The following is a 112,374-nucleotide window of genomic DNA, read 5'->3' as shown; positions in this document are numbered from 1 at the left end:
GCTCTTCGTCCCAGGACGGTGAGGCGATGGAATAGGCGCGCAGCAGCGGTTTGCCGTTGTCGCCCAGCAAACCGATCATCACGAACTCGCCCGAGCGAAAGCGCAGGGACGCAGGGCGTGACACTTTGAACGAAAACAGGCTGTCGGTCCAATGTTTCACTTCGGTGACGGTCTGGGCGTCCGGCAGGACGGGGGCCTTAACGGCAGTTGCTTCGGTCACGGGCTTCATCTCTGTCATGGTTTCACTGTCGGTCGATGCGACCGGCGTCTCCGTTTAAACGTTGTTGCAAGGCAGGAAAAGGGGACAGATTGCCCCCGTTTCCCAACCAGCTGGCGATGGCGGTATCAGCCGCGCAGGCGGGCCTGATAGTTGTTGTCTTTCCAGTTGGCGCGGGCCAACCACTGATCTTCGGGCTGACGGGTTGCCAATGCGTCTTCGATCTCGACCTCGTCAAAGCCGCTGCGGCGGGCCATGGCGTATTGGTCGGCCAGAATGTGACCCTTGGCACGCAAGCGGCCAGTAAAACCTTTCAGGCGCAGGACGCGCGCAATGGTAAAGCCGCGCCCATCCGCTGACGACGGGAAATCCACGCGCACCATCTGTGCATTGCCGAGGCGTTCAATCAGTTCATCCGGGTCAGTGTCCGACGCCACGTCCAGCGCGACTACGTCATTGGCGGCGTCTTCCAGAGTGACAAAGCCGTCGGTCCAGTCATCGGGGGCAAACCCCGTATCCGATACGATTACGTTCATGTTTTCTCTCCGGCGCGCACCATTTTGCCATCGACAAAATGGATGCCGCATTCTTCCTTGTTCTGGTCGCGCCAGCGTCCGGCGCGGGGGTCTTCGCCCTCTTTGACCGGCGAGGTGCAGGGCGCACAGCCGATCGAAGGGTATCCTTTGGCCACCAGCGGATGCCGGGGCAGGCGGTTTTCGTCCATATAGGCGCGGACATCCTCGGGTGCCCAATGGGCAAGCGGATTGACCTTTATGCGACCTGTGCCGTCTTCGACCTCAAAGAAATCGAGCGCAGCGCGGGTGCCCGCCTGAAAGCGTTTGCGCCCGCTGATCCAGCCGCAATAGCCCGACAATGCCTGCTGCAAAGGAAACGTCTTACGCAGGTTGCAGCACGCATCGGTATCCCGCAGATGCAGCGCGCCATAGGGGTCGTCGCGTCGCACATCATCTTCATCCGCGCGGATGATGCGGACATTCGTCAGGCCCAGACGCTCGCTGACCTCATGCTGGTATTCCAGCGTTTCGGTGAACAGCATCTGAGTGTCGATAAACAACACCGGCGTGGCCTTGTTGACCACGGCGACCATGTGCAGCAACACAACCGATTCCGCCCCAAAGCTTGAGACGAGGGCAAGCTCGTCGATCTCTTCAATCGCGCCATGCATCACGTCATGCGCGCTGTGGTGGCGGAACCGGGCGTTCAGCGCCTCGACCTTTTCGGTCAGTGCGCTGCGGTCCTTTCCCAGTTCGGTCTGGATCAGATCAAGCGGCATTGGCCTGCGCCTCGGGGTACAACGCTGCCTTGAATGGGGCCATGCCGACACGGCGGTAGGTTTCCAAAAAGGTTTCCTCGGCGTTGTCACGCTGTTCCAGATATGTATCCACGATACGTTCCACGGCAGGCACGATTTCGTCATAGGCAAAGCCCGGTCCGGTCCGGTCGCCAATGGCGGCCGTCTCAGTGCCGTCACCGCCCAGAGTGATCTGGTAGTTTTCGACGCCTGCACGATCCAGACCCAGAATGCCGATATGGCCCACATGGTGGTGACCGCACGCGTTGATGCAGCCCGAAATCTTGATTTTCAGGTGACCGATATCGTGCTCCAGCTTCAGGTCTTCGAACCGGGTTGCGATTTCCTGTGCAACCGGGATCGAGCGGGCCGTGGCCAGCGCGCAGTAGTCCATGCCGGGGCAGGCGATGATGTCGCTGATCAGGCCGATATTGGCGGTGGCCAGTTCGTGTTCCTTCAGCTTGGCGTGGATCGCGGGCAGGTCCGATTTGTGGACATGCGGCAGGATCACGTTTTGCTCATGGCTGATGCGCAGCTCGTCATAGGCGAACTCTTGGGCCAGATCGGCCATCACGCGCATCTGTTCAGCGGTTGCATCACCGGGCGTTGCACCATGTTTCTTGATCGAGATCGTAACAATCGCGTGGTCCGCGTTCTTGTGTGGTGCGATGTTGGTATCGACCCACGACCGGAAAACCGGATCGTTGGTGTATGCGCTTTCGAACGACGCGACCGAGCCGTCGCGGAAGGCGGGCGGGGCAAAGTGGCCCTTGATCTCTTCCAACAGGTTCATGTCAGCGCCCTTGAACTGCGGGCGGACTTTCAGAAAACGCTCGTTAACCTTGGCGCGGATGGCGTCGATGCCATGCTCGTGCACGGTGATCTTAATGCGTGCTTTGTATTTGTTGTCGCGGCGGCCGATCTGGTTCCACACGGAAACGGTGGCCTCAAGGTACGCCAGCAGGTCGTCAAAGGCGACAAACTCGGACAGTTCCTTGCCGATCATCGGTGTACGGCCCAGGCCACCACCCACGATCACGCGGGCTCCCAGAACGCTGTCACGCTCGACCAGTTGAAGGCCGATGTCATGCGCCTTGATCACGGCGCGGTCGTTTTCCGCGCCGGTGATGGCGATCTTGAACTTGCGCGGCATGAACTGGAATTCCGGGTGGTCGGTCGACCACTGGCGCAGCAGTTCGGCATAGGGGCGCGGATCGGCGACCTCATCGGCGGCGGCACCGGCGAAATGGTCGGCAGTCACGTTGCGGATGGTGTTGCCGCTGGTCTGGATGGCGTGCATGCCAACCTCGGCCAGCGCGTCCAGCATATCCGGCACGTCGTTCAGTTTCGGCCAGTTGTACTGGATGTTCTGACGCGTGGTGAAATGGCCATAGCCCTTGTCCCACTTTTCGGCCAGCAGGGCCAGCTGGCGCATCTGCGCGCTAGACAGCGTGCCATAAGGGATGGCGACCCGCAGCATATAGGCGTGCAGCTGCAGATACAGGCCGTTCATCAGGCGCAGGGGCTTGAATTCATCTTCAGTCAGCGAGCCGTCAATGCGGCGCTCGACCTGGGCGCGGAACTGCGCGTTGCGTTCTGCCAAAAATGCTGTGTCGAACTCGGAGTAGCGATACATGATTAGCTGTCCTTAGTTGCAGCCCCGAACCTAGGGGCCTTGAAAAGGGGAGAGAGACGGGCCAGAGGTCAGGTCCGGGGCTGCGGGGAAGTTTCCTGTTTGCCGTGGGCATAGTTGGACGGGCCAGCGCGGCGGAAATCTTCCCGGAAATGGGTGGGTTCAGGACCGTTATTACCGGCCACGGCGTCGGCCAGATAGGCACCGACGATTTTGCTGGCCTGACGTGCGGCATCCAGCAGGCGAACCTGCGCGTGGGCTTCGTCGGTGATCAACTCGGCCTCGGACAATTCACGCGACCAGCGGTCGTCTTCGGTCAGATAGATAACGTCACCTTCCAACAGGTCGTTGGCGGTCACCACTTTGGGGGTAAAAGCGCGGGCCATCAGGCGTGCTCCTTCTTGAAATCGGTCAGGGCCGTGGCCGCTTGGCGCGGGGCGAGGCCATAGAAAGTCAGGGTGGGGCCGTCCATATCGGCGGCGGTCAGGTCAGCGGGCAGCTGGTCCAGCGTGGTGGCCAGAACACGCTGATCCGGGCGCGAGGCGTTTTCCACCAGCGTCACCGGCGTATCCCGGTCGGCACCATGCATGATCAGGCGACCCTGAATGAAACGGGCGGATTTCTTGCCCATATAGATTGCCGCGATTGATCCGGCGCGGGCCAGCGCGTTCCAGTCGTGATCGGCAAAGCCTTTCATGTCGTGCCCGGTCAGAATGCGAACCGAAGAATTGCGCCCGCGTCGCGTCAGGCTTTGGCCAATTCCCGCAACAGCAGCTGAGGCGGCGGTGATGCCAGGCACGATCCGCCACGGGATGCCTGTGGCTTCGACGGCCTCGATCTCTTCGTCCAGCCGTCCGAACACAGTGGGATCGCCCGATTTCAGGCGCACGACGCGTTGACCGTTCAGGGCGTGCTGAACCAGCAGGGCGTCGATATCTTCCTGTTTCCACGACGGGCCGAACCCGGCCTTGCCGACATCGACCAGAACAGCGGTCTTGCCAGCCAGCTCCAGAACCTCGGCGCTGATCAGGCGGTCATGCAGCACGACATCCGCGCGCTCGAACGCTTTCAGCGCCTTGAGCGTCAGCAATTCCGGATCGCCCGGACCCGCGCCGACAAAGTCGACGTGTCCTGTGCCATCATATGAATGCGTAAGCTGCATGTTTCGTTCCAGGTTGGTTTGACTTGACTTGCAATATAGGAAATATTCCCGGTATTGCGCCATATGGGTGTATAAATAAGAACACTCGTTCCGTGGTGGTCGCCAAGTGGAACGCTGGTTTCGAAACAAAGGGAAAATTGGAATGTCGGTGCGGATTGATGACACGGATCGGAAAATTCTGGTCGAGCTACAGCGCGACGCAAGCCAATCGCTGGACGAAATAGCAGCGCGCGTCGGCAGTTCCAAGACCCCGGTCTGGAATCGCATCCGCAAGCTGCGCGGTGCCGGTGTCATCGGCCAGCAAACCGTTCTGCTGGATGCCGAGGCGCTGGGGTTCGAGGCGACGTTCTTTGTTCTGATCCGCACGTCCGAACATGAGGCCGACTGGCAGCGCAAATTCCTAAAGGCGCTGCGCGACCGGCCCGAGGTGCAGGAGGCGCACCGCCTGGCGGGGGACATTGATTACATCCTAAAGGTCCGAGTCAAAAACGCGCGGGCTTATGACGTATTCTACCAGACACTGATTTCCGAGGTGCGCGTACACAACGTCACAGCCTTGTTGTCGATGGAAGAGATCAAGTCCACCACCATGCTGCCGCTGAATGCACTGATTGAAAGCTGAGGCCACTCAGACCTGAACCATCAGCCGGGTCAATCCGTGGAAATGATATGTGTTCGAATAATCCGGGTCGGCGCTCAGACGCAGGTTCGGGCACCGGTCGAACAGTGCCTGCAGTGCTATTCGCATCTCCAACCGCGCCAACGGGGCTCCGACGCAGAAATGCAGGCCACCGCCGAAACTGGTGTTGGTGACAATCGGACGTGAGGGATCAAAGCGGTTCGGATCGCGCCACACCGAAGGGTCGTGGTTCGCGGCCCCCAGCAACAGTGCGACTTCATCGCCGCGCTTGAAGTTGTGGCCGTAAACCTCAACATCCTCATAGGCGTAGCGCGTGAACATATGCAGCGGTGGGTCGTAGCGCAGGATTTCCTCGACCAGCCCGTCCGGCGGGCAGGTCATAGGGTTCAACCCCAGTTGCAGGATCGTTTTCACGCCGTTTCCAAGCGAATGAACCGTGGCTTCATGCCCGGCGTTCAGCAGCAGGATGCAAGTGGCGACCAGTTCATCGCGTGAGAGTTTTTCGCCATCTTCCTCGGCGGCGATCAGGCGGGTGATCAAATCGTCCTGCGGATCGGTGCGGCGCTGTTCGATGTAGTCATCCAGAAAGGCTGTGAAATCCCGCGCGGCGGCTGCGGCCGCGTCTTCGGTCTGGCGCGTGCGGCTGGCCTGATACATTGCCACCATGGCATGGGACCAGCGCAGCAGATCTGGCGACATTTCTTCGGGCACGCCCAGAAGGCGACAGATCGTGATCACCGGTATTTGGGTGCAAAATGTGTCCAACAGGTCAAATGGCCCGTCCGGAAAGCGGTCGATCAGCCTGTGGCTGAGGTCGAAAATCGCGGGCTCCAATGCTGCAATCGCGCGGGACGTAAAGGCCCGCATGACCAGCGCGCGCAACCGCGTGTGCCGGGGCGGTTCGGCCTCCAGCAAGGAATGCGCCTCGACAGTCAGCCAGGGCGCCAGACGCGCGGGCCCGGGGCGTTGCATCTCTGCGGGAACCTCACGGCCAAAGCGGCGGTCTTTCAACAGGGCCTGCACCGCTCGGTGCGACACGGCCGCGACTTTTTTGTAATCACTCCAATAGACAAGGTCGCCCTGCGCGCGGGCGTTGTCATAAAAAGGATAGGGGTTTTGCACGAATTCCGGATCGACCGGAGATTGAAACACCGTCTTCATGCGCCGCAGACTTGCCATGCGGCGCGCCGAATGCAAGACCCTATGTCATGCAAAGGGTTTGGGTGATCCTGGGATTTCTGTTTGCCGTCGGGCTGTTGGCCGCCGGGGTCTGGTCCTATGGCTATCGGCAGGCGCTGTCGCAGCTAAGCGAAAAGGCCGAGGCTGATCTGGAACTGGCCGCTGACCGGCTGAGCACGCAGATGCAGGTGTATCAGGAACTGGCGGTGCTGATGGCAAATCATCCCGTCCTGCAGTCGCTTGATACCCCGGTGCAGCGACGGATGGCACAAGCGATGCTGTTGGACGTGGCGGACAAGACTGCGGCGGTCAACATGGTGTATTTGGATCAGAACGGGCAGGTTCTGGTTGCAGCTCAACCAGTGGCACAGCGCAATATGGCCGAGCATCCCGCCTTTCAGCGTGCCCTGCAGGGTGCGTTGGGCAATGCGCATGGTGTCCTGCCGATCAGTGGGGACCGGATCTATTCCTATGCGGCACCAAGCTTTGATGCCACGGGGCAGGTCGATGGTGTGTTGATGGTCGTCGCAGATGTGCAGGATGTGGAACAGACCTGGCGTGGCAGCACCGAGGCGGTTTTTTTCATTGATGGCGACGGGGTGGTCTTTATCTCGAACCGGTCCGATCTGCTGTTCTGGCACCGTGCTGATGGGCAACGGGGCCTTGCACCGCCGGGCAAAGGTTCTGTGGATTTCGCAACGGTTCAGGTCGGCCGGCACGAGCTGTGGACGCTGAATTGGGGCCGCTATCTGCCGCGCCGTGCTCTGCACCTGATGCTTGACCTGCCGGTGATCGACATGACCGCCGAAGTGCTGGTGGACGTGGCCCCGGCACGGCGTCTGGCCGGGCTGCAGGCCGCGACCGTTGCCGCAATTTGTCTGGCCTTTGGGGCGCTGCTATTTCTGGCGACAGAACGCCGACGCGCGCTGGCAGAGGTCAACACAGTGCTGGAAACCCGTGTCGCACGGCGCACCCGCGCTTTGACCGCAGCCAACACCGCGCTGCGGCGTGAGGTGCGCGAACGGCAAGAGGCAGAGGCCGCCCTGAAACACGCGCAAGAGGAACTGATTCAAGCAGGTAAGTTGAGCGCGCTAGGGCAGATGTCGGCGGGGATCAGTCACGAATTGAACCAACCGCTGATGGCCATCAGACAATTCGCTGACAACGGAACCGCGTTTTTGTCGCGCGGAAAGGAAGGGAATGCAGCCGAGAACCTGAACCGCATTTCGGACATGGCGGCCCGGATGGCGCGGATTATCAAAAACCTGCGCGCCTTTGCCCGAAATGAAAGCGAACCTATGGGCAAGGTCGATCTGGTGCTGGTCATCAACACCGCCGTGGAACTGACCGAAGCGCGCCTGCGTGCCGAAGGTGTCACGATGGACTGGACACCGCCCGCCGATCCTGCTTTTGCCTGGGGTGGAGAGGTGCGGCTGGTTCAGGTGTTCGTGAACCTGATCAACAATGCCGCCGACGCAATGAGCCAGCAGGACGACCGGCTTATTCGCATTGAGCTCAACACCCGGGACCGTTTGGCCGTAACAGTGCGCGATATCGGACCGGGCATTGAAAACACGGAAAAGCTGTTCGAACCGTTCTATACGACCAAGGCTGTCGGCTCATCCGAAGGGATGGGGCTTGGCCTGTCCATCTCATATGGTCTGGTCCAAAGTTTTGGTGGTAATATCCGTGGTGCGAACTCGAACCCAGGCGCGACATTCACCGTTGAATTGGAGCACTTCACGGAAGACAAAGACCCATGACTCAGAAAGTTCTTTTGGTCGATGACGATGCCGCAGTGCGCGAGGCGCTGGCGCAGACCCTCGAACTGGCGGATTACGCCCCGGTCACGGCTGGGTCATTTGTGGCAGCTAAGGATCATATCCAGGCTGATTTTCCAGGGGTGATTGTTTCGGATATCCGGATGCCCGGGCGAGACGGATTTCACCTGCTGGCCTATGCCCATGAAATCGACCGGGATCTGCCGGTTATTCTGCTGACTGGCGAAGGCGACATTCCGATGGCGGTGCAGGCCATGGGGAAAGGCGCGTTTGATTTCCTTGAAAAACCATGCGCCGCCGCTGATCTGCTTGAGGTGCTGAGCAAAGCGTTCGCCACGCGCAGGCAGGTTCTGGAACAACGCGCCTTGAAGCACGAGCTTGAGCGTGGTGACCCTGCCGCCCGATTGCTGTTTGGCCTGTCGCCACAGGCCGAAGCGCTGAGGGAGCGGGTTCGATCCGTGGCCCCCACCAACGCCGAGGTTCTGGTCACCGGGCCTGCCGGAAGTGGTATATCCAAGGTCGCCGAGGTTGTTCATCTGATGTCGCCGCAAGGGCAGGGGCCGTTCGTCAAAAGACCCTCATCGGGTATGACGCCTGATGATCTGATGCGCCTGTGCGATGACGCCGCTGGCGGGTCCTTGTTTCTTGACGAAATCTCGGCGATGCCGGAGGCCACGCAATATGCGGTGCTTGAGATGTTGGAACAGGGCACCGGGGTCAGAATGCTGGCGGGAACGACAGCTGATCTGGCCAAACTGCCCCCGGACAGAGTGTTCCATGCCGACTTGTTCTATCGGCTGGACGTCATGCGGGTGCGCATCCCTTCGCTGGCGGAACGACCCGAAGATATACCGGTGATCTTTCGCCACTATGTTGCGCAGGCCGCAGAGCAGGCCGGTATCCCGGAGCCCGAGGTCACATCCGAGCACATGGCGACATTGATGGCCAGCGATTGGCCGGGAAACGCGCGGTCTTTGATGTCGGCGGCGATGCGGTTTGTGTTGGGAATGCCGGAAGAGGTCGCGCAGGCCACTGATCTGGGTTTGAGTGAGCAAATGGCGCGGGTCGAACGCTCGTTGCTGATTGCGGCATTGGGCAGACACAACGGCAAGGCGTCGGATGCTGCAAAAGCGCTGAAGCTGCCACGCAAGACATTCTATGACAAGCTGGCCCGCTACCAGATTCGACCAGAAGACTATCGCAGGTAGGTCAAAGCCTCCCGCTGCCTTTGACCGCATTTTCATGCGGTTAAAGACGTTGGGCCCAGCAGGCCGCTGACGCGGCCTGCGGTCACGGAAACAGCAACTGTCGCGAATCGCCGCCGATGATTCGAAGTAAGTGCGGAAAATCGCACAACTGGCCCTGTCGATGTGCGAAATTCCGCACAGATTGGGTTTTTGTCATTGCTGCGCTGGCAAGAAATTTCCGTAATAGTTTGTAAATAAACAATAAAAACTTAATCCAGTGGCGCTGCAACAAAAAGTTGAGCGAACACCATTGATTCGGTTCACTTCGCGGCATGGGGCGCTGAACCGGTGCCCGGTGGAAGATTAAAGAAGCCCGGGAGGAAAAGACTGATGAAATTCCTGACAACGGCCGCAACAGCAGTTGCACTGACCGTAACCGCAACCGCAGGCATGGCGGCCTGCGATGATGGCGAAATCGTCGTCAAGTTCGCACATGTGACCAACACCGACAAACACCCCAAGGGTATCGCCGCTTCGCTGCTGGAACAGCGCGTGAACGATGAGATGAATGGCGTAATGTGTATCGAGGTCTATCCGAACTCGACCCTGTACAACGACGACAAAGTGTTGGAGGCGATGTTGCAGGGCGACGTGCAACTGGCCGCGCCATCGCTGTCAAAGTTCGAAAAGTTCACCAAGCAATTCCGCCTGTTCGACCTGCCGTTCATGTTCAAGAACATTGAAGCAGTGGACGCGTTCCAGGCCTCGGCTGATGGTCAGGCGATGAAGGACAGCATGCAGCGCCGCGGCCTGCAGGGGCTGGCGTTCTGGCACAATGGCATGAAGCAGATGTCGGCCAACAAGCCGCTGGAAGATCCCTCGGATGCGGACGGCCTGAAGTTCCGCGTACAGTCTTCGGACGTTCTGGTGGCGCAGATGGAAGCCATCGGTGGCAGCCCGCAAAAGATGGCGTTTTCGGAAGTTTACGGCGCGCTGCAACAGGGTGTTGTTGACGGACAGGAAAACACCTGGTCGAACATCTATGGCAAGAAGTTCTTTGAGGTGCAGGACGGCATCACCGAGACCAACCACGGCATCATCGACTATCTGGTTGTGACCAATGTTGACTGGCTGGACAGCCTGGACCCCGAAGTGCGCGAGCAGTTCCTGACCATCCTGTCCGAAGTGTCCGAGCAGCGGAACAAGGAAGCCTTTGCAGTGAACGAAGCAGCCAAAGCCTCGATCACGGACGCGGGTGGCATCATTCGCCAGTTGAACCCCGAGCAGCGTCAGGCCTGGGTCGATGCGATGAAGCCCGTTTGGGATCAGTTTGCCGGTGACGTGGGTCAGGACAAGATCGACGCCGCACAGGCGATCAACGCCGGGTTCTGATCCGGGTCAAGGCCGCGCGTCTGGGGACTGGGGAGTTATCGACGCGTTGGCCGGGCGGGCCAAAAATGGCTCGCCCGCTATTACTCTCATCACAAAAAATGCGGGGACAAATAGATGTCTGGTGCGAAATCCGGCCAAGGCGGGTTGGTCGACCATATCGAAGAAACCGTGATTGCGTTGCTGTTGGGCCTTATGACGGCCGTGACATTTGCCAATGTGATCGCGCGGTTCTTTTTCAATTCCAACATATTATGGGCGCTTGAGCTGACAGTGTTCATGTTCGGTTGGTTGGTTCTGTTGGGTGCATCCTATGCGGTGAAGAAGCACGCCCATCTGGGGGTTGATGCCATCCTGAACATGTTGGCCCCGGCGCCGCGCCGTATTCTGGCGTTGATTTCGGTGGCGTGTTGTCTGGCGTTTTCATTGCTGTTGCTGAAAGGTGCATATGATTATTGGGCTGTTTTCGCCGATCTGCCACCAACATCTGGCCGTTGGTTCCCGACCGGATTCGACACAAGCGCACGCAGTCAAAGCTTTTACGAGGTCGATGACATCCCCATGGTCGCACCCCTGCGGTTTCTGGAGGGTTTGATCAACTATGGCGAGGGCTATGAGAAGCTGCCCAAAGTCATTCCCTATCTGGTCTTGCCGGTGTCGATGGTGTTGCTGGTGACCCGTTTCACGCAGGTCGCGATGCAGGTCTGGCGTGGCGAGACGGACCGCCTTGTCGCCAGCCACGAAGTAGAGGACGAGATCGAAGAGGTCCGTGCCCAGCAAGGAGAGCATGACTGATGGACGTAATTCTTCTTTTCTCGATGGTCATCGGCATGCTGCTGATCGGTGTTCCGATTGCGGTGTCTTTGGGCCTCAGCTCGACCCTGTTCCTGCTGATCTATTCTGACAGTTCGCTGGCCTCGGTTGCGGGCACGCTGTTCGAGGCGTTCGAGGGGCATTTCACCCTTCTGGCGATCCCGTTCTTCATTCTGGCGTCTTCCTTCATGACGACGGGCGGCGTGGCGCGCAGGATCATCCGGTTTTCGATTGCCTGTGTGGGGCACTTACCGGGTGGTTTGGCCATTGCTGGCGTCTTTGCCTGCATGATGTTCGCGGCTTTGTCCGGGTCTTCACCGGCAACTGTGGTGGCCATCGGCTCTATCGTTATCGCGGGTATGCGTCAGGTCGGCTACTCCAAAGAATTTGCCGCTGGTGTGATCTGTAACGCTGGTACGCTGGGCATCCTGATCCCACCGTCCATCGTGATGGTGGTTTACGCCGCAGCGGTCGAGGTCTCGGTCGGGCGGATGTTCCTTGCAGGCGTCATTCCCGGGTTGATGGCGGGTTTGATGCTGATGATCACCATCTATGTTATGGCCAAGGTCAAGAACCTGCCCAAAGGCAATTGGGAAGGGTGGGGCGAGGTCTTTAAATCGGCACGCGAAGCCGGATGGGGCTTGTTCCTGATCGTGATCATTCTGGGCGGAATCTATGGTGGTATCTTTACGCCGACAGAAGCCGCAGCAGTTGCCGCCGTGTATGCGTTCTTTATCGCCTGCTTCGTCTACAAGGATATGGGGCCGCTTAGCACCGCTGGCGACGCACAGAATATTTCGCTGTTGAAGAAGCCATATGCGTTGATCACGGCCTTCTTCCACCCGGATACCAAGCACACGCTGTTCGAGGCGGGCAAGCTGACTGTTACCTTGCTATTCGTGATCGCCAACGCATTGATCCTGAAGCATGTTCTGACTGACGAGCAGGTGCCGCAGCATATCGCCGGAGCCATGCTGTCGGCGGGTCTGGGACCGGTGACCTTCCTGATCGTCGTTAACGTCATCCTGCTGATTGGCGGTCAGTTCATGGAACCTTCGGGCCTGCTGGTCATCGTAGCACCTTTGGTGTTCCCGATCGCCATCGAGTTGGGCATCGATCCGATCCATCTGGGCATCATCATGGTGGTCAACATGGAGATCGGGATGATCACGCCTCCGGTCGGGTTGAACCTGTTCGTGACTTCGGGCGTGGCTGGGATGCCGATGATGAGTGTCGTCAAGGCGGCACTGCCGTTCCTGGCCGTGTTGTTCGTCTTCCTGATCATGGTGACCTACATTCCGTGGATTTCGACCTTCCTGCCCAATACCTTCATGGGGCCAGAGATTGTGACCAACTAGCGCGCGCTAACGCGTATTCTGACCGGGCAGAGCAATCTGCCCGGTTTTTTTGTGCCAATGCATTGAAACATAGCCCAACATGCTTAAATCTAAGCCCGAGGACGACCTCACCATGTCTGGCTGACCATTCGGGACGACCCGAATAGACAAAAGGTGTCCTTATGCCCTGGATTTTACTGTTATTCGCCGGTCTGCTCGAAATTGTTTGGGCCGTGGCCATGAAGCAATCGGCGGGTTTCACACGCATGTGGCCGACAACCATCATGGGCGTGTCTATGGTGGGCTCGTTCGGGTTGCTGGCGTTGGCAATGCGGGATCTGCCGCTGGGAACCGCCTATACAATCTGGACCGGTATCGGTGCAGTTGGCGCGTTTCTGGTGGGCATCATGCTTTTGGGCGAAGCGATTACCCCGATGCGAATTTTCGCCGCGACGTTGATCCTGGCGGGTCTGATCACAATGAAACTGGCCTGAACGGGCGATGGCCTCAAGATTTTGGATAACAGGATTAAGCTGCCCATGGACGCGGTCCGGACCGGGGGCAGCTATTCCACACGATCAAAACCCGCAGGTTTAACTGAACGACGGATCGCAATCGGCAACTCGGGCGTGGATGGGTGACCCCGATGTCGATATTGTTTTCGACCGGGGTTACTAAATTTCAGGGTTTTCTGAGGAATTCAATCCCGGCGTAGTACACGCAATTTACTTTTTTGCTGGAAATCCCCGGATAGATAGAACGCCTTGTCGGTGACGATGCGTCTTTACCCAATAGGACGGCCAGGCGAACTGAAGTTTCAAGCCGACGGTTTCAAACCCTTTCGAGGGCGTCAATGATACCTGAAAAGTCCTGTGCTTTCAGGCTGGCACCACCGACCAATGCGCCGTCCACATTTGAAACGCCAAAGATATCCGCGGCATTACTCGGTTTGACTGAACCGCCATATAGCAAGCGAACCGAACGGCCTACGCCCTCGCCAAAGCGCCGCTCTAACCGGGAACGGATAAAGTCGTGAACTTCGCCAATTTCGTCCAGTGTAGGGACCTTGCCAGTGCCGATGGCCCAGATGGGTTCATAAGCGACGATCAGATTTTCGCCCGTTGACTGATCGGGAATGGAACCCGACATCTGCCCGCCGATTATGTCCAGCGTATTGGCCGCCTCGCGCTGTTCCAGGCTTTCACCAACGCAGATAATCGTCGTCAGCCCGGCATCCATCGCCGCGCGCGCCTTGGCGCGGACGTCCTCGTTTTGCTCTGCATGATCGGTGCGGCGCTCTGAATGGCCGAGGATAACTGCGCTTGCGCCCGCATCAGCCAGCATGTCCGCACTGATATCACCGGTATGCGCGCCCGAAGTTGCGGCGTGGCAATCCTGCCCGCCGACCGTGATACCGGTATCCCCGGCAACTTCGGCCGCTCGGTGCAGCAAAGTGGCAGGCGGGCAGATCAACACATCAACCGAAGCTGAAGGAAATGCACCTGCCAGAGCCTTCAACTCGGTCAGCGCCGCGGCGGTTCCGTTCATCTTCCAATTTCCAGCCGCCAGCCTGCGCCGCATTTTGCGTTCTCCCCAAAGAGTTCTTTGTATTCTGAAGACCGGATATCACCACCAGTGCGGCCTGACAATTCCGGTTGAGAGCCATGCCGCAAAACGGCAGGTTCTGCATGGATGAAGTGGGAATGCTATGATCGACAATCTGAACCGTCGGGCAGGCTAAGGCGACGCTTTACCGCGTCGTTTACGGGGGGCATGAACGGCTTTCTGTTCCGCTGTTCCTTTTCCCGTCCTGCGACATAAAAGTAGTCCCGCCCGACCCAGGCGAACCCATTCGCGCGGACACGCACCTAACTCGTTTTAATGAGACGCATCTGTACCTCAAGGCGGTGGCTTAGGTCCGGGGGGAAAGTTCCTCGGCGAATTTGATCGACTCGCCACATCCGCAAGCATCTACGACATTGGGGTTGCGGAATTTGAAACCGGATTCGAGCAGCGACACTTCGTAGTCGATCTCGGTTCCGAACAGGAACATCTGCGCCATCGGCGCAATCATAACCCGCGCGCCGTCCTGTTCGACAACTTCGTCATTCGTGTCGGGTTCGTCGACATAGTCCATGGTGTATTCCATGCCGGCGCAACCGCCCTTTTTGACACCAATGCGCAGGCCAGCATGACCGCCTGACACCATCAGGCGCGCAATCTGCTCTGCAGCTTTGGCTGTTATCGTCACAGCCTGTTTGCCGGGAATGCCGAACATGGTGATCTCCGTTGTCGCGCGTTGCTTCTAACTTAGTGCTCAGGGGCGGCAGGCTCAAGACATAGCAACGATGCTTACCTAAGATTTACCTTGCGGCAGTGAATTTCGGGCCAATTGCCAACACGTTGGGACTTGCGTTTTGAAGCAAGGTGACTTTAGCCTGAAAACGATATCCCAGGGCGGCGATAAAGCTCGGGCAGATTGATGAAAGGTTAAAAAATGAATTATTTTCAAGCATCTGCAAGGTGTGTTTTACTGGCGGCGGTTGTTGTCGCCAATGCTGCTTCGGCCGAAACACAGGCGGACCGACACCCGGTTAACTGCGCCACTGCCGACGGAGATCTGCGCGCGATTGCGGCAGAAAAGAAGCACGCACAAGATCAGCAGGTCGAAAGCGTTGTTTCAATTTTGCCTGCAGGGGCATTGCTGGGGTTGATCACGGGTACTGAAAACAAAAGATTATCCATGTTATCAGGTGATTACGTCAAAGCTTTGGATGACAGAGCTGATGAAATCAAAACGAAATGCAATATTAAGTAGCCGCCCTGGCCGAGGGACGAAAAAAGGCCGCCCTCGGGCAAGGGCGGCCCCTGTTTCAGGCCGTAAATTTGGGGGGTAAGCGATTGGTCGGCCCGGACGGCCAGCGATACCTCTCAGAAAAATACACCGGCTTCGGAGAACTATCCTTGATTATTGTAACGAATTTCCAGCAGTCATATGACAGCGGGATAAACGTTTAATGACAGATGGTTGGGCCGAAAAGATGATGCAGATCTTACATGAATCCAAGCTCAAGGCGTGCTTCGTCGGACATCATTTCCATTCCCCAGGGCGGTTCCCAGGTCAGTTCGACGTCGACTTCTTTTATGCCTGCAACGGGTTCTATAGCTTCGACAATCCAGCCGGGCATCTCACCGGCAACGGGGCAACCCGGCGCGGTCAGCGTCATGATGACCTTCACCGCGTTATCATTGGCGATGTCGATCGTGTAGATCAGGCCGAGATCGTAAATATTCACGGGAATTTCAGGGTCAAAGACCGATCGGCAGGCTTCCACCACCGATTCATAAAGGGGGTGCTCAATGGTTGAAGGCGCAATCAGGGGGCTGCCTTCGAACTGTTCACTCGGATGAGTCATTCGTGCCTCGGGTCTGTTTCCTGAGAGTTTATATAGGGAATGGCAGTCGCAGCGTCCAGTGGTGCAATGGCGCCCGTTAAGGGCGCCAGCAAAGTTTAATCATTGATGTCGTGCCGAAAGGTCTTCACCTGACCGTGAGGCAGGGCGAACATACGCCGCAGAACCAACCACGCAATCAGCGATAGAACCGCAAATATCAGCAGAAGGATCGGAAGCGAGGGCGTGACACCGGGGATGATCAGCAAAACACCGGTAACGGCTGCCCCGATGGCAAAGCCAAGAAAGATGAATCCCGGCAACACGATCTCAAGTATGCCAAGGGCCAAAGCCCCGGCAAGCCATATCCACCATGTCAGCCAAAAGGGGTCGGCCATTACTTTCTTCCTTTCAGCATCTTAAAGGCATCGCCAAAGGCTTCAAGCGCGTTGGCAGGAACAACGATGGTTTGCGAACCGGTACCATTGCCCAGTGCGTTCAGGGCTTCGACCTGTTTCAGGGCAACCTGATATTGCGCGGCCTCGATGCCGTTGTCCTGAATGGCTTTGGCAACAACGCCAGTCGCGTAAGCCTCGGCCTCGGCCTGAATACGGCGCGCTTTGGCGGTTTGCTCGGCGGCGTAAAGCTCGGCATCCGCCTGAAGCTCGACCGAGCGTTTCTGACCTTCGGCCTCGGTCACTTGGGCACGGCGGGCGCGTTCGGCGTTCAACTGCTGGAGCATTGCGTCGCGGGTGGCTTGATCCAGGTTCACGTCCAGAATCTCGGCGCGGGTCACCTGAATGCCCCAGTCATCGACGGCAGTTTCGACGGCTTCCTGAATGCGGCTGATCAACTGCGCGCGGTTCGATTGAACCTCATCCAGATCCATTTTACCGATTTCGGCCCGCACGATCCCAGCAACGGTTGTCGCAATCGCACCATCTACGTCACGGATGCGGTACACAGTCTTTTCTGGTTCCAGAATACGGTAAAACACCGAGGTGTCGATTTGCACCAGAACGTTGTCCTTGGTGATCGCATCCTGCGTCGCATTGGGTAGCTGGCGTTCAAGGATGGATATCTTGTGGCGCGCAACATCCAGAAAAGGAACGATAAAGTTGATGCCTGGGCCAAGCACCGAATGCAGGCGACCGAACCGTTCGACCACGTATTTTTCGGATTGCGGGACGATTTTGATGCCTTTGAGAATAACGACAACGATCAGTACCGCCGCCAATATGAAAATGATGTTCGACGTCAGCAGTCCAATGATCTGGTCTTCTGTCATGTCTGTCCTCTTTTATTGTGTACTATAGTATACATTTGGGGATTGAGTCGCCCGATTTCAACTCTGGTATGGATTGTACGTGCGTGGATGCAAATCTATGAACTTATGGATGAGAGGCGGAATTTTCAGAATGTGACCGCTTTGCATCCAGTCGCGACTGCGCTATCGGGCAGGGATGAAACTGATAATCGACACTGATCCCGGCATCGACGACGCCATGGCGATTGCCTACGCTGCTGCCGCCCCCGAAATCGACCTGATCGGTTTGACGACCGTCTTTGGCAACACGCATGTTCATCAGTCCAGCCGGAACGCCCGGTTCCTGGTGCATAAACTGGGTTTGGACGTGCCCGTGGCGGAAGGTGCCCGTTGCGCACGTGGGGCCGGCAGCCACGATCCTTCGGCACATGTCCATGGGTCAGAGGGGTTCGGGGATTTCACGGATGTTCCTCAGATCGGATCCAATCATAGCCTGACCGCGGCCGAGTTTCTGGTTGCCATGGCACGCGAACACAAAGGTGAATTGGTGGTATGTGCCGTTGGCCCCCTGACCAATATCGCTGACGCGATGCAACTGGACCCCGCGTTCACGCGTAATATCAAGCGTTTGGTGATCATGGGGGGCGCGGTTTTCTGCCCGGGTAATATCACGGAACACGCCGAGGCGAATATCTATCACGACGCAATTGCCGCGGATGAGGTCTTTGCCGCGCCGCCAGAGACTGTTCTGGTTGGTTTGGACGTTACCCTGCAGACCCTCTACGAGGCCGCTGATTTTGAGGCGCTAGCTGGCCACTCAACGGATATTGGTGGGTTTCTGCGCGATATCTCCCGGTTCTATCTGAAGTTTTACAAGGAAATCGGCGGGCTCGAAGGGTGCGGGTTGCACGATTCGACCGCAGTGATTGCCTGCACGCACGCGCCCATGTTCGGCATGGTGGAAACCGGCCTTCAGGTGGTTGTCGACGGCGCCGAGATCGGCGCGACACGACCTGATCCCTCAAGGCCCGGGATACGTGTGTGCCGCGACGTGGATGGGGCAGGGGTCGTCAGCCTGTTCACCGAACGGGTGGCGTCGTTGCCCTGACGGGTTGCAAACGCGGCGCGGATCGGGCAAATCCTGCCCGGTTCAGCGACCCCGAGGCGACCCAATGACAGACCGTTTTTCCTTTGACCTGAAAGCCACGGACGGCAAGGCCAGAACCGGCGTGATCCACACACCGCGCGGCGAGGTGCGTACGCCGGCCTTCATGCCTGTGGGCACGGCGGCAACGGTCAAGGCGATGATGCCCGAAAGCGTTCGCGCAACGGGGGCGGATATCCTGCTGGGCAACACCTATCACCTGATGCTGCGCCCGACGGCTGAACGGATCGACCGGCTGGGTGGATTGCATAAATTCATGAATTGGGAACGCCCCATTTTGACGGATTCGGGCGGGTTTCAGGTCATGTCGCTGGCCGGTCTGCGCAAGCTGACCGAAAAGGGCGTTACCTTCAAATCTCATGTCGATGGCTCCAAGCATGAGCTGACACCGGAACGATCGATGGAGATTCAGCGCCTGCTGGGGTCGGACATTGTTATGTGTTTCGACGAATGCCCATCCTTGCCCGCAGACCGCGACCGCATCGCGGACTCGATGCGCCTGTCGATGCGGTGGGCCGACCGCTCACGCGAGGCATTCGGGGATCGCCCGGGCCACGCGTTGTTCGGCATCATGCAGGGCGGTCTGGAACAGGATTTGCGTGAGGAAAGCGCCGAGGCGCTGAAATCCATCGGGTTCGAAGGCTACGCGGTCGGCGGTCTGGCTGTGGGTGAGGGGCAAGAGGCCATGTTCGGATGCCTCGACTATGCGCCTGATTTCCTGCCCGCCGACAGGCCGCGATACCTGATGGGTGTCGGCAAACCCGACGATATCGTCGGCGCGGTCGCGCGGGGTATCGACATGATGGATTGCGTTTTGCCGTCACGCTCAGGGCGTACCGGGCAGGTGTTCACCCGACATGGTGTGGTGAACATCAAAAACGCCCGCCACGCTGACGATCCACGCCCGCTGGACGAGGCGTGCTCATGCCCGGCCTGTTCAAGCTATTCCCGTGCGTATCTGCACCACGTCTTCCGCTCGAACGAGATGATCTCGGGCATGCTGCTGACCTGGCACAACCTGCATTACTTTCAAGAGATTATGCAGGGCATGCGCGATGCGATTGCGGCGGGGGCGTTTGAAGCGTGGCAGGCTGAGTTCCACGTGCAGAGGGCGCAAGGGGACATCGAGCCGCTCTGACATGCGGGGCCCTTGGTGACAAATCACAGGTATTTTGATAGTCTGGCCACAGATTGCTCAAGGTATTTTCAGATTTTTTGCAGGGGGTTTCGATGCCTCGTTTCTTTGTCCTTCTTTGTCTATCAATTGTTTTTGCATCAGGTTCACAGGCGGACGTCTGGACGTTCGAGACACCATCTGAAAACATCCAGTGTTCTGTCGGTCAAGGGGCGGGCGTATCCGACATTTTCTGTACGATAATCGAACGCCGAGGCACGCCAGCCTTGCCGCGCCCGGCCGATTGCCAATCGGATTGGGGGCATGATTTTCTTATGCTGAATACCGGGCCGGTTCAAATGCAGTGCGGACCGCTTAACCGCAATCGTGATGGGTATGACCGGGCTGAATACGGCGTGACCGGAAAGTTTGGCGGATTTGTGTGCCATTCCTCGAAAAAGGGTTTGGAATGCAAAAACGAGGACGGCCATGGCTTTTTTCTATCCCGCGCGGTTCAACGCGTGTTCTAGCGGGCGGAATTATGAATGTATCCGCATGTTTCGGCGATTTCGGTGGATATGTCCGCCGGATGCCTTGCAGTCCGTAATAGCTCTTGTCATTCTGGGCTACGATACACGGCGGTAAGGTTGAAAAAGGGCGATGAGGCCCCACCTTTATTGTCCAAGACAGGAGACGGCCGGGCGTTGCCTCATGGAGGGACCAGAGCCGTCTTGCCAATGATAAGGATTGAGCATGCAAGAGCCTCTGAATTCCTCGTACCCGGTACTTCCGTTGCGTGATATCGTGGTTTTCCCACATATGATCGTGCCGTTGTTTGTGGGTCGTGAAAAATCTGTCCGCGCACTGGAAGAGGTGATGCAGGACGACAAGCAGATTTTGCTGTCCAGCCAGATTGACCCGGGTGACGATGACCCGACCATGGATGGGATCTATCGTTCTGGCGTTCTGGCAAATGTACTGCAACTGCTGAAACTGCCCGATGGCACCGTCAAGGTGTTGGTCGAAGGTCAGGCGCGGGTGCAGATCAATGAATTCCTTGAAAACGAAGACTTCTTTGAAGCTCGTGCCGAATACCTGACTGAGATTCCGGGCGATGTGACCACGACCGAAGCACTGCAGCGCACCGTTGCGGATGAGTTCGAGCGTTACGCAAAAGTGCGCAAAAACATCCCCGAAGAAGCGCTGACTGCCGTGGGCGAGACCGCCGAGCCCGCCAAGCTGGCCGACCTTGTGTCGGGTCATCTGGGCATCGAGGTCGAGCAAAAACAGGAACTGCTGGAAACCCTGTCCGTCAGCGAACGGCTTGAAAAGGTCTATGGCCTGATGCAGGGCGAAATGTCGGTTCTGCAGGTCGAGAAAAAGATCAAAACCCGCGTCAAAACCCAGATGGAGAAGACGCAGCGCGAATACTATCTGAATGAGCAGATGAAGGCCATTCAGAAGGAACTGGGCGATGGCGAGGACGGCAGCAACGAAGTGGCCGAGCTGGAAGCCAAGATCGCCGAGACCAAACTGTCGAAAGAGGCGCGTGAAAAGGCCGAAGGCGAGCTGAAGAAGCTGCGCAACATGAGCCCGATGTCGGCCGAAGCGACCGTTGTGCGCAACTATCTGGATTGGATCCTGGCGTTGCCGTGGGGCACCAAATCCCGCGTCAAAAAGGATCTGGGCCGGGCGCAGGATATCCTGGACGATGATCACTATGGTCTTGAAAAAGTCAAAGAGCGGATCGTCGAATATCTGGCCGTTCAGCAACGCTCAAAAAAGCTGAAGGGCCCGATCATGTGCCTTGTTGGCCCTCCGGGTGTGGGTAAAACCTCGCTTGGTAAGTCGGTTGCGCGGGCCACAGGGCGTGAGTTCATTCGCATTTCGTTGGGCGGCGTGCGCGACGAATCCGAGATTCGCGGCCACCGGCGGACCTATATCGGTTCGATGCCGGGCAAGATCATCCAGGCGCTGAAAAAGGCGAAGACCACGAACCCGCTGATCTTGTTGGATGAGATCGACAAGATGGGGCAGGATTTCCGTGGCGACCCGGCCTCGGCGATGCTCGAGGTGCTGGACCCTGAACAGAACAGCACGTTCATGGACCACTATCTTGAGGTCGAATATGACCTGTCCAACGTGATGTTTCTGACTACCTCCAACAGCTATAACATGCCTGGGCCTTTGCTGGACCGGATGGAGATCATCCCGCTGGCTGGTTACACTGAAGACGAAAAGAGTGAGATCGCCAAGCAGCATCTGATCGACAAACAGGTCAAGAATCATGGCCTCAAGGGCAAGGAATTCGAACTGACCGATGAGGCGCTTCAATCCATCATCCGCACCTATACCCGTGAGGCGGGTGTGCGGAACCTTGAGCGTGAGATTGCCAAGGTGGCGCGGAAATCGCTCACCAAGATCATCAAGAAAGAGGCGGATTCAGTTACTGTGACGCCAGACAATCTGGATGAGTTTCTGGGCGTGCCGAAATTCCGTTATGGTCTGGCCGAACAGGATGATCAGGTTGGGGTCGTGACTGGCCTGGCCTGGACGTCTGTGGGCGGTGATCTGCTTCAGATTGAGGCGCTGAAACTGCCCGGTAAGGGCCGGATGAAGACCACGGGTAAGCTGGGCGATGTGATGAAGGAATCCATCGATGCAGCGGCGTCTTATGTGCGGTCGATTTCGCCGAAAATCGGGGTGAAGCCGCCGAAGTTCGACACGTTGGATATTCACGTCCACGTGCCCGATGGGGCGACGCCCAAGGACGGGCCGTCGGCTGGTCTGGCGATGGTGACGTCGATCGTGTCCGTACTGACCGGCATTCCGGTGCGCAAGGATATCGCAATGACCGGCGAGGTGTCGCTGCGTGGTAACGCGATGCCAATCGGTGGGTTGAAGGAAAAACTGCTGGCTGCACTTCGCGGTGGCATCAAGACCGTTTTGATCCCGGAAGAAAACGAAAAGGATCTGGCGGAAATTCCGGACAACGTGAAAGAAGGGTTGGAGATCATCCCGGTCACGCATGTCTCAGAAGTTCTGAAGCACGCTTTGGTCAGCGAGCCTGAGCCGGTCGAATGGGATGAAGCGGCGGAAGAAGCTGCCGCCGCTGCGGCGAAAGCAGCTGAACGCACAGGACCATCCGCGACAGCGCATTAAACTTACCAAAGGCGGGGGAAACCCCGCCTTTTTTACAACCCGATGACGGGTTTTTTCGGGTCCAGAATCTCTTCTTCGGCGATGTATTTCTGGAATTTTTCCCGGGGCAGGGCGGAACGCACCGCCAAGCCGAAGATCGCTGCCGAAAACAGAACGCAAAGCGTGATATCCCAGCCGAATGGGATTTGCTTCAACGCACTATCTCCGAATTGTCCAAGATAGGACAAAAGCCCGATCCCGATAAAATAAGGTGCCAGCCACAGCGCCTCGGTCACGTCCATCTCGTCCAGTCGATTGCGGAACCGGACAAGCAAAAGGACCATCCCGATGACCAGCGCGATGCCCAGACGCCAGACCGTGTCCCAGCCGCTCCAGTAAACGATCAACGTCGCGATGGCGAAGGCTGAAACCGCAACAAGTTTCACGGCGGGGATTCGGATGGATCGGGGGTGATCCGGCATCAGATGGCGCAGGCACACAACGGCGATGGGACCAACCGCAAATGACAGCACGATCGCGGCCCCATTCAGTGCAATGACCGTGGTGAAAGGAACCGTCAACAGAAACAGGATTCCGATTAGGAAATTCAGCGCCAGAGCCCAAAGCGGAACGCCGAATGAGGACAAAACCCTCAATCGTTCTGGCAGAAACCCGTTTTTCGACAAGGCCATGGCGATCCGCGCGTTTGATCCGGTCGCAACAAGCCCATTGCCGAATGGGCCAATCACCGATCCAATGTTCAGGACACTCAGAAACCAGACCAACCCAACCGAGATTATGACGCCGTCCAACGGGCCCTGAGCGCCAAAGCTGAGGGCATGCCAGCCGCCTTTGACCATGTCGGGCTCCAACGCCCCGATAAAGGCGATCTGCAGGCCCAGGTAGATGGCGGCGCATAACACGATCGACAGGACCAGCGCGGCGGGGATGGCGAATTTGGGATTGCGGACCTCGCCGGCCATGTCGACCACGTGGCGAAACCCGATAAAGGAAAAGATCACCCCTCCGGTCGAAACTGCGGCCAGGATGCCTTGCAACCCATAGGGCGCAAAGCCATCCGGGTGGGTAAAGTTCTGGGTGTCAAACCGGCTGGCAATCAGCAGGACCGTCAGAATGATAGGAATTGCGATTTTCGCCCATGTCAGTGTCGCGTTCACCTGCGTGAAAAACTTGACGCCCAACGCATTGACCGCAACGAACAGCAGCATGAGGATCAGCGCAACGGCAATGCCTGCGCCGGTCAGGTCGCCGGTCTCGGCCGCGTGCAGCCACGAGGCATAGGGCGCAAGGTATTTAAGCATCGCCTCGACCTCGATCGGGGCGGTGGTGTTATAGCCGATCCAGGCCGTCCACCCCATCGCCATCGACACGATATTGCCATGTGAAAACTGCGGCACCCGCGCGATGCCACCCGGTATTGGCAGCATGGCCGAAATCTCGGCAAATGTGATCGCCAGAATGAACATGGCCACTGCGCCGATGATCCACGACAGAATTGCCGCTGGCCCCGCGTGTTGCACCGCCAGAAGCGGCCCAAACAGCCAGCCGGACCCGATGATGCCCCCGACCGAGATGAAGGTAAGCCCGACCAGGCCGATATCCCGTTTCAATCTGGCCACGAGTCAACTCCGTCCGCCATCGCCGATTGATCACACGGCAGTACGCGAAAGGATACGCAGTAAGATTGTTTTCTGACAAGCACTTGTCAGCGATAGAGACAGATTGTTTTACGCTGGCGAAAGGGGGAATGGTGGGTGATAAGAGATTTGAACTCCTGACATCTTCGATGTGAACGAAGCGCTCTACCACTGAGCTAATCACCCGTAGGCCGTGCTATTACAGCGACTTTCTCTGGTTCGCAAGAGTACAGGAATCTGAAATGTGTTTCGCGCAGAAAAATCTTGCCGGTGGCAGGTTCTGAACGCTCATCGCGCCTGAAAAAATCATGTTCTTTGAAAAAACTTCAAAACGCCGCTTGACGATGTCCGGGCGTGGCCATAATACACCCCAACGTTCAGCAATGAACGGGCAGCGGGCGGTTGTAGCTCAGTTGGTTAGAGTACCGGCCTGTCACGCCGGGGGTCGCGGGTTCGAGTCCCGTCAACCGCGCCATCGCTGCCAGCCTTTGATCCGGGTTAATGGATCGGACATAGACCCTAAATGCGCGGTTGTAGCTCAGATGGTTAGAGTACCGGCCTGTCACGCCGGGGGTCGCGGGTTCGAGCCCCGTCAACCGCGCCATTTTCCTTGTTTCACGAATACTAAAACTTCCCCTTCAGGGGACCACCGCCTATATCAGGCGTTGGGTCGGGTTGAATTGGCAAAAAAACGGCAGTTCTCACTTTGTTCTAACTTTTCTGTTGGAGACTCGGTGCCGCTCGCCTATTTCTAGGACACTTGTGTGTTGGGGGCCGAAAATGGCTGAGCTTAAGAATATCGAGGTGCGCGGCGCGCGCGAGCATAACCTCAAAGGCATTGATGTGGATATTCCGCGCGATCAGCTGGTGGTGATCACCGGATTGTCGGGGTCGGGCAAGTCCTCATTGGCTTTCGACACGATCTATGCCGAAGGTCAGCGCCGTTATGTCGAAAGCCTTTCGGCCTATGCGCGGCAGTTTCTGGACATGATGGAAAAGCCGGATGTGGATCACATCAGCGGCCTGTCTCCGGCGATTTCGATCGAACAGAAGACCACGTCCAAAAACCCGCGCTCGACAGTTGGCACTGTCACTGAAATCTACGACTATCTGCGTCTTTTGTTTGCCCGTGCGGGAACGCCATATAGCCCAGCCACAGGTCAACCCATTGAGGCACAGCAGGTGCAGGACATGGTTGACCGCATCATGATGATGGAGGAGGGCACCCGTGGCTATCTGCTGGCCCCCATCGTGCGAGATCGCAAGGGGGAATACAAAAAGGAATTCTTGGAACTGCGCAAGCAGGGCTTTCAGCGGGTCAAAGTGGACGGAGAGTTCTATGAACTCGACGAACCGCCCACGCTGGACAAGAAGTACCGCCACGACATCGACGTGGTCGTAGACCGTCTGGTCGTGCGCGAAGGAATGGAAACACGGTTGGCGGACAGTTTGCGCACGGCGCTGGATCTGGCCGACGGAATCGCGATTCTGGAAACAGCACCCCGCGAAGGTGATGCTGAGCGGATTACGTTCAGCGAAAACTTCGCCTGTCCGGTCAGCGGTTTCACGATCCCTGAGATCGAGCCCAGGTTGTTCTCGTTCAACGCGCCTTTCGGTGCGTGCCCGGACTGCGATGGCCTGGGTGTTGAGCTGTTCTTTGACGAACGCCTGGTGGTCCCGGATCAGACGCTAAAACTGTACGACGGCGCGCTGGCCCCGTGGCGCAAAGGTAAGTCGCCCTACTTTCTGCAGACCATTGAATCCATCGCCCGGCATTACGAGTTCGACAAGAACACGCCTTGGAAAGATATCCCTGAGAAGATTCAACAAGTGTTTCTGCGCGGCTCAGGGGATGAAGAAATTCTATTCCGCTACGACGAAGGTGGGCGCGTCTATCAGGTTACCCGCAGTTTCGAAGGCGTGATTCCCAATATGGAACGCCGCTATCGCGAAACCGACAGCGCCTGGATACGGGAAGAGTTCGAGCGGTATCAGAACAACCGCCCCTGCGGTGCCTGTAACGGATACCGGCTGCGTCCCGAAGCCTTGGCCGTCAAGATTGCCAAGATGCATGTCGGGCAGCTTGTGCAGATGTCGATCAAAGAGGCTTTGGCGTGGATCGACACCGCGCCAAGCCAACTGACTGCCCAAAAGAATGAGATCGCCCGCGCCATTCTTAAGGAAATTCGCGAACGTCTAGGGTTTCTGAATAACGTGGGGTTGGAATATCTTACGCTGTCACGTTCAAGTGGAACACTGTCTGGCGGTGAAAGCCAGCGTATCCGGCTGGCCAGCCAGATCGGATCTGGTCTGACGGGTGTATTGTACGTTTTGGACGAACCGTCGATCGGGTTGCATCAGCGCGATAACGACCGCTTGCTGGGAACGCTGAAAAACTTGCGTGATCAGGGCAATACGGTGATTGTCGTCGAGCACGACGAAGAAGCCATCCGCGAGGCGGATTACGTCTTTGACATTGGTCCGGGGGCCGGTGTGCATGGCGGGCAGGTGGTCAGCCAGGGGACACCTGACCAGATCGCGGCGGATGCGGCATCATTGACGGGGCAATACCTGTCGGGAACGCGTGAAATTGCCGTGCCGGCAAAGCGGCGCAAGGGTAACAAAAAGAAGGTTTCGGTGGTCAAGGCGACTGGCAACAACCTGAAATCGGTCACGGCCAATTTCCCCTTGGGCAAATTCGTTTGCGTGACGGGTGTGTCGGGCGGCGGTAAATCGACGCTGACGATTGAAACCCTGTTCAAAACCGCCTCCATGCGGTTGAACGGCGCGCGTCAGACGCCTGCACCTTGTGAAACGATCAAAGGGTTGGAACACCTGGACAAGGTGATTGATATTGATCAACGCCCCATCGGCCGGACTCCGCGTTCGAATCCAGCGACTTACACCGGGGCTTTCACCCCGATCCGCGACTGGTTCGCTGGCCTGCCGGAAGCCAAGGCGCGCGGGTATAAACCCGGACGGTTCAGTTTCAACGTCAAAGGCGGCCGGTGCGAGGCCTGTCAGGGTGACGGTGTCATCAAGATCGAAATGCACTTTTTGCCCGACGTCTATGTCACCTGTGAAACCTGCAAGGGCGCGCGCTACAACCGCGAGACGCTTGAGATCAGGTTCAAGGGTAAGTCCATTGCCGATGTCCTTGATATGACTGTAGAAGATGCACAGGAGTTCTTTAAGGCGGTGCCGTCGATCCGCGACAAGATGGATGCGCTGGCACGGGTTGGTCTGGGTTATATCAAGGTCGGTCAGCAGGCGACGACCCTTTCAGGCGGCGAGGCGCAGCGCGTGAAGCTGTCGAAAGAGCTGTCCAAACGCTCGACCGGGCGCACGTTGTATATTCTGGATGAACCCACGACCGGTCTGCACTTTGAAGACGTCCGTAAGTTGCTGGAAGTGCTGCACGAACTGGTGGATCAGGGAAACACCGTTGTCGTGATCGAACACAATCTGGACGTGGTGAAAACCGCCGATCACATCATTGATATCGGCCCCGAAGGCGGTGATGGCGGCGGCCAGATTGTGGCGGAAGGTACGCCGGAAAAGGTGGCCGATTGCGTTAGCAGCCATACTGGACACTATCTGAAACCGATGTTGAACCCGAAACGAGTTGCTGCCGAATAGCGTGAATTTGCGGATCAGTAGAGGATATCGACCACGGCACCGATTAGGTTCAGAACTTTTCGCGTGTCGGGGTCGATCCTGTAGACATAACCTCCGGCGCGCACATAGTTGCCGCCGCGGTTCAATCCGTATCGGTATGGATCGTTGATACGGATGTAATCCCGATCAATCCGGTCCCCCGTTCGGTACAGCTTTTTGACTTGCCCCGGTGGAACGCAGGGCACAGCCTTCTTGGCCAGCCCGGGCGGGCAGTGGCCAATCTTGTTGACGTTTGTCGGCGCAACCCGTTCAATTTTCACCGAGGTCTTTTTCTTGCCTTTTCCGTTACCGGCCAAGGTTACAGCAGGGCTCAGCGAAAGCCCTGCAACTAAGAAGGCAATGGTCAGGCGTTTCATGACAAGCTCCTGTAGAAGTCTGGAACGTCACCTGACACATCTTTTCCGGCTTGAGAAAGAGTGCGCAGCCTAATGGCCTGACTCTGGGCGTGTTCCCGCCGGAAAAACTCTAACTCCGGCCGCGTTTTTCGAACCGTGGCAGCATCGCCGAGAAATCCATGCCCAGTCCGCCTTCGGCTTCGACAAATTGTTCATACAGCGCGGTTGCGGCTTGCCCCATGGGCGTATCCGCGTCCGAACTTTCGGCTGCCTGCTGGCTAAGACGCAAGTCCTTCAGCATCAGTTCGGCGGCAAACCCGGGCGTATAGTCATTGTCGGCCGGGCTTTGCGGCCCAACACCCGGCGCAGGGCAATAGGCGTTCATCGTCCAGCTATAGCCCGAGGATGTGCTGACAACATCGAACATCTTTTGCCGGTCCAACCCAAGTTTGTCGGCCAAAGCAAAAGCTTCACACGTTGCGATCATCGTGACGCCCAGGATCATGTTGTTGCAGATTTTGGCAGCCTGACCCGCGCCTGCTTCGCCGCAATGGACGGCTTTTTGCCCCATGATGTCGAACAGCGAGGTTGCCTTGGCAAACGCGGCGTCGGTTCCGCCTGCCATGAAGGTCAACGTACCGGCCGACGCACCGCCGATACCCCCGGATACCGGCGCGTCCACCGCAAGAACGCCAGCACCCTTTGCCTGATCCGCAACGGCACGAGCGCTGTCGACATCTACGGTCGAACAGTCGATCCATACCGCGCCCGCCTGCATCGCCGGAATGATTTCATCCGCGACTGCGCGCAGAATTTGGCCGTTTGGCAGCATGGTTATGACGATCTCGGCATCTGTTGCCGCTTGCGCGCCAGTCTCTGCCATGGATACGCCGGGAACCGAGACATCTGCCATGTCGAAACCCGTCACCTCGTGCCCGGCCTTGGCAAGATTGGCCGCCATCGGATTGCCCATGTTGCCCAGGCCGATAAAACCGATTTTCATTCCTCAATCCTCCTCAAATGTCAGTGTATCGGGGCCCAAAGGTTGCAGCATCTTTGAAACGGCTACAGCGGGCACAATTTGATCCTGAAACTGCCAGTTCGGATTGCGATCCTTGTCGATGATCTGGGCGCGAATGCCTTCAAGAAAATCACCGTGCTCCATGGCGCGGAAGGTGAACCTGTATTCAAGATCCAGCGCCTTTCGCAGGGTCAGGTTCTCTCCTCGCAGGCGGTGCAGCAATTCGACGGTGCAGCCCATCGACAACGGCGCGTTCCGTCCCATGTTGGACAGCGCGTCGGGCAGTGTATCGCGATGGCGTAGATTGGTCAGAATGTCACCCAGAGTTTCACCATCGAAAGTCACGTCAATCTCGGGCTGTAGCTGTTGCAGCTTGCTGTCCGGCGGTGTCTGTGCGTGATCCGCTAACAACCCGGCGTCGCCCGATGCCTCAAGCATTTCGATCAGGTCGGGCCATTGGGCGATAGGGATGTAGAGATCCGCGAATCCGGCATAGATGGCGTCTGCCGCGTCCATGCGGTGGCCGGTGGTGCCCAGATATTCCCCCAGTCGGCCCGGGGCGAGGGCAAGCATGAGAGAGCTGCCAATATCGGGGATCAACCCGATCGAACATTCAGGCAGCGCGATTTTCGAGCTTTCGCCAACGATGCGATGGCTGCCGTGGCAACCGATGCCAACACCGCCGCCCATCGTGAAACCCTGCAGAAAACTGACCACGGGTTTGGGGTACTCAAAGATCAGCGCATTCAACCGGTATTCGTCGCGCCAAAATTTGCGTCCGTAATCAAAGTCTTTTTTGATCCCGGACGCATATAGGTCGGCGATGTCGCCACCTGCGCAAAAGGCTTTGTCACCTTCGGCGTCAATGACGATCAGATCAATCGCGTCGTCCTCGCGCCAATTGCGCAGGGCGGTGTCGATGGCCATGCACATGTCGTAGCTCATGGCATTGAGAGCTTTGGGCCGGGACAATGTGATGCGCCCGGCGCGGCCTGTGGTGCGGATGTCGATGTCTGGCATTTGATCCTCAGTGACGGGCAAGCATCTGGCGCGCAACGATCACGCGCATGATTTCGTTGGTGCCTTCCAATATCTGATGCACGCGCAGGTCACGAACAAGCTTTTCAATTCCGTAATCGGCCAGATAGCCATATCCGCCATGCAATTGCAGGCATTGATCGACGACTTTCGATCCGGTCTCGGTCACGAATTTCTTGGCCATAGCGCAGAATTTGGTGGCGTCAGGTGCGCCTTGATCCAGTTTCCACGCGGCCTGACGCAGAAAGGTTCTGGCGGCCTGAAGCTCGATCTCCATGTCTGCCAGCCGGAATTGCAGGGCCTGAAACTGATCAATGGACTGCCCGAATGCCTGACGTTCGGACATGTATTGCAAGGTCATGTCCAAACCGGCCTGCGCCGCACCCAGCGAGCAGGACGCAATGTTCAACCGCCCACCGTCCAGACCCATCATCGCATATTTGAAACCGTCACCTTCGATCCCCACAAGATTGTCGGCGGGAATCTTGCAATCGTCGAACTGGACCTGCGCGGTCGGCTGACTTTTCCAGCCCATCTTTTGTTCCAGCGCGCCAAAGCTGAGGCCGGGTGTTCCATCCTCGACATAGACGGTCGAAATGCCTTTGGGGCCGTCCGGACCGGTTCGAACCATGCAGACATAGGCGTCCGAATAGCCGCCGCCCGAGATGAACGCCTTGGTTCCGTTCAGCGTGTACCCTTCGTTCGTACGTTCAGCGCGGGTTTTCAACGCCGCCGCGTCCGAGCCTGATCCGGGTTCGGTCAGGCAATAGCTCAGCACGGTTTTCAGGCTCAGCACGTCGGGCATGATGCGGGATTTCAGCGCATCACTGGCGAAACTGTCCAGCATCTTGGCGCACATGTTGTGGATCGACAGAAAGGCCGCAACCGAAGGGCAGGCCATCGACAGCGCCTCGAACACCAGCGTGGCGTCCAGACGGGTCAGGCCCGATCCGCCACTGTCTTCGGGCACGTAGAGCCCGCCAAAGCCCAGCTCTCCGATACGTGGCCAAAGGTCTTTGGGTATGGTGCCGTCGGTTTCCCATTGGCGGGCATAGGGGGCGATGTGCTGCTGCCCGAATTCATACGCCATATCGAAGATCGCGGTCTGTTCTTCGGTCGCTGCAAAATCCATGGCTTGCCTCCCACGCTGCCTGATGAATTGAACGAGTGTTTATTTCGCAATCCTTACAGAAATTTTGCACGACCAGCAATTCCTTGCGCTGATCGGTTGTGGGCTAATATGCGGCGAAGTATCTGAACGGCTACAAGTCGGCGTGATATTCATCAATCAAATGCTGTACGACCGCTTTGCCAGCATCTTCGTCCCTTGCGGCGGCTTCTGCGTGGACCCGGCGTTGTCTGGTGGCCGACGTCCCATTTTGTGCTATTTGCTGCAACCGGGCAAGTTCGGGCATGGTTCCCAGGGCCTCGGCATCTTCGGCCAACATACCCATAAGCTCTCCCATAAGCTCGGGCATGGGTTTGATGGAGCGGTCGCCGAAGTCGATCATCCCTTCGCCCACACCGTAACGCTGTGCGCGCCAGCGGTTTTCGCCGATCAGAAACCGATCATATTGACGCCAACGCTGATTTCGATCCTTCAGGCGGCACAGCATTCTGGTCAGGGCCTGAACCATCGCCGCCAGCGACAGCGCGTGTTCCATTCGTGGCTGCACATCCATGATGCGTGTTTCAAGCGTTGGAAACCGGTGTGAGGGACGTAAATCCCACCAGATCTTCGATGTGTCTTCGATCACGCCCAGTTCGACCAGAATGCCCGTGGTACGTTCGTAATCCGTCCAACTGGCCAAATCCGGTGGCAGGCCAGTGCGGGGCAGATTGTCAAACACGGTCAGGCGATAGGACGACAACCCCGTGTCCTCGCCATTCCAGTAGGGTGAGGACGTGGACAGCGCCAGTAAATGTGGCAGGAAATAGGACAGCTGCGGCATCAGATCGGCCCGTAAAGCCGGATCATCAACGCCGACATGAACGTGCATTCCACATATCAACATGCGCCGCGCAACACCGCCAAGCGCATGATACAGCGCGTCATACCGATCTTTGCGCGTGTGGTGCTGTGTCTTCCAATCGGCAAACGGATGGCAGGACACGGCAATCGGCGCGAGGTTATATTCAGCCGCACGCTGGGCAACACAGGATCGCAGGCGTTTCAGGTCTTCGCGCGCGGTTGCGATGGTCGTGTGGGGGCGAGTGCCAACCTCAATCTGGCATTGCAGGAACTCGGGGCTGACCTGTCCCTGGAAATCGGTTTGGCAGGCGTTCATCAGGGCGGCTGGCGCTTTGGCAAGTTGCAGGCTGTCGCGATCGACAAGCAGATACTCTTCTTCGATGCCCAGCGTGTAATCCTGCTGCATGGCGGCCCTCGCTATTCAATGCATATCAGTGAATACGGAAATTGCCTTTTTGCCAAGTGTTTGAGCGTGGGGTTCTTGCGATGCCCCCGTCGGCAAGGGTAAGGAGCAGGGAACACAGTGACCCAACCCGGAGCCCCGCGTGAAACCCAGGAAATTTCCACGGCTGAATGCCGCTCTTGATCGGTTCGGAGTGAAGCTGATCGACAAGGTGACCGAACGGGACGAGCGCGCCCGGCTTGAGGCGTTCGAGCGGGCAGGGGGATTGACCCGACCTGCCTATGCCCTTTCACCCGGGATGGCGAATTTCGACATCGGGCAGTTGGCCGAGGAATACAAAACCCACGCGCAGGATCTAAAGGCCCTGAAAGACCCCGCGCGCAATAAGACCGGGTATCGTGCGGGCAACGGTTACTACGACAGCCCGGATGCGGACGCGCTGTATCTTATGATCCGCCGTTACAAACCCAAGCGCGTGATCGAAGTTGGCTGCGGCAACTCTACCCGCGTCACAAGGCAGGCAATCCTTGATGGTGACTTGCAAGCGCAGGTCACGGCGATTGATCCTTATCCCCGTGCCGACATCGCCCATGTGGTCGATCAGTTCGAACAAAAACGGCTTGAGGAGGTCGACCCCGCGCTGTTCGAACAGCTTGAGGCAGGTGATGTGCTGTTCATCGATTCCAGCCATGTTGTCCGCATGAGCAATGATGTCGCCCATCTTTTCTGCCGGATCATTCCCACGCTGAAAGCTGGTGTGGTAATTCATGTACACGATGTTTTTCTACCCTACGAATACCCCAAGCGGTTCTTTTACGACTGCCCGGGTTGGGGTGAGCAGTACATGCTGCACGCTTTGCTGCAATCTGGTGCGTATTCAATGCTTTGGCCGGGATACTTCCTGCAACAGGATCGCCCTGACGCGGTTGAGGCGCTGCCCTTTTTGAAAGACGGGCGGGCGCAAAGCATCTGGGTTCAGGTCAAGGAAAAGTGACCTCAAAGTGATCCGGCGCGGTTAAGCCTCCGTACCCCTTTCCATAACAAGCTGGAGAGGAGATGACAGCCATGTTTCGCCGTACACTTATGGGCGCTGCCGCCGCATTTGCACTTGCCCTGCCTGTAAAAGCACAGGCAGCGGATATTGTGGACACTGCGGTTTCGGCCGGTTCATTCACAACATTGGTCGCTGCCGTTCAGGCCGCTGGATTGGTGGATACACTCAAGGGCGACGGCCCGTTCACCGTATTTGCCCCAACGGACGACGCCTTTGCCGCATTGCCCGAAGGAACAGTGGAAACCCTGCTGTTGCCTGAAAACAAAGACCAACTGGTTGAAATTCTGACGTATCACGTGGTTCCGGCAAAGGTCATGTCAGGTGACATTGCGGGCAAACGTGCAAAGGTTCTGACGGTTCAAGGCGACCGTCTGAGCGTCAATGCCAAAAATGGTGTGAAGGTCAACGGCGCAGAAGTTGTACAAGCTGACATCGAAGCAAGCAATGGCGTCATCCATGTGATTGATGCCGTCATATTGCCGGAATAGATCAACGGCTTTACCAGAAAAAAGTCCCGATCGCTGGGATCGGGGCTTTTTGCGTCAAACCAAACGGACTTGCGTTCCGATTTGGACCAACGGGTACAGATCCTCGACATGTTCGTTATAAAGCCCGATGCAGCCGGATGAACTTTGGCGACCGATTTTTCTGGTGTCATAGGTTCCATGCACCAGATAGGCGGGCCATGTCAGATACATGGCGCGGGTGCCCAGCGGGTTTCCGGCCTCTCCGCCTTCCATGCGGATTGGCAGTGTCGGATCGCGTTCACGCATGGATGGGGTCGGGGTCCAGGTGGGGTTTTCGCTTTTTCTGACCACTTTGGTGTATCCACGTTTGGTCAGTTCCTCGCTTTGCGGAACCGAGCTGGGATACAGCTTGTAGGTGCCATCAGGACCCCAATAATGGACGGCGCGGCTGGTGATATCCGCCAGCAGGCAACCGACGCCCAATTCGTCAAAATGGTCCTGCCAGTTCTGCTTTGAGAAAGAGGATACGTTTCGCCGGACCGGTGCTTGCGTGCTGATGGCTTCTTCGTCCTGCGGAAAAGCATCAGTGCTTTGCGCGCGCACAAGGACCGGTGTTGCCAGAATAGACGCCACACCCAACAGGGCAGAGCGGCGGGTGATGCGGGAATTTGACAATGTCGCCTCCGGTTTCAAAAACGGCTCGATAGAAACTTTTCCGACTAAATATTGATGCACGCACCATTTTGCCAGAGTTTGAAGCCTGAATTTTTTGTGAGATCGCCCAGAACGCCCCGAATTGGCAGAGCTTTGCCGAAAAAAAAACCCGGCCACGTCGGGGCCGGGTCTGTGTTTTAAGGGAAATCCGCGGATGGGCGGATTAATCCATGGCTTTGAAGTTGAATTCGCCGCCCTCTTTAATCCCCGAAGGCCAGCGGGCCGTCACTGTTTTGGTCCGGGTATAGAACTTAAAGCTGTCCGGACCATGCTGGTTCAGGTCGCCGAACATGGATTTTTTCCAGCCGCCAAACGTGTGATAGGCCAACGGAACCGGGATCGGCACATTGACACCAACCATGCCGATATTCACACGAGACGCAAAGTCGCGTGCGGTGTCGCCATCGCGGGTAAAGATCGCGGTCCCGTTGCCATATTCGTGGTCCATGGCAAGCTTCAGCGCCTCTTCATACGAACCCGCGCGAACGGTGGACAGAACCGGGCCAAAGATCTCTTGCTTGTAGATGTCCATTTCGGGTGTCACGTGGTCAAACAGATGCGGGCCGACAAAAAAGCCATCTTCGTAGCCCTGCAAGCTGAAATCCCGGTTGTCGACAACCAGCGAGGCGCCTTGTTCGATGCCCGAATTGATCAGGCCCAGAATACGCTCTTTCGCGGCACCGGTCACGACGGGGCCCATGTCCACGTCATCACCAGCGGTGTAGGGACCGACTTTCAGCTTTTCGATCCGCGGCACCAGCTTTTCGATAAGGGCGTCTGCGGTATCCTCACCCACGGGAACAGCGACGGACACGGCCATGCAGCGTTCGCCTGCTGCGCCGAAACCAGCACCGACCAAGGCATCGGCCGCCTGATCCAGATCCGCGTCGGGCATGACGATCATGTGGTTCTTGGCACCGCCAAAACACTGCGCACGTTTCCCGTTCGCGGTCGCGCGCGAGTAGATGTAATGCGCAATCGGCGTCGATCCGACAAAAGACACGCCTTGAATGATGTCGCTGTCCAGCAGAGTATCCACCGCCTCTTTATCGCCGTTCACGACCTGGAACACGCCTTTCGGCAGACCGGCCTCGACGAACAGCTCGGCCAGCATCAGCGGGACGGACGGATCGCGTTCGGACGGTTTCAGCACGACGGCGTTGCCACAGGCAAGCGCCGGGCCGACATGCCACAGGGGCATCATGGCCGGAAAGTTGAACGGCATGATCGACGCAACAACGCCAAGCGGTTGGCGCATGGAATACATGTCGATACCCGGGCCTGCGCTGTCGGTGTATTCGCCCTTCAGCATCTGCGGTGCGCCGATGCAGTATTCGATCACCTCAAGCCCGCGCTGCAGATCGCCTTTGGCATCGGGGATGGTTTTCCCGTGCTCGCGGCTCAGCGCCTCGGCCAGTTTGTCCATGTCGCGATTCATCAGGCCGACCATCGCCATCATGACGCGGGCACGCTTTTGCGGGTTGGTTGCCCCCCAAACAGGCTGGGCTGCTGCTGCGCTTTCAATGGCTGCATTGGTTTCGGCAACACTGGCCATCGGGCATTTATACTGCACCTCGCCTGTGGCCGGGTTGAAGATGTCGTCAAAACGGCCGGACGTGCCAGCAACGTTCTCGCCGTTGATGAAGTGGGACAGTTCATTCATTGCGAATTCCTCCGGTGATTTTGGGCGCAGAATAGGCTTGCAGAAATTGGTTGAACAGGGGCAATAATTCAAAGAAGCTTTGCAAAAATGCAAAGAGGTGGGGTGTGACGCCAAATTGGGATGATATGCGGGTTTTTCTGGCCGTTGCCCGAGAATCCAGCCTGTCAGCAGCCGGTCGGGTGCTGAAGATTGATCCTGCGACGGTTGGGCGCAGGATTGCGCGGCTGGAAACATCGCTGGACCGGCCGCTTTTTACCAAATCTCAGCAGGGCTATATCCTGACCCCCGCTGGTGAACGGCTGATGGATCATGGCCTGCAAGCCGAAGAAGCGATGCGCGCCGCAGCCGGCGCACTGGCGGGATCGTCCAAGACGCTTAACGGTCAGATCAGGATAGGGGCACCGGACGGATGCGCCAACTACCTGCTGCCGCAGGTCTGCGCGAAGATATGCAAGGCCAACCCCGACCTGGACATCCAGATCCTGGCTTTGCCCCGGATCATCAACCTGTCGCGGCGCGAGGCGGACATGGCCGTTACGGTCAGCGCGCCGACTGCCGGAAAGCTGTTGGTGCAGAAGATCAGCGACTACAAGCTGCACCTGGTCGCGACGCAAGAGTATCTGGAAAGCCACCCAGCGATCCATTCGGTGGAAGGGCTGAAACCCCACAGGATGATTGGTTACATTCCGGATATGATCTTTGATCGTGAGTTGGACTATCTGGTGGAAATCGGCGTTGACCGTGTCGCGCTTGCATCGAACTCGGTCTCGGTTCAATTGCGGCAGGTTACTTTGGGATCCGGAGTGTGTGTGGCGCATGATTTCACCCTGCCTTTTCACCCGAACCTGAAGAAAATCCTGACGGATCAGGTGAGTCTGACGCGCAGTTTCCATCTGGTGCGTCATCAGGGGGATCAGCGAAATGAAAGGTTGAACCGGTTTGCCCAGGCCCTGACGCAGGGCATTCGCGAAGAGGTTGAGCGGCTTGAAGCCGAAGCTTCACCTTGACAGGTTTGGACATTCCGGCAACGCTTTGGAAAACAGGAAGTTATTTCGGAGGTTACGCATATGCTTGTCCAGGCAATTCTGAAATCCAAGGCCACTGGAGGGGTTGAAACGGTAAGCCCTTCGATCACGGTGTCCGAGGCCTCAAAAATACTAGCGGATAAGCGGATCGGGACGGTAGTTGTGTCCGAGGATGGCGGCGAGACGGCAACGGGCATTCTGTCGGAACGTGACATCGTGCGCGAACTGGCCGCCAGCGGCAGCGGGTGCCTGAACCAGCCGGTCAGCGCCTACATGACCAGCGATCTGGTCACGGCAAAACAGCAGGATTCCGTTCAGGATATCATGTCGCAAATGACCGAAGGGCGCTTTCGCCACATGCCCGTGGTCGAAGACGGCAAGTTGATTGGCATCGTAACGCTTGGCGATGTGGTCAAGGCCCAACTGGCTGAACTGGCCATGGAAAAAGACGCGTTGGAAGGCATGATAATGGGGCATTGATGCCCTGATCCGGTGATGCGACCTCTTGCACCTGCGGCAGAGTTATGTTTGCTTGCGCAGAAATATTATTGCGCAGGAGGCTCTGATGAGGGTTGGATTGTATCCCGGAACTTTTGATCCGATCACCTTGGGTCATATCGACATCATCCGGCGCGCGTCGGCCCTGGTGGATAAACTTGTAATCGGTGTCGCGATAAACCGGGATAAGGGGCCTTTGTTCTCGTTGGAAGAACGCGTCGCGATGATAGAGGTGGAATGCGCCCACCTGTCCGAGCAGACCGGAACGGAAATCGTTGCCCATCCTTTTGAAAACCTGCTGATCAACTGCGCGCGTGACGTGGGCGCCCAGATCATCGTGCGCGGGCTGCGGGCTGTGGCGGATTTTGAATATGAATTTCAGATGGTTGGAATGAATCGGGTCCTGGACGACTCGATCGAAACCGTGTTTTTGATGGCCGAAGCGCGGCATCAGGCGATTGCGTCGAAACTGGTCAAAGAGATCGCGCGACTGGACGGGGACGTGTCGAAATTCGTCACGCCCCGCGTCAACGCCGCGCTGCGCGAGCGGTTAGCTTAGGGCACCCATCGTCGCGGCCGTATCTAGCATCCGGTTCGAAAAGCCCCATTCGTTGTCGTACCAGGCCAGTACACGAACCAACGTGCCGTCCGTGACTTTGGTTTCGGGCAGCGACACGGTCGAGCTGTGGGAATCATGGTTAAAGTCGACCGAGATCAGGGGGCGGTTTTCAGCCGCCAATACGCCGGGGATCTTGGCTGCCGCCTCAACAAACAGCGCGTTAACCTCTACCTCGGTCGTCGGGCGAGAGACTTCTGTCACCAGATCAACAACCGAAACATTCGGTGTCGGAACCCGAATGGCTTGGCCTGTCAGCTTTCCGGCCAGCTGCGGCAGGACCAGACCCACGGCGGATGCCGCCCCGGTTGTTGTCGGGATCATCGACAATGCGGCTGCCCGGGACAGATAGGGGTCTTTGCCCGCTGTATCGTGGACAGGTTGGCTGGCGGTATAGGCGTGTACGGTCGTCATGTTGCCGTGAACGATACCAAGCCCGACGTCCAACGCAGCAGCGACCGGGGACAGGCAGTTGGTGGTGCAAGACGCGTTCGAGACGATGGTATCCGCGGCGGTCAACATGGTTTCATTCACCCCGTAAACAATTGTTTTCACGTCCCCATCGCCGCGTGCGGGGGCGGAAATCAGAACTTTTTTCGATCCGTTGGCAAAGTGGCGCGCGGCGGCTTCGCGCGTGCGAAATACGCCGGTGCATTCCAGTACGACGTCCACATCGGACCAAGGCAGGTTTTCCGGATCACGCTCAGACGACAAGCGGATCGGACCAGCGCCCACGTCCAGACCATCATTGGTAAGCGACACTGGCTTAGCGTAACGGCCATGCACGCTGTCGAATTCGAAAAGATGCGCATTGATTTCAGGTTTGGCCAGATCGTTAATGGCTACGATTTCAATATCCTTGCGACCCGTTTCCATAGTGGCCCGCAGTACGGCGCGCCCAATCCGCCCAAATCCGTTGATTGCAAGTCTAAGTTTCATTTTCTGCTCCGTCCGCGTGTCGGCCATTGATAAGTTAGCGCTAACAAAGCCGGATCAGCGGAAAAGTCAAGCAAAACCTCAGTCAGCGCCAGAAGGCGATCCAATCCAGAAAGGCGTAAAGTTTCTTGCCGAGGAACAGCAGATGCTCGGGGCCAACCACGATATAGTCGATGATGATCCCGCCAAGAATAAGCAGGCCAAGCCAGATAGCGATTTGATTGGTCATTTGGGCCCCGAACGGAAAAGCCCGCCCAGATAACCTGAGCGGGCAAAAAGGTTCAAGATTTCAAATCGATCTTAGTTAAGCCGGCCCATGGCGACGGCGACGTCGGCCATGCGAACCGAGAAGGCCCACTCGTTGTCATACCAGGCCAGCACGCGAACCATGCGGTTGTCTACGACGCGGGTCTGATCGGGCGCGAAGATGGAGCTTTCTTCGGTATGGTTAAAGTCGGTCGACACGAGAGGGGCGGGTTCATACCCCAGAACGCGCTGCATCGGGCCTTGTGCGGCTTCGCGAACGATGGCGTTCACTTCTTCAACTGTGACATCGCGGGCTGCACGGAAAGACAGGTCCACAGCCGAGACATTCGGGGTCGGGACGCGGATGGCGGACCCGTCAAGACGCCCTTTGAGGTTGGGCAGAACCTCACCCAGCGCTTTTGCCGCACCGGTCGAGGTCGGGATCATCGACATGGCCGCAGCACGGGCGCGGTACAAGTCGCTGTGGCGGCGGTCCAGCGTCGGCTGGTCACCGGTATAAGCGTGGATCGTGGTCATGATGCCATGCTCGATCCCGATGCCTTCGTCCAGAACCTTGGCAAGCGGGGCAAGGCAGTTCGTGGTGCAAGACCCGTTCGAGACCATTTTGTCTTCGGCGGTGAGGCTGTTGTGGTTGACGCCATAGACGATCGTTTTGTCGACGTTCTTACCGGGGGCGGACAGCAGAACCTTTTGCGCGCCACGCTCAAAGTGCGTGTTGGCCTTGAGGCCATCGTTGAACTTGCCGGTGCATTCCAGAACGATATCGCAGCCGTCCCAATCCAGTTCGTTCATGTCATAGGTCGAGAACATCTCCATGGGGCCGCGACCCAAATCCATGGTGTTGCCATTGATGGCGACATCGCGGGGAAAACGGCCATGGACACTGTCGTACTTCAGCAGGTGCGCCGTTGTTTCCAATGGGCCGGTTGCGTTGACCTTGATCACTTCGATGTCGTTACGGCCTGACGCGGCGATGTGCGACAGGGTGCAGCGGCCGATGCGGCCAAAACCATTGATACCGACCTTGATGGTCATCAGACGTCTCCAAAATGCGCTTGCTTTGGGGCCATATAGCCATGAAACCGCGTTCTCAAAAGACCAAATGTGACATATTTTTAGTGTGTTAGCGCAAACTTGCGACGGTTGCGCTAACGCTTGCGCTAAGCGTCGGATCAGGTAGGTTCCGATTGCGGCAGGTGAAAGGAAAGGAAGCGCGATGAGTGGTCTGTTGGCCCTATTGGATGATGTTGCAGGGATTGCAAAGGTTGCGGCCTCATCCGTGGATGATGTGGTTGCGGCGGCGGGCAAGGCCGGGGCCAAGACCGCAGGGGTCATCATTGATGATGCAGCCGTCACGCCGAAATTTGTTCAGGGCTTTGCGCCGGCGCGTGAATTGCCGATCATCTGGCGTATTGCGCGCGGGTCCGTGTTCAACAAGCTCGTGCTGCTGTTGCCGGTCGCTCTGTTATTGGCCAATTTCGCGCCGTGGCTGATTACGCCCTTGCTGATGATCGGCGGCTCATACCTGTGTTTCGAAGGGGCCGAGAAGATTTTTCATGTCCTGTTTCCCCATGGCAACCAGGCCATCGAAAAAGACATGGATGTGCGCGACCCCGGGCATCTGGAGGAGCAAAAGGTCAAAGGTGCGATCAAGACCGATTTCATCCTGTCTGCGGAAATCATGACCATTGCCCTGGCCGCGATTGAGGCCCCGAACTTTTGGATGCAGGCCGCGACCCTGGCCGTTGTCGGGATAGGGGTTACCGTGGCCGTCTATGGTTCGGTCGCGCTGATCGTAAAAATGGACGACGTTGGCTTATTTTTGGCGCAGAACGCGCCGACGCCAATCGGGCGGGGGCTGGGCCGTGGTCTGGTCAAGGCTATGCCAGCGGTGATGAAAACCCTGTCCGTTGTCGGCACCGCCGCGATGCTATGGGTAGGCGGCTCGATCTTGATTCACGGGATGGAGGTTCTGGGCTTTGGCTGGCTGGGTCATCATATCCATGACTGGGCCTATGCCCTCGGTCATTCGGTGTCCGAACAGTATCAAGCGGTTGTCAAATGGGCTGCCAAGGCAACTCTGGACGGTGTCTTTGGCTTGGCCTGGGGGATGGTGCTGATCCCGGTGGCGACAAAGCTGATCAAATCCCATTGATCAAAGGGGTCCCATGCCAAGGCGTTTCAGTGCGCCTGGCATGGGACAGGTGTTTTAGTATGAATTCGGGTTACCTTCCACAACAACGCCCGCGCCATCGACCTTGCCATCCTTGAACAATGTGATGGCGGCACCCTCGATCTTCAGATCCCAACAGTTTTCCGGATCGGTGCCGTACTGAAAACACATGCCATGGTCCGTGGCCTTCCAGGCCCCGATGTATCCATCGCCCTTGATGGTGCCATCCGGCGCGTAATACTCGGTGAAGGCGCCAGACAGCATACCACCCTGATAGGTATGATCGCTTATGGCGTTTTGAATCTCGTCCTTGGACGCAAATGAACCTGCCGCGGCAGAGCTGGCTGCGGCCATGGTTGCAAGAATGATAAAAGTTCGACGTATCATGCGGTTGTATTCCTGTCCGTGGTCTCTCAACCGCAGGTAAGACGATTGAGGGGTACGGATAGTCACATCCCAGTCACGGCAAGTCACCGATCTGTGACGGGTACAAAAAAGGCGGCCACCTGGGCCGCCTTTCCGATTCCAAGGGCGCAGAAAATCAGCCCAGCAGGTCTTTGACCTTGGCAACGGTCGCTTCGGCGGTGATGCCGAAATGCTTGTACAGCTCATCCGCCGGGGCGGATGCACCAAAACTGGACATGCCGATAAAGCCCGCCTTGGCCTCGCGGCCACGCTCGCCCAGCAGCCAGCGGTCCCAGCCACCGGCACGAACCGCAGCCTCGATACCAACGCGCACAGCACCGGCAGGCAGAACGCGTTTGCGATAGGCTTCGTCCTGCTCGGCGAACAGTTCCATACAGGGCATCGAAACGACACGGGTGCCAATGCCTTCGGCCTCAAGCAGCGCTTTGGCTTCCATGGCCAGCGAAACCTCGGACCCGGTGGCGATCAGGATGGCCTGACGTTTGCCTTCAGCCTCGGCCAGAACGTAAGCGCCCTGTGCGGTCAGGTTCTTGGCCTTGTGCTGGGTGCGCAAGGTTGGCACGCCCTGACGGGTCAGCGACAGGACCGAGGGGCTATCCTTGAAGGTCAGTGCCAGTTCCCAGGCTTCGGCCGTTTCAACAGAGTCGGCGGGGCGGAACACATAGGTATTCGGCGTCGCGCGCGAGATCGCAAGATGCTCAACCGGCTGGTGCGTCGGCCCGTCTTCGCCCAGGCCGATCGAGTCGTGGGTCATGACAAAGACGCTGGGCACCTTCATCAGCGCAGCCAGACGCATGGATGGGCGGGCATAGTCGGTGAAGGCCATGAACGTGCCGCCATAGGGGCGGATGCCACCGTGCAGCGCCATGCCGTTCATCGCGGCAGCCATGCCGTGTTCGCGGATACCGTAGTGGATGTAACGGCCCTTGCGGTTTTCCGGAAGGAACACGCCCATATCAGCCGATTTGGTGTTGTTCGATCCGGTCAGATCGGCAGAACCGCCGACGGTTTCGGTCATGATCGGGTTCACGATGTTCAGAACCTTCTCAGACGAGGCGCGGGTGGCCAGCTTGGGCTGATCTTCCGAAATCTGTTTCTTGAACGCACGGATCGCGCCCGCCAGTTTCTTAGGGGCCTCAAACGCGTAGGCGCGGTTGAATTCGGCCTGCCTACGTTCGGACAGCTGTGCGAAACGATCTTCCCATTCGGCGCGTTCGGCTGAACCACGGGTGCCGATGGATTCCCATGCGGATTTCACGTTGGCGGGGATTTCAAACGCATCATGCGGCCAGCCATAGCCGTCTTTGGCAGCTTTCAGCTGATCCTGATCGGTCAGGGCACCGTGGCCTTTGGACGTATCCTGTGCCGCGTGACCCAATGCGATATGGCTTTCGCAGGCGATCATGGTCGGCTTGTTCGATTTCTTCGCCTGAGTGATGGCCGTGTCGATGGCCTTGGGGTCATGGCCGTCGATTTCGATCACATGCCAGCCAGAGGCAGAGAACCGGCGAACCTGATCTGTGCGGTCGGCAATATCGACGGTGCCGTCGATGGTGATCTTGTTGTTGTCCCAGAAAACAATCAGCTTGCTCAGTTCGTGACGACCGGCGAGGGTGATTGCCTCTTGGCTGACGCCTTCCATCAGGCAGCCATCGCCCGCGATGACATAGGTATAGTGGTCAACGACCTTCTTGCCGTATTGCGCGCGCTGGATTTCTTCGGCCATGGCAAAACCCACAGCATTCGAAATACCCTGACCCAAGGGGCCGGTGGTGGTCTCGATCCCGTTGACCAGAAAGTTTTCGGGGTGACCTGCGGTCTTCGCGCCCAACTGGCGGAAATTCTTGATCTCATCCAGCGTGACATCCGCGTTGCCTGTCAGATACAGCAGCGAATAGATCAGCATCGAGCCATGCCCCGCCGACAGGATGAACCGGTCGCGGTCCGGCCAGTTCGGGGCCGAGGCATCGAATTTCAGGTGCTTTTCAAACAGCACGGTCGCAACATCGGCCATGCCCATCGGCATGCCGGAATGGCCGGAATTGGCGGCGACGACGGCGTCAAGGGTCAGGGTGCGGATGGCCGCAGCCTTGTCCCAGTGTTCAGGGTTGGCATTGCGCAGCGCAGTCAGGTCCACGGGCGTTGTTCCTTTGGATTACAGGCAGATGGGGCGCTCAATACCATCCAGCCCTCAAAGTGCAAGTAGAACCGGGACTTGCTTGGGGTGGGCGGTTCAAGAATGCGGCCCAAGTTATTGAAAGCAAACAGTGGGTATTTTCCGCCCCGTTCGGTTAGACTGGGGCAAGACGTGGATTATGTTGATTCGGACAAAACCGCGACACAAGGAACCTTGGTAAAGAGGTGGCAGGGGCATGAGCCAGATCGAAGAATTACAGCGTCGTATCGTGGTAGCGATGGAGCGGATCGGAAGCGGCTTGGCTGCGTTGCCCGAGACGACATCACCAAGTGTGGGCGAAAACGACGTTCTGCGGACAGAGTTGGATGACGAGCGCGTGGCAAATGCGCAGCTGCATGAACGGTTGAAATCCCTAAAGGATCAACATGACCGCGAAGTCGACGCCATGCGCGCCGACATGGAAACTCTACGGGCGGCGCCGGTAGAAGATCCGGAAAACGGTGCTTTGCGCGAGCAGCTGGAAGAAGCGCAGGTAAGGCTTGCCTCGGTTGAGGCGGCGCGCGCTGAACTGGCGGCCGCCAAGGCCGCGCTGGAAAATCAGGATGAGCTTGAGGCGCTAAAGGCCGAAAATGCGCAGCTGAATTCTGCTGTTGCCGCCGCACAAGAGATTAAAGCCGAAAATGCCCGCCTGCGGTCTGAACTGGCCGATAGCGAGCGGGTGGCCGACCTGAGCGCCGAGTTGGAAATGTTGCGCGCAGAACGCAGCAGTCACGGGGCCGCAATGTCCCGTTTGGATGATGATCTGCAGAGAATGCGCAAAGCGAACGACCAACTGCGCAATTCAGTGGATGAATTGCGCGCAGCCGCTGAAGGTGGGGTGCCGGATGCCGAATTGCTCAATCGCGCCACAGTGGCTGAGCTTGAGGCAACGCGCGCAGCCCGGGCCACGGACGCCGCCGAGGCGCACGCTGTTCTGGCAAGGCTTGAACCCTTGCTGTCGCAGGCGAAATTGGCTGAGGGAGAGGTAGAGTGATGCCTGAAGTTACCATTCAAATCGGTGGACGTGGTTTTGAAGTCTCGTGCCAGGTAGGCGAAGAGCCGTTCCTGCAATCCGCAGCCAAGATGCTGGATGATGAGGCTCAGGTATTATCCGATCAGATTGGCCGCATGCCGGAATCGCGGATGCTGCTGATGGCCGGGCTGATGCTGGCGGATAAAACCGCTGGAACGGATGACAAGATCAAGGCGCTTGAGGCGAAACTGGCCGAGGTTGAGGCCGAATTGCTGACCCTCAGAAACATGCCGCAACCTGAACCGGAACGGATCGAGGTGGCCGTGGTGCCGCCTTCGGTGACTGATACCCTGGCGGAACTGGCCGCGCGGGCCGAGGCGTTAGCATCTGTGATCGAAGAAAGGTCTGCCGAATGAAAGCTTTGAAAAGGATCGCCTATGCTGCGGTGTTGGCGATGCCCGGAAGTCTGGCATGGGCGGAAATCGACATTCTGCCGGTTACCTTCACCTGTCAGAACGGCGTTCCCCTGCAAGTCGCCTATTTCAACGCCCCGGATGGATCAAGCGCGGCGGCGATGATGGTGGATAGTCAACTGGTCACTCTGCGCCAGGTCCAAAGTGGCTCGGGCATCCGCTATGAATCGGACGGAGGGGCAGGGACCTATATTTTGCGCTCCAAAGGCTGGGACGCGACGGTCAGCTTTCTGGCGACAAGTGCGGATGCCGCCAGTGAGCAGGTCATTCTGGAAAACTGCGTTAGCCGCTGATCAGGCGTTCGCTTCGCGGATCTTGTCGGCTGCATCTTTGTTGTAGCCGACACCGTTTTCGTCAAACAGCGTGTCCAACTCGCCCGACAGGGTCATTTCGGTGATGATGTCGCATCCGCCAACGAATTCGCCTTTGACATACAACTGTGGAACGGTCGGCCAGTCCGAATAATCCTTGATACCCTGACGGACACCTTCGTCGGCCAGCACGTTTACGTCGGAATATTCAACACCCATAAAATTCAGAACACCGGCCACGCGGGACGAGAACCCGCATTGCGGCATTTCCTTGGTGCCTTTCATGTACAGCACAACATCATTGGCTTTGACGGTTTCGTCGATCTGGGTCTTAACGTCGCTCATCTTGCTTATCCTCTTCAGCCGCATCTGCGGCGGTCGTTTCGTCAATCTGTTGGCCGGGTGTCCAGCCTTCTTCCATCAGGCGTCGGTGTTCGGCCTGCGCCATGGTCACCGGATCAAGCCCGTATCTTTCTATGCCGCCAACCTTGCTGAGCTTGTCCGGGTCAGGGCGCATGTCCGACAGTTTGCGCTTTCTGTTGCGTTTCACATAGGCTTCGATCAGCGCGGCGGCAACTATCAAAGCTGCGATTGCTGATATCCAAACCAGCCATGTACTCATTTCTTCGGAGCCATGGCTTTAGCATATTCCTGAGGGTCTCTGGTGATCCGGGAAACTGTTACGTGTCCGCCACCGCCACCCAATACGGTTCCGTGGTCAATCAGTTGTTCACCCTGACCAGGTTCCACGCCCCGAATTTTCTCAGACCGCTCATTTTTTATCACAGATCTGACAATAAAGACGCTGCCGAAGACTGCGATCAGTCCGCAAATGCCGTAAATCCAAATTGTCGTGCTCATTCAGGCACTTTCGTGGTCAAGGCCAGCGCGTGCAAATCCCCGTCTGGGCCGTCCATTTTACCTTTCAACGCGGCATAGACCGCACGTTGCTGCTGCACCCGGTTTTTTCCGCGAAAGCTTTCATCCACGACCATGGCGGACATATGCACGCCATCATGCCCGCCGACCTGAATCTCCGCATCGGGAAAGGCTTCGCGCAGCAGGTTTTCGATCTCGTGGGTGCTCATCGGCATGTAGGTTTCTCCTGAAGGTCTTTATCAAGATGTAGAGCGCCGGGACGGGGCGTGCAAGGGTGTGTTGGCGGCTTGAAAACAACAAAACCTGCGCCGGTGAGGGCGCAGGTTCCGTCGTTTCAATTCTGCAGGCGTTAGTTCAGGCGACGGCCTCGGCAAAGCTGCTGCGGAAGGTTGCGGCCAGTTCCGCCAGCGGGGCTTCGGAACCGCCGATGCGGACGCAGTCACCGGTGAACCGGCCAACCGACACCAGTGGAACACCGGTCTGACCAGCGGCGATCATCAGCGCCTCGGCTTGATCAAAGTTGCAGGCAACCAGATAACGCGCCTGATCTTCGCCAAACAGGAACTCGGTCGAGGCGTCATCCAGGCAAACGCCGACACCAGCCGCTTCGGCCAGCTCGAACGCCGCCAGCGCAAGGCCGCCATCGCCCAGATCGGTGCAGGCTTTGATCATCTCACGATTGGCGCGGATAAAATCACCGTTGCGCTTTTCGGCGTCCAGATCGACATGCGGGGCGTCACCGTCTTCGCGGTTGAACACCTCGGCCAGTAGGGCGGACTGACCCAGGTGACCGTGTGTATCACCGATAACCAGTGCAACATGGCCTTCGCGGACCTCGTTGCCGATGATCTCGTCCGTATGCTCTAACAGGCCCACGGCGCCAATGGTCGGCGTCGGCAGGATCGCCTGACCGTCAGTTTCATTGTAAAGCGACACATTGCCGGACACGATCGGCACGTCCAGCGCCGCGACGGCCTCGCCAATTCCCTGAATGGCACCGACGAATTGGCCCATGATCTCGGGCTTTTCGGGATTGCCGAAGTTCAGGTTGTCGGTCGTGGCCAGCGGTTTGGCACCGACAGCGATCAAGTTGCGATAGGCCTCGGCCACAGCCTGCTTACCGCCCTCAACAGGGTTTGCGCGCACATAGCGCGGGGTAACATCGCTGGTGAAGGCCAGCGCCTTGTCGGTTCCGTGGATGCGCACCATGCCCGCGCCCAGACCCGGCGTGCGGGCGGTGTCGGCCATGACCATCGTGTCGTATTGTTCGTAAACCCATTGCTTACCCGCATAATTGGGCGAGGCGAGCAGGGCGCGCAGACCGTCGATCGGATCGATTTGGGGAACTTCGGTCAGCTCCTCGGCTGCGGTTGTTGGCTCCCACGGGCGGTCGTATTCCGGTGCGGTCGATGACAGTTTGGACAGGACCAGATCGGCTTTGACCTCGCCGTTATGAACGATCAGGAAGCGGTCTTCGGCGATGGTTTCACCGACGATGGCGAAATCCAAATCCCATTTTTCGAACACGGCGCGGGCCTCAGCCTCAAGCTCGGGCTTGAGGACCATCAGCATACGTTCCTGAGATTCCGACAACATCATCTCATATGCGGTCATGTCATCTTCGCGCTGGGGGACGTTTTCCAGATCCAGACGCACGCCCAGACCACCCTTGTCGCCCATTTCAACGGCGGAACAGGTCAGGCCAGCAGCGCCCATGTCCTGGATCGAGATCACGGCACCGGTCTGCATCAGCTCAAGCGTCGCCTCCATCAGGCGCTTTTCGGTGAAGGGGTCACCGACCTGAACGGTGGGGCGCTTTTCTTCGATCGTGTCATCGAATTCGGCACTGGCCATGGTGGCACCGCCCACGCCATCACGGCCGGTTTTGGCGCCCAAATACACCACGGGCATACCGACGCCGGAAGCCGCCGAGTAGAAAATCTTGTCGCTGTCGGCCAGACCAGCCGCGAATGCGTTCACAAGGCAATTGCCGTTATAGGCGGGGTGAAAGCGGACTTCGCCACCCACGCAGGGCACGCCAAAGCAATTGCCATAGCCACCAATGCCTTCCACCACGCCGTTGACCAGCTGACGGGTTTTGTGATGCCCCGGCTCACCAAAGGACAGCGCGTTCATCGAGGCGATGGGGCGCGCGCCCATGGTGAAGACGTCGCGCAGGATGCCGCCCACGCCGGTTGCCGCACCCTGATAGGGTTCGATGTACGAGGGGTGATTGTGGCTTTCCATCTTGAACACCACCGCCTGTCCGTCGCCGATATCGACGACGCCCGCGTTCTCACCTGGGCCGCAGATGACCTGAGGGCCGGATGTGGGCAGGGTGCGCAACCATTTCTTCGAGGATTTGTAAGAGCAATGTTCGTTCCACATCGCTGAAAAGATGCCGAGTTCAGTAAATGTCGGGTCGCGTCCGATGATCCCCAGGATCATATCGTATTCGTCAGGCTTCAGCCCGTGCGCGGCAATCAAATCCGGTGTGATGGCTGGCTCTTGCATCCTGTATCAGTCCCCGAGATGGCAATGGTTGGCGCCTTTTAGGGTAAGGGGCCGCCGGGGGAAAGAGGAAACCGGAATTGTTGGCTTTGCGCCAGTGTTTCAACGGCAATTGTGGGATGCGTGCAAATCTGGTTTGCCTTTGGCACAGGAATTAAGTGAGCCCGTGCAAATTCCGGCACGCGACCCGAACAGGCCGCGCGCCGATTGTGGTTCTACTTTTTCAGATCTTCCTGCTGTTGCTGCACCTGCTGGGCAACTGCGTCGCCTGCGGCAGCGCCGATTGCAGCTTTGTGCTCCTCGCTCAGATGTTCGGTATCTTCCAGACCCGGGATCGCGACGCGTACCTCGCGGCGGGCAAAGTCGATGCCGTTTTCCTTGAACGAGGATTTCACGCGGTTGAAGATTTCCTTGCGCAGGGTGAACTGCTTGCCGGGTTTGGCCATGAATTTACCGCGAATGATCATGCCGACATCGTCAAAGTCAAAGACGCCCTGCGACTTGAACGGTTGCAGGAATCCGTCTTTGTGGATCTCATCCGCCATCATTTCAGCACCGATCTTCTTGAAGATTTTCTTTACCTTGTTCGGGTCAGTATCGAACGGCACGGTAAATTTTAGCTTCATGATGACCCAGTCGCGGCTGAAGTTCGTCAGCTTCTGAATCTCGCCATAGGGGATGGTGTGGACCGGCCCGCGATGGTGCCGCAACTGCATTGAGCGGATCGAGATCTTTTCGACCGTCCCCATCGTGCCGCCAACATCGACATATTCGCCAACGCGGAAAGCGTCATCAATCAGGAAGAAGACGCCGCCAACAATATCGGCCACCAGCTTTTGCGCGCCAAAACCAATTGCCAGACCAAGAACACCGGCACCGGCCAGCAACGGCGTGATATTGACGCCCAGTGCGCCCAGCGCAAGCAGAACAAAGATCACCGCAATCGTGACCTGAGCCGTAACGCGCAGCAGCGGCAGCACGGTTGCCAGGCGCGATCCGCCGGCACCGCCGCCTTCGCCAGCCTCTTCATCGGGGCTTTGTTCGGCCGAGGTTTGCTCCTTGGCCAAGCGACGGTTGATCCAAAGCGAGACACCTTCGTTCAGGATGTAGCCAATCGCGACAATGATGAAGAACTGAATGACCTTGCTGCCGGAATCCGTTCCGGCACCTGCGATTTCCTGCAGATCCAGATCCCAGGCGTTGGCGATCAGCAGGATTACCAGAATCCCTGCCAGAACGCGCCCGATGCGGATATAGCTGCGCTTGCTCGACTGATAGGCTTTTTCGGCCACAGCGCCACCCCCGATCATCGGTGGTTGCAGATGGCGCACCAGACCGCGGATCAAGGTATCAAGCGCCGGTGCGATCAGCAGCCAGAACATCGTGATGAAATGGGCACCATGCGCCAGCAGGGCGAAAATTCGCGGGTCTCGCTGCGAGGTCAAATATTCGACCAGCAACCACATACCAACCGTTACGCCAATCGCGAAATAGGGGTAAAGGCGTGCGGCTTCCTCATCAAAATGGGTGCGATCAGGGTCGGACCCAAGCATCATGTCCGACAGACCTTTGCGGGCGGTCCAAGCGATGATGCCGACATAGATGTGGATCGAGGTGTTCAGCCAAAAGCCCAACCGGGATTCGCCGGGCAGAACATCGTTCAGCGCGTTGAAGTCCAGTATGAACAGCGTGAAGCCGATCAGCAGGAACAATCCGATCAAGTTACGATGCAGGTATTTCGCCCAATGATCGTCCACATTGACCAGCCTCAGGCTGCTTTGGTTCGGGGCAATGACGAACCGCGAAACCGCAGCGCCCAAGCGCGGGAACCAGATCAAATAGAACACGAATGGCCCGGCCTGAGAAATCTGTTCGGGCGTTAGCAAATGACGACCGATGAACACCACGACATAGTAGAACACCAACAGCCCCAGAAACTCGCAGCAGAACCGTTTGAACAGAAACGTCACCGCGCCGCGCAAATCGGTCGAGGCATCGCCGTCGACGACTTTGATCCACCGCCTGGTCCACAGTCCCACAAGCTTTTCTGCGGCGAACCCAACGGCAAGGGCCAGGAAGGTATAGCCAATCATCGTGACGATTCCGCCAGCGCCGAAGGTGTTGCCGAAATTGGAAAACGCCTCGATCTGGGCCGTAATCAGCAGGGGGATTTTTCGGATCACATCCAGCCAGGACGCAACCATGCTGCTTGCCGTGTCAGAGGCGGACTGAATCAGACCTTTCTTGCCTGCTGTCACCTCGGCCTGTTTTTCGGCCACGGCATCCAGCCGGTCCAGCAAAATCGAGCGGACCTGATCGTCGGACATCCGGGCGACCAGATCGTCCACTTGTTCAGGCGTTAGATCATCGGGAATGCTGACCGTGGCTGATGTGCCGCTGGTGCTGCCGACCTGAGCAAGTACTGGTCCAGATAGCAGCACAACTGAAATCAACGCCATCAATAGGCGAATGGGGTGAAACATCGAATCTGTCCTCGAACGTAAGTCTTGATGATTTTTTCGTGATCATAGGCATAAGTGCCCGATTTTCCCAGATGTTTCCCGGCTTGGCGCGGAAATCCATTACCGTTGGCCAAAAAAAAGGCCGAGCATTAAGCTCGGCCATAGTCCAACAGGGAGGTATGAAGATGATGAGCGTTACAGCATCACCGCCTTCGAGAGGTCATTTAGGGATCAGTTTGAGCGCGATCAAGATGTTTCAGGCTGTTCGATGAACATGCCCGCTATGACAAAGGCGCATAGCTACAGTTTTCCCATCTGCTTCAATTGTTTACGCTGGGCGATGATTTCTTCCTGCACAAAGTCCCGGAACGCAGCAACACGTTTGGAATGGCGCAATTCCTCGGGGTAGGCGAGGTATACGGGGACATCTGCAATTTCGGTGTCGGACAGGATCGGTACAAGATGCGGGAAATCCTGTGTTACATAGTCCGGCAAGACGCCGATCCCGAGGTTGTGCAACACACCCTGAAGCACGCCAAAGTAATTGTTGACCGTCAGCAACGATCCGGGATTGTAGGTCATCAGATGCCGGACCATCGTCGCACTGGCACCGACCTGCGGCGCGGATGGGTTTTGGCAGATCAGCCGGTGTTTCGAAATATCTTCCAGCTTTTCGGGGCGTCCGTTTTCACCTTCCAGATATTCCTGCGTTGCATATAGCTGCATCTGCACTGTCATCAGCCGCTTGCGCACAAGGTCGGCCTGACTGGGCTCTTTCATGCGGATGGCCACGTCAGCCTCGCGCATGGGAAGGTCCAGAACGCGTTCTTCCAGCATCAGGTCGATGTTGAGATCGGGATATTGCTTGTACAGCTTCGGTAGACGGGGTGCCAGCCATAGGGTTCCAAAGCCGAAGGTCGTGGTGACACGCAGAACCCCGAACACTTCTTCTTCGCTGTCGCGAATGCGCGCAGAGGCGGCGTCCAGACGTTTGGACATGGCCGAGGTCGCGTCGAACAGAAGCTCTCCTTGTTCGGTCAGGATCAGGCCGCGGGCATGGCGGTGAAAGAGGATCGAATCAAGCGAATCCTCGAGCGCGCGAATTTGCCTGCTGACCGCAGATTGTGACAGGTTCAGCTTGTCGCCTGCATGGGTCAGGCTACCTGCATCTGCCACTGCGTGAAATATCCTAAGCTTGTCCCAATCCATCGCCGCAACTTTCGTTATCCCCGGGAATGCCTATATGAAATAGATAGGAACTTCCACATTCAAAGGTCGAAATCCTTATGTTTCAGTGGATAAACTCTATACAGGTCAGAAATTATGACCTAAAATACGATCGAATAAAGCACACTGATCTGACGAGGGGAGGCGTCTGATGAGTCAGCCACAAATATCGCTAAACGACCGGTTCGACCTTGAAAAGAACCCGGTTCTACTGAACGGAACGCAGGCATTGGTTCGTCTGATGCTGATGCAAAAAGCCCGGGACGCGCAGGCGGGTCTGAATACCGCAGGATTGGTGACCGGCTATCGCGGCTCACCCTTGGGCGCGGTCGATCAACAGATGATGCGGGCGCAAAAGCAACTGGCAGGCAGCGATGTCACCTTTCAATATGGCCTGAACGAAGATCTGGCGGCAACAGCCCTGTGGGGCAGCCAGCAGGCCGGATTGCGCGGAGATGGCCAGTTCGACGGTGTGTTCGGGCTTTGGTATGGCAAAGGACCTGGGGTGGACCGCTCTGGCGATGTGATGCGCCACGCAAATATGGCGGGCACGGCGCAGCATGGCGGTGTGCTTATGGCGATGGGCGACGATCATACTGGCGAAAGCTCTACTGTGCTGCATCAGTCCGAATGGTCGCTGGTCGATACATATATGCCAGTGGTCAGCCCGGCAGGTGTGCAGGAAATTCTGGATTATGGCATCTACGGCTTTGCACTCAGTCGGTTTGCCGGTGTCTGGGTCGGCCTGAAGACGATGAAGGACACGATCGAGGTTACGTCGGTTGTCGATGGCAGCCCTGATCGCATGAAGGTTGTCGTGCCTGACTTTGGCATGCCCGAAGGCGGGCTGAACATTCGGCTGGGCGATACCCCGCATCTGCAAGAGGCGCGGATCATCGACTATAAACGCTTCGCCGCCGAGACGTTTTCGCGGGCCAACAAGATGGACAGGCGCGTCTGGGGCAAGCCCGGGGCCAAGATCGGGTTTGTTGCGGCTGGCAAGAACTGGCTGGATCTGGCCCATGCGATGTCGCTGTTGAACATAGACGAAGCCGAGGCCGAGCGTCTGGGGATTACCACTTACAAGGTCGGCCAGACCTTCCCGCTGGACATGGCCGGATTCCACGACTGGGCCGAAGGGCTGGACCTGATCGTGATCGTCGAGGAAAAGCGCAAGCTGATCGAGGTTCAGGTCAAAGAGGCCATCTTTGATGACCGGCGTGGTCGCCGTGTGTACGGCTGGTACAAGGGCGGCGCAGGAACGTTGCACCGCGAGGAATTGTTCCCGACGCGCGGCGCGCTGGACCCGATCATGATTGCCGAAAAACTGGGTGATATCCTGATCGAAGAGGGCCGGGATACCGATGGCCTACGCGCTGGCCTTTCAAAATTGTCCGAAGCGCGCCGGGCTGACAATGCGCAGGAAATCGCAACGCGTTTGCCGTATTTCTGTTCCGGCTGTCCGCACAACAGTTCGACCAAAGTGCCCGATGGCAGCCGCGCTTATGCGGGCATTGGGTGCCATTACATGGTTCAGTGGATGGACCGGAACACCTCGGGCTTTACGCAAATGGGGGGCGAAGGGGCGAATTGGATCGGGGAAGAACCGTTTTCAACCACCACGCATGTGTTTCAAAACCTGGGTGACGGGACTTATAACCATTCCGGCGTTCAGGCGATCCGGGCGGCCTTGTCTGCGGGCACGAACATTACCTTCAAAATCCTGTTCAACGACGCCGTTGCCATGACCGGCGGGCAGGGGAACGAAGGGGATCTGACCGCCGAACGGATTATTGCCGAGGTCAAGGCCATGGGCGTCAAGGACGTGGCCCTTGTGTATGACGAAAAAGAAGATGTGAACTTCAAGGCGCTGCCAGCGGGTGTCGAAACCCATGAACGCGCCGATCTGATGCAAGTGCAGGAGCAATTCCGCAAGATCGAAGGAACCTCGGTCATTGTCTACGTCCAGACCTGCGCCGCCGAAAAGCGCCGTCGCCGCAAGCGCGGAGAGTTCCCGGACCCCGACAAGCGTGTCTTTATCAATACCGACATTTGCGAAGGGTGTGGCGATTGCGGTGTGCAGTCGAATTGCGTTTCGATCGTGCCCAAGGAAACCGAATTGGGCCGTAAACGTGCGATCGACCAGTCCAGTTGCAACAAAGACTTCTCGTGCCTCAGTGGATTTTGCCCGTCCTTCGTGACGCTTGAGGGCGCGAAAATTCGCAAAGAGGCGACAACCGAGATTGATCTGCCTGACCTGCCGTTGCCCCAGCTGCCCGCCATCAAGGGAACCCATAACGTGGTGATCACCGGCATAGGCGGAACCGGCGTTGTGACCCTGGGGGCCGTGCTGGCACAGGCCGCCCAGATCGACGGCAAGGGCGCCGGGATGATGGAGATGGCCGGGCTGGCCCAAAAGGGCGGGGCCGTGCATATTCATTGTCGTCTGGCCAACCGGCCCGAAGACATCAGCGCCATTCGTGTCGCCACGGGCGAGGCACATGCGTTGATCGGTGGGGATCTGGTTGTCTCTGCCGGGGCCAAGACGCTGGGCCTGACGCGTGCGGGGCAAACCGGTGCCGTCGTGAACAGCCACGAAACCGTCACCGGCGATTTCACACGCGACACAGAATTCCAGATACCGGGCGACCGGCTGGAGCTGGCCTTGCAGGCGCGTTTGAAACAGGATGTGTCCCTGTTTGATGCCACTGATTTGGCGCGGGCGGTCATGGGGGATTCGATATATTCAAACATGATGATCTTTGGCGCGGCATGGCAGCGTGGTTTGCTGCCGATCAGCCATTCGGCAGTTCTGAAGGCGATTGAACTGAACGGAACCGCTGTTGAGCGGAACAAGCGCGCCTTTGATATTGGCCGTTGGGCGGTTCTGCACCCCGATGAAGTCGCCGCAATACTGACGCCCAAGGTTGCCGAGCTGCCCAAAACGCTGGATCAGTTGATCGAATATCGGGCAGGGCACCTGACCGAATACCAAAGCAGCCGTTTGGCCAAACGATACCGCAAGCTGGTCACAACCTTCGAAGACGAAGGCATCCGCGAGGCGGTGGCAAAAGGCTATCATAAGCTGTTGTCCTACAAGGATGAATACGAAGTTGCCCGCCTGCTGTTGAGCAGCCGCGAGAAGGCAGCGGCTGAGTTTGATGGGGACTTCAAGATGACCTTCCATCTGGCTCCACCAATGATGGGGGGCACAGGTACGGATGGGCGGCCGAAAAAGCGGACCTATGGCGAATGGATGCTGAAACCGCTGAAACTGCTGGCAAGACTGAAATCGCTGCGCGGCACCCCGTTGGATGTATTTGGGTACAGCGCCGAGCGGCGGTTGGAGCGCGCGTTGATCAAGCAATATGAAAAAGACCTCAGGGAAATCACCCCGTTGATATCCGTGCAAACACGGGACGCGGTGATCGCTTTGGCACGGTTACCACTGGATATTCGCGGGTTCGGGCCAGTGTTGCTGGCAAATGAGGCCAAGGCCGCGAAACGGCGTGAGGAACTGCTTGCAACCATACGTGACGGAGGGCCAGAGTTGCGCGCCGCGGCAGAATAAACTGTCACGGGCGTGTCACGATATCTAGTCAAGATTGCTACCCACACCTATCTTGCAGGCAGCAAATCCGGAGTCGCCCATGCCCTCGCGCCGCCATGTCGCACGTGACATTTCCTATGCGTATTCCGCCGAAACCAAAGGCGGGCGCATGGTGATTAAGTTGATGGAGAACACGACTGGACGCCTGCGTCTGATCAAACGTGCGGACGGCTATGAAAAAGAGGTCTCGAATGGCCGCGATTTCTGGTCGGTCATGGTCGAACGGTATGGGTTGTCGCTGGATGTTGCTGGCGGGTCGCTGGCTAATATTCCGCGCACCGGGCCGCTGATCCTGATCGCCAATCATCCTTATGGCATTCTGGATGGTCTGATGATGGGGCACATGTTGTCCCAGACACGCGGAGATTTCCGGATTTTGGCGCATCGCATTTTCCGCAAAGCCGAAGACCTGGATCGCATCGTTCTGCCGATCTCGTTTGATGAAACGAAAGAGGCGATGAAGCTGAACTTGGAGACACGGAAAACCGCGTTGAATTACCTGAGTGACGGCGGTGCAATCGGGATTTTCCCGGGCGGAACCGTCAGCACGGCGGTCAAGCCATTTGCCCATCCGATGGACCCGGGATGGCGTGGGTTTACGGCCCGGATGGTGGCCAAATCCAATGCCACTGTGGTGCCGGTGTTCTTTGATGGCCATACCTCGCGTCTGTTTCAAATTGCCAGCCATCTGCACAACACGTTGCGGATGGGTCTGTTGATCAAGGAATTCAAAAAGCGCGTTGATACGCCCGTCAAAGTGGTGATCGGAGAGCCCATAGGCCGCGACGTTCTGGACCCCTTGGGCAAGGATACGCGCAAGATGATGGATTTCCTGCGCAAAGCAACGTATGAGCTGTCTCCGAAGCCGTTGAAGTCCTATGACTACGGCTATGAATTCGAGGAACGGCATCGCGCCTAAAGGGGCAAATGGCAGTAGGCATCTTTGATTCTGGTTTGGGCGGTCTTACCGTTCTGGAGGCCGCGCAGAAACACCTGCCGGACGTGGATTTCCTGTACTTTGCCGACAGCGCACATGCGCCGTATGGCGTGCGCGACGCAGAGAACATCTATGATCTGACACGCAAAGCGGTGAACGACCTTTGGAACCGGGGTTGCGATCTGGTGATTCTGGCCTGCAATACGGCCAGCGCCGCAGCGCTACGCCGGATGCAGGAAGAGGGCGTACCGCAAGACAAACGTGTTCTCGGGGTCTTTGTCCCTTTGATCGAGGCACTGACTGAACGCCAGTGGGGCGACAACAGCCCCCCGCGCGAGGTTGCGGTCAAGCACGTTGCCCTGTTTGCGACGCCTGCGACCGTATCCAGCCGCGCGTTTCAGCGTGAGTTGGCCTTTCGCGCCATCGGTGTGGATGTCGAAGCACAAGCCTGCGGTGGCGTTGTCGACGCCATCGAGGACGGTGATTTGATCCTGGCCGAAGCGCTGGTGCGGTCCCATGTGGACGCTCTGAAACGCAAGATGCCCGAGCCGCAGGCGGCTATTTTGGGCTGCACCCATTACCCCTTGATGGTCGAAACCTTTCGCCGGGCACTTGGGCCGGATGTGCAGGTGTTCAGCCAGGGCGATCTGGTCGCCGAAAGCCTGAGAGATTACCTTCAGAGGCACCCAAACATGCTGGGCGAAGGTCAGGGTGGCTTTTTGACAAGTGGCAAACCCGAGTTTGTCAGTGACAGGGCGACTCAGTTTCTCCGACGACAAATCACGTTCCAGGCTGTCTGACTTAGGTCAAGGACAGCCGCTTTCCGATTCCGTAATCCAAAGACCGTCGCATCGGCGGTCGTGACATGTGACACAGTGAAACAAGAGGTCTGACATGACCCATAAAATCGCAATTCTGGGCGCATCCGGGTACACCGGCGCTGAATTGGTGCGGCTGATCGCCGAGCACCCGAACCTGGAGATCACGGCACTGGCCGCCGAACGTAAGGCCGGTCAGCCAATGGCGCAGGTTTTCCCACATCTGCGGCATATGGACCTGCCCGATCTGTGCAAAATCTCGGAAATCGACTTTGCCGGGATCGACCTGTGTTTCTGCGCCTTGCCGCACAAAACCAGCCAAGAGGTCATTCGGGACCTGCCAAAAAACCTGAAAATCATTGATTTATCAGCAGATTTTCGGCTGCGCGATGCGGCCGAATACGAAAAGTGGTACGGCAACCCACACGTCGCCTTGGAACAGCAGCAAGAGGCTGTTTATGGTCTGACCGAGTTTTACCGCGACGACATCCGCGCTGCCCGGCTGGTGGCCGGAACCGGCTGTAACGCGGCGACGGGGCAGTATGTGCTGCGACCTCTGATCTCGGCCAATGTCATTGATCTGGACGATATCATTCTGGACCTGAAATGCGCGGTTTCCGGGGCGGGGCGGTCGCTGAAGGAAAATCTTCTGCACGCGGAACTCAGCGAGGGGTACAGCGCCTACGCCGTGGGCGGCACGCATCGGCATCTGGGCGAGTTCGATCAGGAGTTTTCGGAACTGGCCGGACGTCCTGTTCACGTGCAGTTCACGCCGCATCTGATCCCGGCAAACCGGGGTATTCTGGCCACGACTTATGTCAAAGGTGATCCGGTCAGCGTGTATGAGACACTGCAGAAAGCTTATGAAAATGAGCCGTTTATCCAGATGCTTCCATTTGGCGAGACGCCCTCGACCCATCATGTGCGGGGCTCGAACTATTGCCATATCGGTGTTGTCGCAGACCGGATCGAACGTCGCGCCATTGTGATCGGCGCATTGGATAACCTGACAAAAGGTAGCAGCGGGCAGGCCTTGCAGAACGCTAACCTGATGTTAGGTGAACCTGAAACCGCGGGCCTGACAATGGCCCCGCTGTTCCCGTGAGGATGAAATGAAAACGCTCAAGAAACGCCGCCGAATTCAAGTCATTACGCTGGCCGTTGTCGCCTTGGCATTGTCGACGGTGTTGATTGGGTATGCGATGCGCGATGGGATCAACTTTTTCCGCTCACCCAGTCAGGTGATCGCCGAACCCCCAAAGCCGTCCGAGGTGTTTCGCATCGGTGGGCTGGTCGAAGAAGGCTCGATCATTCGTGGGCAGGGGGAAACGGTGCATTTCGTTGTGACAGATGGCGGGGAAAGTGTTCCGGTTGCTTATAAGGGTGTTTTGCCAGATCTATTTACCGAAAATCAGGGGATGATCGGCACTGGAAGTTACGTGAACGGTGTATTTCAAGCCACGGAAATACTTGCAAAACATGATGAGACATACATGCCGAAAGAGGTTGTGGATGCGCTGAAGGAACAGGGCGTTTATCAGGAATCTGGCGAAAGCTGATCCGCACGCTGGAAATGGCTGAGAATTCAACGGGGCGTTGCGTACCAAGGGGTCGCAGCGCCCTTTCTTGTTGTCTGGAATTAACCCGATGGCCCGAGCGTTTGTGCAAACAATTGCGGAGGGTGCGATGCGGACGGTTCGGCAGATTGCGACTGAGATTGTGGCACGAGAGGGGGGCTTTATAGATGACCCGGATGATCCCGGGGGTGCTACGAAATACGGTGTAACCGTTCATACTCTGCGCAGGCTGGGTCTTGATTTATCGGGCGACGGGGCAGTGAACAAGGCTGATGTGCGTATGCTCAGCAAATCCCGGGCGGTGGATATTTTTGTGCGACATTACTTTGAATTGCCGCAGCTTGGGGTGTTGCCGCAGGCGGTTCAGGCTTCGGTATTTGATATGTACGTCAATGCTGGTGCGCAGGCGGTTAAAATCCTGCAGCGCTTGCTGCGCGCCATGGGGTATGACGTCGCCGTGGATGGCATTGTCGGGCCGCAAACGGCGCGGGCTTGTCGCAATGCTGCTGATCCCGATCCGATCGCGCTGAGGGACGCGTACGGCGTGGCGCGGCGCAACTACTATTTCAGGTTGGCAGACCGCAGGCGGGCATCCCGGAAATATGCGCGCACGCGGGCAGGGGGCAAAGGCGGCTGGATACGCCGGGCCGAGGAATTCCTGTCTGCGTCTTATCACTTGAGCAACGCCGAGTTTCAAAAAAGGGTTTCGGGGTGGGATTAATTTCAGGAATATTCGCCCTTCTGTTTGGCGGTGGGCGCAATGTGGTGCGTGAGACGGCCGAAGTTTTTCGGGAAAATGCCGAGGCAGGCGCCGACCGAAGCGCTGTGTTGAAACAGCAGGCCGTGGCCCAGTTCGGGGCCGAGTTTCAAATACCGCAAAGGGGCGCTTTTGATCGGTTCATGGATGGGTTGAACCGTTTACCGCGCCCGGCGCTGGCGCTGGGAACACTTGGCCTGTTCATTGCCGCCATGGTTGATCCGCTGTGGTTCGCAGCGCGTATGCAGGGCATCGCGCTAGTGCCAGAGCCGTTGTGGTGGCTGCTGGGGGTGGTCGTCTCATTCTATTTCGGCGCGCGCCATCAGGCCAAGGTTCAGGATCTGCAACGGGAAATTTCGGCCATAATGCTGCGCACCCCGATGGTTATCGAGAACCTTCAAGCACTGGAAAGACTGCAGGACAGCGGAATTGGGGCCGCCGATCCCGGTACGGACGCGGCATTGGCCGATGCGGTTAGCCACCCCGATGACAACCGCGCGCTAGAAGACTGGCGGCGCGGGCGAAGGGCCTGAACCGCGACACTATGTTCGCCCAAAATGGGCTAAAGTGATTGGTGATTGCCCCGCGACAGGATTATACGCGGGTCATGATTACCGAACTTGGCCACTTCGCCCTTATCCTCGCCTTCCTTGTCGCTATCGCGCAGTCGGTGGTGCCCCTTGTCGGAGCTGCAAAACGCTGGACAGGATGGATGGCATTTGCAGAAACTGCAGCGATTGCGCAGTTCCTGCTTGTCGCCTTTTCGTTTGGGGCTTTGGTCTGGGCGTTTATCACGTCCGACTTCTCGCTGCGGGTGGTTGTCGAAAACAGCCATTCGGCCAAACCGATGCTGTATAAAATCAGCGGGACATGGGGAAATCACGAAGGGTCGATGCTGTTGTGGGTGCTGATTGTTGCCCTGTTTGGTGCGACGGCCGCCTTCTTTGGCGGTGGCTTGCCCCCGACACTCAAGGCGCGCGTTCTGGCGGTTCAGGCAGCCATTGGCGTGGCGTTCTTTGCCTTTATCCTGTTCACGTCCAATCCGTTCGACCGGCTGATCGTTGCCCCGTTTGACGGGCGCGACCTTAACCCGTTGCTTCAGGATCCGGGTTTGGCGTTCCACCCGCCGTTTTTATATCTGGGATACGTTGGTCTGAGCATGGCGTTCAGCTTTGCCGTCGCCGCGTTGATCGAGGGGCGCGTGGATGCGGCATGGGGCCGGTGGGTCCGGCCATGGACGCTGGCGGCCTGGATATTCCTGACCATCGGAATCGCGCTGGGGTCCTGGTGGGCGTATTATGAGCTGGGCTGGGGCGGTTTCTGGTTCTGGGACCCGGTCGAAAACGCCTCGTTCATGCCGTGGTTACTGGCGGCTGCGCTGCTGCATTCTGCCATCGTTGTGGAAAAGCGCGAAGCGTTGAAAAGCTGGACCATCCTGCTAGCGATCATCGCCTTCGGGTTCTCGTTGATCGGTACGTTTATTGTACGATCCGGGCTGCTGACGTCGGTTCATGCATTCGCCAACGATCCTGAGCGTGGCGTTTTTATCCTGATCATCCTGGTGGTCTTCATCGGCGGCGCGCTGACATTGTTCGCCGCCCGCGCACAAGCGATGGAGGCGAAGGGCGTGTTCGGCATGGTCAGCCGCGAAAGCGCGCTGTTGCTTAACAACATCCTATTGGCCGTCAGCTGTTTTGTCGTCTTCTTCGGAACTTTGTGGCCGATGGTGGCTGAAATGGCGTTCGATCGCAAACTCTCGGTCGGGGCGCCATTTTTCAATTCCGCATTCACACCATTTATGATCGCTTTGGGGATCGTATTGCCGGTTGGGGCCATGCTGCCCTGGAAACGCGGAAAGCTGGGCAAAGCGGCCTATTCGCTGCGCTATGCGTTTGTGCTTGCCGTTGCGCTGGCCTTGCTGGTGTGGGTCATGCAATCAGGGCGCAGCGCGCTGGGTCCGGTTGGTCTGTTCCTGGGGGCTTGGGTTACCTTCGGTGCCGCTGTGGATCTATGGGGCCGCACGGGCCGCAAGGGCAGCTTTGGACGGTTGTTCCGTCTGCCCAGAGCGGATTGGGGCAAGGCCGTGGCGCATACAGGCATGGGCGTGACTATGTTTGCCATCGCGGGCCTGACCGCGTGGGAGGTTGAGGATATCCGCGTCGCACAACCCGGTCAGCCGTTCACGGTGGGTCAGTTCACGCTGACGTTGGATGGCGTCCGGAATGTTCAGGGCCCCAACTATTTCTCGACCATGGCGGATGTTCGGATCGAAGCGGACGGGCAGCCCGTTGCGACGCTGCACCCGGAAAAGCGCAACTATCCAGTCGCGCGGATGCCCACCACCGAGGCCGCAATCGACTATCGTCTTTTGCGTGACCTTTACGTGGTTATCGGCGATCAGCAAGACGATGGCGGCTGGGTGATGCGAACCTATATCAAGCCGCTTGCGAACTGGATCTGGGGCGGGTGTATCCTGATGGCGTTGGGCGGCCTTCTCAGCCTGTCTGACCGCAGGTTCCGCGTCGCGGCCGGCGCACGTAAGACGCCGACTGCCGGAGTGCCCGCAGAATGAAACGTCTGATTCTCATCCTCGCAGTGCTGGCCTCGCCGCTTTTTGCTGTCCAGCCCGATGAGGTACTGGATGACCCGGTGCTTGAACAACGCGCCCGCGATCTGAGCGTCGGACTGCGGTGTCTGGTGTGCCGCAACGAAAGCATCGACGAAAGCAACGCGGAACTTGCCCGCGATTTGCGCTTGCTGCTGCGTGAACGTCTGGTGGCAGGCGATACGGATAGAGAAGCAATCGACTTTATCGTGGACCGCTATGGTGAATATGTACTGCTGAAACCCACCACGACCGGTTCGAACCTGATGCTGTGGCTGGCTGGCCCAATCATGTTGTTGATTGCCGCCGGGATGGGGTGGAATTTTCTGCGCAATAGATCCAACGCGCATGGCACCGCTGATACGGACGCCCTAAGCGATGCCGAGAAAGAGCGTTTGCGCCAAATTCTGGATGAGTGACCTTTGGTTCACCTTTTCCTTCCCCGGCATTTAAGGCAGGTTTGATCGTGCTTTAAGCTTGCAGGGGGATGTATGGACTACGAAACAGTGCTGCTGGACATCACGGACGACTTGGCCGTGCTGACCTTGAACCGGGCAGAGAAACTGAACGCGATGACCTCGCAGATGCGAGCCGAGGTTACCTATGCGATGAAACACGCCGCCCAAAACGCCCGGGCCATTGTTCTGACGGGCGCAGGGGATGCGTTTTGTTCCGGTCAGGATCTTGGGGATGCGTCCAGCACCGGCAAGATCGACCTAGAAAAAACGCTGCGTGATGAATACGAGCCGATGCTGGAAGCGATCTATGATTGTCCGGTTCCCACGATTGCAGCAGTGAACGGACCGGCGGCCGGGGCAGGGGCCAACCTTGCGTTGTGTGCTGATGTGGTGATCGCGACCGAAAGTGCCTATTTCCTGCAGGCCTTCGCGCGGATTGGCCTGTTGCCGGATGCGGGCGGAACATGGTTCATGCCGCGCCAGATGGGCTTTGCCAAAGCCATGGGGGCCGCGCTGTTTGCCGATAAGATCAGTGCGCGTCAGGCCGATGACTGGGGGTTGATCTGGGAAGCCGTTCCGGATGCCGAGTTTGAAGCCCATTGGCGCAGCCGGGCGCAATATCTTGCCAAAGGCCCAACGGCAGGCTTCGGTGCGATCAAAAAGGCGATCCGTGGAACCTATGAAACAACGCTTTCACAGCAGTTAGAGATCGAGGCCCACCTGCAAGGGGATTGCGGACGCTCGCGCGATTTCGCCGAAGGCGTCGTGGCCTTCATGCAAAAACGCCCCCCGAAATTCGAGGGGCGCTGAAACGCTCAGGCGCGGCGGCGGCGGCGCGTCCGCCGCTCGGGCGCGGCATCATCGCCGGTCCCGTCCGAGGCCGAGGAAAACGGCCCCAGTGCATCCGTGATCTGGTCCAGCGTTGGGCGCGATCCACTCGGAGCACTATCCAAAGCTTTGCGCATCTCACGCAAGTGTGCTGGCATCGTGCCACAGCAGCCACCGATGATTGTAGCCCCCGAATCCCGCGCCATGGTCGCATATTGCCCCATCAGTTCGGGCGTGCCGTCATAATGGATATGACCGTCCACATATTTCGGAATGCCTGCGTTCCCTTTTGAAATCAGCGGCCGCTCGGTGCCTTGCGCCGCAAAGCCAAGGACGGTGCGCAGGATATCCGATGCGCCGGTCCCGCAATTGGCCCCAAAGGCGGCGGGCGGGTTCGGCAGGGTCTCGACCAATTGGGCAAGATCGGCAGAGGTCACGCCCATCATGGTGCGACCTGCGGTATCAAAGCTCATGGTGCCGCACCACGGCATATCCACCAGGGCAAAAGCCTCGGCCGCCGCGCGAAACTCTTCCGGTGCGCTGATGGTTTCAAGCCACAGAACGTCCGCGCCGCCCGCCTTGAGCGCGTCAGCCTGTTCATGAAACATCTCGACCGCATCAGCATGTGACAGGCTGCCCACGGGCTGCATGATCTCGCCCGTCGGGCCAACTGATCCGGCCACGATGACGGGTCGCCCGGCCTTGTCAGCAACTTCCCGACCCAATTCGGCCCCGATGCGGTTCAATTCGCCAACGCGGTTTTGCGCCTCGTGCAGTTTTAGCCGCGCAGAGGTGCCGCCAAACGTGTTTGTCAGAAACAGGTCGCTGCCCGCATCGACGGAACCCTGGTACAGCGCACGAATTTTGTCGGCTTCTTCCACGTTCCAAATTTCGGGGGCGTCGCCCGCCTGCAATCCCATATTGAACAGATTGGTGCCCGTAGCCCCATCCGCCAGAATGACGCCATTTGTATCCAGAAAGTTGGTCAGTGCATTTGTCATTGGATTATCCGAGAAACGGCACAGGTGGCCAATAAAAACAGAGACGCCCCATGTCTCATGACCGGGGCGTCAAATCAAATTCATAAAACTCATGAAGATCATGAGGACGGCAAAGCGCCTTAATCGGTTTCAGTCAGAACCTGGGCTTTGGCTTCGGGCAAAAGTTCGGCCAGCTTGGCGCGGACTTCATCGTCCGATGACAGCGCACCCAGGTCGCCGGCGACCTTGCGCACAACGTCTTCGTGCCCGGCTTCTTCAAAATCGGCGATCACGACGGTTTTCGCGTAATCGTCCGCCGCGTCCCCGGTTTTGCCCATCTTTTCAGCAGCCCAAAGGCCAAGCAGTTTGTTGCAGCGGGCCTGGGCCTTGAACTGCATTTCCTCGTCATGCGCAAACTTGGCTTCAAAGGCGTTTTCGCGTTCGTCAAACGTGGTCATTGATTGAGGGCCTCATATCTTGATATCTTGTAGAACAGATAAAAAAACCACATCGGAATGTATAGCGAAATCAGCCATTGCGCGACCAAATGTGCCGTGCAGCCGAGTGCGGTGATCGGCGGCAACCCGTGCTTTCAAAAGGTCAAAGCGGAATGGTCGGGATGCCTGATAACTTGCGGGTTGCGGCGCGCTGCACTATGAGGGCCGCAACTGCGTGGTAATCGCGCATTGCCGATATGGAAGGGGCCCCGATGGCGCGTCGCAAGAAAATCTACGAAGGCAAGGCCAAGATTCTGTATGAAGGCCCCGAACCGGGCACCATCGTTCAGTATTTCAAGGACGATGCGACTGCGTTCAACGCCGAGAAGAAAGACGTTATCGACGGAAAAGGTGTTCTGAACAACCGTCTGAGCGAGTTCTTCATGACCGGCCTGAACCAGATCGGTGTCCCGACACATTTCATCCGTCGCCTGAACATGCGCGAACAACTGGTGCGCAATTGCGAGATTGTTCCGCTTGAAATCATCGTGCGCAACTATGCCGCAGGAACCATGTCAAAGCGTCTGGGCATTGCCGAAGGCACACAGCTTCCGCGTCCGATCGTGGAATATTGCTATAAGGATGACGCGCTGGGTGATCCGTTGGTCACCGAGGAACATATTGCTGCCTTTGGCTGGGCCAGCCAGCAGGACATGGACGACATTCTTAGCCTGGCGCTGCGGGTGAATGATTTCATGAGCGGCATGATGCTGGCCGTGGGTATCCGCCTGGTCGACTTCAAGATCGAAATCGGCCGCGTGTTCGAAGGCGACTTTCAGCGCCTGATCGTCGCGGATGAGATCAGCCCGGACAGCTGCCGCCTTTGGGATATCGAGACCGGCCAGAAGCTGGACAAGGACGTGTTCCGCCGGGATCTGGGCAGTTTGACCGACGCTTATTCCGAAGTCGCGCGCCGTTTGGGTGTGCTGCCCAAAAGCAACGTGGCTAAGCCGACCCTGATCAACTGATCAATCGTTCGACCGGAAAACTGATCAAAAGCGCTGTTTGAAAAAGACAGCGCTTTTTTCTTTTAAATACGGTGTTTGACAGGGTTGGCTATCGTCCCGCATTGTCAGTGCAAATTTAATCAAGGTGATCCCCCGACATGGCCGAATTGTTTGATCAGGCGGTATTTCTGAAATTCCTCGCAGCGTTGCTTGCGATCTTTAACCCGCTATACGGCATCCCGATTTTCCTGAGTATGACCGAGGGCTATTCGCCCCCCGAACGCAAGCGCGTCGCTTTGACCGTGACGGCGACCATTGTCATCGTAGCCCTGATCGCAGTTTTGATCGGAGAAGAGATCCTGGCGGTCTTTGGGATCGACATCCCGTCGTTTCGGATCGCCGGTGGGTTGATCATATTGGGGGTAGGGATGGCGATGTTGAATTCTTCGGACCGGCCGCAGGGTGATCAGCAAGCCGTGGTCGAAGGCGAAAAGAAGAAAAACAATATCGCAGTTGTGCCGCTGGCCATTCCATTGACCATTGGTCCCGGAACCATCGCAACTACCATCGTTTTCGCGCATACGCTGTCTGACGGGGCCGAGATCGTGACATTGGGCTCGGCCGTGCTGATTGCCTGCGCGATTGTGGGCATTGGGTTGCTGTTTGCTGACCCGATTTCGCGGTTTTTCGGGCCAACGATGATCAACGTGATCACCCGCGTTATGGCGATCATCCTGGTGGCGGTTGCCGTTGAGATGGTTCTGACCGGGGCTTTCCACGCCATTGACGCGCATTACCCGGGATTGACCGGCGGAAGCTGATCGCAGCGGCCTGTGGCAAACTGTGTGCTGACAAGGGTTGTGGAATGCCCTTGGGCACGCTATCCCCCGCGCAACGGAATGGGCCGGAAACCGAGGCCCTCAGCTGGAGTTGCGAGAATGAAAGCACGGGTGCATGTGATGCTCAAGAACGGGGTTCTGGACCCGCAGGGCGAGGCAGTGCGTCATGCGCTGGGTGCCATGGGTTTCGATCAGGTCGAAGGTGTGCGCCAGGGCAAAGTGATCGACCTTGAGCTGGCCGAAGGCGCGACCGAGGCGGACATCACCGAGATGTGCGAAAAGCTGTTGGCCAACACGGTCATCGAACGCTTTGAGATCGAACTGGTCTGAACCACTAGCCGGAGGGCCCGCCATGCGCGCAGCTGTCATTGTATTCCCAGGTTCAAACTGTGACCGGGACCTTGCCGTCGCTTTCGAACAGGCGGGTTTTAAGGTTGATATGGTCTGGCACAAGGACGCGTCGCTGCCCGATGGCGTGGATATCGTCGGCGTTCCGGGCGGATTTTCCTATGGGGATTATCTGCGATGCGGGGCCATCGCCGCGCAATCGCCGATCTGCAAGGCTGTGGTGGATCACGCTGATCGCGGTGGCTATGCCGTTGGTATCTGCAATGGTTTCCAAATTCTGACCGAAACCGGCGTTCTGCCCGGCGCGCTGCTGCGCAATGCCGGGTTGAAATACATCTGCCGCACCGTTGGGTTGAAGGTCGAAAGCAGCGACAGCGCCTTTACCGAAGGGTACAACGCCGGGGATGTGATCGGCATTCCGGTCGCGCATCACGACGGTAACTATTTCGCCGACGACAATGTGCTTGCGGCGTTGCGCGATCAGGATCGCATCGCGTTCTCCTATACCGAGAATCCGAACGGCTCAGCCGGGGATATTGCTGGTATCCTGTCTGAAAACCGTCGGGTGTTGGGAATGATGCCACACCCCGAGCGGGCGGCTGATGAGGGCCATGGCGGAACCGACGGAACGGCGTTGTTCCGCGCATTGTCAGGTGTTCTTGCCCCCGCATGACTTGAGATCGGACCAGAGCCCGCGTAGTTTCTCGGGATGAATTCCAATCTTCGCTCAGGCTGGTCCGTCTTGAAAAAACCATTCCGCGGCGCGCCACTGGGGTGGCGGCTGCGCATTGCGATTTTGATCCTGCTGATGGCAACGGTGGCGACGGTTTGGGTAACGAACCGGCTGCTGACCGACCGTTTCACGGAATCCACGCGCAATCGGGCCGAACTGCGGCTGGCCTTGTACTCTGGCAACTTGCTGAGCGAACTGCGCCGGAACGCTATTGTCCCACAGCTTCTGGCCCGTGATCCCACGCTGATTTCGGCGCTTCAATCCAGCGATTTCACACTGTCGACGCAACGCCTGATTTCTTTTGTCGAAGAGATCGGGGCGGCGTCTTTGATGTTATTGGATGGGGACGGGCGTTCAGTGGCGGCCACAAACCGGAACCGACTGGGCGAGGCGCACCGCAGTTCCCCGTATTTCATTGATGCTGTGCGTTCAAACGCCACGATTTTCACTGTCATCGAAAAGGATACGGGCGGGTACAGCTTTGTTTATTCACGTCGGATTGACGCAAATGCGGAATTTCTGGGCGTTATTGTTGTTGAGGTTGATCTGCAAAAGTTTGAGCGCGCCTGGGCTGGGATTTCTGACGCTGTGATGGTTGCGGACAGCACGGGAACGATCATCCTGTCGACCGAGCCGCAGTGGCGCGGGCTTGAAGAAGGTGCTGCCATGCTGCGCCAACCGCCCGAGGGTGCAATCCAACGCGCGATCCGGGCCACGACTGATTGGACCGCGCTGCCGCCCGATGCCTATCTGCAGGGCGAGGCGGTGATGCGTATGGAAACCCGCATACCGTTCCGGGGTTGGAAGATGACCTCGTTCACGACCTACGCGTCGATTCGTGAAAAAGTGAACAGTGTCATTGCGCTGGAAATCATGGGCTTTGCGATTCTATTGGCGCTGGCGTTTTACGCCCTAAGCCGCCGGGCCACGCTGCGGATGACTTTGTTCCAGCGCGAGTCGGCAGAGCTTCGCGCATTGAACGCAAGGTTGCAGCGGGAAATCGCTGAACGTGAACGCGTTGAAAAGACACTGGAAGTCGCCGAGCAGACACTGGCCCAAAGCTCGAAACTGGCCGCCTTGGGCGAGATGTCTGCCGCCGTCAGCCACGAGTTGAATCAGCCGCTGGCTGCAATGAAAACCTATCTGGCCGGCGCGCGCCTGTTGTTGCGCCGGAACCGCCCCGAAGAGGCCCTGGCCAGCTTTGGACGCATCGACGGGCTGATCGAACGGATGGGGGCGATCACGCGTCAGCTTAAATCTTATGCGCGCAAGGGGGCAGATGCGTTTTCGCCTGTAAATTTGGGTGAAGCACTGGCTTCGTCCCTATCTATGATGGAGCCGCAACTGCGCCAGCGCCATGTGAAAATAACTCAGATTTTGCCGGAAGAACCTGTCATAGTGATGGGGGATCGGATGCGGATCGAACAGGTTATGGTGAACCTCTTGCGCAATGCGCTGGACGCCACCAAATCTGTATCAGAGCCGGATGTGGAAATCATTCTGGCAGCAGGCGACACAGCGGTGTTGGCCGTGCGCGACAACGGTCACGGGATCGAGAATATCGAGAACCTGTTTGAACCCTTCTACACCACCAAGCAACCCGGCGATGGGGTTGGGTTGGGGCTTGCCATCTCATCAGGTATCGTGAACGACCATGGTGGACGGCTGACCGCGCGCAACAGCCAGTACGGCGGCGCGGTGTTTGAGATGCAACTGCCCATATTGGGAAGCGACGGCCTTGAGGCCGCGGAATAACGAGGAAATGATATGGCACAGGCCATGAAAATCGCCATTGTGGATGACGAACAGGACATGCGCCAGTCGATCAGCCAATGGCTGGCGCTGTCGGGATATGACACCGAGACCTTTTCCAGCGCCGAGGACGCGCTGAAAGTGTTGGGGCCGGATTATCCGGGTATTGTCATCTCGGACATCAAGATGCCGGGTATGGACGGCATTCAGCTGCTGAAAAAACTGATGGGGGCTGACAGCACCCTGCCGGTCATCATGATCACCGGTCACGGCGACGTTCCGATGGCGGTCGAGGCGATGCGCGTCGGTGCGTTTGATTTCCTTGAAAAGCCGTTCAATCCCGACCGGATGTCGGAACTGGCCAAACGCGCCAGCAATGCGCGCCGGCTGACCCTGGATAACCGGGCGCTGCGGCGCGAGCTTTCGGGTGGCACTCAGATCATGAACAAGCTGATCGGTGCCAGCCCGGTGATGGAGCGCCTGCGCGAGGATATTCTGGATCTGGGGCAGGCTGACGGTCATGTGCTGATCGACGGTGAGACCGGCACTGGCAAAACATTGGTGGCCCATGCCTTGCACGCGGTGGGTAGCCGGGCGGGCAAGAAGTTTGTCTTGGTGTCTTGCGCGGCGCTTGAAGAAGAAGTGCTGTCGAAACGTCTGTTCGGCCCGATGATGCCTGAAGACGCGCAACTGCCTGCCATCGAAGAGGCACGCGGCGGTACTTTGGTTCTGGAGGATATCGAAGCGCTGAGCGACACGCTGCAGGCCCGGTTGCTGAGCGTCATGAACGATCAGGGCACGCCCGCAGAAACCCGGATTGTTGCGATTTCGAACCTGCAAGAGGCGGGTAAGACCAGTGAGGACGTTTTGCGCCCGGACCTGTTCTATCGCCTGGCCGCTTTGCGGATCACCATGCCACCTCTGCGCCAGCGCGGTGAGGATATCCTGACCCTGTTCACCCGGTTGAGCGAGCAGTTTGCCGAAGAATATGGTTGTGACGCGCCGCAGGTCAGCGCGCAGGAGGCCGCGCAGCTGTTGCAGGCCCCATGGCCGGGTAATGTGCGGCAATTGATCAATATCGCCGAACGCGCGGTGCTGCAGTCGCGGCGCGGGTCGGGGACGATTGCGTCGCTGTTGATGTCCGACCATGAGGAAATGCAACCGGTGATGACGACCGAGGGCAAACCGCTCAAGGAATATGTAGAAGCGTTCGAGCGGATGCTGATTGACAACACCATGCGGCGACACAAGGGCTCGATCGCATCGGTGATGGATGAATTGTGCCTGCCACGCCGGACATTGAATGAGAAAATGGCCAAATATGGGCTTCAGCGGTCGGACTATTTGTAAAGGAGGGAGGGGGCCAGCCCCCTCTTGAGCCGTAGGCTCAATTCACCCCCGGGATATTTCTGGCCAGATGAAGCGATCCCGTGCCCTGTTGTGAGGGCGCGATGCAGTTTGCCCATTGTCTTTTCCACAGGACTGCTTTTATTGTGTCTGAACGGGCAGGACACTTTTTAGTGCTCATAAGCCCCGAATCTTTGAGTTTCGCTGCTTTGCCGCAGGTGGTGACCTATCCCACACGGCAACGCAGACCGATTGTGCCCCAATACGGGGCAGAAGAACGCCTGAGCCCGACCTAAAGGGCGAAAGGAATAAATGGGCAGGTCGCGGCGAGCCGCATCTGTCGGAGAAGAACCGCGATGACGCGCGCGCTACAACTGAATGTACGGGCAGGGGGCCACAGCGCCAGACCCTGCCGCGCGCCGTCCGATATCGCCCTGACAAGACACCACCCCAAAAGCGCCTGTCCCCCCGGACAGGTAAGGACAATGCGTTTGGCGCGGTGCACCAAGGAAACATGGCTAAGAAAATGCTTATCGATGCCACCCACGCGGAAGAAACCCGCGTTGTGGTGGTTGACGGAAACAAGGTCGAGGAATTTGATTTTGAATCCGAAAACAAACGCCAGCTTGCTGGCAACATCTATCTTGCAAAAGTAACCCGGGTTGAGCCGTCGCTGCAGGCGGCATTTGTGGACTATGGTGGAAACCGGCATGGTTTTCTGGCGTTTTCCGAGATTCACCCGGATTACTACCAAATCCCCGTCGCGGACCGCGAAGCGCTTATGGAAGAAGAGCGCGCTTATGCCGAGGCGATGAAAGCCCGGGATGAGGACGAGGAACCCAAACCCAAGAGACGCCGGTCCCGGTCCCGGACCAAGGCAGCGGATGTAAAATCCGACGATGTAGTCGAAACAATCGAGGTGTCTTCTGAGCCGACAGGCATGGAGACGATTGATCTGGACGAAGGTGAAGAGGGGGCCGATCTTTCGGTTCCTGAGGGAACTTCGCCTGCGGATCATGTCGCGGACACCCCTGTCGAAGAACCTGCCGATGCGGTTGAGGCCGCTGAAACAGCGACTGACGATGCCGTGGTAGAAGAACCCGTTAAAGCGCAAGCTGAGGCAGAAGATGCCTCGGGCGACACAGCGGCTGATACTGAACAAGCGGACGAGGCCGAGGCGCAGGACACCCCAGCCGAACCTGAAGCGCAGGTAGCCGAAGCCGCTGAGGCAGAGCAGGCGGACGCATCCGACAAGGGTGACGAGGCCGAGGCACGGGCTGATGCCACTGCCAAGGATGACACCATTGAATCTGTCGCCGACGAAGACGACAGCGACGACATTCGCCCCCCGCGTAAACCGCGCCCACGGCGTTACAAGATTCAAGAAGTCATCAAGGTTCGCCAGGTTCTGCTGGTGCAGGTCGTCAAGGAAGAGCGTGGCAATAAAGGCGCTGCTCTGACCACATACCTGTCGCTGGCAGGCCGCTATTGCGTTCTGATGCCCAATACCGCGCGCGGTGGTGGTATCAGCCGCAAGATCACAAACGCACCCGATCGCAAGAAGCTCAAGGAAATTGCGGCGGAAATCGACGTGCCCACTGGTGCGGGTCTGATTATCCGAACCGCAGGTGCCAAGCGCACCAAGTCCGAGATCAAGCGCGACTATGAATATCTTCAGCGTATGTGGGAGCAAATCCGCGAGCTGACGCTGAAATCCATTGCGCCCGCGAAAATCTATGAAGAAGGCGACCTGATCAAACGGTCGATCCGCGACCTCTATAACCGCGAGATTGACGAGGTTCTGGTTGAGGGCGAGGGCGGATATCGCATTGCCAAGGACTTCATGAAAATGATCATGCCGTCCCACGCCAAGAACGTCAGACGGTATGAGGACGCGCTGCCTTTGTTTGCGCGCTATCAGGTAGAAAGCTATCTGGCGGGGATGTTTAACCCGACGGTTCAGCTGAGATCCGGGGGTTACATCGTGATCGGTGTGACCGAGGCGCTGGTGGCGATCGACGTGAACTCGGGCCGGGCGACCAAAGAGGGGTCGATCGAAGAAACCGCTCTCAAGACCAACCTTGAGGCTGCGGAAGAAGTGGCGCGCCAATTGCGGCTGCGCGACCTTGCCGGGCTGATTGTCATCGACTTTATCGACATGGACGAGCGCAAGAACAACGCATCCGTCGAAAAGCGCATGAAGGAAAAGCTGAAAACCGACCGTGCGCGCATTCAGGTTGGCCGGATTTCCGGCTTTGGCCTGATGGAAATGAGCCGTCAGCGTCTGCGCCCCGGTATGCTTGAGGCAACCACGCAGCCTTGCCCGTCGTGCCATGGCACCGGGTTGATCCGTTCGGACGACAATATGGCGCTGACCATCCTGCGTCAGATCGAAGAAGAAGGCACGCGCCGCCGCTCGCGCGAGGTTCTGGTGCGGTGCCCGATCAGCATCGCCAATTTCCTGATGAACCAGAAGCGCGAGCATATCGCCCAGATTGAAGCGCGGTATGGTTTGTCGGTTCGGATCGAAGGAGATGTTCATCTGGTCAGCCCTGATTTCTCGATGGAGAAGTTCAAGACAGCGACCCGGGTTGTGCCTGAAGCCAGCGCGCCTGTTGTGTCTGTGGATGCAACATTGATGGAACTGGTCGATGCCACCGAAGAGGAGCCGGTCGAAGAAGAAGCGGTTCAGACCGATGAAGAACAAAAGCCCAAGCGCAAGCGTCGGCGTCGGCGTCGGAAAAAGGGCAACGGATCTGGTGACACACCTGAGGCCAATGATGAAGCCAACGATGAGGACAGTGAAGCCGTAGTAGCCGAGCAAATTGCCGAACCTGCCGCTGAAGCTGCTGAGGCTGCTGAGGCCGGTGAGGAAGAGAAAGCGGCGAAACCCAAACGCCGCCGCGCACCCCGTCGCAAGAAAAAAGAAGTGGAGCCGGTTGAGGCCGCAGATCAAAGCGCGCCTGAAGCGGTCGCCGAAACATCAGATGATGTGGTGACCGAAGACGCGCAGACCTCTGACCCAGTCGCCGTTGAGCCGACAGCCGAGGACACGCCCGCGCCTGACGCCGCACCGGAGCCCAAGGTTGAAGAAGCGGTTGCAGAAGAAGTGACCGAACCCAAGGCCCAAGAACCGGTAGTCGAGGACGCGCCCGCGCCTGTGGCTGCAGAACCGGCCCAGGAAGAAACGCCAGAGGCCGTGATTGAAGCGCCCACCGAAGAAGCACCCGAACCGGTGTTGGAGGTCGTCTCTGATGAACCGGAAAAGCCCAGCGAGCCTGCCAAACCCAAGAAGCGCGGTTGGTGGTCTTTGGGACAATAATTAAAAAAGGCGGGCCAAGAGCCCGCCTTTTTCTTGAACAGGCTATGATCCGAAGTCAGCCTGACTTTTGAATGACGTAGACTTGGTGCCCGTCGGCATCCTCTTGCGACACAAGATTGTGACCGCTTTCAGCGCAGAAATGCGGGACGTCAATGATGGCGGCCGGGTCATCTGCAAGCACTTTCAGGAACGCCCCGGCAGGCATGGATTTAAGGCGTTTGCGGGCCTTCAGGACGGGCAGAGGGCACAGCAGCCCAAGCGCGTCGAGTGTTTCGGTCGGTTTTGACATACAAGTCAGATATTTCCACTTTCCGATGGTGTCCAGCGGGCAACCACGAGGATGTGACCGTATGGCCCGGTGACGTGGCAGGTTTCATACCATATGTGCTGATGCATGTTCGGAATAGAAATCATAGACGCAGGCCTGCTGCCTGCCATGCTCGTGGCGATGCTGGGGGGGCTTATCAGCTTTCTGTCGCCCTGTGTGTTGCCCATTGTCCCGCCCTATCTGGCTTACATGAGCGGCGTGACAATCAACGAAATGCAGGACGAAGCGAAAGCACGGCGAAAGGCCACGCTGGCAGCGCTGTTCTTTGTTATGGGCCTGTCCACAGTGTTCCTGTTGCTGGGTTTCACTGCATCAGCCTTTGGGGCGTTTGTGCTGCAAAATCAGGTGCTTTTTGCCAAGCTGTCCGGCGCGGTTGTGATCGTTTTTGGTCTGCACTTTCTGAACGTTTTCCGTATTCCTTTCCTTGATCGCGAGGCCCGCATCGAAGCAGGCGATTCCGGTGGTTCCGTTTTTGGCGCGTATATTCTGGGCCTTGCCTTTGCCTTTGGCTGGACCCCGTGTATCGGTCCGCAGTTGGGCGCAATCCTTTCGCTGGCCGCGTCCGAGGCCTCGGTCGCGCGCGGTACCTTGCTGTTGGGCGTGTATGCGGCCGGGCTTGGCATTCCGTTTCTGCTGGCGGCCATGTTCCTGAACCGGTCGATGGCGGTCATGAACCGGATCAAGCCCCACATGGCGACTATCGAAAAAGTCATGGGCGGTCTGCTTCTGTTTGTTGGCATCATGCTGATTACTGGCTTGTTCACGGAATTCAGCTGGTGGTTGCTTGAGACCTTTCCGGCGCTTGCCAATTTCGGCTGATTTTACGATCTGGCTTACCTTCGCGGTATTGCTGCGCTAACCTGCACCGCAGAAGGTAAGGCCATGAGCAGTCAGACAAATCAGCCTCGGGTGCGGAAACGCCGGGTGTTCTACATTCCCGGCTATGACCCGATTCACCCGCGGCGATATCGCGAGCTATACCGCAAGGAAAGCCGGGCGCAGGCGGAAATCTCGGGGTATGAGGTTTCGGTTTCGGCCAAATCGGGGCAAGGCCCCTATGGCTGGCACGTGCGTTCACATCAGGACGGGGCCGAGGTTGAGTCGGATATCGACGTTCTGGTTTGGTCGGATATCGTGCGCGACAGCATGTCGACCTCGATCCCTGCGACCTATGTTCAATTGATCCGGACGGCGTGGATTTACATTGCCACGGGAACACTCTGGCGGTTGATGCGTCTGCGCAAAGGGCCGGTGATTGCGGCGTTGTATCCGGTTGGGATGCTGGTTGTGCAGCTTGCGTTGGCTGTTGTGCTTGCGGGCATTGTGATCGCGGCCCTGAAGCCTGTTTTGACTTGGGGCGCCGTGATACCGGCCATAGTGGCCGCAGGGGCGCTGATGCGCTGGTTTCGCAAGATCGACAACCGTCTGTTCGCCTACTACCTGATGCATGATTACGCCTATTCCGCCCAACTCAGAGGGGCCGTTCCCGCCGGGCTAAGGTCGCGCCTGTCCACCTTTGTGGCCCTGATCCAAGACGCCCTTGAAACCGACGTGGATGAGGTGCTGGTTGTTGGCCACAGTTCCGGCGCGCATCTGGGTGTCATGGTACTGGCTGATCTGATCCGCGCCGGTGGGGTTGCGGACCAGCGGCCCAAACTGTCCTTTCTGACCCTTGGGCAGGTGGTGCCGATGGTGTCCTTTCTGCCCAATGCGCATGACTTGCGCGCCGATCTTCAGTTTCTGGCTCAGCAGGGTGATCTAAGCTGGGTTGATGTGTCCGCGCCGGGGGATGGCTGTGCGTTTGCGCTGTGCGATCCCGTCGGGGTCAGCGGCGTTGCAACAGAGGGTGCAAAATGGCCTCTGGTCCTGTCTGCCGCCTTTACCCAAACCTTGTCGCCAGAGCGCTGGCAGGCCTTGCGCTGGCGGTTTTTTCGGCTGCATTTTCAATATCTTTGCGCGTTTGATCGACCTGGCGAATACGACTATTTTCGCATCACGGCGGGGCCAAGGTTTTTGCAACAGCGGTTCGAAGGGCGCGCGCCCTCGAAATCCCGTATTGAACGGCCGGTTTCAAAATACCGCTCGATCGTGCCCACATGATACCGCCGAAACCGACGCCACGCCCGGATAAAGTCTCGCTTTGGCGATACCTGAAGCTGTTTCGCAAGGACCTGTTGTCGGCCCAACCGCAACGCCTGTATCGCGCCTGGATGGCCGAATTTCGCACTCCGTTTTTCCGGTCGTTCATGATCAACCAGCCGGAATTGGTGGATACGGTCCTAAAGCAGCGACCCGAAGGCTTCCCAAAGTCCGGGCGAATAAGCGAAGGGCTGCGCCCGCTGTTGGGGAACTCGGTCTTTCTGACCAATGGTGAAACCTGGAAACGGCAGCGCCGGATTATCGACCCCGCGTTCGAAGGGGGGCGTCTGAAAGACACATTCCCCGCCATGATTGAGGCCGCGCAGGCCTGTGTCGCGCGGTTACGCGACCATGTTGGCAAGGATATTGAATGTGAGGAACTCACCAGCCACGCGGCGGCAGATGTGATCTTTCGAACTTTGTTTTCTGTGCCGATTGAAAACGAAGTGGCGACCCAGGTGTTCGAGAAATTCAGAACTTACCAACGTGAACAACCCTTGTTGAACCTGGCGGCCTTTGTCCCTGTGCCGCGATGGGTGCCACGGTTGCATTCACGCAGGACGCGGAAAAACGCGAAAGAAATCAGGGCTTTGATTGCGTCTCTTACCGCGGAACGCGCCCGGTTGATTGCGGCGGGTCAGGCACCGGATGATTTGGCCACCAAGATCATGACAACGCCAGACCCGGAAACGGGGCGGTGTTTCGACACCCGGGAAATGGTCGATCAGGTGGCCATTTTCTTTTTGGCCGGGCATGAAACCAGTGCGTCCGCGCTGGCTTGGACGTTGTATCTGGTGGCGCTGTTCCCCGATTGGCAGGATAAGATTGCGGCCGAGGCGCAGATTCTGGATGACCCAAGTTTCGGATCTGTGTCCCGACTAAAGCTCAGCCGGGATGTATTCCGCGAGGCCCTGCGCCTGTACCCGCCGGTTCCGATGATGGTCCGCGAAGCCCAATGTCCCGACAAGTTCAGGGGCAGGGACGTCCCGAAGGGCGCGCAGATTGTCATCAGCCCCTGGCACCTGCACCGCCATGAACGCCTGTGGGACCGACCGGATGAATTCGACCCGATGCGCTGGGGCACCGAGAACGGGAAAACCTGTCAACGACAGGCCTATGTTCCGTTTTCCACGGGTCCGCGTGTCTGCACCGGGGCCGGGTTTGCCATGGTCGAAGGACCGTTGTTGCTGTCGATGCTGCTGCGGAACTTTCGGTTTAAGCTGGTCGAGGGCCGCACGCCCGTTCCGGTGGCCCATCTGACGGTCAGGTCCAAAGATGGAATCTGGTTGCGCGTGGTTGAGCGCTAACAAACTACCATCACCCGTCGCCTTGCTGTATGCGGTTGAAAAACGCGGAATCATTATCGAACGGGAAAGTCTTATGTCCAAAGCAGAACAGCGCGCGCAGATGTCCAATGGCTCGGGTTTCATTGCAGCACTGGACCAAAGTGGCGGATCGACGCCCAAGGCGCTGGCTCTTTACGGGGTCGAGGCATCGGATTTCAGCACGGACGAGGAAATGTTCGGCGAAATCCAAAAGATGCGCGCCCGCATCATCCTGGCCGATGATTTTATCAAGGACAAGGTGATCGGTGCGATCCTGTTCGAACGCACCCTTGGCGAAGAGATCGACGGCCGTAAGGTGGCAGACTATCTTTGGTCCCAAAAAGGCATCGTGCCATTCCTGAAGATCGACAAGGGCCTGGAAGATCAGGTCAATGGCGTTCAGATGATGAAACCAATCCCCGGGCTGGCCGATACGCTGGCCAAGGCGGATGGCGTGTTTGGCACCAAGGAACGCTCGGTGATCCATGAGGCCAACGCCGAAGGGATCGCGGCAGTGGTCGCTCAGCAGTTCGACGTCGCCCGCGAGGTTGTCGCGGCGGGTATGGTTCCGATTGTCGAACCCGAGGTAAACATCAACTCTGCCACCAAGGCCGAAGCCGAGGATATCCTGAAGAACGAAATCCTGAAGAACCTGGATCAACTGGATGCGGGGCAGGACGTCATGTTGAAACTTACCATTCCGAACAAGGCCAACCTTTACGACGAATTGGCCGATCACCCGCGCGTCGTGCGTGTTGTGGCCCTGTCAGGCGGTTATTCGACCGAGCAAGCCTGTGATCTGCTTAAGCAGAACGGTAAAATGATCGCGTCCTTCTCGCGCGCGCTGACCGAGGGGCTGTCCAAGCAGCTGTCTGATGCCGAGTTCAACGCGGCCTTGGGTGGGAACATCGACAAGATTTTCCGCGCGTCGGTCTAAGGCGCGTTATTGCGGTTTGGTGAATTCGCGGCGCAATTGCGCCGCTTTTTCACGTTTGGAACAGCCGATGGCATGATCGTTCACCAGCCCCATGGCCTGCATGAAGGCAAAAACCGTGGTTGGCCCAACGAATTTCCACCCCCGTTTCTTTAGATCTTTCGACATTGCAACAGACTCGGCCGACGTTGACGCGGTTTGCGGCGCGGGTGGGTCGCTGGCCTCATATCGCCACACGTAAGCGGCCAGCGATCCTTCGGCGGTGACAAGTTCTTGCGCGCGGCGGGCGTTGTTGATCACGGCTTCGATCTTGCCGCGATGACGAATGATGCCTTTGTCCTGCAGCAGGCGTTCAACATCCGTGTCATCAAACGCAGCTACGGCGTTGAAATCAAAGTGATTGAACGCACTGCGAAAGTTCTCGCGTTTGGCCAGAATTGTGCGCCAGCTCAGGCCGGACTGAAAACTCTCCAAACACAGTTTTTCGAACAAGCGTTGATCATCACCCACCGGATAGCCCCATTCGCGATCGTGATACTCAAAGAACTCGGGCGCGGACTGACACCAGGCACAACGCGGATGGCCATCTGGGCCGGTAACGGTTTGACTCATGCTTGTACCCTTTTTGTTCTCGATCAGAATAGGCCGATTATGATGATGGGCGCAAGGGGAGTGATCAGGGGCGATACCAATTCAGCACAAAGACCCGAATGGCCGACGCAAGCCCGACTTCGGGGTCGCGCGAAACATCAATTTCAGCGGCCAATGCATTGATTGCAGAGTTTTTTTCTTTCGCTATATCGCGAAAAGCCTGCCAGAATTCATCCTCAAGAGAAACCGAGGTGCGGTGCCCCTTTAGCGTCAGAGACCGTTTCACGGGGCGGCCGCTCATTCGTCCAGCTCCCGATCATCCAAATCTCGGCAGAGCTTGTCACGTTCGAATTTGGTTGTGGTTTTTTCAGCCTTGCTGCGCCCGAATTTCACAGCGTTCTGGTCGGCACGGGCCTTTTTCTCGGCCCGTGCTTTATCTTTTCTGTACCGGTTCAGATTGACCGGCTTACCCATCAGCCTTTGGGGCCGATCATATGTTCCGGACGGACAACGGCGTCAAAGGTTTCTTCATCGACAAAGCCCAGCGCGATGGCCTCTTCCTTGAGGGTCGTGCCGTTTTTATGCGCGGTCTTGGCGACCTTGGTGGCGTTGTCATAACCGATGGTCGGCGCCAGCGCCGTCACCAGCATCAGCGATTCCTTCATCAGCTTGTCGATGCGCGGTTCATTGGCCTTGATGCCCAGCAACATCCGCTCGGTAAAGCTGTCGGTGGCGTCACCCAGCAGCTGAATGGATTGCAGCAGGTTGTAGGACATCATCGGGTTGTAGACGTTCAACTGGAAATGCCCCTGCGAGCCGGCGAATTTGATCGCCGCATCATTGCCAATCACATGGGCGGCAACCTGGGTCAGCGCCTCGGCCTGGGTGGGGTTCACCTTGCCGGGCATGATCGACGATCCCGGCTCGTTCTCTGGCAGGATCAGTTCGCCCAGCCCCGAGCGGGGACCCGAGCCCAGCAGGCGGATGTCGTTGGCGATCTTGTAGCAAGAGCCCGCGATGGTCGCCAGTGCGCCGGACAGGAACACCATGGCGTCATGGGCGGCCAGCGCTTCGAACTTGTTGGGCGCGGTGACAAAGGGCAGGCCGGTGATTTCGGCCATATTCGCCGCCACGGCCTCATCCCAGCCGTTGTGCGTGTTCAGGCCGGTGCCGACGGCGGTACCGCCCTGTGCCAGTTCGTAAATGCCGGGCATTGCGACCTCAACCCGGGCGATGCCCTGACGGATCTGATGCGCATAACCGCCGAATTCCTGTTCCAGCGTCAGCGGCGTTGCGTCCTGTGTGTGGGTCCGGCCGATCTTGATGATGCCTGCGAACTCTTTGGCTTTTGCTTCCAGCGCCGACGCGAATTTGTCGAGACCGGGCAACAGGACATCACGCACGCTCATGGCGGTGGCGATGTGCATGGCGGTGGGGAAGGTGTCGTTCGACGACTGACCCATGTTGCAGTGATCGTTCGGGTGAACGGGGTCTTTCGAGCCGATGACGCCGCCCATAATCTCAATCGCGCGGTTGGCGATTACCTCGTTCGAGTTCATGTTCGACTGCGTGCCCGAACCGGTCTGCCAGACGACCAACGGGAAGTTGTCGTCAAACTTGCCCTCGATCACCTCACCAGCGGCCTGAATAACGGCGTCCGCGATTTTTGCATCCAGCTTGCCAATCGCCTTGTTTTCCATGGCACAGGCTTTTTTGATCACGCCCAGCGCACGCACGATGGCGGTGGGCTGTTTTTCCCAGCCGATGGGAAAGTTCATGATCGACCGCTGCGTTTGGGCACCCCAATACTTGTCGGAAGGTACTTCCAACGGGCCAAAGCTGTCGGATTCGGTGCGGGTCTGAGACATCTGTCACTCCGTCGTGTATGCAATCGTATGCCGTTTACCCGTGACGCTGTCATCGTGCAATCGGCCAGTTGCGCGCACCATAAACGCCCGGCTGGAAAAGGTATAGGCGCGGGGGTGCGTCATTTTTATTGTGAACGTCCCAAACAGCGCCATTGTGCGCAGGAACCGCTTAGCTACAATGCATTGAAAACAACATTGGAGGCTCTGGTGGGCAATCTGGATCGAACGCGTCCCCTGGCACTGGTCGTATTTACGCTGAGCGCTCTGTTTTGGGCAGTGTTTTCCACCGTTCAGGCCCATGCCGGGAACATAGCGCCCTTTGTCGGGGATTATATAGGGTCCGCGAATATCGTTGACGATGACGGATCAGAAACCCCGCGCGACATGAGTGTTTCCATCCATGAAGCCAAGGATGGGTTCAACGTCAGTTGGACTACAACGACCTACAAAGCAGATGGTCGGGTCAAAGCACAGAAATTTTCGATAGATTTCAAACAGTCCGAACGATCAGACGTTTATTCCGCCGCCATGAAGCGCAACGTGTTCGGGCACGAGGTGCCGCTGGACCCGATGCAGGGTGAACCATTTGTCTGGGGCCGGATAGAAGGTCAGACCTTGACGGTGTTCTCCCTGTTTATTGCCGAGAACGGAGGATACGAACTCCAACAATTCGACCGCACCCTGGCGGATGGCGGTCTGAATTTGGCGTTTTCGCGGTTTCACAACGGAATTAAATCGCGATCTGTCGAGACATTTCTAAAGAAGAAATAACCCTGAATACGGTTTGATCCGGGGAACCGGCAGTTACTTTCTGAAGCTGTCCAGCGATACGACATCAGCGTCGTGCTGTTCCGGTTCTTCTTCAACCTCAATCGTTTCCTCAAGGGTATGTTCGATCTCGTCGTCGTCATCTTCGGGGCTTTCAAAGCGCAGCCCGAATTCAACCGAAGGGTCCACGAAAGTCTTGATCGCCCCATAGGGGATGTACAGCGGTTCTGGCGCATCGCCAAAGTTCAGCGTGATCGCAAAGCCGTCATCTCCGACCTCAAGATTTTCGAACCAGTGCTGCATGACGACGGTCATTTCGTCCGGGTAACGTTCACGCAGCCAATCAGCCAGCTCAACACCGTCCTGACGAGTGTCGAACGTGATGAAAAAGTGGTGATTCCCCGGCAGCCCGTTATCGGAAATGCTGGTCAGCACAGTCTTGATTAGCCCCCGCATAGCGGTGTGCATCAGGTTCCCATAGTCGATGTCTTGCGACATGTGTCATCCTCAAAAGTGGTTACCCTCAGCATAAGGGATTTCAAGGGAAACGAAAGACCGGGCATGCATGGATTGTTCAAAGAAAATGAAAACCAATTCCTGCCAGGGCGACAAGGCTCAATGTCGTGGCCATTCCAAATTTGAACTTGAAAATCAACACGCCCGCAATCAGCGTCAGGATCAGGGCCACGGGATTCAGGCTGTTCAGTTCGGGCAGGGGAATCGTCACCGGCCCCCATGATTTTTCGGGAACGGATGCGAAAAGAACATTTAGGCCGAACCACAGCGAAAGGTTGAGAATCACACCCACCACCGCCGCCGTGATCCCATGCAGCGCAGCGGACAATCTGGGGCGCGTCGCCAGTTGGTCCAGATAGGGGGCGGCCAGGAAGATCCACAGAAAACACGGTACGAAAGTAGCCCATAGCGCAACTGCGCCAGCAGCAATTGCCAAAGACGCGCCGCCTGTGACTTGCCCGGTCAGCATGGCGACGAATTGCGTCACCAGAATCAGAGGGCCGGGGGTGGTTTCAGCCAGGCCCAGCGCGTCAATCATCTGGTCGGTGGTGATCCACTGATACTTCTCTACGACCGTCTGCGTCATATAGGCCAGAACCGCATAGGCACCGCCAAAGGTGACAACGGCAAGGCGGGCAAAGAACCAGCCCAGATCGCTCAGCAGTTTTTGGCCGGTCAGGCCCAACAGAAAAAGCGGGGCCAGCCACAATGTCAGCCAAATGGCGCAGGTTCGGATTGTGCCTGTCACTTTGGGGGCAGGGGCGGCCTGCACAGGGTTAACGTCGCCCCGAAAACTGATGTAACCCCACGCCGCCGCTGCAAGAATGATCAGGGGAAAGGGAAGGTTCAGCGCAAAGATCGAAAGAAAGCCCAGACCGGCAATCGCGCGATGTTCAACATCGGTAAGCGCCTTGCGCGACAGGTTCCTGAGCGCCTGAAGAACGATGACGATGACCGTTGCTTTTACCCCCAGAAACCCTGCTTGGACCAGCGGCAGATCGCCAAAGCTGGCGTACAGACCGACCAGAATTGCGATAACGATGGCTCCGGGCAGTACAAACAGGGTCCCGGCGATCATGCCACCTGTGACACCGCGCAACCGCCACCCGGCATAGGTGGCCAATTGCATTGCCTCAGGCCCCGGCAGCAACATGCAAAGCGATAACGCCCGCAAATAGCTTTGTTCATCCAGCCAGGGTCGCCGTTCGACCAATTCCTGATGCATCAGCGAAATCTGCGCCGCTGGCCCCCCAAATGACAGCAGCCCAATTCGGCCGAAGATCTTGACCAAGTCCGTCAGTGAGGGCGTCATGCTTTGCGATCCATCGGCCAGTCGTGTTGTTCTTCAAACCCGTCGCGGGCCCAGCGATACAGCGCGTCATACAAATGCATACCCGCCGCAAGATTTTGGTGATCATCCCGATATTGCCGCGACAAACCCACCGAGACAGCCAGCAGACCGGCGGCTTCGGGGGCCAGGTCATGGCGGTTGGTGTCCGCTGCCCGCACGACGGTTGCCAGCCTGTCCAATGCGGCTGTGCGCAGCCCGAATTCATCCAGCATGGTGTCAAAGGTGCATTGATCCTGCCGGTGCGTCCAAAAGGTGTTTTCTACATCAAATGGAATTGCATCAAAAACTTGGGCCACATTTGCAACTTCGTTCGGGGCCACGAACAGGAAACGAGCGTTGGGGTCCACAAACCGGCGGATCAGCCAGGGGCAGGCTATTCGGTCGATCTTGGGCCTGTGACGCGTGACCCATACGGATTGACCACCGGCAAGCAATGGCAATGCAGATACTGGCACCCTAGGCGCGTCGGTCGTGTCTCGCCAGGCGTACATGCCACCTTCCAGATATTCGGCGATGCAGCCTTCGCTGCGCAGCCACGACACCACCCCCTGACTGAGCTTTTTTCCTTTTTGGCAAATGATAACAGCGGCCTGATCGCCAATCAGTTTGGCAAGGTCAGTGATGTCCTGCGCCGGATGGCGTACAGATCCGGGGATCAGAAAGGGGTCAGCCTCAAAATCCGGGTCCAGACAGACGTCAATCAACAAAGGTGCCTGTGGAGTTCCGATCAGACGTAATAGCTGCTTGGAAGTTATCGAGTTCGGGGCGGGCATAGCATGTCTCCTGATATATGCGGATACATGCGAAGCTTGGGCTGACGCCTCACGGGGCGTTCGCAATCTGACCCCATGACCTTTGATTACGTGCAAGCGCCATGGGGGTCAAGATTGTCCGGACTGCCGGTCAGGCCCAATCCAGCCTTTGACCGGTCATGCAGACGGGCAGAGTGTCTTGTGGAAACTGGCCAAGCTGTTCGAAAAGCGAAATGAAATCGAACTGATTGTAAGCTTCGACCACGCGCCCATCCTTGATCCGCCCAATGACGCTGCCGGTGGCTTGCAGCGGGGCACCGTTGTCTGCGCGGGTGGTGCTGAGGTGCAGAATGGCGGAAATCCAATCGCCATCTACGATGATTTTAGGCAAATCGACCTTTATGTCGCCAAGAATATGCCGGAAGGCCATGACCAGATCACGGAATTCTTCGACACCGACCTGCATTTCAGGGATCAGCCCCTCAGCCGTTGTTTCAGGCGCAAAATAGCGATCAATGACGTCGGTGTTCCCATTTTCCCAAACCTCGGAATACCATTCTCTGAGCACATCTGCATGTGACATCCCAGCTCTCCTTTTCTCGTCAGGCCGAGCATGGCGTACAAGAATGAACAATCTCTGAACGTGCGCAAGATCGCGGATAAAACACAGACATTAAGGTGGAAATGCAGGTTTCTGTTGCCAGGTACCTGCGAACCCCGCCTTACGCTGCTAGGCGCAAGGGCTTAAGTTTCGGTCTTGCTACTGCTTACGCAGCAACTGCAACCGGAGCACGATTGTCATTTGCAATTGTACTTTTTGGGCCGGTACGGTGGCACCCCGCCGAAACAAAGCTAACCCCTTTAGACGTTCGTCGATCCTATTTCGGCCCCATGATCCCCAAATGAAGGATTTTGGTGGAGCCGCCGGGTACCGCCCCCGGGTCCAATCCGCTTATTACGAGCGCGTTTATGTCCATAGTCCCGAAGGACACCCCTTATATAGGTGAGCGGACGCCGGGATGCAAACCCGGAATGCAAAGTACGGGTTGTATTGAAAACAGTCGCTTAAGAGGTCTTGTTGAAGTTGGCCAGTATCAGCCACAACGCAAGGATCAACTCGATTCCTCCGAAAATCGCCGCTTTGATCAAGGGCGGGTTGTCCAGAATGATCGACACGATCCGCCCAAGGGTGGCACCGGCGTACACAACCCCTAGCACGGCATAGGCCATAGGATTGTTCAGCCACAACACCGCAATACCGGTGACCACGAACACCCCGCCAACCGAAGCCCGCATTTCACTCAGCCCCATGTTGCTGCCATTTGGTGCCAAATCCAGCGAGGCGGCGGTGAAAGCCGGTGCCAGAAACCCGAACAGACCAAAACCGATGGTCAGAATTGCGGCTATCGCGTTGAATGTGGTCGTCATCTTACCCTCATCAAGCTGGTTTGCGTCGTTGTTGGGCCACATCCTGCGCCAGTTTGCGCGTGTAGTTTTCAAGCTCGACCAGCGTCAAATCTACTTTGGCCGCATCCCGACCTTCCAGCGCATCTGTGATTTGACTGTGCAGGGCGATGATTTCCTCGCGCGACCGGGCCGTGAAGGTGATCATGTTCATCAGCGGTTGCATGGCCTCGACCGCGCCAGCCAGTTGATAGGACAGCACCGGATTGCCCGCGCCGTCAACAAGCGCCCGGTGAAAGGCCACATCCGAGGCGCAGAACGCCTCATCCGTGAGGCCGGGCTGCGCCTGTCGGAAAATCTCGGCGCGCATGGTGGCCAGTTGATCTGCGGTCCGGCGTTGCGCCGAAAGGGGCGCGCAGGCCCGCTCCAGCGCATAGCGCGCCTCACAAGCGGTATCGAAACGCACCGCATTCATTGACAGCAAAAGGGTCGAGGTGGTGATTTGCTGCGCATAGGCGTCCTCAAAGCTCAGCCGGTTGACAAATGCGCCGCCGGTCGCGCCGCGTTGCGTCCGGATCAGCGACTGCGCCGCAAGTCGTTTCAACGCTTCGCGCACAGTCGGGCGCGAGACCTGAAACTGGTCAGACAACTCGGCCTCGGACGGAAGTCTTTCATCGACGATCAATGCGCCCGAGACGATAGCGTCACGAATGGCCTGAGCGATCTGCGCTGACAGATCCGCAGGTTTCTGAGGGTCTATTTTCATTTTTCAGGAACCGCTGGTGAATTTTTATTTGTCTGACATTTAAAAGTCTGACATTTGAAAAGCAAGGGCTGAGTCGGGAGGGATCAGTGAGTCGCGCAGTTCTTCGCAGTGGTATGTGGCTGGGATTCTACATCCTGATCCTGTGGTCGTGGTGGATGATGTTCACCATGAGCCGCGACATGGATCTGGACTGGATCGGCCGCCCTGGCCCGATGGGCGAGGCCATGCGCACCATGGACCCGCGCATGGACATGTATATGCCGATGGCCGAATTCGGGCCTTTGTTCTGGATGTGGGCGATCATGATGGCGGCGATGATGCTGCCAACGCTGGTACCGACCCTGCGCAGCTATGACGATCTGATCCGCAGCGCCAATGGCACCCGCGCCGGATGGATCGGCGTTCTGGCCGGTTATTTCACGGTGTGGGTGGGTTTTGCTGCGTTGATTACAGGGGTTCAACTGCTTCTGCTCTTTGGCGGAGTGGTCGATATGCTGGGCATCGCCAGATCCGGCGTGCTTGCGGGTGGGTTGATGATCGCGGTGGGCGCGTTCCAGTTCACCCGCGCCAAAGAGGTTTGCCACGGTGTCTGCCACGCCCCCATGTCCTATTTTCTGACCCATTGGAAAACCGGCTTCTCGGGAGGGTTTCGCATGGGTCTTGGGTTGGGCGCGTTTTGCGTCGGGTGCTGCTGGGGCTTCATGGCGCTTGGCTTTGTTGGCGGCGTCATGAGCCTTTTGTGGATGGGGCTGGCGACCTTGTTCATGGTGTTGGAAAAACTTCCTCAGGTCGGCCACGTGATTACACGGCCACTGGGGTTTCTACTGATCGCAGGCGGTCTTGTCCTGCTCATCTATCCCTTTGCTTACGGAGGATAAGCTTTTGGCTAAAAACAGAAAACCGGATTCCGACAGGTTGCCGATCAGTCAGCGCATCGACAGCCGTATGCCCAACCCCAAGCGGCGCGAGATGAGCCCCACGGATTGGTCCATCAAGGGCGAACTGATCCTGAACTGTTCTTGCGATGTGTTCTGCCCCTGCGTTGTATCGCTGGGCGCGCACCCGCCGACAGAGGGTCATTGCCATGCCTGGATGGGCATCATCATTGACGAGGGGCATTACGAAGGCGAAGACCTCTCGGGGCTGAACGTTGGTTTGTTGGTCGATATTCCGGGGCGCATGGGCGAAGGACAATGGAAAGTTGCCGCCTATGTGGACGAGCGCGCCAGCGGCAAGGCGTACAACGGCTTGTTGCAGATTTTCAGTGGTCAGGCGGGCGGCACGACGGGCCTGTTCACGATGCTGGTCAGCGAGATCATCGGGGCCGAGCGCGCCCCGGTTGTGATTGAGCGGGACGGAACCAAACGCCGGATTTCGATTGGTCGCAAAATTCAGGGTGAGATCGAAATGCTGGGCGGGAAAGATCCCGAGCACCCGGTGATGGTGTCGAATTCGAAATACTGGATGGGGCCGGATATCATCGTCGCGCGAGGGACCAAATCCAAAGTGCGTGATTATGGCCGCGTTTGGGATTTCGGCGGTAAATCTGCTGAAATCTGCCCAATCGACTGGCATGGACCAAAGTGATGATCACCGCGGCATATACGCAAGAGATGGCGCGGTATAATCACTGGCAGAACAGTCAGTTAAAAGGCTTTCTTTCATCCCTTTCGCAGGATGAACTGACCCGCGAATGCGGGGCATTTTTCGGATCAATTCTGGGAACTGCCAATCACCTGCTGTGGGGCGATTGGATCTGGATGTCGCGCTTTGACAAGGGTCAGGGGCCGGGTGGTGGCATACCGGAAAGCAAGTCTGTGTGCGCTGATATTTCAGAATGGCTGGCGTTGCGGGACACGGTCGACACCAGAATCTCAGGGTGGGCTGCGTCCTTGCCGGATGGTCAGCTTACGGGTTCCTTCACGTGGTATTCGGCGGCCAAAAACGCCGATGTGACAAAGCCTTATGCGCAATGTGTCATGCATTTCTTCAACCATCAAACCCACCATCGCGGACAGCTGCATCAGATGTTGACCGAAACGGGTTCTGCCGCCCCGGTGAGTGATTTGGTCTTTTTACCCGAGGAGGTCTAAGTGGTTCAGATTTCCCCGTCTCGACGCCTGCGCCGAACACCTTTTTCCGAAGGTGTCGAAGCTGCTGGTGTCAAGGCATACACGGTTTATAACCATATGTTATTGCCGACAGTTTTCGAAAGCGCCGAGGCAGATTACAGGCATCTGAAAACCCATGTTCAGGTTTGGGATGTGTCCTGCGAACGGCAGGTTGAACTGCGCGGGCCCGATGCGGCCCGACTTATGCAAATGCTGACGCCTCGGGACTTGCGGGGCATGCTGCCCGGTCAATGTTATTATGTCCCGATCGTGGATGAGACGGGCGGAATGCTGAACGATCCTGTCGCCATCAAACTGTCTGATGATCGTTGGTGGATCTCAATCGCCGACAGCGATCTGTTGCTGTGGGTCAAAGGCATCGCAAACGGATACCGTCTGGACGTTCTGGTTGATGAACCGGACGTGTCGCCGCTTGCCGTTCAGGGGCCGAAGGCTGACGATCTGATGGCGCGGGTGTTTGGTGACAGTGTTCGGGATATTCGGTTCTTTCGATTCGGTGTGTTCGAATTTGAAGGTCACGATCTGGCAATCGCCCGGTCGGGGTATTCCAAGCAGGGCGGGTATGAGATTTATGTCTCGAACGCACAGATTGGTATGCCGCTGTGGAACGCGCTGTTTGCTGCGGGCCAAGACCTGCAGGTCCGGGCGGGGTGTCCGAACCTGATTGAACGGATCGAAGGCGGGTTGCTGTCTTATGGCAACGATATGACCGACGATAACACCCCGCATGAGTGTGGTCTGGGCAAGTTTTGCAACACGCATACGGCGATTGGTTGTATCGGGCGGGACGCTTTGTTGCGTGTGGCCAAGGAAGGTCCGGTGCAGCAGATCCGCCCGATTGCGATCAAAGGGGACGCCGTGCCGCCCTGTGATCGGCCCTGGGCGGTATTCGCGGGGGGCAGACGTGTGGGGCAGGTGACATCCTCTGTGTGGTCTCCGGATTTCCAGACAAACGTGTCCGTGGGCATGCTGCGGTTGAGCCATTGGGACGCCGGGACAGAGGTAGAAGTCGAAACCCCGGACGGGATGCGGAATGCGACCGTTCAGGACTCGTTCTGGATTTGAGGGCAGGCGGGGGCGCTGCCCCCGTCGCTGCGCGACTCCCCCGGGATATTTGGAGCCAGATGAAGCGTCGGGTCTGACGACAAAAGTGAAAGGAAAACAATATGTTTAACGCTTTGGTTATGGAGAAGGATGAAGAGAGTGGTTTGGCGGCCGCTTCGGTGAAACAGCTGTCTACGGATGACTTGCCACACGGAGAGGTCACCGTGGCTGTTGAGTACTCGACGGTCAACTACAAGGATGGTCTGTGCTTGTCGCCGAAGGGCGGCGGGTTGGTGCGCAGCTATCCGCACATTCCCGGTATCGACTATGCCGGAACGGTCGAGGCGTCATCGGATGATCGGTACAAACCGGGCGACAAGGTTGTGTTGACCGGGTGGCGCGTTGGCGAGGCCCATTGGGGCGGCTATTCGCAAAAAGCCAATGCGCTGGCCGATTGGCTGGTGCCTTTGCCCGACGGGCTGGATGCCCGGCAGGCGATGGCGGTGGGTACGGCTGGAATTACGGCCATGCTTGCGGTCATGGCGCTTGAAGATCAGGGGCTGAAGCCGGGTCAAGGGCCGGTTCTGGTAACCGGGGCCGCCGGTGGTGTGGGATCCGTCGCGACAGCGATCCTTGCCAATCTCGGCTATGAGGTCGCTGCTGTGACGGGGCGTCCTGAAGCCGGCGACTACCTGAAATCGCTGGGTGCCACGACAATTGTGCCTCGGGGTGATCTGAATGAGACAACCAAGCGTCCGCTGGAAAGCGAAACCTGGGCCGGATGTGTCGATGCGGTCGGTGGCGAGATGCTGGCGCGGGTTCTTGGGCAGATGAAATATGGGGCCTCGGTCGCCGCTGTCGGGTTGGCTGGTGGGGCAGGGTTGCCTGCGACGGTCATTCCCTTCTTGTTGCGCGGCGTTAACTTGCTGGGCATCGACAGTGTGATGCAGCCTTATGACAACCGCTTACGGGCATGGCAGCGCATTGCCACGGATTTGCCGATGGAAAAACTGGATGCCATGGTTCATCCCGCGACCTTTGGCGAGCTGCCGCAATTGGGGGCGGATATCCTAAACGGGCAGGTGAAGGGCCGTGTGGTCATTGATGTAAACGCCTGATCCATCAGTATAAGACGCAACCGGCCAGTCTGAACACTGGCCGGTTTGTTTGTTCTGAAAAGGCCAAGAAAATGCCGGAAACACCTCTGGTCATTGACGCAATTCCCGATCATCATTGCTATACATCCCAAATGTGATGGCTTATGAGCCATCCAAACATCACCTGAAGACGGGGAGTGAGCAGCATGTCTGACGATTTTGAACTGGATACCGATGATCTGAAACGCCGCATGGACGGCGCCATGGCCAACCTCAAAACCGAATTCGCTTCGCTTCGGACCGGGCGGGCGTCGGCCTCGATGCTGGAACCGGTCATGGTGGACGCTTATGGTTCGATGACGCCGATTAACCAGGTGGGAACGGTCAATGTACCTGAACCACGCATGGTTACGATCAATGTCTGGGACAAGGGCCTGGTGGGTAAGGTTGAAAAGGCAATCCGGGAAAGCGGGCTGGGGATCAATCCGCAATTGAACGGTACGATCATCATGTTGCCGATCCCTGAACTGAACGAAGAACGCCGCCGCGAGTTGGGCAAGGTCGCCGGTCAGTATGCTGAACACGCCCGGGTTTCGGTCCGGAATGTGCGGCGTGACGGGATGGATCAGATCAAAAAGGCCAAAGCCGACGGTATGTCCGAAGATGACCAGAAATTCTGGGAAAGCGAAGTTCAAGAGCTGACCGACGAAATGATCAAAACCGTTGATGCCGCGCTTGAGACCAAGCAAACCGAGATCATGCAGGTCTGAGAACGGATCATGCTTAACACCCCACATACTGCGCCCGTGGCAGGGCCGTGTCATATCGCGATTATTATGGACGGCAACGGCCGCTGGGCACAGGCGCGTGGACGACCAAGGCTGTTTGGGCATCATGCTGGCGCGCGGCGCGTGCGCGAAGTGGTCGAGGCCTGCCCCTCGTTGGGTGTTAAATATCTGACAGTATTCGCCTTTTCGACCGAAAACTGGAAGCGAACGCAGGTTGAGGTCGCGGGGCTGATGAGCTTGTTCCGGCGGTACATCATCAAGGAAACGCGGACGCTGAAGGACAACGGCATTCGGGTGCGTTTTATCGGCGACCGGGTTCGCCTTGACGCCAAGCTGACCGGGTTGATGGACACGCTGGAGAAGGAAACCAGGGAAAACGATCTGGTTCACCTGACCATCGCGTTGAACTATGGCGGGCGGGATGAGGTCGCCAGGGCAACCAAGCGACTGGCGCGTGATGTGGCAGACGGGCACCTGCATCCTGATGATGTGGACGAAGAAACCTTGCCCAAATATCTGGACACTCATGTTCTTCCCGACCCCGATCTGGTGATACGAACAAGCGGTGAGGCTCGTATCTCAAATTTCCTGCTGTGGCAGTCGGCGTATTCGGAATACGAATTCATTGATACACTGTGGCCGGATTTCACGGCAGCCGAGCTGGAACGGCTTTGCCGCAGCTTCGGGGCCCGTGATCGTCGTTTCGGGGCGGTTTCGGCATGAGCGATGGCCGATGGTCAGACCTGACCGCTCGCGTTCTGTCCGCGGCTGTTCTTGTCGCTATCGGCGCGATCGAAGTCTGGCTGGGCGGTCTGTGGTTCGAAGCGTTCATAGCTGCGGCCTGTGGGTTGATGACATGGGAGCTGGTGCGCATGGTCGATCCGGACAGGGTCGGTGTCGCGATACAGCTTGGCATTTTGACCGGAATTGCGGTCATCCTCAGCTATCATTTGCCACCCCTTTACAAACTGCCGTTTCTGCTGGCGCCGGCATTGGTCGGGGCAGGGCAAGTACGCCAATCCAAAGGCACCTATGCGCTGTTTGCGATATGGATCGCCGCTGCGGGTCTGGGGTTTATCTCAATCCGTGAAAACATGGGCTTTGGCTGGATGGTCTGGCTGATCTCGGTTGTGGTTGCGACGGATGTGGCCGGGTATTTTGTGGGCAAGACCTTTGGCGGCCCCAAGTTCTGGCCCAAAGTCAGCCCCAAGAAAACATGGTCCGGAACCGCCGGGGGTTGGGTGGCTGCCGCTTTGGTCGGGGCCATTTTCGCCGCTTATGCCGGGTTTGGGTTCCTGTTCGTCGTGGTTTCGGTGCTGGCTTCGATGGCCAGTCAGATCGGTGACATCGTCGAAAGCGCGACAAAACGGAAATTCGGGGTCAAGGACAGCTCGAACCTGATCCCGGGTCATGGCGGCTTTCTGGATCGCTTTGACGGCATGATGGGGGCGGCCCTGTTTGTTCTGATTGCCGGGTTGCTGTATTCCCCCGGGGCCATGTGATGCGCAGAGTTTCGATTTTTGGCGCCACCGGTTCGATCGGGCAAAACACCATTGATCTTATTGATAGAAACCCGTCGGCCTATGACGTGGTGGCGCTGACTGGCGGCGCGAATATCGAGAAGCTGGCAGCAGACGCGCGGCGACTGAATGCCGATCTGGCGGTCACGGCGCATGAGGACCGGCTTGAGGATCTTCGCGATGCGCTGTCTGGCAGCGGGGTCGAGGTTGCAGCAGGTCAGGCAGCGCTGACCGAAGCTGCGGCGCGTCCGGCGGATTGGGTCATGTCGGCGATTGTCGGCGCGGCGGGTCTTCCACCCGGTATCGAGGCGTTGAAACAAGGCGTGACCCTGGCATTGGCGAACAAAGAAACCCTGGTTTGCGCAGGCGCATTGGTGCTGGACACGGCGCGGGCGCATAATGCCCGACTTTTGCCGGTGGATAGCGAACATTCCGCCGTGTTTCAGGCGCTGGCGGGTGAAGATATGTCTGCGGTCGAACGTATCATCATCACCGCAAGCGGTGGCGCATTCCGGGATTGGCCGCTGAGCGATCTGGCCAGTGCTACGGTTGAACAAGCCTCAAGCCATCCGAACTGGAACATGGGGCAGCGGATCACGATTGACAGCGCTTCGATGTTCAACAAGGCGTTGGAGTTGATTGAAACCAAAGAGTTCTTTGACGTGGACCCGGGGCAGATCGAAGTGCTCGTGCACCCGGAATCAATCGTTCATGCGCTGGTTGGCTTCAACGACGGTGGGGTAATGGCCCATATGGGTGCGCCGGATATGCGCCATGCAATCGGTTATGCCCTGCATTGGCCCGACCGGCGCGATTTGCCGGTCGAGCGGCTTAATCTGGCTAAACTGGGGCAACTGCGCTTTCAAGAACCGGATGAGGCCCGCTATCCTGCCTTGCGCCTTGCACGCCATGTGATGGAGCGGGGCGGCCAATCAGGCGCCGTATTCAATGCCGCGAAAGAACGCGCGTTGGATCACTTTATCGCGCGCCGTGTCGGTTTTCTTCAGATGGCTGATATTGTCGAGACGGTATTGAACCGATTTGATGCCGCAGACGGCCTTCTTGATGCACCGTTGACACTTGATAACATACTTCAAACCGACCATCTGGCACGTAAGTGGGCAGATGACGCCGTAATCCAAAGAGCAGGATAAAACTTGGACGCACTCTCTCTGATCCCTGAATTTGGCAGCCTGCTTTACACCATAGTTGCCTTTGTGGTCGCCTTGTCCGCCATCGTGGCGGTGCATGAATACGGCCACTACATCGTAGGGCGCTGGTCTGGCATCCATGCCGAGGTCTTTTCGATTGGCTTTGGCCCGGTTTTGTGGAGCCGCATCGACAAGCGCGGAACCAGATGGCAGATCGCGGCACTTCCGTTTGGCGGCTATGTCAAGTTTCTGGGCGACGCCAATGCGGCGTCGGGCAAAGACGAAGCAGCGATGAGCGAGATTTCCGACCAAAGCCCCGAAGAGTTGCGGCGGACCATGCACGGTGCGCCCCTGTGGGCGCGCAGCGCCACAGTTGCGGCGGGGCCGGTTTTCAACTTTGTGATGTCAATTCTGATCTTCGGCCTGATTTTTCTGTCTCAGGGTGTAACCAAAGACCCGCTGACTGTGGGCAACTTGCATCCGGTGCCGGGCGCGGTTCAGCAGCTTGAGGACGGGGATGAAATTGTTGCCATTGCGGGCCAGGCACTGCCTGATTTCGATCAGGACGGGGCGTGGAGAGATTTCACTGAATCTTTGCCGGTTCAACCCGAACTGACCTATACGGTGATCCGTGATGGGCAAACGTTGGACGTCTCTGCGCCATGGTTGTTCCCACCGCTGATCCAGCAACTTGCACCGCGCAGCGCGGCATTTGATATTGGCCTGCAGCAGGGCGATGTGATCACGGCAATCAACGGCGACCCGGTTTTTGCCTTTGAGCAACTCAAGGAACACGTCGAGGGATCTGACGGCGAGGTTTTGATGCTGAACGTCTGGCGCGATGGGCAAGAGCTTGAATTCGCGCTTACGCCACGCCGGACAGATGAACCACAGGCCGAAGGGGGTTTTGTCACCCATTGGCGCATCGGGATTGTCGGGGGCATGTTCCTGGAACCCGCGACAGAATCGGCGGGTGTATTGACGGCATTGTCTGGCGGTGTACGGCAGACGATGCGCATCGTCGACGGATCGCTTTCGGGAATCTGGCATATGGTCACTGGCGCGATCAGCACCTGCAACATGTCCGGCCCCATTGGTATCGCCGAAACGTCGGGGGCCATGGCTAGTCAAGGCGCGCAGAGCTTTATTTTCTTTATCGCCGTGTTGTCCACGGCCGTTGGTTTGCTGAATCTGTTCCCGATACCGGCTTTGGACGGCGGCCATCTGGTGTTCTACGCCTACGAGGCAGTAGCCGGCAAACCACCAAGTGACGGAGTTCTTCGCGTGCTGATGGGCGTGGGCGTGTCGCTTATTCTTGGCCTGATGGTGTTCTCTGTCTCGAATGATCTGTTCTGCTAATTGCGGCAATTCCTGCACGAGAATGCCGCATTTGCGCCCCATTTGATCCGTATTGTTTGTGGCGCAATCTGAACCGCGTCCGAGGGTACCATGTCAAAGGCACTGAGAAAGTCCTTCCAAAGTTTCAGCGTTCTCTTCGTGCTGAATTGGGATTCAATTCTCTTTTTCTGCGCGACGGCCATGGCGCTGGCGGGCTGGGCATACCTTATCAGCAACTGATTCCTTTACTGTTATGAAAACCACAATTAGCGGCCCTCTGGGTCGCTTTGTGTTTTGGTCTTTTGACAAGGCCAAATATTCTCGCTACTCAGCATTAAAGTCCAAAAATATTGGGTAGAGAAAAATATGACTGATAGGCGAGGCGCGGGCACATCCTGCGGGGGACAAAAGCCGGAAAACAAGATTTTGTGGCGGGCACTAACGTTTTTTTTCCTAGTAACCATTATGAGTTTAGCCCCATTGCCAAAGGCGGCATGGGCGCAATCCTTCACGATCAACTCGTTTGATGTTGAGGGAAACCAACGTATCGAAACATCGACCATCATTGCCCGAACCGGGATCGCACCGGGCCAGACGGTAACCGCCGGTGAATTGAACGATGCCTTTCAGCGTTTGCTTGACAGTGGCGTTTTTGAAACAGTCGAACTTACGCCTCGTGGCAGCACATTGCTGATCGAAGTTCAGGAATATCCGACGATCAACCAGATCAGTATCGAAGGAAACCGGCGCGTTAAGGACGATGTTCTTCTCGACGCAATTTCTTCGGAATCACGGCGGGTTTTCACACCGCAGGTTGCTGAAACGGATGCTGATCTGATTGCTGAAATCTATTCGGCGCAAGGGCGTGTCTCTGCAACGGTTATTCCACGCATCATCCGCCGCAGCGATAATCGGGTCGATCTGATTTTCGAAGTCGCCGAAGGCACCACCATCGAGGTGGAGCGCGTTAGCTTTGTTGGAAACCGGGCCTACTCCGATCGACGTCTGCGTCGGATTCTGGAAACGAAACAGGCGAACTTCCTGCGGACCTTCCTGCGCGGTGACACATTCATCGCGGACCGGATCGAGTTCGACAAACAGGTCATTCGCGACTTTTACCTTTCGCGCGGTTACGTGGATTTCCGGGTCAACAGCGCCAATGTTGAATTCACACGGGAACGCGACGCGTTTTTCCTGGTGATGAATATTACCGAGGGTCAGAAATTCTCGTTCGGCAAAATCACGACAGTCAGTGAAATTCCCGGCGTGAACGCGGCCGACTACCAAAAAGCGCTGAAAATCAAACCGGGTGTTACATACTCTCCGTCGTTGATCGAAAACTCGATTGCGCGGCAGGAACGTTTGGGGCTAAAGCAGGGCGTCGACTTCTTGCGGGTCGAACCTCGGGTGACGCGCAACCCGCGTGAGCTGACATTGGATGTTCAATTTGTTCTGACCAAAGGTCCGCGGATTTTTGTGGAGCGGATCGACATTGAAGGCAACACAACAACACTGGACCGCGTGATCCGCCGCCAGTTCGACACTGTCGAAGGCGATCCGTTCAACCCGCGTGAAATTCGGCAGGCCGCTGAGCGCATCCGGGCTTTGGGCTTTTTCGCAGTTGCTGACGTCGAACCGCGCGAAGGGTCGACACCCAGCCAGGTGATTGTGGACGTAGATGTCGAAGAACAGCCCACAGGCTCGCTGAGCCTTGGCGGCAGCTACTCGGTTTCCGACGGTTTCGGCATCGCGATTGGCCTGAACGAATCGAACTTTCTGGGCCGTGGACAGAATGTCGGTGTGACGTTGTCGACCGCGCAGGATTCGCGACAGGCTACGCTGAACTTTACCGAGCCTTATCTGCTGGGCCGCAGGCTGCGCTTTGATCTGGGTCTGGGTTTGGCAACAACCAACTCAAGCTTTGCCAGCTATGATACCGAGCGGCTGTTTTTCAACCCTCAGATCAGCTATGCGATCAGCGAGTTGTCTTCCCTGAGACTGCGGTACGGCTGGGAACGCAGCGAGATGACTCAGCAGGACAACGAAACCAACGGTGCGGTGATTTCTTCGGAAATCGACCAGGGTAAACGGACGACAAGCTCGTTGGGTGTGTCCTATGTTTATGACAGCCGTATTGGCGGTCTAAACCCCAACGCTGGCGTGTTGTTCGAAGTTGGCGTGGATGCAGCCGGTCTGGGTGGGGACAATGAGTTCTTCAAGACAACGGCGCGTAGCATCGCACAGACCCGCGTGTGGAACGAAGAAGTTGTTCTGCGGGCCACTCTGGAACTGGGCGCTCTGCATTGGAGAGGCGACGACTTTAGCCGGACGATCGACCGCTTTGTGCTTGGTCCCAGCGTTTTCCGAGGGTTCGAGCCTGCGGGTCTTGGTCCGCGTGATCTGTCGAATGGTCAGGATGACGCAATCGGCGGTAACTATTACTGGGTTGCCCGATTTGAATCTGACTTCCCGCTGGGTCTGCCCGAGGAACTGGGGCTGCGCGGTGGCCTATTCTATGATGTTGGCAACCTGTACAATATCAGCAACGTAAATACAGCTGGTGCGGATATCGTCGGCGCTGATGGCTCGGTCCGTCACGTGATCGGGGTTTCGGTTCTTTGGGAAACGCCCTTTGGTCCGCTGCGCTTCAACTTCTCGAAAGCTCTGAAAAAAGAGGATTTCGACAACGAACAGAATTTCGACCTGACTGTTCAGGCGCGGTTCTGATCCTGAATGCGTAAGTTGCTGTTTACGAAACTGCAGGGCCCTTTCCGGGCCCTGTGTGTTTTTCTGATCCTGGCCTGCGCGGCCCCGGCTGCGGCGCAACAATTGGGTGTGCCCCAAACCAGCGTGTTGACAGTGTCCAGCGATCGGTTGTTTGCGGGCTCTGCCTTTGGTCAGCGCGTTCTGCGTGAGATTGAGGCCGAAAGCGTTCTGTTGGCTGAGGAAAACGAACGGATCGTTGCCGAACTGAGTCGGGAAGAAAAAGATCTGACAGACAAACGCGCAGAGCTTCAGCCCGACGAATTTCGCCCCCTTGCCGAAGCCTTCGACAGAAAGGTCCAGTCACACCGCGAGGGGCAGCGCGCTAAGCTCGACGCGTTGGCGCGGCGCAGCGAAGACGCGCAACAGATGTTCTTCGAAATGGCGCAGCCGGTGTTAATCGACCTGCTGCGGGAAACCGGTGCGTCGGTCATTATTGAACGATCCAGCGTGTTTCTCAGCTCGGACCAGACCGATGTTACCGAGGCCGCCATTGCCCGCATCGACACCGCAATAGGCGATGGAGGCACCTTTGAGAACGAGGCAGGCGATTAGGGTCGCTTGCTCTTGCGGCGCGGTATTGCTAACCACGCGACAATGAGAAATCCAGAACGGGACACCAACACGATGAGCACGGAAACCAAGAGCGCCGACATTCAGCTGATTCAGCGGATATTGCCGCATCGCTATCCGTTTCTTTTGGTCGACAAGGTCGTGGAAATCTCAGGCTATCAGTCTGCTGTCGGCGTCAAGAACGTCACCATGAACGAGCCGCACTTTCAGGGCCATTTCCCCGGAACCCCGATTATGCCGGGTGTCACGATTGTGGAAGCAATGGCACAGACGGCTGGTGTTATGCTGGGTGTCGGAATGGATGTGATCGACAGCGAGCTGCTGATCTACTTCATGAACATCGATAAGTGCAAATTCCGCCGCAAAGTGATCCCGGGCGACGTGCTTAATATGCATGTTCAGACCGTGCGTGGTAAAAAGGGCGGAAAGATATTCAAGTTCAGCGGTCGCGCAACCGTCGACGGCGAGGTTGCGGCCGAGGCTGAATTCTCGGCCTATGTGGATTGGGACATGGAAAAAACGACATGAGCGGTATCCACCCAAGCGCAATTATCGAAGACGGCGCGCAGATCGGAGAGGGCTGCGTTGTCGGCCCGTTCTGCTATGTCGGCAGTCGGGTGAAACTGGGTGATCGGGTCGAGCTGAAGTCGCATGTGGTCGTGACAGGCGAAACATCGATTGGCGACGAAACCGTGGTTTTCAATTTCTCGGTCGTCGGTGAAATTCCGCAGGACCTGAAGTTTGGCGGCGAAAACACGCGGCTGGAGATCGGCAAGCGCAACCGTATTCGCGAACACGTCACGATAAACACCGGCACAGAGGGCGGCGGCGGTGTCACTCGTATCGGGGATGATTGCCTGTTGATGGCGGGTGTTCACGTGGCGCATGACGTGCAGATCGGGAACCGGGTGATCATGGTAAACCATGCTGGCGCGGCCGGCCATTGTATCATCGAAGACGACGTGATCGTCGGCGGTATTTCGGGCCTGCACCAATGGGTGCGGGTGGGCCGCGGCGCAATCATCGGCGCGTTGACCATGGTGCCCAACGACGTCATTCCATACGGCCTGGTTCAGGCCCCCCGGGGTGAGCTGGACGGGTTGAATCTGGTTGGTCTCAAGCGCAAGGGCGTGTCCCGCGACGAAATTTCGGCCCTGCGCGCCGCTTTCCGTGAGTTGTCGACCGGCGACGGGACTTTCATGGAACGCGCGCATCGCGTCGGCTCGGACAATGAAAGCGAATATGTCCAGCGGATCGTTGATTTCGTGACCGGGCATTCGGATCGCTCCTTCCTGACACCGGGGAAGTAAGTCAATGCTGGCGTTGATTGCCGGAACGGGCGCTTTACCGAACGAGGTCGCGGCACATCTGGCCGAGCGCCCGTTGATCTGCGCCATGGAAGGGTTTGGTCCCGATAGCCTGACGGCTGATATCGTCTTTCCTTTGGAACAGCTTGGTACCTTCATTTCCGATCTCAAGGCGCGCAACGTGACCGATATCTGCATGGCGGGCGCGATCCAGCGTCCGGCGATTGATCCTTCGCGGATTGATGCCGCCACAATGCCTTTGGTCCCGGTATTGCAACAGGCCATCATGTCCGGCGACGATGGCGCGTTGCGAGCGGTGATTGGCATTTTCGAAGACGCAGGGCTGACCGTTCGTGCCGCCCATGAGATCGCGCCGGGTTTGCTGCCGCAGCTTGGATGCCTGACCCAGGCGCAACCGTCCGAGGCCGATTTGGCGGATGCGGACAGGGCAGCCGGAATTCTGCGCAACATGGGCGCTGCTGACATAGGGCAGGCATGTGCCGTGTCCCAAGGGCAGGCTTTGGCGGTTGAGAGCATTTTTGGCACCGATTGGATGTTGCAATCCCTGACGCAACGGCCAGATGCCGGTGGTGGCGTATTGTTCAAAGCGCCCAAACCCCAGCAGGATCGCCGCGCAGATTTGCCCACGATTGGCCCGAACACCATTTCTGGTGCCGTGGCCGCCGGGCTGGCGGGTATCGTGATTGAAAAAGGTGGCGTTATCGTTCTGCAAAAAGAGCGTGTCATAGAAGAGTGCAACCGCCTGGGTCTGTTTCTATCCGTCCGCGAGCGGGCGATCTGATGCGCGTATTTCTGGTCGCCGGCGAACCTTCGGGCGACCGGTTGGGCGGCGCATTGATGGAAGGACTGCGGGCTCTGGTGCCCGATATCACCTTTGACGGTGTGGGTGGGCCATTGATGCAGGCACAGGGGTTGAACAGCCAATTTCCGATGTCCGAACTTTCGGTGATGGGGCTGGTCGAAGTTCTGCCCAAATTCTTTCACCTCAAACGCCGGATCGCTGAAACGGCGCAGGCGGTTCTGGACACGCAGCCGGATGTTCTGATCACCATCGACAGCCCCGACTTTTCGTTGCGGGTTGCAAAGCTGGTAAAGGCAGCCAGCGATATCCGCACAGTTCATTATGTCGCCCCCAGCGTTTGGGCCTGGCGGTCGGGGCGTGCTGATAAGATGGCAAAGGTCATTGACCACGTATTGGCGCTTTTACCGTTTGAACCTCCTTACATGGAGCGCGCGGGGATGGAATGTGATTTCGTGGGCCATCCGGTTGCCAGCGAGCCTGTTGCCACCGATCAGGAAATCTCTGATTTCCGCGCCATGCATGGTCTGGCGGATGCACCGATCCTGTTGGCGCTGCCGGGATCACGCCGAGGCGAGATTGATCGCCTTGCACCAGTCTTTGGCGAAGCACTGAGCCTGTATCTGAAAGACACCCCCGATACCCGCGTGGTCATACCCACAGTCGCGCATATGGTCGACGGTGTAACGGAACACGTCCAAAACTGGCCCGGTTCACCTGTCGTCGTAGATCCCAGGGATCTGCCGACGGATCAGGCGGTAAATCAAAAGCGTGCGGCATTTGCGGCGGCTGATCTGGCGCTGGCAGCCTCGGGCACCGTGTCTTTGGAACTGGCGGCGCAGGCCACTCCGATGGTGATCGCGTATAGGCTAAGCTGGCTGACCCAGAAAATAGCCGAGCGTATGGTCAAACTGGATACTGTGACGTTGGTCAATCTGGTGTCTGAAACACGGACCGTTCCCGAATGCCTGTTGGATGATTGCCAGCCAGAGATGATCGCGTCCGTGCTTGGGCAGGTTTCTGCGGCGCCAAACAGTCAGCGTGAAGCGATGGCGACGACGATGGACCGGTTGGGGCGTGGCGGCGAAGCCCCCGGATTACGCGCCGCCAAAGCCATTCTGGAGCGGATGAGCGCCTGATGTTGGATCATCTGGTATTTGGTCTTTCGGCTTTTCTGACTCAGATTCTGACAAACCTCGATAATCTGGCCGCCTTGCTTGCGATGATGCTTGTGTCGGGCGTACGGCGCTCGGTCTCGGGGTTTTTGCTGGCGCAGGTCATAATCATCATGGCGTCGCTTTTGGTCGCCTTGGGGGTGGATGATGTTATCCCACTTTGGGCGGGCTACCTTGGGGTCATCCCGCTGTCTCTGGGTGTTCTGGGTGTTATCCGCCAGCAGCGCGGAAAAGAAACCGTCGGGGACCCGCGCCTGAAAGCCGGGGCTTCGGTGTTTGTGGTGACATTGTTGTTTGTCAGCCTGTCGATGGACACCTTTGCAGTTCTTGCCCCGTTGCTTGCGGATTCAACGTCTGGCTATCGGGTTGCTGGGCTTATCGGGGCAGGGCTGGCGGTGATCTGCCTGGCCTCGGTCGCGCTGGCGGGTGCGCAAGCGCCATTCATGACTGGCCGGCTTGCGCGCCGGTTGGAACAGCTTGTCCCTTACGTGATGATTTGCGCCGGGCTTTATATCCTCAGCAACTCGTGGACGGACGCGGTTTAATACCCGCGCCAGATCCAGCCGCCGCCAAAGATGCGGCTGTTTTCCAGTGAATAGAAAACGCAGGCCTGACCGGGTGAGACACCTTCTTCCGGTGCCAGCAGTTCGACCTCGGCCGTGGTGTCGGACAGCGGGCGGATGATCGCCTCACGCGGGGGGCGGGTTGATCGGACCTTGACCGACACATGCCATTCGTCCTGCGAGGTAAAGGGTTCGTCCCCCAGCCAGTTGATTTCCCGCACCGGAATGGTGCGTGTGGCCAACAGGTCCTTGGGACCAACCACAACCTGCTTCTTATCGACGTCCAGCTTCACGACGTACAGAGGTTCGCTGAGGCCGCCGATCCCCAAACCACGACGCTGACCGATCGTGTAATGGATGACACCGTCATGCTGCGCCAGAACGCGGCCATCGGCGTGCACGATCTCACCTGGTTCCGCCGCGCCGGGGCGCAGTTTCTCGATCACGCTGGCATAGTTGCCATTGGGCACGAAACAGATGTCCTGACTGTCGGGTTTGTCGGCAACGGCCAGCCCGTACTGTGCCGCCATCTCGCGGGTGGCGTCCTTGGACGGCAGGTGACCCAGCGGGAAACGCAGGAAATCCAACTGCTCGGGCGTGGTCGAGAACAGGAAATAGGACTGATCGCGGTTCGCATCTTCGGCTGAATGCAGTTCCGGGCCGTTCGGCCCCGTCTTGCGCTGAATATAGTGACCGGTGGCCATGCAGTCGGCTTCAAGGTCCTTGGCGGTTTCCAGAAGGTCCTTGAATTTCACCCGCTCGTTGCAGCGGATACAGGGCACCGGGGTCGCCCCTGCCAGATAGCTGTCTGCAAACTCGTCAATCACCGCGTCCTTAAAAATGTTCTCATAGTCGAGAACATAGTGCGGAAAGCCGCGCTCTTCGGCGACGCGGCGGGCGTCGTGGATATCAATGCCAGCGCAACAGGCACCCTTTTTGGACAGCGCAGCGCCATGGTCATAAAGCTGCAGCGTTACGCCAACCACGTCATAACCCTGATCCGACAGATGGGCGGCCACGACGGAACTGTCCACACCTCCGGACATGGCGACGACGACCCGCGTTTCAGACGGCGGTTTGGCAAAGCCAAGTGAGTTCAGCGGTGTCTCGGTATCGAGGGCCATGACGGTTCCAGTACGGGTTAAGAAAGACCGGCAGAATATAGGAAAATTCTACACACTCTCAAGGGGCGGTTTCACCCAGTATTAAGTAGGCTGGTGTCAGCTTTGTCGCAGCAGGAAGAGGTAGGAAAGATGTATTTGCACAAAGTTGAAGGGCCGCGCTCCGTAACCCTGCCGGATGGAACGGTTTTATCGCGTGCCGATCTGCCGCCAGAGGACACGACCAGGTGGGTCGCATCGCGCAAGGCAATCGTTGTGCGGGGTGTGGTTTATGGGTTGATCACGCTGTCTGACGCCAAAAAACGCTATGGGCTGAGCGATGAGGAGTTCAATTCGTGGGTTTCGGCGGTTGCAGAACACGGAATGGACGCACTAAAAACCACCGCGTTAAAAAAATATCGACAACCTAAAGGAGAAGATGAATAAATGATTCAACGGTAACGTCAGATTAACCATTTTTGAGCAGGCTCATCTTGAATTGGTAAATTGACCCGAATTGGAGCAGTAAATGCGTATACTTCTTGTCGAGGATGATCCGACCACGTCCAAAAGCATCGAACTGATGCTGACGCACGCCAACCTCAACGTTTATGCAACGGACCTCGGTGAAGAAGGGATCGATCTTGCAAAGCTTTATGATTACGACCTGATCCTGCTGGACCTGAACCTGCCGGACATGAATGGGCACGAAGTTCTGCGGCAGTTGCGCATCGCGCGGGTGGAAACCCCGATCCTGATCCTTTCGGGGGCGGATGACACCGAAAGCAAGATCAAGGGGTTTGGGTTCGGCGCGGATGATTACATGACCAAACCCTTTCATCGCGAAGAACTGGTCGCCCGTATCCACGCCATCATTCGCCGATCCAAGGGGCATTCGCAGTCCATCATCCATACCGGCCGTGTGGCCGTGAACCTGGATGCCAAAACGGTCGAGGTTGAGGGCAAGGCGGTTCATCTGACCGGCAAGGAATATCAGATGCTCGAACTTCTGAGCCTGCGTAAAGGGACCACGCTGACCAAAGAGATGTTCCTGAACCATCTTTATGGCGGAATGGATGAGCCTGAATTGAAGATCATCGACGTCTTCATCTGCAAGCTGCGCAAAAAGCTCAGCAATGCAACGGGCGGCGACAATTACATAGAAACCGTCTGGGGCAGGGGTTATGTCCTGCGTGATCCGCAAAGCAACAGTGTTGATGAAACGCGGATAGCGGTTGGGGCCTGATCGGAACACGGTCGCCTGCGGTCCAGGGCGATCAACCTCACTCACTGAACAGCACGTCTGGACCTGACCATGACCTCGCCCTATCACTGGGGTCCAAGAATACGTGACAGGGCGAGGCCATGAGCAAATTGATTCCGGTATCTGACCTGACTGAAGACGCCGCGCGTGCGGAATTGGCGCAACTGGCGGAACAGCTTACGCGGGCAAATACGCTGTATCACGGGAAAGACGCGCCCGAGATTTCGGATGCTGAGTATGACGCGCTCAAGCGTCGAAACGCCGAGATCGAAGCGCGTTTTCCGTATCTCAAACGCGAAGACAGCCCCTCGGATCAGGTTGGCGCACGCCCGGCGGATGGGTTTTCGAAAGTTGCCCACGCCGTTCGCATGATGTCGCTGGGCAACGCGTTTGACGATGAAGACGTTCAGGATTTTGACCGATCCATCCGCAAATATCTTGGGCTGGATGGGGCAGCGCCGCTGACTTTCACGGCAGAGCCGAAGATCGACGGTCTGTCGCTGTCGCTTCGGTATGAGAAGGGGCAGCTTGTTCAGGCCGCTACCCGTGGCGATGGTGAGGTTGGCGAAAACGTCACCGCAAACGCGCGGACGATTTCGGACATCCCGCACGCCATCGACAATGCCCCGGATGTTCTGGAAGTGCGGGGCGAGGTCTATATGTCTCATGAAGACTTCGAAAAACTGAACGCACGGCAAGAAGAGGCGGGTGATAAACCCTTTGCCAATCCGCGCAACGCGGCCGCCGGATCGCTGCGCCAACTGGATGCAGCCATCACGCGCGCCCGACCGCTAAGGTTCTTTGCCTACGCTTGGGGAGAGCTGTCTGATCCCTTGGCAGAGACCCAGATGGGCGCGATTGATCGGCTGCGTGACTTCAAGTTCTCGACCAATCCGCTTACGAAACTCTGCGCGACAACCGATGAGATGCTGGAGCATTACCGGAACATCGAGGCCCAGCGAGCCTCGCTGGGATATGATATTGATGGCGTCGTTTACAAGGTGAACGATCTTTCGCTACAGGCGCGTCTGGGGTTTCGGTCTACGACCCCCCGGTGGGCGATTGCGCATAAATTTCCGGCCGAACTGGCATGGACCCGGCTTGAAGGGATCGACATTCAGGTCGGCCGCACGGGCGCGCTCAGCCCGGTTGCGCGGTTGCATCCGGTCACTGTGGGCGGGGTGGTTGTGTCCAACGCCACGCTGCACAACGAGGATTACGTCGCCGGACGGGATGCCAAAGGCGGTACAATCCGCGATGGCAAGGACATCCGGATCGGCGATTGGGTGCAGGTTTACCGCGCAGGGGATGTAATCCCCAAGATTGCGGATGTCGATATCTCGAAACGTCCCGACGGGGCTGAACCCTTTGAGTTCCCCAAGACCTGCCCCGAATGCAACAGCGACGCGGTCCGCGAAGAAGGCGACGCCATCCGCCGGTGTACCGGGGGGGTGATTTGTCCGGCGCAGGCGGTTGAAAAACTAAAGCATTTCGTCTCACGCAAGGCGTTTGACATCGAAGGGTTGGGTGCAAAGCAGATCGAAATGTTCTATGACGATCCGGATCTGCCGATCCGAACACCGGTGGACATCTTCACGCTGCGAACACGTGACGCCAAAAACTTGAACAAACTGGCAAACCGCAAAGGCTGGGGCGCGCAAAGCGCTGGCAACCTGTGGGACGCCATCGAAGAAAAGCGCAGGATTCCCTTTGGACGTCTGCTGTTTGCATTGGGCATCCGCCATATGGGTGAGGCCGCATCGAACCTGATTGCAACCCACTATGGAAACTGGGCTGAATTCGAACAGGCCGTCACCGCGGCAGCCGGTTTCGAAGGACCTGAATGGGAAGACTTGCTGAGTGTCGATGGCGTAGGTGAAGTCATGGCCCGGGCGCTGGTGTCCGCTTTTGCGCAGAATGCCGAGCGCGCCAGCATCGACAAGCTGGTTGATGAGCTTGACGTGCAGGAGGCAAAGCGCCCTGACACTTCCGGCAGTCCGGTCGCGGGCAAAACCGTTGTTTTTACGGGAACGCTGGAAAAGATGACCCGCGCCGAAGCCAAGGCCAGAGCCGAGGCGCTGGGGGCCAAAGTCGCGGGGTCCGTCAGCAAAAAAACCGATCTGCTGGTGGCCGGTCCGGGGGCAGGCTCAAAGGCGAAAAAGGCCACCGAGCTTGGGATCGAAACACTGGATGAGGATGGCTGGATTCAGCTGATCGGAACTGCATGAGCGGCCGCCCCGAACTTTTGTTTCCGCTGTTCGCGGGTCTGGAAACGCTGGAAGGTGTGGGGCCGAAGACTGCGCAGGCTCTGATGCAGGCCGGTACCGATTCACCGCGCGATGTGTTGTTCAGCTTGCCTTACGCCGTCATTGATCGCAGACGGCGGGACACAATTCAGGGCGTTGACCTGCCTGCAACCCTGACGGTTGAGGTAACCGTTGGCACACACAGACCAGCACGCAACAAAGGCGGCGCTTACCGGGTGCATGTTGAGGACCGTCAGGCGGATTTCCAACTGGTCTTTTTTCACGCACGCGGCGACTATCTGAAACGGGTTCTGCCCGAGGGATCACGCCGGGTGGTTTCAGGCAAGCTTGAGCTGTTCGATGGAATGGCGCAGATGGTCCACCCCGATCACATGCTGCCACTGGACGAGGCGCAGGACATTCCGGACTTTGAACCGGTCTATCATCTGACCCAGGGCATCACGCAAAAAACGGCTTTCAAAGCGGCCCGCAGCGCATTGGCTCGCGCCCCGGTTCTGGCCGAGTGGATTGATCCAGCCTTGTTGGCGAAACAGGGATGGTCAGATTGGTCGACGGCCATTGCGACGGCGCATCATCCGCAGGGCGCAGATGATGTTGCTACCCACGCACCGGCACGGGAGCGGTTAGCGTATGATGAGCTGTTTGCCCATCAGATGACATTGGCGCTGGCCCGGCAGCGTGAACGGAAAGCCAGAGGCATTGTCAGTGTTGGCACCGGCATCATGCAGGCCAAGGTACTGGCCAGTCTGCCGTATCAGCCAACTGGCGCGCAGCTGCGGGCCATTGATGAAATCACGACCGACATGGCCTCAGACGCGCGAATGAACCGATTGCTGCAAGGGGATGTAGGGGCCGGAAAGACACTGGTGGCCTTCATGGCCTTGCTTGTGGCGGTTGAGGCCGGAGGGCAGGGCGTCATGATGGCGCCGACCGAGATTTTGGCCCGGCAACATCTGGAAGGGTTGCGCCCATTGGCCGAAGAGGCCGGGGTTGTTCTGGAAATCCTGACCGGACGGGACAAAAGCGCGGAACGGCGCGCCAAGCTGGCCGCGCTAAAGAATGGCGACATTCATATTCTGGTCGGCACCCATGCCGTGTTTCAGGGCGATGTGGAATTCAAAGCGCTCCGCCTTGCGATTGTTGATGAACAGCACCGGTTTGGCGTGCGGCAGCGGATGGAATTGTCGGAAAAAGGGCAGGGCGCGGATGTGCTCGTGATGACAGCCACACCGATCCCCCGCAGCCTGGCGTTGGCGCAATATGGCGATATGGATGTGTCGGTGCTGGACGAAAAGCCACCCGGTCGGAAGCCGATCAAAACCGCCATTATCAGCACCGATCGGATGGAGGAGGTGGTGGCCCATCTGCGTCGCGCGATTGACGAAGGGCGTCAATGCTATTGGGTTTGCCCCCTTGTCGACGAATCCGAGGTTTCCGACCTGACGGCAGCTGAGGAGCGGTTCAAACGTTTGCGGGCAATCCTGGGCGAAGGAACGGTTGGCCTTGTGCATGGCCAGATGCCGCCTACCGACAAGGATGCCGCGATGAAGGCGTTTCAAGAGGGGAAGACAAAGGTTCTGGTGGCCACAACCGTCATCGAGGTTGGGGTCAATGTGCCCAACGCGTCGATCATGGTTATCGAGCGGGCCGAAATTTTCGGGTTAGCCCAATTGCACCAGCTGCGCGGCCGGGTCGGGCGGGGTGAGGCAGAGTCCACCTGCCTGCTGATGTATCAACCCCCGCTTAGTGAGGGGGGGCGCAAAAGGCTGGAAGTTCTGCGTGAAACCGAAGACGGGTTTCGGATATCCGAGACCGATCTGCAGATGCGCGGCGCGGGCGATCTGATTGGCACGGCGCAATCCGGGCTGCCAAAGTTCCGGATCGCCGATGTGGAACGGCAGGCCGGTTTGATGGCCACGGCCCAGACGGATGCGCGTGCCCTGTTGTCCACTGACCCGAAGCTTGAGTCAGAGCGGGGGCAGGCGGCACGTGCTCTTTTATGGTTGATGAAACAGGATCAGGCAATTCGTTTGATTTCAGTGGGTTAGAAATTTTGTTCCGCAAAGTTCACAAATGTTCTCAAAAAGTTCTTTACCGACTCGATGAAATATGAGAACAAAAGGTCAACAAAGGATTAAAACTCTGACCGGAGGTGAGACCATGCTGACCCAGATCAAGACTATCCTGAACCGCTCGCATTCAACGATTTTGCAGGATGCTGTGGGGGCTGGTTCTTTGGTGGTCATGCTGATGGTTGCCCTTCACCTGCCCGGTGCGTTCTGACCCTTTCTGCCTGCGATCTCGTGCCGATCATACCGCACTGTCATCCCCATTTCAGTCAAGGGTGACCTGCCTATCCCTATTCCCTTGAGGGGCCTGCCTCGGCCCCGCGCGGCATCCGGACCCCACACGAGACACGCATATCTTGCCGCCGCCCTTTCCGCCCGGAAGGTGCGGCGGTTTTTTTATAGCTGTCCGGTTCGCATGATCTCAAGCATCGCTGACAGCACGGAATTCACCGCGACCGACGCCAGGATCATGCCCATCACGCGGCTGATGATGGCCGCGCCAGAATGCCCGATCAGGCGGATGATAGGTTCGGCCAGCAACATCAGAACAAAAGCGACAGCCACGACGGACAGCATGACCAGCGCGGTAATGCCCTGATCTGCCGCACTGTATCGGTTGTT

The 112,374-nt window shown here is 57.7% G+C and carries 113 protein-coding genes, 3 tRNA genes and 1 other RNA gene (2 of these 117 running past the window's edge); 68 read left to right on the top strand and 49 right to left on the bottom strand.

The window, feature by feature from the left end; all coding sequences use genetic code 11:
• The 6 genes from JT51_RS01635 to cobA all read right to left on the bottom strand — a co-directional run.
• Positions 1-238 carry the 5' portion of a ferredoxin--NADP reductase gene (locus JT51_RS01635; protein WP_037307116.1) on the bottom strand. The gene continues 596 nt to the left of window position 1, outside the view, so 238 of the gene's 834 nt are visible here — the first part of the coding sequence; it begins with the start codon at positions 236-238; its stop codon lies beyond the left edge, outside the window.
• Positions 239-345: 107 nt separating this feature from the next.
• Positions 346-753, bottom strand: coding sequence for a DUF934 domain-containing protein (locus JT51_RS01630; RefSeq protein ID WP_037307114.1), 408 nt, complete (start codon positions 751-753; stop codon positions 346-348).
• Positions 750-1,511 carry a phosphoadenylyl-sulfate reductase gene (locus JT51_RS01625; protein ID WP_051927383.1) on the bottom strand — a complete coding sequence of 254 codons (762 nt, stop codon included), beginning with the start codon at positions 1,509-1,511 and terminating at the stop codon, positions 750-752. Before JT51_RS01625 ends, JT51_RS01630 begins: the two co-directional genes overlap by 4 nt.
• Entirely contained in the window at positions 1,501-3,165 is a 1,665-nt protein-coding gene (locus tag JT51_RS01620) for a nitrite/sulfite reductase (RefSeq protein ID WP_037307112.1), read from the bottom strand. The genes JT51_RS01625 and JT51_RS01620 overlap by 11 nt, the downstream gene beginning before the upstream one ends.
• Before the next feature lie 68 nt (positions 3,166-3,233).
• The gene (locus JT51_RS01615) at positions 3,234-3,548 is read right to left on the bottom strand and encodes a DUF2849 domain-containing protein (protein WP_037307110.1); all 315 of its coding nucleotides are present in this window, start codon (positions 3,546-3,548) and stop codon (positions 3,234-3,236) included.
• A complete protein-coding gene (gene cobA / locus JT51_RS01610) occupies positions 3,548-4,324 on the bottom strand; it encodes a uroporphyrinogen-III C-methyltransferase (RefSeq protein WP_037309244.1) in 777 nt (258 codons plus the stop codon). The genes JT51_RS01615 and cobA overlap by 1 nt, the downstream gene beginning before the upstream one ends.
• Before the next feature lie 142 nt (positions 4,325-4,466).
• Between cobA and JT51_RS01605 the strand changes: the two genes are divergently transcribed.
• Positions 4,467-4,946, top strand: coding sequence for an Lrp/AsnC family transcriptional regulator (locus JT51_RS01605; protein WP_037307108.1), 480 nt, complete (start codon positions 4,467-4,469; stop codon positions 4,944-4,946).
• Positions 4,947-4,952: 6 nt separating this feature from the next.
• On the opposite strand, the gene JT51_RS01600 is transcribed toward JT51_RS01605, so the two are convergent.
• On the bottom strand, positions 4,953-6,125 hold the full coding sequence (locus JT51_RS01600) for a cytochrome P450 (protein ID WP_037309242.1): 1,173 nt from the start codon (positions 6,123-6,125) through the stop codon (positions 4,953-4,955).
• A 47-nt stretch (positions 6,126-6,172) separates the two neighbouring features.
• Here JT51_RS01600 and JT51_RS01595 point away from each other — a divergent pair, with 47 nt between their 5' ends.
• From JT51_RS01595 to JT51_RS01570, 6 genes are all read left to right on the top strand, one after another.
• Complete coding sequence (locus JT51_RS01595) at positions 6,173-7,906, top strand: sensor histidine kinase (RefSeq protein WP_037307106.1); 1,734 nt, start codon at positions 6,173-6,175, stop codon at positions 7,904-7,906.
• A complete protein-coding gene (locus JT51_RS01590; RefSeq protein ID WP_037307104.1) occupies positions 7,903-9,132 on the top strand; it encodes a sigma-54-dependent transcriptional regulator in 1,230 nt (409 codons plus the stop codon). Before JT51_RS01595 ends, JT51_RS01590 begins: the two co-directional genes overlap by 4 nt.
• A gap of 369 nt (positions 9,133-9,501) precedes the next feature.
• On the top strand, positions 9,502-10,503 hold the full coding sequence (locus JT51_RS01585; RefSeq protein WP_037307102.1) for a DctP family TRAP transporter solute-binding subunit: 1,002 nt from the start codon (positions 9,502-9,504) through the stop codon (positions 10,501-10,503).
• Between the two features lie 114 nt (positions 10,504-10,617).
• Positions 10,618-11,295, top strand: a complete 678-nt coding sequence (locus JT51_RS01580) for a TRAP transporter small permease (protein ID WP_037307100.1) — start codon at positions 10,618-10,620, stop codon at positions 11,293-11,295.
• On the top strand, positions 11,295-12,671 hold the full coding sequence (locus tag JT51_RS01575) for a TRAP transporter large permease (RefSeq protein ID WP_037307097.1): 1,377 nt from the start codon (positions 11,295-11,297) through the stop codon (positions 12,669-12,671). Before JT51_RS01580 ends, JT51_RS01575 begins: the two co-directional genes overlap by 1 nt.
• A gap of 161 nt (positions 12,672-12,832) precedes the next feature.
• Complete coding sequence (locus JT51_RS01570) at positions 12,833-13,144, top strand: DMT family transporter (protein WP_037307095.1); 312 nt, start codon at positions 12,833-12,835, stop codon at positions 13,142-13,144.
• Positions 13,145-13,481: 337 nt separating this feature from the next.
• On the opposite strand, the gene tpiA is transcribed toward JT51_RS01570, so the two are convergent.
• Positions 13,482-14,231, bottom strand: coding sequence for a triose-phosphate isomerase (gene tpiA / locus JT51_RS01565; protein ID WP_037307093.1), 750 nt, complete (start codon positions 14,229-14,231; stop codon positions 13,482-13,484).
• Between the two features lie 331 nt (positions 14,232-14,562).
• Positions 14,563-14,928 (bottom strand): HesB/IscA family protein, encoded by a 366-nt coding sequence (locus JT51_RS01560; protein ID WP_037307091.1) that lies wholly within the window; start codon positions 14,926-14,928, stop codon positions 14,563-14,565.
• Between the two features lie 219 nt (positions 14,929-15,147).
• On the opposite strand from JT51_RS01560, the gene JT51_RS01555 reads away from it, so the two are divergent.
• On the top strand, positions 15,148-15,468 hold the full coding sequence (locus JT51_RS01555; protein WP_235216099.1) for a hypothetical protein: 321 nt from the start codon (positions 15,148-15,150) through the stop codon (positions 15,466-15,468).
• Positions 15,469-15,703: 235 nt separating this feature from the next.
• Here JT51_RS01555 and JT51_RS01550 read toward each other — a convergent pair whose 3' ends face one another.
• From JT51_RS01550 to JT51_RS01540, 3 genes are all read right to left on the bottom strand, one after another.
• Positions 15,704-16,066: an SUF system Fe-S cluster assembly protein gene (locus JT51_RS01550; protein WP_037307090.1), complete on the bottom strand. Its 363-nt coding sequence runs from the start codon at positions 16,064-16,066 to the stop codon at positions 15,704-15,706.
• A 95-nt stretch (positions 16,067-16,161) separates the two neighbouring features.
• Complete coding sequence (locus tag JT51_RS01545; RefSeq protein WP_037307088.1) at positions 16,162-16,440, bottom strand: NfeD family protein; 279 nt, start codon at positions 16,438-16,440, stop codon at positions 16,162-16,164.
• Positions 16,440-17,330 (bottom strand): SPFH domain-containing protein, encoded by an 891-nt coding sequence (locus tag JT51_RS01540; RefSeq protein ID WP_037307078.1) that lies wholly within the window; start codon positions 17,328-17,330, stop codon positions 16,440-16,442. The genes JT51_RS01545 and JT51_RS01540 overlap by 1 nt, the downstream gene beginning before the upstream one ends.
• Before the next feature lie 175 nt (positions 17,331-17,505).
• On the opposite strand from JT51_RS01540, the gene JT51_RS01535 reads away from it, so the two are divergent.
• The 4 genes from JT51_RS01535 to lon all read left to right on the top strand — a co-directional run bounded on the left by JT51_RS01535 (position 17,506) and on the right by lon (position 22,750).
• Positions 17,506-18,417 carry a nucleoside hydrolase gene (locus JT51_RS01535; RefSeq protein ID WP_037307076.1) on the top strand — a complete coding sequence of 304 codons (912 nt, stop codon included), beginning with the start codon at positions 17,506-17,508 and terminating at the stop codon, positions 18,415-18,417.
• A 64-nt stretch (positions 18,418-18,481) separates the two neighbouring features.
• The gene (gene tgt, locus JT51_RS01530) at positions 18,482-19,612 is read left to right on the top strand and encodes a tRNA guanosine(34) transglycosylase Tgt (protein WP_037307074.1); all 1,131 of its coding nucleotides are present in this window, start codon (positions 18,482-18,484) and stop codon (positions 19,610-19,612) included.
• A 92-nt stretch (positions 19,613-19,704) separates the two neighbouring features.
• A complete protein-coding gene (locus JT51_RS22375) occupies positions 19,705-20,118 on the top strand; it encodes a DUF6636 domain-containing protein (protein ID WP_037307072.1) in 414 nt (137 codons plus the stop codon).
• 223 nt (positions 20,119-20,341) lie between these two features.
• Positions 20,342-22,750, top strand: coding sequence for an endopeptidase La (gene lon, locus JT51_RS01520; RefSeq protein ID WP_037307070.1), 2,409 nt, complete (start codon positions 20,342-20,344; stop codon positions 22,748-22,750).
• A 32-nt stretch (positions 22,751-22,782) separates the two neighbouring features.
• Here the strand turns inward: lon and JT51_RS01515 are convergent, their stop codons facing one another.
• Both JT51_RS01515 and JT51_RS01510 read right to left on the bottom strand, forming a co-directional pair.
• Positions 22,783-24,369 (bottom strand): APC family permease, encoded by a 1,587-nt coding sequence (locus tag JT51_RS01515; RefSeq protein WP_037307068.1) that lies wholly within the window; start codon positions 24,367-24,369, stop codon positions 22,783-22,785.
• Positions 24,370-24,498: 129 nt separating this feature from the next.
• Positions 24,499-24,573: transfer RNA gene (locus tag JT51_RS01510), tRNA-Val, on the bottom strand.
• Between the two features lie 212 nt (positions 24,574-24,785).
• On the opposite strand from JT51_RS01510, the gene JT51_RS01505 reads away from it, so the two are divergent.
• The 3 genes from JT51_RS01505 to uvrA all read left to right on the top strand — a co-directional run bounded on the left by JT51_RS01505 (position 24,786) and on the right by uvrA (position 28,026).
• A tRNA-Asp gene (locus JT51_RS01505) sits at positions 24,786-24,862 on the top strand.
• A gap of 52 nt (positions 24,863-24,914) precedes the next feature.
• Positions 24,915-24,991: transfer RNA gene (locus JT51_RS01500), tRNA-Asp, on the top strand.
• A gap of 176 nt (positions 24,992-25,167) precedes the next feature.
• Complete coding sequence (gene uvrA, locus JT51_RS01495) at positions 25,168-28,026, top strand: excinuclease ABC subunit UvrA (protein ID WP_037307066.1); 2,859 nt, start codon at positions 25,168-25,170, stop codon at positions 28,024-28,026.
• A gap of 14 nt (positions 28,027-28,040) precedes the next feature.
• Here uvrA and JT51_RS01490 read toward each other — a convergent pair whose 3' ends face one another.
• From JT51_RS01490 to JT51_RS01470, 5 genes are all read right to left on the bottom strand, one after another.
• Positions 28,041-28,421 (bottom strand): hypothetical protein, encoded by a 381-nt coding sequence (locus JT51_RS01490; RefSeq protein ID WP_037307064.1) that lies wholly within the window; start codon positions 28,419-28,421, stop codon positions 28,041-28,043.
• 109 nt (positions 28,422-28,530) lie between these two features.
• Positions 28,531-29,403 carry a 3-hydroxyisobutyrate dehydrogenase gene (gene mmsB / locus JT51_RS01485; protein ID WP_037307062.1) on the bottom strand — a complete coding sequence of 291 codons (873 nt, stop codon included), beginning with the start codon at positions 29,401-29,403 and terminating at the stop codon, positions 28,531-28,533.
• A gap of 3 nt (positions 29,404-29,406) precedes the next feature.
• Positions 29,407-30,441 (bottom strand): enoyl-CoA hydratase/isomerase family protein, encoded by a 1,035-nt coding sequence (locus JT51_RS01480; RefSeq protein ID WP_037309236.1) that lies wholly within the window; start codon positions 30,439-30,441, stop codon positions 29,407-29,409.
• Between the two features lie 7 nt (positions 30,442-30,448).
• Positions 30,449-31,591, bottom strand: coding sequence for an acyl-CoA dehydrogenase family protein (locus tag JT51_RS01475; RefSeq protein ID WP_037307060.1), 1,143 nt, complete (start codon positions 31,589-31,591; stop codon positions 30,449-30,451).
• 130 nt (positions 31,592-31,721) lie between these two features.
• Positions 31,722-32,837 carry a carboxylate-amine ligase gene (locus JT51_RS01470; protein WP_037307058.1) on the bottom strand — a complete coding sequence of 372 codons (1,116 nt, stop codon included), beginning with the start codon at positions 32,835-32,837 and terminating at the stop codon, positions 31,722-31,724.
• Positions 32,838-32,976: 139 nt separating this feature from the next.
• Here JT51_RS01470 and JT51_RS01465 point away from each other — a divergent pair, with 139 nt between their 5' ends.
• Both JT51_RS01465 and JT51_RS01460 read left to right on the top strand, forming a co-directional pair.
• Positions 32,977-33,828, top strand: a complete 852-nt coding sequence (locus tag JT51_RS01465; protein ID WP_037307056.1) for a class I SAM-dependent methyltransferase — start codon at positions 32,977-32,979, stop codon at positions 33,826-33,828.
• 71 nt (positions 33,829-33,899) lie between these two features.
• Positions 33,900-34,376 carry a fasciclin domain-containing protein gene (locus JT51_RS01460; protein ID WP_037309233.1) on the top strand — a complete coding sequence of 159 codons (477 nt, stop codon included), beginning with the start codon at positions 33,900-33,902 and terminating at the stop codon, positions 34,374-34,376.
• Positions 34,377-34,430: 54 nt separating this feature from the next.
• On the opposite strand, the gene JT51_RS01455 is transcribed toward JT51_RS01460, so the two are convergent.
• Together JT51_RS01455 and JT51_RS01450 are read right to left on the bottom strand one after the other, a co-directional pair.
• A complete protein-coding gene (locus JT51_RS01455; RefSeq protein WP_037309230.1) occupies positions 34,431-35,030 on the bottom strand; it encodes a L,D-transpeptidase in 600 nt (199 codons plus the stop codon).
• Positions 35,031-35,232: 202 nt separating this feature from the next.
• Positions 35,233-36,732, bottom strand: coding sequence for a CoA-acylating methylmalonate-semialdehyde dehydrogenase (locus JT51_RS01450; RefSeq protein ID WP_037307054.1), 1,500 nt, complete (start codon positions 36,730-36,732; stop codon positions 35,233-35,235).
• Between the two features lie 104 nt (positions 36,733-36,836).
• On the opposite strand from JT51_RS01450, the gene JT51_RS01445 reads away from it, so the two are divergent.
• The 3 genes from JT51_RS01445 to coaD all read left to right on the top strand — a co-directional run bounded on the left by JT51_RS01445 (position 36,837) and on the right by coaD (position 38,814).
• On the top strand, positions 36,837-37,739 hold the full coding sequence (locus JT51_RS01445; protein WP_037307051.1) for a LysR family transcriptional regulator: 903 nt from the start codon (positions 36,837-36,839) through the stop codon (positions 37,737-37,739).
• A gap of 60 nt (positions 37,740-37,799) precedes the next feature.
• Entirely contained in the window at positions 37,800-38,237 is a 438-nt protein-coding gene (locus tag JT51_RS01440; RefSeq protein WP_037307049.1) for a CBS domain-containing protein, read from the top strand.
• An 85-nt stretch (positions 38,238-38,322) separates the two neighbouring features.
• A complete protein-coding gene (gene coaD / locus JT51_RS01435; protein ID WP_037307048.1) occupies positions 38,323-38,814 on the top strand; it encodes a pantetheine-phosphate adenylyltransferase in 492 nt (163 codons plus the stop codon).
• Here coaD and gap (JT51_RS01430) read toward each other — a convergent pair.
• From gap (JT51_RS01430) to gap (JT51_RS01420), 3 genes are all read right to left on the bottom strand, one after another.
• On the bottom strand, positions 38,806-39,810 hold the full coding sequence (gene gap, locus JT51_RS01430; RefSeq protein WP_037309228.1) for a type I glyceraldehyde-3-phosphate dehydrogenase: 1,005 nt from the start codon (positions 39,808-39,810) through the stop codon (positions 38,806-38,808). The two genes, coaD and gap (JT51_RS01430), sit on opposite strands and share 9 nt — an antisense overlap.
• Before the next feature lie 82 nt (positions 39,811-39,892).
• Positions 39,893-40,036 (bottom strand): hypothetical protein, encoded by a 144-nt coding sequence (locus tag JT51_RS22040; protein ID WP_037307046.1) that lies wholly within the window; start codon positions 40,034-40,036, stop codon positions 39,893-39,895.
• A gap of 71 nt (positions 40,037-40,107) precedes the next feature.
• Positions 40,108-41,109 carry a type I glyceraldehyde-3-phosphate dehydrogenase gene (gap, locus tag JT51_RS01420; protein WP_037307043.1) on the bottom strand — a complete coding sequence of 334 codons (1,002 nt, stop codon included), beginning with the start codon at positions 41,107-41,109 and terminating at the stop codon, positions 40,108-40,110.
• A gap of 181 nt (positions 41,110-41,290) precedes the next feature.
• On the opposite strand from gap (JT51_RS01420), the gene JT51_RS01415 reads away from it, so the two are divergent.
• Complete coding sequence (locus JT51_RS01415) at positions 41,291-42,229, top strand: DUF808 domain-containing protein (RefSeq protein WP_037307040.1); 939 nt, start codon at positions 41,291-41,293, stop codon at positions 42,227-42,229.
• Positions 42,230-42,283: 54 nt separating this feature from the next.
• On the opposite strand, the gene JT51_RS01410 is transcribed toward JT51_RS01415, so the two are convergent.
• Positions 42,284-42,634 carry a hypothetical protein gene (locus JT51_RS01410; RefSeq protein WP_152563280.1) on the bottom strand — a complete coding sequence of 117 codons (351 nt, stop codon included), beginning with the start codon at positions 42,632-42,634 and terminating at the stop codon, positions 42,284-42,286.
• A 154-nt stretch (positions 42,635-42,788) separates the two neighbouring features.
• On the bottom strand, positions 42,789-44,810 hold the full coding sequence (gene tkt / locus JT51_RS01405) for a transketolase (protein WP_037307037.1): 2,022 nt from the start codon (positions 44,808-44,810) through the stop codon (positions 42,789-42,791).
• Between the two features lie 235 nt (positions 44,811-45,045).
• Here tkt and JT51_RS01400 point away from each other — a divergent pair, with 235 nt between their 5' ends.
• From JT51_RS01400 to JT51_RS01390, 3 genes are read left to right on the top strand one after another with little or no spacing between them, the layout of a single operon-like run.
• On the top strand, positions 45,046-45,843 hold the full coding sequence (locus JT51_RS01400) for a hypothetical protein (protein WP_037307035.1): 798 nt from the start codon (positions 45,046-45,048) through the stop codon (positions 45,841-45,843).
• Positions 45,843-46,238, top strand: a complete 396-nt coding sequence (locus JT51_RS01395; RefSeq protein WP_037307033.1) for a cell division protein ZapA — start codon at positions 45,843-45,845, stop codon at positions 46,236-46,238. The genes JT51_RS01400 and JT51_RS01395 overlap by 1 nt, the downstream gene beginning before the upstream one ends.
• A complete protein-coding gene (locus JT51_RS01390; protein WP_037307031.1) occupies positions 46,235-46,588 on the top strand; it encodes an MliC family protein in 354 nt (117 codons plus the stop codon). The genes JT51_RS01395 and JT51_RS01390 overlap by 4 nt, the downstream gene beginning before the upstream one ends.
• Here the strand turns inward: JT51_RS01390 and grxD are convergent, their stop codons facing one another.
• From grxD to JT51_RS01355, 7 genes are all read right to left on the bottom strand, one after another.
• Complete coding sequence (gene grxD, locus JT51_RS01385) at positions 46,589-46,951, bottom strand: Grx4 family monothiol glutaredoxin (protein ID WP_037307029.1); 363 nt, start codon at positions 46,949-46,951, stop codon at positions 46,589-46,591.
• On the bottom strand, positions 46,938-47,228 hold the full coding sequence (locus JT51_RS01380) for a hypothetical protein (RefSeq protein WP_037307026.1): 291 nt from the start codon (positions 47,226-47,228) through the stop codon (positions 46,938-46,940). Before JT51_RS01380 ends, grxD begins: the two co-directional genes overlap by 14 nt.
• Positions 47,225-47,467, bottom strand: a complete 243-nt coding sequence (locus JT51_RS01375; protein ID WP_037307023.1) for a hypothetical protein — start codon at positions 47,465-47,467, stop codon at positions 47,225-47,227. The genes JT51_RS01380 and JT51_RS01375 overlap by 4 nt, the downstream gene beginning before the upstream one ends.
• A complete protein-coding gene (locus JT51_RS01370; RefSeq protein ID WP_037307022.1) occupies positions 47,464-47,700 on the bottom strand; it encodes a BolA/IbaG family iron-sulfur metabolism protein in 237 nt (78 codons plus the stop codon). The genes JT51_RS01375 and JT51_RS01370 overlap by 4 nt, the downstream gene beginning before the upstream one ends.
• Positions 47,701-47,839: 139 nt before the next feature.
• On the bottom strand, positions 47,840-49,999 hold the full coding sequence (gene purL, locus JT51_RS01365) for a phosphoribosylformylglycinamidine synthase subunit PurL (protein ID WP_037307020.1): 2,160 nt from the start codon (positions 49,997-49,999) through the stop codon (positions 47,840-47,842).
• A gap of 212 nt (positions 50,000-50,211) precedes the next feature.
• Entirely contained in the window at positions 50,212-52,479 is a 2,268-nt protein-coding gene (locus JT51_RS01360) for a mechanosensitive ion channel family protein (RefSeq protein ID WP_037307018.1), read from the bottom strand.
• Positions 52,480-52,758: 279 nt separating this feature from the next.
• The gene (locus JT51_RS01355; RefSeq protein ID WP_037307016.1) at positions 52,759-53,667 is read right to left on the bottom strand and encodes a LysR family transcriptional regulator; all 909 of its coding nucleotides are present in this window, start codon (positions 53,665-53,667) and stop codon (positions 52,759-52,761) included.
• Between the two features lie 169 nt (positions 53,668-53,836).
• Between JT51_RS01355 and JT51_RS01350 the strand changes: the two genes are divergently transcribed.
• The 10 genes from JT51_RS01350 (at position 53,837) to JT51_RS01305 (ending at position 65,257) form a co-directional block, all read left to right on the top strand.
• Positions 53,837-57,256, top strand: coding sequence for an indolepyruvate ferredoxin oxidoreductase family protein (locus tag JT51_RS01350; RefSeq protein ID WP_037307014.1), 3,420 nt, complete (start codon positions 53,837-53,839; stop codon positions 57,254-57,256).
• 79 nt (positions 57,257-57,335) lie between these two features.
• A complete protein-coding gene (locus JT51_RS01345) occupies positions 57,336-58,214 on the top strand; it encodes a lysophospholipid acyltransferase family protein (protein ID WP_037307012.1) in 879 nt (292 codons plus the stop codon).
• A gap of 8 nt (positions 58,215-58,222) precedes the next feature.
• Complete coding sequence (locus JT51_RS01340) at positions 58,223-59,032, top strand: glutamate racemase (protein ID WP_037307010.1); 810 nt, start codon at positions 58,223-58,225, stop codon at positions 59,030-59,032.
• A 94-nt stretch (positions 59,033-59,126) separates the two neighbouring features.
• Positions 59,127-60,155 carry an N-acetyl-gamma-glutamyl-phosphate reductase gene (gene argC / locus JT51_RS01335; RefSeq protein WP_037307008.1) on the top strand — a complete coding sequence of 343 codons (1,029 nt, stop codon included), beginning with the start codon at positions 59,127-59,129 and terminating at the stop codon, positions 60,153-60,155.
• Positions 60,156-60,162: 7 nt separating this feature from the next.
• Entirely contained in the window at positions 60,163-60,609 is a 447-nt protein-coding gene (gene ccmE, locus JT51_RS01330) for a cytochrome c maturation protein CcmE (RefSeq protein ID WP_037307006.1), read from the top strand.
• A gap of 127 nt (positions 60,610-60,736) precedes the next feature.
• A complete protein-coding gene (locus JT51_RS01325; protein WP_037309226.1) occupies positions 60,737-61,348 on the top strand; it encodes a holin-associated N-acetylmuramidase in 612 nt (203 codons plus the stop codon).
• Positions 61,339-61,917 (top strand): holin family protein, encoded by a 579-nt coding sequence (locus JT51_RS01320; protein WP_037307004.1) that lies wholly within the window; start codon positions 61,339-61,341, stop codon positions 61,915-61,917. Before JT51_RS01325 ends, JT51_RS01320 begins: the two co-directional genes overlap by 10 nt.
• A gap of 74 nt (positions 61,918-61,991) precedes the next feature.
• Positions 61,992-63,956, top strand: coding sequence for a heme lyase CcmF/NrfE family subunit (locus tag JT51_RS01315; RefSeq protein WP_037309224.1), 1,965 nt, complete (start codon positions 61,992-61,994; stop codon positions 63,954-63,956).
• The gene (locus tag JT51_RS01310) at positions 63,953-64,408 is read left to right on the top strand and encodes a cytochrome c-type biogenesis protein (RefSeq protein WP_037307002.1); all 456 of its coding nucleotides are present in this window, start codon (positions 63,953-63,955) and stop codon (positions 64,406-64,408) included. Before JT51_RS01315 ends, JT51_RS01310 begins: the two co-directional genes overlap by 4 nt.
• A 72-nt stretch (positions 64,409-64,480) precedes the next feature.
• Entirely contained in the window at positions 64,481-65,257 is a 777-nt protein-coding gene (locus JT51_RS01305) for an enoyl-CoA hydratase-related protein (protein WP_037307000.1), read from the top strand.
• A gap of 5 nt (positions 65,258-65,262) precedes the next feature.
• Here the strand turns inward: JT51_RS01305 and bmt are convergent, their stop codons facing one another.
• Positions 65,263-66,276: a betaine--homocysteine S-methyltransferase gene (bmt, locus tag JT51_RS01300; RefSeq protein ID WP_037306998.1), complete on the bottom strand. Its 1,014-nt coding sequence runs from the start codon at positions 66,274-66,276 to the stop codon at positions 65,263-65,265.
• 119 nt (positions 66,277-66,395) lie between these two features.
• Positions 66,396-66,713, bottom strand: coding sequence for a DUF1476 domain-containing protein (locus JT51_RS01295; RefSeq protein ID WP_037306996.1), 318 nt, complete (start codon positions 66,711-66,713; stop codon positions 66,396-66,398).
• 251 nt (positions 66,714-66,964) lie between these two features.
• On the opposite strand from JT51_RS01295, the gene purC reads away from it, so the two are divergent.
• From purC to JT51_RS01260, 7 genes are all read left to right on the top strand, one after another.
• Positions 66,965-67,720 (top strand): phosphoribosylaminoimidazolesuccinocarboxamide synthase, encoded by a 756-nt coding sequence (gene purC / locus JT51_RS01290; protein ID WP_037309221.1) that lies wholly within the window; start codon positions 66,965-66,967, stop codon positions 67,718-67,720.
• 137 nt (positions 67,721-67,857) lie between these two features.
• Positions 67,858-68,520, top strand: coding sequence for a MarC family protein (locus JT51_RS01285; RefSeq protein WP_051927382.1), 663 nt, complete (start codon positions 67,858-67,860; stop codon positions 68,518-68,520).
• 117 nt (positions 68,521-68,637) lie between these two features.
• The gene (gene purS / locus JT51_RS01280; protein WP_037306993.1) at positions 68,638-68,868 is read left to right on the top strand and encodes a phosphoribosylformylglycinamidine synthase subunit PurS; all 231 of its coding nucleotides are present in this window, start codon (positions 68,638-68,640) and stop codon (positions 68,866-68,868) included.
• 22 nt (positions 68,869-68,890) lie between these two features.
• Positions 68,891-69,559 (top strand): phosphoribosylformylglycinamidine synthase subunit PurQ, encoded by a 669-nt coding sequence (gene purQ / locus JT51_RS01275; RefSeq protein ID WP_037306991.1) that lies wholly within the window; start codon positions 68,891-68,893, stop codon positions 69,557-69,559.
• Positions 69,560-69,694: 135 nt separating this feature from the next.
• On the top strand, positions 69,695-71,374 hold the full coding sequence (locus tag JT51_RS01270) for a sensor histidine kinase (protein WP_419177298.1): 1,680 nt from the start codon (positions 69,695-69,697) through the stop codon (positions 71,372-71,374).
• A 12-nt stretch (positions 71,375-71,386) separates the two neighbouring features.
• Positions 71,387-72,721 (top strand): sigma-54-dependent transcriptional regulator, encoded by a 1,335-nt coding sequence (locus JT51_RS01265; protein ID WP_037306989.1) that lies wholly within the window; start codon positions 71,387-71,389, stop codon positions 72,719-72,721.
• A gap of 511 nt (positions 72,722-73,232) precedes the next feature.
• Entirely contained in the window at positions 73,233-76,040 is a 2,808-nt protein-coding gene (locus JT51_RS01260) for an Rne/Rng family ribonuclease (RefSeq protein ID WP_037306988.1), read from the top strand.
• A gap of 55 nt (positions 76,041-76,095) precedes the next feature.
• On the opposite strand, the gene JT51_RS01255 is transcribed toward JT51_RS01260, so the two are convergent.
• On the bottom strand, positions 76,096-76,329 hold the full coding sequence (locus JT51_RS01255; protein ID WP_037306985.1) for a sulfurtransferase TusA family protein: 234 nt from the start codon (positions 76,327-76,329) through the stop codon (positions 76,096-76,098).
• A gap of 105 nt (positions 76,330-76,434) precedes the next feature.
• Between JT51_RS01255 and JT51_RS01250 the strand changes: the two genes are divergently transcribed.
• The 4 genes from JT51_RS01250 to JT51_RS01235 all read left to right on the top strand — a co-directional run bounded on the left by JT51_RS01250 (position 76,435) and on the right by JT51_RS01235 (position 80,769).
• On the top strand, positions 76,435-77,187 hold the full coding sequence (locus JT51_RS01250; protein WP_037306984.1) for a cytochrome c biogenesis CcdA family protein: 753 nt from the start codon (positions 76,435-76,437) through the stop codon (positions 77,185-77,187).
• A 63-nt stretch (positions 77,188-77,250) separates the two neighbouring features.
• On the top strand, positions 77,251-78,468 hold the full coding sequence (locus JT51_RS01245) for a hypothetical protein (RefSeq protein ID WP_037306982.1): 1,218 nt from the start codon (positions 77,251-77,253) through the stop codon (positions 78,466-78,468).
• A complete protein-coding gene (locus JT51_RS01240; RefSeq protein WP_037306980.1) occupies positions 78,465-79,814 on the top strand; it encodes a cytochrome P450 in 1,350 nt (449 codons plus the stop codon). The genes JT51_RS01245 and JT51_RS01240 overlap by 4 nt, the downstream gene beginning before the upstream one ends.
• A gap of 73 nt (positions 79,815-79,887) precedes the next feature.
• Entirely contained in the window at positions 79,888-80,769 is an 882-nt protein-coding gene (locus JT51_RS01235) for a fructose bisphosphate aldolase (protein WP_037309212.1), read from the top strand.
• 6 nt (positions 80,770-80,775) lie between these two features.
• On the opposite strand, the gene JT51_RS01230 is transcribed toward JT51_RS01235, so the two are convergent.
• The 4 genes from JT51_RS01230 to fumC form a co-directional block, all read right to left on the bottom strand.
• On the bottom strand, positions 80,776-81,378 hold the full coding sequence (locus JT51_RS01230) for a DNA-3-methyladenine glycosylase I (RefSeq protein WP_037306979.1): 603 nt from the start codon (positions 81,376-81,378) through the stop codon (positions 80,776-80,778).
• Between the two features lie 64 nt (positions 81,379-81,442).
• Complete coding sequence (locus JT51_RS01225; protein ID WP_037306977.1) at positions 81,443-81,658, bottom strand: ribbon-helix-helix domain-containing protein; 216 nt, start codon at positions 81,656-81,658, stop codon at positions 81,443-81,445.
• Positions 81,655-81,831 carry a DUF4169 family protein gene (locus JT51_RS01220; protein ID WP_037306974.1) on the bottom strand — a complete coding sequence of 59 codons (177 nt, stop codon included), beginning with the start codon at positions 81,829-81,831 and terminating at the stop codon, positions 81,655-81,657. Before JT51_RS01220 ends, JT51_RS01225 begins: the two co-directional genes overlap by 4 nt.
• Positions 81,831-83,225, bottom strand: coding sequence for a class II fumarate hydratase (fumC, locus tag JT51_RS01215; RefSeq protein WP_037306971.1), 1,395 nt, complete (start codon positions 83,223-83,225; stop codon positions 81,831-81,833). The genes JT51_RS01220 and fumC overlap by 1 nt, the downstream gene beginning before the upstream one ends.
• Before the next feature lie 207 nt (positions 83,226-83,432).
• On the opposite strand from fumC, the gene JT51_RS01210 reads away from it, so the two are divergent.
• On the top strand, positions 83,433-83,996 hold the full coding sequence (locus JT51_RS01210; RefSeq protein WP_235216098.1) for a hypothetical protein: 564 nt from the start codon (positions 83,433-83,435) through the stop codon (positions 83,994-83,996).
• Positions 83,997-84,029: 33 nt separating this feature from the next.
• Here the strand turns inward: JT51_RS01210 and JT51_RS01205 are convergent, their stop codons facing one another.
• From JT51_RS01205 to JT51_RS01180, 7 genes are all read right to left on the bottom strand, one after another.
• A complete protein-coding gene (locus JT51_RS01205) occupies positions 84,030-84,491 on the bottom strand; it encodes an SspB family protein (protein WP_037306969.1) in 462 nt (153 codons plus the stop codon).
• Positions 84,492-84,567: 76 nt separating this feature from the next.
• Positions 84,568-85,821 (bottom strand): chromate efflux transporter, encoded by a 1,254-nt coding sequence (gene chrA / locus JT51_RS01200; RefSeq protein ID WP_051927380.1) that lies wholly within the window; start codon positions 85,819-85,821, stop codon positions 84,568-84,570.
• Positions 85,818-86,633 carry a chromate resistance protein ChrB domain-containing protein gene (locus JT51_RS01195; protein ID WP_037306966.1) on the bottom strand — a complete coding sequence of 272 codons (816 nt, stop codon included), beginning with the start codon at positions 86,631-86,633 and terminating at the stop codon, positions 85,818-85,820. Before JT51_RS01195 ends, chrA begins: the two co-directional genes overlap by 4 nt.
• A gap of 130 nt (positions 86,634-86,763) precedes the next feature.
• The gene (locus JT51_RS01190; RefSeq protein ID WP_037306964.1) at positions 86,764-87,195 is read right to left on the bottom strand and encodes an ester cyclase; all 432 of its coding nucleotides are present in this window, start codon (positions 87,193-87,195) and stop codon (positions 86,764-86,766) included.
• Positions 87,196-87,295: 100 nt separating this feature from the next.
• Positions 87,296-87,641: a transfer-messenger RNA gene (ssrA, locus tag JT51_RS21385) on the bottom strand.
• Positions 87,642-87,677: 36 nt separating this feature from the next.
• A complete protein-coding gene (locus tag JT51_RS01185; RefSeq protein WP_037309206.1) occupies positions 87,678-88,040 on the bottom strand; it encodes a DUF4345 family protein in 363 nt (120 codons plus the stop codon).
• Between the two features lie 10 nt (positions 88,041-88,050).
• Positions 88,051-88,782, bottom strand: coding sequence for a FadR/GntR family transcriptional regulator (locus JT51_RS01180; RefSeq protein ID WP_037306962.1), 732 nt, complete (start codon positions 88,780-88,782; stop codon positions 88,051-88,053).
• A 113-nt stretch (positions 88,783-88,895) separates the two neighbouring features.
• On the opposite strand from JT51_RS01180, the gene JT51_RS01175 reads away from it, so the two are divergent.
• The 17 genes from JT51_RS01175 (at position 88,896) to JT51_RS01090 (ending at position 105,035) form a co-directional block, all read left to right on the top strand.
• The gene (locus JT51_RS01175; RefSeq protein WP_037306960.1) at positions 88,896-89,660 is read left to right on the top strand and encodes a DUF2182 domain-containing protein; all 765 of its coding nucleotides are present in this window, start codon (positions 88,896-88,898) and stop codon (positions 89,658-89,660) included.
• Between the two features lie 4 nt (positions 89,661-89,664).
• Complete coding sequence (locus tag JT51_RS01170) at positions 89,665-90,369, top strand: DUF1326 domain-containing protein (RefSeq protein ID WP_037306958.1); 705 nt, start codon at positions 89,665-89,667, stop codon at positions 90,367-90,369.
• The gene (locus tag JT51_RS01165; RefSeq protein ID WP_037306956.1) at positions 90,369-90,875 is read left to right on the top strand and encodes a DinB family protein; all 507 of its coding nucleotides are present in this window, start codon (positions 90,369-90,371) and stop codon (positions 90,873-90,875) included. The genes JT51_RS01170 and JT51_RS01165 overlap by 1 nt, the downstream gene beginning before the upstream one ends.
• Positions 90,876-91,979: a dimethylsulfoniopropionate demethylase gene (locus JT51_RS01160; protein ID WP_037306954.1), complete on the top strand. Its 1,104-nt coding sequence runs from the start codon at positions 90,876-90,878 to the stop codon at positions 91,977-91,979.
• A gap of 101 nt (positions 91,980-92,080) precedes the next feature.
• Positions 92,081-93,076, top strand: a complete 996-nt coding sequence (gene acuI, locus JT51_RS01155; protein WP_037306952.1) for an acryloyl-CoA reductase — start codon at positions 92,081-92,083, stop codon at positions 93,074-93,076.
• Positions 93,077-93,261: 185 nt separating this feature from the next.
• Positions 93,262-93,825, top strand: a complete 564-nt coding sequence (frr, locus tag JT51_RS01150; RefSeq protein ID WP_037306950.1) for a ribosome recycling factor — start codon at positions 93,262-93,264, stop codon at positions 93,823-93,825.
• Positions 93,826-93,834: 9 nt separating this feature from the next.
• Complete coding sequence (gene uppS / locus JT51_RS01145) at positions 93,835-94,566, top strand: polyprenyl diphosphate synthase (protein WP_037306948.1); 732 nt, start codon at positions 93,835-93,837, stop codon at positions 94,564-94,566.
• Positions 94,563-95,345 (top strand): phosphatidate cytidylyltransferase, encoded by a 783-nt coding sequence (locus JT51_RS01140; protein ID WP_037306946.1) that lies wholly within the window; start codon positions 94,563-94,565, stop codon positions 95,343-95,345. The genes uppS and JT51_RS01140 overlap by 4 nt, the downstream gene beginning before the upstream one ends.
• The gene (dxr, locus tag JT51_RS01135; RefSeq protein WP_037306944.1) at positions 95,345-96,517 is read left to right on the top strand and encodes a 1-deoxy-D-xylulose-5-phosphate reductoisomerase; all 1,173 of its coding nucleotides are present in this window, start codon (positions 95,345-95,347) and stop codon (positions 96,515-96,517) included. The genes JT51_RS01140 and dxr overlap by 1 nt, the downstream gene beginning before the upstream one ends.
• 3 nt (positions 96,518-96,520) lie before the next feature.
• A complete protein-coding gene (rseP, locus tag JT51_RS01130) occupies positions 96,521-97,873 on the top strand; it encodes an RIP metalloprotease RseP (RefSeq protein ID WP_037306942.1) in 1,353 nt (450 codons plus the stop codon).
• 345 nt (positions 97,874-98,218) lie between these two features.
• Positions 98,219-100,579: an outer membrane protein assembly factor BamA gene (gene bamA, locus JT51_RS01120; RefSeq protein ID WP_037306938.1), complete on the top strand. Its 2,361-nt coding sequence runs from the start codon at positions 98,219-98,221 to the stop codon at positions 100,577-100,579.
• A 6-nt stretch (positions 100,580-100,585) separates the two neighbouring features.
• Complete coding sequence (locus tag JT51_RS01115; protein WP_051927379.1) at positions 100,586-101,170, top strand: OmpH family outer membrane protein; 585 nt, start codon at positions 100,586-100,588, stop codon at positions 101,168-101,170.
• Between the two features lie 72 nt (positions 101,171-101,242).
• Entirely contained in the window at positions 101,243-101,716 is a 474-nt protein-coding gene (fabZ, locus tag JT51_RS01110) for a 3-hydroxyacyl-ACP dehydratase FabZ (RefSeq protein ID WP_037306936.1), read from the top strand.
• Positions 101,713-102,498 carry an acyl-ACP--UDP-N-acetylglucosamine O-acyltransferase gene (gene lpxA / locus JT51_RS01105; RefSeq protein WP_037306933.1) on the top strand — a complete coding sequence of 262 codons (786 nt, stop codon included), beginning with the start codon at positions 101,713-101,715 and terminating at the stop codon, positions 102,496-102,498. The genes fabZ and lpxA overlap by 4 nt, the downstream gene beginning before the upstream one ends.
• A 4-nt stretch (positions 102,499-102,502) precedes the next feature.
• Positions 102,503-103,297: an LpxI family protein gene (locus tag JT51_RS01100; RefSeq protein WP_037306931.1), complete on the top strand. Its 795-nt coding sequence runs from the start codon at positions 102,503-102,505 to the stop codon at positions 103,295-103,297.
• Complete coding sequence (gene lpxB / locus JT51_RS01095; RefSeq protein WP_037306929.1) at positions 103,297-104,454, top strand: lipid-A-disaccharide synthase; 1,158 nt, start codon at positions 103,297-103,299, stop codon at positions 104,452-104,454. The genes JT51_RS01100 and lpxB overlap by 1 nt, the downstream gene beginning before the upstream one ends.
• Entirely contained in the window at positions 104,454-105,035 is a 582-nt protein-coding gene (locus JT51_RS01090; protein WP_037306928.1) for a cadmium resistance transporter, read from the top strand. Before lpxB ends, JT51_RS01090 begins: the two co-directional genes overlap by 1 nt.
• Here JT51_RS01090 and mnmA read toward each other — a convergent pair.
• On the bottom strand, positions 105,032-106,177 hold the full coding sequence (gene mnmA, locus JT51_RS01085; protein ID WP_037306926.1) for a tRNA 2-thiouridine(34) synthase MnmA: 1,146 nt from the start codon (positions 106,175-106,177) through the stop codon (positions 105,032-105,034). The genes JT51_RS01090 and mnmA overlap by 4 nt on opposite strands.
• Before the next feature lie 129 nt (positions 106,178-106,306).
• Here mnmA and JT51_RS01080 point away from each other — a divergent pair, with 129 nt between their 5' ends.
• The 5 genes from JT51_RS01080 to JT51_RS22325 all read left to right on the top strand — a co-directional run bounded on the left by JT51_RS01080 (position 106,307) and on the right by JT51_RS22325 (position 111,967).
• Positions 106,307-106,600, top strand: a complete 294-nt coding sequence (locus tag JT51_RS01080) for a DUF1153 domain-containing protein (protein WP_037306924.1) — start codon at positions 106,307-106,309, stop codon at positions 106,598-106,600.
• An 82-nt stretch (positions 106,601-106,682) separates the two neighbouring features.
• Positions 106,683-107,399, top strand: coding sequence for a response regulator transcription factor CtrA (gene ctrA, locus JT51_RS01075; protein ID WP_037306922.1), 717 nt, complete (start codon positions 106,683-106,685; stop codon positions 107,397-107,399).
• A gap of 119 nt (positions 107,400-107,518) precedes the next feature.
• Entirely contained in the window at positions 107,519-109,645 is a 2,127-nt protein-coding gene (gene ligA, locus JT51_RS01070) for an NAD-dependent DNA ligase LigA (protein ID WP_037306920.1), read from the top strand.
• Positions 109,642-111,732 carry an ATP-dependent DNA helicase RecG gene (recG, locus tag JT51_RS01065; RefSeq protein ID WP_037306918.1) on the top strand — a complete coding sequence of 697 codons (2,091 nt, stop codon included), beginning with the start codon at positions 109,642-109,644 and terminating at the stop codon, positions 111,730-111,732. Before ligA ends, recG begins: the two co-directional genes overlap by 4 nt.
• A 112-nt stretch (positions 111,733-111,844) precedes the next feature.
• The gene (locus JT51_RS22325; protein ID WP_268745975.1) at positions 111,845-111,967 is read left to right on the top strand and encodes a hypothetical protein; all 123 of its coding nucleotides are present in this window, start codon (positions 111,845-111,847) and stop codon (positions 111,965-111,967) included.
• Between the two features lie 182 nt (positions 111,968-112,149).
• Here JT51_RS22325 and JT51_RS01060 read toward each other — a convergent pair whose 3' ends face one another.
• Positions 112,150-112,374: the 3' portion of a MarC family protein gene (locus JT51_RS01060; RefSeq protein ID WP_037309201.1), read on the bottom strand. It continues 414 nt past the right edge of the window; only the last 225 of its 639 coding nucleotides appear in the window; its start codon lies beyond the right edge, outside the window; the stop codon is at positions 112,150-112,152.

Source organism: Ruegeria halocynthiae (genome assembly GCF_000743705.1).
GTDB classification, from domain to species: domain Bacteria; phylum Pseudomonadota; class Alphaproteobacteria; order Rhodobacterales; family Rhodobacteraceae; genus Ruegeria; species Ruegeria halocynthiae_B.
Note: the sequence above shows the minus strand (reverse complement) of the source record. Positions and strands in the feature narration are given on the sequence as shown.

What these genes read in the sequence shown, in the direction of transcription:
- JT51_RS01630 (WP_037307114.1), bottom strand. Translation starts at nt 753, where the DNA reads ATGAACGTAATCGTATCGGATACGGGGTTTGCCCCCGATGACTGGACC.
- JT51_RS01625 (WP_051927383.1), bottom strand. Translation starts at nt 1,511, where the DNA reads ATGCCGCTTGATCTGATCCAGACCGAACTGGGAAAGGACCGCAGCGCA.
- JT51_RS01620 (WP_037307112.1), bottom strand. Translation starts at nt 3,165, where the DNA reads ATGTATCGCTACTCCGAGTTCGACACAGCATTTTTGGCAGAACGCAAC.
- JT51_RS01615 (WP_037307110.1), bottom strand. Translation starts at nt 3,548, where the DNA reads ATGGCCCGCGCTTTTACCCCCAAAGTGGTGACCGCCAACGACCTGTTG.
- cobA (WP_037309244.1), bottom strand. Translation starts at nt 4,324, where the DNA reads ATGCAGCTTACGCATTCATATGATGGCACAGGACACGTCGACTTTGTC.
- JT51_RS01605 (WP_037307108.1), top strand. Translation starts at nt 4,467, where the DNA reads ATGTCGGTGCGGATTGATGACACGGATCGGAAAATTCTGGTCGAGCTA.
- JT51_RS01600 (WP_037309242.1), bottom strand. Translation starts at nt 6,125, where the DNA reads ATGAAGACGGTGTTTCAATCTCCGGTCGATCCGGAATTCGTGCAAAAC.
- JT51_RS01595 (WP_037307106.1), top strand. Translation starts at nt 6,173, where the DNA reads ATGCAAAGGGTTTGGGTGATCCTGGGATTTCTGTTTGCCGTCGGGCTG.
- JT51_RS01590 (WP_037307104.1), top strand. Translation starts at nt 7,903, where the DNA reads ATGACTCAGAAAGTTCTTTTGGTCGATGACGATGCCGCAGTGCGCGAG.
- JT51_RS01585 (WP_037307102.1), top strand. Translation starts at nt 9,502, where the DNA reads ATGAAATTCCTGACAACGGCCGCAACAGCAGTTGCACTGACCGTAACC.
- JT51_RS01580 (WP_037307100.1), top strand. Translation starts at nt 10,618, where the DNA reads ATGTCTGGTGCGAAATCCGGCCAAGGCGGGTTGGTCGACCATATCGAA.
- JT51_RS01575 (WP_037307097.1), top strand. Translation starts at nt 11,295, where the DNA reads ATGGACGTAATTCTTCTTTTCTCGATGGTCATCGGCATGCTGCTGATC.
- JT51_RS01570 (WP_037307095.1), top strand. Translation starts at nt 12,833, where the DNA reads ATGCCCTGGATTTTACTGTTATTCGCCGGTCTGCTCGAAATTGTTTGG.
- tpiA (WP_037307093.1), bottom strand. Translation starts at nt 14,231, where the DNA reads ATGCGGCGCAGGCTGGCGGCTGGAAATTGGAAGATGAACGGAACCGCC.
- JT51_RS01560 (WP_037307091.1), bottom strand. Translation starts at nt 14,928, where the DNA reads ATGTTCGGCATTCCCGGCAAACAGGCTGTGACGATAACAGCCAAAGCT.
- JT51_RS01555 (WP_235216099.1), top strand. Translation starts at nt 15,148, where the DNA reads ATGAATTATTTTCAAGCATCTGCAAGGTGTGTTTTACTGGCGGCGGTT.
- JT51_RS01550 (WP_037307090.1), bottom strand. Translation starts at nt 16,066, where the DNA reads ATGACTCATCCGAGTGAACAGTTCGAAGGCAGCCCCCTGATTGCGCCT.
- JT51_RS01545 (WP_037307088.1), bottom strand. Translation starts at nt 16,440, where the DNA reads ATGGCCGACCCCTTTTGGCTGACATGGTGGATATGGCTTGCCGGGGCT.
- JT51_RS01540 (WP_037307078.1), bottom strand. Translation starts at nt 17,330, where the DNA reads ATGACAGAAGACCAGATCATTGGACTGCTGACGTCGAACATCATTTTC.
- JT51_RS01535 (WP_037307076.1), top strand. Translation starts at nt 17,506, where the DNA reads ATGAAACTGATAATCGACACTGATCCCGGCATCGACGACGCCATGGCG.
- tgt (WP_037307074.1), top strand. Translation starts at nt 18,482, where the DNA reads ATGACAGACCGTTTTTCCTTTGACCTGAAAGCCACGGACGGCAAGGCC.
- JT51_RS22375 (WP_037307072.1), top strand. Translation starts at nt 19,705, where the DNA reads ATGCCTCGTTTCTTTGTCCTTCTTTGTCTATCAATTGTTTTTGCATCA.
- lon (WP_037307070.1), top strand. Translation starts at nt 20,342, where the DNA reads ATGCAAGAGCCTCTGAATTCCTCGTACCCGGTACTTCCGTTGCGTGAT.
- uvrA (WP_037307066.1), top strand. Translation starts at nt 25,168, where the DNA reads ATGGCTGAGCTTAAGAATATCGAGGTGCGCGGCGCGCGCGAGCATAAC.
- JT51_RS01490 (WP_037307064.1), bottom strand. Translation starts at nt 28,421, where the DNA reads ATGAAACGCCTGACCATTGCCTTCTTAGTTGCAGGGCTTTCGCTGAGC.
- mmsB (WP_037307062.1), bottom strand. Translation starts at nt 29,403, where the DNA reads ATGAAAATCGGTTTTATCGGCCTGGGCAACATGGGCAATCCGATGGCG.
- JT51_RS01480 (WP_037309236.1), bottom strand. Translation starts at nt 30,441, where the DNA reads ATGCCAGACATCGACATCCGCACCACAGGCCGCGCCGGGCGCATCACA.
- JT51_RS01475 (WP_037307060.1), bottom strand. Translation starts at nt 31,591, where the DNA reads ATGGATTTTGCAGCGACCGAAGAACAGACCGCGATCTTCGATATGGCG.
- JT51_RS01470 (WP_037307058.1), bottom strand. Translation starts at nt 32,837, where the DNA reads ATGCAGCAGGATTACACGCTGGGCATCGAAGAAGAGTATCTGCTTGTC.
- JT51_RS01460 (WP_037309233.1), top strand. Translation starts at nt 33,900, where the DNA reads ATGTTTCGCCGTACACTTATGGGCGCTGCCGCCGCATTTGCACTTGCC.
- JT51_RS01450 (WP_037307054.1), bottom strand. Translation starts at nt 36,732, where the DNA reads ATGAATGAACTGTCCCACTTCATCAACGGCGAGAACGTTGCTGGCACG.
- JT51_RS01440 (WP_037307049.1), top strand. Translation starts at nt 37,800, where the DNA reads ATGCTTGTCCAGGCAATTCTGAAATCCAAGGCCACTGGAGGGGTTGAA.
- coaD (WP_037307048.1), top strand. Translation starts at nt 38,323, where the DNA reads ATGAGGGTTGGATTGTATCCCGGAACTTTTGATCCGATCACCTTGGGT.
- gap (WP_037309228.1), bottom strand. Translation starts at nt 39,810, where the DNA reads ATGAAACTTAGACTTGCAATCAACGGATTTGGGCGGATTGGGCGCGCC.
- JT51_RS22040 (WP_037307046.1), bottom strand. Translation starts at nt 40,036, where the DNA reads ATGACCAATCAAATCGCTATCTGGCTTGGCCTGCTTATTCTTGGCGGG.
- gap (WP_037307043.1), bottom strand. Translation starts at nt 41,109, where the DNA reads ATGACCATCAAGGTCGGTATCAATGGTTTTGGCCGCATCGGCCGCTGC.
- JT51_RS01415 (WP_037307040.1), top strand. Translation starts at nt 41,291, where the DNA reads ATGAGTGGTCTGTTGGCCCTATTGGATGATGTTGCAGGGATTGCAAAG.
- JT51_RS01410 (WP_152563280.1), bottom strand. Translation starts at nt 42,634, where the DNA reads ATGATACGTCGAACTTTTATCATTCTTGCAACCATGGCCGCAGCCAGC.
- JT51_RS01400 (WP_037307035.1), top strand. Translation starts at nt 45,046, where the DNA reads ATGAGCCAGATCGAAGAATTACAGCGTCGTATCGTGGTAGCGATGGAG.
- JT51_RS01395 (WP_037307033.1), top strand. Translation starts at nt 45,843, where the DNA reads ATGCCTGAAGTTACCATTCAAATCGGTGGACGTGGTTTTGAAGTCTCG.
- JT51_RS01390 (WP_037307031.1), top strand. Translation starts at nt 46,235, where the DNA reads ATGAAAGCTTTGAAAAGGATCGCCTATGCTGCGGTGTTGGCGATGCCC.
- grxD (WP_037307029.1), bottom strand. Translation starts at nt 46,951, where the DNA reads ATGAGCGACGTTAAGACCCAGATCGACGAAACCGTCAAAGCCAATGAT.
- JT51_RS01380 (WP_037307026.1), bottom strand. Translation starts at nt 47,228, where the DNA reads ATGAGTACATGGCTGGTTTGGATATCAGCAATCGCAGCTTTGATAGTT.
- JT51_RS01375 (WP_037307023.1), bottom strand. Translation starts at nt 47,467, where the DNA reads ATGAGCACGACAATTTGGATTTACGGCATTTGCGGACTGATCGCAGTC.
- JT51_RS01370 (WP_037307022.1), bottom strand. Translation starts at nt 47,700, where the DNA reads ATGCCGATGAGCACCCACGAGATCGAAAACCTGCTGCGCGAAGCCTTT.
- purL (WP_037307020.1), bottom strand. Translation starts at nt 49,999, where the DNA reads ATGCAAGAGCCAGCCATCACACCGGATTTGATTGCCGCGCACGGGCTG.
- JT51_RS01360 (WP_037307018.1), bottom strand. Translation starts at nt 52,479, where the DNA reads ATGTTTCACCCCATTCGCCTATTGATGGCGTTGATTTCAGTTGTGCTG.
- JT51_RS01355 (WP_037307016.1), bottom strand. Translation starts at nt 53,667, where the DNA reads ATGGATTGGGACAAGCTTAGGATATTTCACGCAGTGGCAGATGCAGGT.
- JT51_RS01350 (WP_037307014.1), top strand. Translation starts at nt 53,837, where the DNA reads ATGAGTCAGCCACAAATATCGCTAAACGACCGGTTCGACCTTGAAAAG.
- JT51_RS01345 (WP_037307012.1), top strand. Translation starts at nt 57,336, where the DNA reads ATGCCCTCGCGCCGCCATGTCGCACGTGACATTTCCTATGCGTATTCC.
- JT51_RS01340 (WP_037307010.1), top strand. Translation starts at nt 58,223, where the DNA reads ATGGCAGTAGGCATCTTTGATTCTGGTTTGGGCGGTCTTACCGTTCTG.
- argC (WP_037307008.1), top strand. Translation starts at nt 59,127, where the DNA reads ATGACCCATAAAATCGCAATTCTGGGCGCATCCGGGTACACCGGCGCT.
- ccmE (WP_037307006.1), top strand. Translation starts at nt 60,163, where the DNA reads ATGAAAACGCTCAAGAAACGCCGCCGAATTCAAGTCATTACGCTGGCC.
- JT51_RS01325 (WP_037309226.1), top strand. Translation starts at nt 60,737, where the DNA reads ATGCGGACGGTTCGGCAGATTGCGACTGAGATTGTGGCACGAGAGGGG.
- JT51_RS01315 (WP_037309224.1), top strand. Translation starts at nt 61,992, where the DNA reads ATGATTACCGAACTTGGCCACTTCGCCCTTATCCTCGCCTTCCTTGTC.
- JT51_RS01310 (WP_037307002.1), top strand. Translation starts at nt 63,953, where the DNA reads ATGAAACGTCTGATTCTCATCCTCGCAGTGCTGGCCTCGCCGCTTTTT.
- JT51_RS01305 (WP_037307000.1), top strand. Translation starts at nt 64,481, where the DNA reads ATGGACTACGAAACAGTGCTGCTGGACATCACGGACGACTTGGCCGTG.
- bmt (WP_037306998.1), bottom strand. Translation starts at nt 66,276, where the DNA reads ATGACAAATGCACTGACCAACTTTCTGGATACAAATGGCGTCATTCTG.
- JT51_RS01295 (WP_037306996.1), bottom strand. Translation starts at nt 66,713, where the DNA reads ATGACCACGTTTGACGAACGCGAAAACGCCTTTGAAGCCAAGTTTGCG.
- purC (WP_037309221.1), top strand. Translation starts at nt 66,965, where the DNA reads ATGGCGCGTCGCAAGAAAATCTACGAAGGCAAGGCCAAGATTCTGTAT.
- JT51_RS01285 (WP_051927382.1), top strand. Translation starts at nt 67,858, where the DNA reads ATGGCCGAATTGTTTGATCAGGCGGTATTTCTGAAATTCCTCGCAGCG.
- purS (WP_037306993.1), top strand. Translation starts at nt 68,638, where the DNA reads ATGAAAGCACGGGTGCATGTGATGCTCAAGAACGGGGTTCTGGACCCG.
- purQ (WP_037306991.1), top strand. Translation starts at nt 68,891, where the DNA reads ATGCGCGCAGCTGTCATTGTATTCCCAGGTTCAAACTGTGACCGGGAC.
- JT51_RS01270 (WP_419177298.1), top strand. Translation starts at nt 69,695, where the DNA reads ATGGCAACGGTGGCGACGGTTTGGGTAACGAACCGGCTGCTGACCGAC.
- JT51_RS01265 (WP_037306989.1), top strand. Translation starts at nt 71,387, where the DNA reads ATGGCACAGGCCATGAAAATCGCCATTGTGGATGACGAACAGGACATG.
- JT51_RS01260 (WP_037306988.1), top strand. Translation starts at nt 73,233, where the DNA reads ATGGCTAAGAAAATGCTTATCGATGCCACCCACGCGGAAGAAACCCGC.
- JT51_RS01255 (WP_037306985.1), bottom strand. Translation starts at nt 76,329, where the DNA reads ATGTCAAAACCGACCGAAACACTCGACGCGCTTGGGCTGCTGTGCCCT.
- JT51_RS01250 (WP_037306984.1), top strand. Translation starts at nt 76,435, where the DNA reads ATGTTCGGAATAGAAATCATAGACGCAGGCCTGCTGCCTGCCATGCTC.
- JT51_RS01245 (WP_037306982.1), top strand. Translation starts at nt 77,251, where the DNA reads ATGAGCAGTCAGACAAATCAGCCTCGGGTGCGGAAACGCCGGGTGTTC.
- JT51_RS01240 (WP_037306980.1), top strand. Translation starts at nt 78,465, where the DNA reads ATGATACCGCCGAAACCGACGCCACGCCCGGATAAAGTCTCGCTTTGG.
- JT51_RS01235 (WP_037309212.1), top strand. Translation starts at nt 79,888, where the DNA reads ATGTCCAAAGCAGAACAGCGCGCGCAGATGTCCAATGGCTCGGGTTTC.
- JT51_RS01230 (WP_037306979.1), bottom strand. Translation starts at nt 81,378, where the DNA reads ATGAGTCAAACCGTTACCGGCCCAGATGGCCATCCGCGTTGTGCCTGG.
- JT51_RS01225 (WP_037306977.1), bottom strand. Translation starts at nt 81,658, where the DNA reads ATGAGCGGCCGCCCCGTGAAACGGTCTCTGACGCTAAAGGGGCACCGC.
- JT51_RS01220 (WP_037306974.1), bottom strand. Translation starts at nt 81,831, where the DNA reads ATGGGTAAGCCGGTCAATCTGAACCGGTACAGAAAAGATAAAGCACGG.
- fumC (WP_037306971.1), bottom strand. Translation starts at nt 83,225, where the DNA reads ATGTCTCAGACCCGCACCGAATCCGACAGCTTTGGCCCGTTGGAAGTA.
- JT51_RS01205 (WP_037306969.1), bottom strand. Translation starts at nt 84,491, where the DNA reads ATGTCGCAAGACATCGACTATGGGAACCTGATGCACACCGCTATGCGG.
- chrA (WP_051927380.1), bottom strand. Translation starts at nt 85,821, where the DNA reads ATGACGCCCTCACTGACGGACTTGGTCAAGATCTTCGGCCGAATTGGG.
- JT51_RS01195 (WP_037306966.1), bottom strand. Translation starts at nt 86,633, where the DNA reads ATGCCCGCCCCGAACTCGATAACTTCCAAGCAGCTATTACGTCTGATC.
- JT51_RS01190 (WP_037306964.1), bottom strand. Translation starts at nt 87,195, where the DNA reads ATGTCACATGCAGATGTGCTCAGAGAATGGTATTCCGAGGTTTGGGAA.
- JT51_RS01185 (WP_037309206.1), bottom strand. Translation starts at nt 88,040, where the DNA reads ATGACGACCACATTCAACGCGATAGCCGCAATTCTGACCATCGGTTTT.
- JT51_RS01180 (WP_037306962.1), bottom strand. Translation starts at nt 88,782, where the DNA reads ATGAAAATAGACCCTCAGAAACCTGCGGATCTGTCAGCGCAGATCGCT.
- JT51_RS01175 (WP_037306960.1), top strand. Translation starts at nt 88,896, where the DNA reads ATGTGGCTGGGATTCTACATCCTGATCCTGTGGTCGTGGTGGATGATG.
- JT51_RS01165 (WP_037306956.1), top strand. Translation starts at nt 90,369, where the DNA reads ATGATCACCGCGGCATATACGCAAGAGATGGCGCGGTATAATCACTGG.
- acuI (WP_037306952.1), top strand. Translation starts at nt 92,081, where the DNA reads ATGTTTAACGCTTTGGTTATGGAGAAGGATGAAGAGAGTGGTTTGGCG.
- frr (WP_037306950.1), top strand. Translation starts at nt 93,262, where the DNA reads ATGTCTGACGATTTTGAACTGGATACCGATGATCTGAAACGCCGCATG.
- uppS (WP_037306948.1), top strand. Translation starts at nt 93,835, where the DNA reads ATGCTTAACACCCCACATACTGCGCCCGTGGCAGGGCCGTGTCATATC.
- JT51_RS01140 (WP_037306946.1), top strand. Translation starts at nt 94,563, where the DNA reads ATGAGCGATGGCCGATGGTCAGACCTGACCGCTCGCGTTCTGTCCGCG.
- dxr (WP_037306944.1), top strand. Translation starts at nt 95,345, where the DNA reads ATGCGCAGAGTTTCGATTTTTGGCGCCACCGGTTCGATCGGGCAAAAC.
- bamA (WP_037306938.1), top strand. Translation starts at nt 98,219, where the DNA reads ATGACTGATAGGCGAGGCGCGGGCACATCCTGCGGGGGACAAAAGCCG.
- JT51_RS01115 (WP_051927379.1), top strand. Translation starts at nt 100,586, where the DNA reads ATGCGTAAGTTGCTGTTTACGAAACTGCAGGGCCCTTTCCGGGCCCTG.
- fabZ (WP_037306936.1), top strand. Translation starts at nt 101,243, where the DNA reads ATGAGCACGGAAACCAAGAGCGCCGACATTCAGCTGATTCAGCGGATA.
- lpxA (WP_037306933.1), top strand. Translation starts at nt 101,713, where the DNA reads ATGAGCGGTATCCACCCAAGCGCAATTATCGAAGACGGCGCGCAGATC.
- JT51_RS01100 (WP_037306931.1), top strand. Translation starts at nt 102,503, where the DNA reads ATGCTGGCGTTGATTGCCGGAACGGGCGCTTTACCGAACGAGGTCGCG.
- lpxB (WP_037306929.1), top strand. Translation starts at nt 103,297, where the DNA reads ATGCGCGTATTTCTGGTCGCCGGCGAACCTTCGGGCGACCGGTTGGGC.
- JT51_RS01090 (WP_037306928.1), top strand. Translation starts at nt 104,454, where the DNA reads ATGTTGGATCATCTGGTATTTGGTCTTTCGGCTTTTCTGACTCAGATT.
- mnmA (WP_037306926.1), bottom strand. Translation starts at nt 106,177, where the DNA reads ATGGCCCTCGATACCGAGACACCGCTGAACTCACTTGGCTTTGCCAAA.
- JT51_RS01080 (WP_037306924.1), top strand. Translation starts at nt 106,307, where the DNA reads ATGTATTTGCACAAAGTTGAAGGGCCGCGCTCCGTAACCCTGCCGGAT.
- ctrA (WP_037306922.1), top strand. Translation starts at nt 106,683, where the DNA reads ATGCGTATACTTCTTGTCGAGGATGATCCGACCACGTCCAAAAGCATC.
- ligA (WP_037306920.1), top strand. Translation starts at nt 107,519, where the DNA reads ATGAGCAAATTGATTCCGGTATCTGACCTGACTGAAGACGCCGCGCGT.
- recG (WP_037306918.1), top strand. Translation starts at nt 109,642, where the DNA reads ATGAGCGGCCGCCCCGAACTTTTGTTTCCGCTGTTCGCGGGTCTGGAA.
- JT51_RS22325 (WP_268745975.1), top strand. Translation starts at nt 111,845, where the DNA reads ATGCTGACCCAGATCAAGACTATCCTGAACCGCTCGCATTCAACGATT.